This window comes from Candidatus Palauibacter sp., assembly GCF_965208055.1.
Lineage (GTDB): Bacteria > Gemmatimonadota > Gemmatimonadetes > Palauibacterales > Palauibacteraceae > Palauibacter.
On sequence record NZ_CBDBNY010000004.1, the window covers coordinates 803,503 to 917,101 of the forward strand.

Sequence of the window (113,599 nt, forward strand, 5' to 3'; positions counted from 1 at the left end):
GAAGCCGGACGCGAAGAGGATGAACGCGGACCACGAGATGAGCGCGTTCGTGTCCTCGATACCCTGCAGGTGCGCGTAGCCGCTGGAGTCGTAGATGCGCCGCATCATCCCCACCATCCCCACGCCGTGCATCGGGAAGAAGACCAGGTTGAAGAAGACGAAGGTGAGCCAGAAATGGATCTTGCCCATCGTCTCGTTCATCATCCGGCCGAACATCTTCGGGTACCAGAAGTAGATCGCCCCGAAGAGCGCGAACAGGCTTCCTCCGAAGAGCACATAGTGGATGTGCGCCACGATGAAGTACGTATCGTGGATGTAGATATCGACCGGCGTGGAGGCCATGAAGACCCCCGACAGGCCCCCGATCGCGAACATCGCCACGAACCCGATCGCGAACAGCATCGCGGTGTGCAACTGGAGGTTCCCGCGCCACATGGTGCCCATCCAGTTGAACGTCTTGATCGCCGAAGGCACGGCGATGAAGAGCGTCGACACCGTGAAGGTGAGCCCCAGCATCGGATTCATCCCGCTCTGGAACATGTGGTGGCCCCACACGATGAAGCCGAGAAAGGCGATCGAGACGAGCGCCAGCACCATGGCCTTGTACCCGAACACCGGCTTCCGCGAGCCCACGGAGAGGATCTCGGACGTGAAGCCCATGGCCGGGAGGATGAGGATGTAGACCTCCGGATGGCCGAAGAACCAGAACAGGTGCTGCCACAGGAGCGGCTGTCCGCCCCCCTCGGGGAGGAAGAAGCTCGTTCCGATCGTCTGGTCGAAGATCAGCATGATCCCCGCGGCCGAGAGCACCGGCATGGCGAGGAGTGCGAGGATGGCCGTGATGAACAGCGACCATATCGTGAGCGGCATGCGCATCCAGGTCATTCCGGGCGCGCGCATGTTGATCGTCGTCGTGATGTAGTTCACCGAGCCCAGGATCGAGGAAAGCCCGATGAAGACGAGCGCCGCCAGCCACATGATCTGGCCCAGTCCGACCCCGGTGAGGTCGGGACGGGCGCTGAGCGGCGCGTAGAGCGTCCAGCCCGCCCCCGCGGCGCCTCCCACGACGAAGAAACTGGCCAGCGTGAGGATGCCGGCGGGCACCATCGCCCAGAAGGAGAGCATGTTCAGCCGCGGGAACGCCATGTCGTGCGTCCCGAGCTGCAGCGGGATGAGGTAGTTCGCCCACACGCCCACGAGCATCGGCATGATGGCGAGGAACACCATCACCGAGCCGTGCATCGTGACAAGGGCGTTGTAGAACTCCGGCAGGATGTACCCGCTCGCCACCATCGACTCCGGGAAGATCCCGCCCAGTGGCAGCTCGCCCCGCGCCGGCCACGCGATCTGGTATCGCATGAGCATCGCGAGCAGTCCCCCGATCATCAGGAAGAAGAGCGTGTAGATCAGGAACTGGATCGCGATGACCTTGTGGTCGGTCGAGAAGATGTACTTGCGCAGGAACGACTGCTCGTGCTCCTCGTGCAGGATCGCCTGCCCGGTCGCCTCCGCTACGATCGTCGCCATATCAGCCTTTCTCGATCACTGGTCGATCACTGGGTCGATCACTGGGCGGTCGGCGACGCCTGGCTGGCCTGCCAGGCGTCGAAGTCCGCCGCGCTGTGCACGGTTACGCTCGCCATCATGTAGTAGTGGCCCAGGCCACACAGCTCGGCGCACGCGATCTCGAAGTCCCCGGTCTGGGTCGCGTCGAACCACACCGGGATGGTCATGCCCGGCACCGCGTCCTGCTTCACGCGGAGTTCGGGGATGAAGAAGGAGTGAATCACGTCCTCGGACTCGAGCAGGATCGTGATGTCCTCGTTCACGGGGAAGTGGAACTGGTTACGGACGGTGAAGTCGTCCCCCGTCCCCAGCGTCTCGTCGACTCCGGGGTAGGTGATGTTCCACTCGAACTGCTTGCCCACGACGAGGAACTCGAGCGCGTCCTCCGGCCGGTTGGAACTCCCCTTGATGTCGTCCCAGACCATGGCCGAGTAGGCGCCGAGGACCGCGATGATGATGGCCGGGATCACCGTCCAGATGATCTCGACCTTGTTGGATCCATGCGTGTAGTGCGCCCTCGCGCCCTCGCGCCCGCGGTACTTGATGCAGAACCAGAGGATGCCGCCCTCCACGAGGACGAAGGCAATCCCGGTGATGACGAGGATGATCCAGAACAGCTGGTCGATCACGATGCCGAATGTCGAGTAGTTCGGGGGCAGCGCCCAATCCACGAGCTATCTCCTTCCAGGTGACCCTTCGGATGAATGGGAACGCGAGCGGGACCGGGCGGCCGTTCCGGCCACCGGGCCCCACCCCTGGAATTACTGGGTGCGCTCCACCCGGATGCGGTTCGTTCCGTGCTCGATGACGAGGGCGTCGGCCATGGGGACGTCGGCGCCCATCATCTCGCCGTTGTAGTCGAACGAGGCCGCGGCCGTGCCGCCCGCCGTGACGGTCACGCTCGCCGTCATCGTGCCGAACTCCTCGTGCCACGCCGTCATCGTGTAGTCGCCGGCCGGGACGTTGGCGATCGAGTAGCTTCCGTCGGCGCCCGTCACCGCAAAGTACGGGTGGTCGACGACGCCGATGTACGCCTGCATCCAGCCGTGCACATCGCAGCGCACCGGCACCATCACCTCTGACACCGCGAAGCGCTGCGTGCTCGTGATCCCCGCCCGGGGCTGGCTGATGTTGAAGCCGCGGTTCTCGGTCGGGGTGGCGTTGATGTTGTGGAGCAGGTTGTCGCTGTTCGTAATCTCGATGTCCTGTCCGCTCTGTACGCCGAGCACGTGCGGCGTGTAGCGGCAGTTCACCTGGTCGAGCATCGCGGCGCCCGACGAGGCCGGGGCGCCGGAGACGCCTTCGCTCAGGTAGACGAACACGTTGGCGAGGCCGCCATCGGACACGAGGACGTTCTGAGGCATGGGCCCGTCCGCCCCGTAGCCGGCGGCGCAATCCGCCTCGGCCGACATGTCGATGGCCTCCATCGTCGGGACCATTCCGCCGAAGTTGGCCGTGCCCGAGATCGTACCCACCGTGGACGGATCCACCGCGGCGGCGGCCGGCGCCGCTTCGCCCGCGTCGTCCGCCGCACCTTCGGACGATCCGCCGCCGCCGCCACAAGCGGCCATCGCTGCGACGGCCAGCAGGGCGGCCGAGCGGTTCCAGAAATGCGATCGCATTGACTTACCTCCGTACGAGAAGCTGTTGCGCTATCGGCTGTTGAGAGCCCTTCCCCACCTCTTCGTCATCGCTTCGTCAATCCCTCCGACGGTCCTGGGCCCGGCGCACGAGAACGAGACCGAAGGCCCCCGTCAAGAGCATCGCCAGCAGGGGCGTCACGACGACCGTGCTGGATGCCGGAGGTTCGAGGAGAATGTAGTACCATGTGCTCACGGAACTGCGCTTCCCGACCTCGGCGCTGGATCCGTCCCAGGCCTGGAAGGCGATGGGCGTCGGAGTGCCCTCGGCGAAGTCGAGGCCATCGCTTTCGACCTCGATCGGACGGCGGACATAGAGCGTCCAGCGTCCCTCCTCCCACCTCGCTTCTCCCGTGACCGGGTCCTCCGTGAGCGGTTCGACGGAGTCCAGGCCCCGGCCGCGCGCCGCGCCGACACCCGCCTCCGAATTCCACGTCCAGAGATAGACCGGCTCGCGGGTGTCCCCCATGAGGAAATACGGCCGATCGGCGCCCTCCGGCATTTCGAAGGGGAACTGGAGGAGCACCGCGTCGGGGGGTCTCACGGTCGGCGCGCCGGCGCTGTCGAGGACGATGGGGTCCGCGCCGTCGAGGTCCAGCGCGGCCGTGATTTTCTCCTGCCACTCGTCCCAGTTCGGGTCCGGACTCATCGATGGGTCGTTCCACTGTACGCGCAGCGCGACATCGCTTCCGTCGTGAAGCCCCTGAACCCAGAGCCCGTCGACGGTCGGCGCGAAATTGCGCGGCGTCTGGACGATCTGGCCCGACATCGGGAAGTAGAATGCCTCGACGCCCGCCCAGGCCTCTTCGCCGCCATCGGCCGGGAGTCCGCCCTCGGCGCGCCCCACGCGGACCACGTCCCGCAGCGGCGGCATCTCGCGCGGTCCGAATGAGGCGAGGTAGTGCGCCAGCTGCCACACCTCGTCCGGAGAGACGACGCCGGAGTTCATGGCGTCGATCGCCGACGGCATCGGAGTGCCGTCCAGCCCGGTCAGCATCCTCGTGTGCATGTCCTCGACGCTGCTGCCGCCGTTCAGAACCCACGCTTCCGTGAGGTCCGCCGCGCGAATGGGCAGTCCCCGCCAGTCCTCGAGCGTCGGCGCCGAGGTCCCGTCGCCCCGACCGGACAGGCCGTGGCATTCCTCGCACAGCATCGTGAGATAGGCCGCCGCCCCCGCCTCGATCGCCGCGGCGCCCCCGCCGGGGTCGGATCCGAAGTCCAGCGGCTCGGGCGCCGGGCCCTGGCCGAAGAATCTCGAGAAGCTCTTCAGGTAGACGATGACGTCGTCGATCTCCCGGTCCGTGAGATTGGGCCAGCCCGGCATCGTCGTGCCGGGGAGCCCGTTCTCGATCGCGAACCGGATGTCCGCGTCCGTCGGGAGCTGTCCGCTCCCGGTGGTGCGGACCTGGTAGAGGGCCTGCGTGAAATCGCGCGGCCGCGGCAGCATCGAAGCGGCGGCCGAGCCATCCCCCTGCCCGGTTTCGCCGTGACATTCCGCGCACCAGCGATCGTACACGACCTTGCCCGCGGCGGCCGCCTCTTCCTGCCCCGCCAGCGCCGGCGAAGTGCCCGCGAACAGGGCGAGCAGCACGATTCCCGTCCGGCGCGTCGCCCTCATTCGTGCCCCCCTTCCCCTTCTTCTTCCCACGTGCGCGGGCTGAACCCCGTCTGGTCGTAGAGATAGAGGATCACCGCCCAGATCTCGTCCTGCTCGAGGATCGACTCCCAGGCCGGCATGGCCGAATCCCACGGCGTCCCCTCGCGCGGGAGGCCGGGACCGCCCTTGACGATGCGCCAGAACACGTAGCTCTCCGTGAGCTGCGGCAGGTTGCCCGAACTCGTGAAATCGGCGGGAACCGGGTTGAAGGCCTGCGCGTAGTGGCCCTGGCCGTCGAGCAGGTCGCCGTGGCAGGGCACGCAGTTGCGGACGTAGACCCGCCTCCCGACCGCCATGTGCTCCTCCATGGAGCCCTCTTCGCGAAGCGGGTTCTCGAGTCCGGTCAGTTCGATCGACTCGCCGCGGAAGGTGAGCTGGTTCGGCGGCGCGGGGTGTACGGCGCGCAACGTGGCCGGCGCGGCGTAGCTCGGCTTCACCCGTTCGTAGGCGAGCCAGCCGATGAGGACCGGGATCGCCACCATCAGAATCCCGCGCAGCGTCCGCCGGTCGGGCTGCACCATCGTGGCCTGGATGGGTTCGCGGAAGCGCTGCCAGCGTTCTTCGTCCGCGCTCATGTAGAGGAGGATGCCGACGAGGACGATGAGCATGTACTCCACGATGACGGAACTCGGGACCGGCGCGCTCGCCACGCCGACCACCGGGAGCACGTATCCGATCACGTACTCGAACGCGACATATGACGCGACGACCACGATCACGCCCTGCCAGAACGGATGGGACAGGTAACGCTTCATCGGCTACCTCCCGCGCTGTCGGCCGGCGATTCCGCCGGATCGTTCGGAGCCTCCGCGCCGGATCCCGCGCCTCCGACGAAGAAGTTCACGAGGACATCCAGTTCCACCGGAGACATGAGATCCCCGAAGATCGTCGGCATCGTGCCGGCGAAGGCGGAGTACTCCTCGTTGATCGTCGCCATCGGATCCACGATCCCTTCGAGGACGACGGCGGGATCCTGTCCCCGCAACTCCTCGAAGGGCGGGGCGACCATGCCGCCCTCCCCGCCGAGCTGGTGGCAGGCGAGACAGCCCTGCGCCGTGATCAGGGCGACCGCGTCGACCTGGCTCGGGTCGGTGACGGCGGCGGGTGGCGGAGCGGACTCGGCCGCATCATCGGCGGCCAGCGCCGCGGCGAAGTCATCCGCGTTCACAGTGATCTCGCCACCCTGCGACTCCAGGAAGGCGACGAGCGTCCACAACTCGGCCTGCGACGAAGTGATGCTCTGATCGATCATGATGGGCTCGAAGCCCTCCACGATGTAGGCCGTCGGGCTGGTGAGAGACTCCCACAGGTAGTCCTTGCAGCTCTGCCCGGGTACGCGCGTGGCGCACACGCTGCCCGCCACCCCGACGAGATCCGGGGCGCGAGTGCCGAGGCCATGGCACGCCGTGCAACCGCCCGCCCCCGCGTAGATCTCCTCGCCGATCGCCGCGAGCTCCTCGGGCGGCATGTCCGCGCTGAGCACGACCTCCCTGGGCACTGCCGACTGTACCTGCGGGATCACGTTCGCCACGAAGGTGAACACCGCCAGCGTCGCCACGACCGTGAACAGGATCTTCAGGTTCGTCATCTATTTCCCGCCTCCCGCCTCGGTTTCCTGATAGACGGAACGTTCGGCCAGGCCGCCGAGCCAGAAGATGAACCCGACGAGCGCGAAGAAGATGAGCACGCAGATGCTGATGATCGTCGCCGCCGGACCCAGCGCCGGGGTGAAGGCCTGCTCGCTCGTGTCGCGGATCACTTCGTAGACGTGCCAGTGCTGCCGGATCCCGCTGCGGGCGAAGCCCATCAGCCCCATGAGCCACGTAAACGTGACGGCGAGGATGAGGAGCGCGTACTGCGACCGATCCGGCATCCTGCCCCACCGGATCTCGCCCCGCGACTTGGCGCCCCGCAGCATCACCATGTCGATCCCGATGACGAACAGGATCGTCGCCAGGACCGCGAGCACCTGGTAGACGGAGAAGCCGATCCGCACGATCGCCGTCACGAAGTAGCCGTACACCCCGTAAAAGACGACGACGACGGCGGAGAGCACGAAGGCCGCCCCCTGCAGCATCGTCCCCGCCCGGACCCACGGTACCACGGGATCCTTGTTCGCCCTCCGGTACATGAGGAAGGAGAGGAACGTCGTCAGGATCATCAGGTTGACGGCGGTATTCTTCGCGCTCATCACGCCGAGCACCTGCAGGAAGGGGTGCCGGATTCCTCCCATGGCCGCGATCTCGTCGCGGTCGGCGATCATCGTGTTGGGCGTGGCCCACACGATGACTCCCAGGACCAGCACGAGCAGCATCCACTTGATGTAGGGCTGGAATCGTTCCGCGCCCGGGATCCGTCCCATCCCGATCCACAGGTAGTAGTTGCCCGCGAGGAAGAGGATGCCGATGAGGAAGGCCTGGATGATCCAGAGCCAGCTCATGAAGCCGCCCATCATCGTGATGCCCATCTGCTGGCTGAACTCGTAGATCTCGCGGCCGAGCCAGTAGCCGGCGAAGGGGAGGACGATGAGGGCGCCGATCGCGATCAGGTTGCCGGTGTAGCCCATCCAGTCGTAATGGGCGCGTTCCTCGTCGGTCTTGCTCGTGAGGAAGCGGTACGCGGCGTAGGCGCCGACAATTGCCCCGCCGAACACCACGTTCGCGAGCAGCCGGTGGATGTTGATCGGCATCCAGGTCGCGTTGTTGATCGCGCTCCACAGCTGAACGGTCTGGGGCGCCGTGTCCGCCGTGAGTCCCTCGGGCGGGCTCATCATGTAGGTGAGCCACCCGTTCGCGATGAACATGACGATCGTGCCCCAGATGTTGAGCATGATCCCCAGGCACCAGTGGGCCTTCTTCGCGGCGCCCTTCTTCCACGCGTCCCACCCGTAGTAGTAGAGGTAGAGCGTGAACGACTCAAGGAAGAAGAGGCCCGCGTACACCCACATCGACGGGGCGAAGATCGCCGTCAGGTACGCCCAGAAACGCGGGTAGAGGGTCGAGAGGAAGAAGACGAGGATCGCACCCCAGATCGCGGTCGCGCTGTACGCCACGAGCAGGAGGCGGGTAAATTCCTTCGCGAGCTTGTCGTACTTCTCGTCCCCCCCGAACATCCCGATCGCCTCGATGACGACGGCGAACATGGGCACGCCGAGTACGAAGGCCGCGAACAGCAGGTGGAGCTGGGCCGCGATCCAGACCGCGCCGCGGCGGTCGAGCCCGAGGAAGTTGAACTCACCGTAGTCGGGCCCCGGCGCCTGCGCGAGGAGCGGCAGCGCGACCGCCAGCGCGAGAGCGGCCAGCAGTACGCCGCGGGTCACGACACCACGGGTCATCCAGCGCTTCATCGCTTTTCTCCCCGCCCCGCGCTCCGCCGGTTCCGGGCGAAGAAGGGCATCCGTTTCGAAAAGTCCACCGGCATGGCCCGGCGGACCTCGGTCATCACCTCGAGCGTCACTTCGGTGTCCCCGCGCTCGCGCGCGAACTTTTCCACCCGCTGCGCCACCACGCCGCGCACGAAGCTGGGGATGGCGTTGAGCCGTGCGTCGGCTTCCCGGCGCCACGGGAGCTTCCGTTCTGCCGCCGAGCCGTACGTGACCGGCTGGCGCGGCTCGATCGCCTGCGCGATGCCGGGGGCCGGCTCGTAGGCGCAGGAAGGATCGGGACCGAGCAGGTCTCCGTCCACCGCATAGGCGCGGGCGCGACAGCCGCCGCACAGCGCCCGATACTCGCAGCGTCCGCACTTCCCGCCCGGTTCGCCGTCCCGCAGCAGGCGGAAGACGGTCGCCTCGCGCCAGATCTCGCCGAATGAGGCATCGGAGAGATCGCCGGCCACCTCCGGCATGTACGGGCACGGCGTCACCTTGCCCTCGGGCGTGATCCGGCAGTACTGGACGCCGCAGGGGCAGCGCGTCCGGTAGTTGAGGAGCGGCGACTCCGGATCCCGTTCGTACACGTGCCGCATGAGTTGCGGTTGGCACTTGGAGCGGATCATGAGCCGGCCCCGGTATTCGCGCTGGAGTTCGGCGAGCCGGGTCACGATCTCGTCGTTCTCCTCGGGCTCGAGGCCGCGCATTCCCGCTCCCCTCCCCGTCTCGACGAGAAAATAGACGTTGAGGCAGACGGCGCCCTTCGCGTCCGCCCAGGCCGCGATGGCATCGAGTTCGTCCCGGTTCCCGCGCGTCACGCTGAACTGGATGAGGAAGTCGAGCCGATGCTCCCGGAGGCGGTCGACCGCGGCGAGCGTGTCTTCGAGAGCGCCCTCTCCGTGCCGGAAGCGGTCGTGATAGCGCGGGTTGAGGGAATCCACGCTGAGCGCCACGCCCTGCACCCCGGCCGCCTTCAACGAGGTGATGCGCTCGTCCGTGAGACCGGTGCCGTTCGTGCCGACCGTCACCGTCGCGCCGCGCTCGGAGGCGTAGGCCGCGATCTCCTCGAGATCGGAGCGCACCAGCGGCTCTCCTCCGCTGAGGATGAGAAGCGGCGACGAACTCACTTCGAGGATCTGATCGATCACGCGGAAACAGGCCGCGGTATCGAGTTCGTTCGCGGCCGCGTGCCAGGACCCCGCCGAAATGTAGCAGTGGGCGCAGGCGAGGTTGCAGCGGCGCGTCAGGTTCCAGGCGACGACGTGAGGGATGGCGACATCGGGGTCGGCGCCCGGAGACGCGGCGGCGGGGGCGCCGTCCAGGAGCGACCCGGGCACGGCGGGGGTCCGGTGCGCGACAGCTCCCGCGGCCAGCGGGGCCCCGGTCACTTCGCGCGCGATCCCTGCTCCGAAGCGGGACCCGCTTTCGCCCCTGCTTCCTCCGCATCCCCCTGCTCCGCTCCCGACTCGTCTCCCAGTTCCGTGCGCGCGAACTTCTCGACGGCGGCGCGGGCGTCGTCGGGCGAGACCATCTTGAAGTCGACGGGACAGTCCTCCGCCTGTTGTTCGATGTCGCGGATCGGACAGCGCGTCACGCCGGAGGCCTTCGCTTCCTCGATGAAACGCTTCATCTCCTCGCTCATCCCGTCGACGCCGGCGGCCTCGGCCCGTGCCTGCTTCGCCTTCAACTCGTTGAACATCACGAGCATCGTGTCGAGGTCGAACTCGTCGGCCGCGATCATCGCGTCCTTGTTCTCGTCCATCACGAGCGTGGTCACGCGCCACATGCCCTGGTCGCGGGCAAAGCGCTCCACCGTATTCCGGGCGAGGGGGCGCGCGATGAGCGGCACGCGGCCCAAGCGGTCGAATGCCTCGTGCGTCCAGATGATCGGGTCGGCGGCCGTGCGGTCGCGAGGGATCTGGTTGTCCGTCACCGGGCACTTCGCCATCACGGGGAGCGGGGCCTCGAAGACGTCGGCGTCGCTCGTCTCCACGACGGTCCGCTTCATCGCCTCGTCCGCCTTCACCTCGGCGAGCGCGAGTTCCTCCGCATCGCCGATGCCCATCACGAGCTGCATGTGGGTCGGGAGAAGCTTCTTGATCGCCTCGTCGAGACGTTCGTTCGTCACGACGGGCAACTGGTCACGGTTCCAGAGTTCCGCCTTCTCGCCGTTCTCGCGCCCGTTGCCGGCCTGTCCGACCTCGGCGATCGAGGGGGCGGCGCCGGTCTCGAGCGCTTCGCGCGCCACCTGCGCCGTGCCGTTGGTGGCGGTCTCGGGCGCCCGGTACTTCTTCTCGTCCTTCGGGTTCGGCACGAAGGCGGCCGCGTAACGGCTGCCGGGCCCGTAGTGTTCGAGGACGAACTCCTCGACGGCCTTGCGCGCGATGCCGAGCGCGAACGGCGGCACGCGCAGGATCCTCACCTCCGCCTCGGGCGCCCACTCGAGCCCGGCCTCCCCGTCCTCTTCGATCCAGGGGATCTCCTCCGGCCGCACGTGCTCGGTCCCGATGAGGAGCACGTTCGCGTCGGAGAGGTGGACGAGGTTGTCGGCCTGCGACCCCAGATCGGTGCCCTCGATGCGGTGCGAGCCGTGGCGGGCCACAACGATGAGGGAGGGATCGATCTCTTCGGCCCACTTGAGGAGGGCGTCGAACGGCTTCCCGATGAGGACCTGCGTCTCGATTTCGACTTCGGGATATTCGCTCGCCATCACCTCCGCCCGCTTGATGTTCGCCTTGCAGAGGCGGAGGAGGCCCTTGTCGATGATGTTGTTATGGAGTTCTTCCTGTTCCTCGAACTTGAACACCTTCGAGGCCTGGACCGACAGCACGTCCTTGATGTTGTGGAAGACGACGTGGTGGTACTGCACGTCGAACGCGCTCGCGATGTAGACTTTGGCCCCGTATTCGCGGGCCATGTCGAGCGCGATGCGCAGCCCCTTGTAGGCGTAGGCGGAGCCGTCCACGCCCACGAGCCACTTGCCGCCTTCGAGCGTCCGGTCGTTGCGGATGATGAGCGCGTCCTTCTCGATCCCGCGCAACGCACGCGCGACCACGCCGCCGAGTCGGCTCCGCTCCTGCCGCCCGAGCCCGTGGGCGCCGATCGTCACGAGGTCGTAATCGCGCCCGGAGGTGCCCGCGAGCTTGTCCTCCTGTTCCTCATCCTCGGCCACCAGTCGGCCGCCCTCGCCCAGCTTGACGTCCGTGCGCTGCTTCTCGCTGCCGTCGTAGTTGTGGGCGATGTTGGGATCGAAGCCGATGAGGCTCGGGAGACGTCCGCCGCCGCGGTTCGCCTCGTTGATGATCTCCTCGTAGTTGATGCCCTCGAGGAGCTGCCGCGTGACGGTCACGCCGGACTCCGCGCAGCGGCGATGGAGCTGATCCAGGAAGCTGTCGGAGATGAGCTGGAGCCCCTTCTCGATCAGCTTGTCGTGGATCTTGCGCTGCCTGCGGATCTCGGCCGGTTCCTGGAACTGGGCCGGAAGCCCGATCTCGAGCTGGCGGAACCGGATGTCGTGGAGGCGGGCGGCGTAGACGTGGGAGCCGGTGATGCGACCCCCGAAGCGAGCGCAGAGTTCGATGGCGCGGTCGACGGCCCAATCCGACTCGCGCGAGTTATCGACCGGGACAAATACCTCTCGATACATGGCGCTCCGTTGGACGGCGTGCTGCGGCCGGTTTACGCTGCTCGCCCCAGCCTCGCCCGGGTGCGAAGCCCGGATGTACGCAGTCCGCGAAGATCGGCCACGGACGAGGAATTCGGCGACGCTGGTCCAAGGTTGTCGAGGCTTCCGAAAGGTCCGGGGCCCCGCTTATGCGCCAAGAAGTTGCGGCTGCCCACTGGGAAAGTCAAACGCCCTCCGGGGACACGACGCTAGGTCCGCGGCCAACGGAGGCGACGGCTCCAATCCGCGGCGAAAATCGCGGCCCCGAAGGTGAAGCCGGCCGCGACGAGAAGGCTGCGGAGCCAGACGGAAGCGTCCATGGGAATCCCGCTTGCGCCTGCCGAGAGGGCGGACTGAAGCGGGGTGTACGGATTCCACTCGGCGACGAAGGAGGTCCAGCCCGGAGCCGGGGTCCGGAAGAACCCGGCGAAGTGCAGGAGGAGGAGGGAGAGCGCCGCCGAGGCGAGGGCCGCTTCAGCGAGCGAGCGCACCGCGGCCGCCACGAGCGGGCCGAGCAGGTTCGTGAACCACAGCGTGGCGAGGACGGACAGGAGGACGACGGATCCCGCCCCGAGACCATCGGCCGACCACAGGAGGATGAGGACCGCCGGCGCGAGTTGGAGCGCGTCGATCGTCATGCCCGCGAGGGTGCGCTCGAGGAGCCAGCGGGGCGCGGAGTAACCGGCGCGGAGGATCTCATCGAGCCAGCCGTCGCGGGCGTCGCGCACGGCGGGGATGGCCGAGCCGAAGGCTCCGAAGAAGACGATGAAAACGCCGAACACGGCGACCCGGTGCGGCGCCGCGGCCGCGCTGAGGGCAACGGGCGTCAGGAGGAGGAGCGGGACCGCCACGTTCCACAGGAACAACCGCCGCCGCCGGAGGGCGGAGCGCCACGCCAGGCGCCAGATCGTCACCGGACGCCCTCTTCCAGCCGCCGGCCCGTCAACGTCGCGAAGGCGTCCGCGAGATCGGGTTCCCGGACGTCGACGGAGGCGACGGCGGCGCCGCCGCGCAGAACCCAGGCCAGCGTCCCGGGAAGGGCCCGGCTCGGGTCCTCGACTTCGACGATCGCCGCGCCCTCGTCCCAGGTCGACGTCCGCACACCCTCCGGGGCGGGGCCGAGGGCGGCCGGATCGGGATTCCGCCCCCCGGCGAACCGGATCTCCACGCGGGGACGGGCGCCGACGCGCTCCAGCAGCCGGGCCGGGGTGTCCACAATCGCGCAGCGTCCGTCGACGATGAACGCGATGCGGTCGCACTGCGCCGCGACGAAGGCGGGATCATGGGCGGAAAGCACGGCCGTCCGCCCGGCGGCGCGGTGGTCGGCGAGCGCTTCGGCAAAGGCCGCCCGGCCGCCGGGGTCGAGCCCGGCCAACGGCTCGTCGAGGAGGAGGAGCGGGGCCGCTGTTGCGAACGCCGTCGCGAGGGCGAGCCGCCGCCGCATGCCGCTCGAGTAGGCGCCGGCGGGGCGGTCCGCGTCGGTCTCGAGCCCGAAGCGCGAGAGCCAGGCGTCCGCCGTGGCGCGCGCCTCCCCGGGCCGAGCGCCGTGGAGTTCGAGCAGGACGGCCGCATTCTCGCGCCCGCTGAGCCAGGTGCGGAAAGCGGGCTGGTCGGGGGCGAGCCAGCGCCGGCCGGCATCGTCGACTCGCGGGTCCCGGCGGATTCCCGGGACATCGTCGCCGCCCAGGAGGCGCAGGAACGTGGATTTTCCCGATCCGTTCGGGCCGAGGAGCGCGAGGCGTTCCCCCTCCCGGACGTCGAGCGAGAGGTCCCTGAGGGCGGGACTACCATCGGGATAGTCGTAGGCGAGCGCCTCCGCGGCCACGAGCGCCCCGGCCGCCCCCGGGCCGGGAGGCGTTGCGCCCTCGGCGGAGTCCGCCGGCTCCGGAGGGGATCGGCCGCGCGTCACGGGACGATCTCGACTCCGTCCTCCCAGACGGTGATCGCATCGACCGGACAGGACGCGCATGCCTCCACGAAGCGGCTCCTCGATGCGTGTTCGGGCGTGGTGAACACGGCGACGCCATCCTCATCGAGGTCGAACGCCTCGGGGCCCTCTTCGATGCAGTCCCCGAATCCCACGCACAGGTCGCGGTCGATGACGGCGCGCAGGCCGTGCACCTCCCGCTCGATCAGGGGATCGGGCGCGTCCGCCGCCGCGCCGCCGCCCGCGTCGTCTCCGTTCCCGGCCACGAACTACATCCCCTCCAGACCGAGATCCGACCGCGCGCGGTCCATGATCTCCGGCGTCATCTCCTCGATTCCCCGCTCCTTCGCGTACTCGTTGTAGATCTTCTTCACCATTCCGCGGACGAACGAGGGGACGTGGCCGAGGCGCTCGACCGCGTCCACGTTCCAGCGCACCGGCCCCGCCTGCGTATCGGACGGCGTCTCGGGGGCCGGCGCGAACGCGTCCTCGCGCCCCGCCGTCACGCCGGTGCGGATGCCCTCGAAGTTCGCGTCGGGCACGGTCCGGCCGCCGACCTTGACCCCCAGCGAGCTCACGAGTTGCGTCTCCATGGGGTTCGCCAGCATGGCCGTCCGGCGGCCGCAGGAGGGACAGGTGAAGACGGCGGCGAGCGTGCCATCGCCGGGCACGGCCCGTTCCTCGAACGCCATCTGCCGGTCGCAGTCGACGCAGAGGAACTTCACCCGCCATCTCCCGCCGGGAGGGCGCGGAGCGCGTCGGCCACGCGCTCGACGGCGGCCGCCGCCGGACCGGCCTCGGCCCACCACGCATCGAGCCGGCCCGCGTCGGCCGCGGCCCCGAGCCGCCGGTCGAAGGGGACGCGGGCGAGCAGCGGCGCCTCGAAGCGGCGGGCGAGATCCTCACCGGCGTTCCCGGCGTGCAGGGGAGAGACGGCCCCGCAGTCGTCGCAGTGTACGCCGGACATGTTCTCGACGATGCCCGGGAGGCGCAGGCCGCGCGCCCGCGCCAGATCGAGCGAGCGGGCGACGGAGTCCCGCGAGGCCGGGCTCGGAATCGTCACCGCGACGGCGCCCGCGAGCTCCGGGACGAGCCCGTGCAGCTCGGCGAGGCGCTGGGCGCCCGGCGGCAGGTCGACGAGGAGCACGTCGAGCGTCCCCCAGGCCACGTCGGAGATGAATTCGCGCAGCGCCCCCCTCTCCTGGGCGCCCCGCCACACGAAACCCGCGTCCGCCGGCTCTCGCCAGTCGAGGGCGCGGCCGGGCTCGAGGAGGAGGGCCATCGACATCAGCCGCACGCCCGCCGGGGAGACGGGGGGCTGCAGGCCGTCCGACCCCTCGGCGAGGCTTCCCGGCTCGACGCCGAGCAGGCGCGCGGCGCTGGGCCCGTTCAGGTCCGCGTCGATGAGGCCCACCCGGTCGCCGCGCCGCGCGAGCGCCGTCGCGAGGAGGGCCGCGATCAGGCTCTTCCCCACCCCGCCCTTGCCGCTCATGATGCCGACCACGCTTCCGACCGCCGCGAGCCTGGCCCGAACGCGCCCGTCCTGCGCCGCGATCTGGTCCGGCAGGCCGGACGGGATCTCGTCCACGTCGTGGTATGTGCGGATTCCGGGCGTCATCGGGGTGCGGGCTCCCGCAGGGTGAAGTTTCGGCGCGTGTCCCGTCATGGTACGATGAGCGGCAGTCCGTGGCGAAGCGGCCGCGGGCCACCGGGCCGCACCGACCGCGAAACGGACGACCGCATGTCGATCATCAGCTTTCACCGCTTCCTCATCGCCACCGCCATCGCGTTCTGCGCCGTGTTCGCCGCGTGGGAGTTCCGCATCTTCACCGCCGGCGGCGGCCTCGGAGCCCTCGCCATCGGCGTGCTGTTCGCGCTCGCGGCGGCCGGCCTGGCCTACTATCTGGCGAACCTGGCCCGGTTCCTGAACTCCGAGTCGCCTCGGTAGCAAGGTGCCCGGGGAAGATCGGAAGAAGACGGACGCGGCGGCCCGCAGACCGCTCGGCCTGTACCTCGGCGGCGGCGCGTTCGTCCTCGTCCTCGCCGCCGTCGTCGCGGGCTCGCTCTCCCGGCCCGACCCGCTGAGCTTCGTCCCCACGCCCGTCGCGCCGCGGCCGGCGGCGGACCGTTTCGTCGTGGACACGGTGACGGTGGATGCGCGGGACGGGTCCGAGTGGGTCTACTTCGACTTCGACAAGCGGAGCGCGGTAGAGGGGCCGCTGGCGGGCTGGGACCTCGCGCTGAACCGCTACCACATCATCGTGAACGGCGGCCCTGGATACCCCGGCGCGGGCGGCGCGATCGCGATCCCCGAACCGTGGCCGGCCGTGACCGAGGCGCCCGCCTCGGGCTACGCGACGACCGAGGGGGCGCTGGACGAGGGCCCGGCGACGCCCGGGCTGGAGCGCTGGTACCGCTACGGGTTCTTCTCCCACCTCCTGGAGCCGAAGGATGAGACGTACGTCATCCGCACGGCGGAGGGCCGCTACGCCAAACTCAGGATCCTGAGCTACTACTGCCCCCAGGCGACCCCCGGCTGCGTGACCCTCGTCTACGGCTACCGGGGCGACGGAACCCGTGCACTCCATGCCGACGAACCCTGACATCGGGGAGATCGCTCGACAGGGCGTCGCTTGATGGCGGTTCGTCCGGACGAGGCGTTTGGCTGTGGGGCCGGCGCATGGTCCCGCCTCAAGGCGGCGTACGACCTCGACGGCGTTAGAACAGTCTGATCTTGGCGACGGAGTGGCTGAGGGGCACGGCTTGCCTGCCCCGCTCCGGGGTCGGCTCCTCTACGATCTGCTTGCCGTACAGCTTGAACCATGCCTCGCCCGCGTCGGGATCCACCTCTACGAGAGCGTAGGAGGTGCCGGTGTAGAGGGCGAGCCGGCTGAACGCGTATCCCTCCGGGGTCTCCCCGTCGTCGGCCGCTCCGAACCGCAGCGCCCAGCCCAGCGCGCGGGGCACGTGGTAGGTCACGGCGCTCGAGGTCAGTTGCCAGACGCGGTGTCCGTCATCGTCGGCGATGTCGAAGACGGCCGACACGTGCACGTCGCCGCTCAGAATGCAGGGCCGCACGCCGCGTCGCGCCGCCCGAAACAGCACCTCCATGAGCGCGGCCCGCTCCTCGTCGTGCAGGCTGTGCTCCCACGAGTCGCGCAGGTCGTCTCCGAGTCCCGCCTCGCGGAGCGGGAACCTGAGGTCCGCGTTGGCCAGGGCCGACCTCGCGTGCAGCACGGGCACGGCCGAAACCACGAACATGAACGGGGTCTCCTCCGGATCGAGCGCCTCCGCCCACGCCTCGAAGCGGCGAAACTGGGCCTCGCCCAGGATGCGGAAACCGTCGCGCTCGATGTCGCGGTGGCCGCGGCCGTCCAGCACGTAGAAGGCCGCGCCGCCCCGGGTGAACGAGTAGTCCCACACGCCGGCATCGGTCGGGGGGTTGTGGCTGTGCTGGTACTCCCGGTACACATCGCACGCCGCGCGGAACATGCGGCGAACCAGGCGCCGCCCGTCGTCGCGGGTCAGCCCCTTTTCCTCGAGGTCCGGGAGAACGCGCGCCAGGCCGTCGTCCGGGCCATCGTCGGCGAGATAGTGCGACCCCCAGCCGTCGCCGATCTCGTGGTCGTCCCAGATCATGTAGGTCGGGTAGGCGTCGAAGACCCGGCGCACGCCCTCGAAGCCCCAGTATCCCCGGTGGATGTCGCGGTACCAGCTCCGCATGGACCGCTCGTCGGGCAGCAGCTCGCCCCCCTCCCGGCGCATGCCGCGGTTCAGCATCTTCCAGATGTCCAGCGTCGCCACCCCGTCGCTGTAGCACTGGTCGCCGCCGGCGATCACCACGTCGACGCTGTCGCGGTGCCGGCCGAGCGTCGCGCCGAGGAAGTCCCACGCATCGATGTCGCCCACATCGGTCCGCTTCCGGAACAGCCCGCTCACGCGGTACGGCATGTGGCAGGAGAAGAGCGCGATCTGGAACCGGCGCCGTTCATCTTCCCGCGGCGGGGTGCGAAAGCTGCGCAGGCGGTTGTGTCCCAGGATCACCTTGCCGCCGTCGCCGGCCGAGTGCAGCGCGTAGCCGTAGCGCGTGTCCGGCCGCAGATCGCCGATGTCCAGCACGCGCGTGGTGTCGTCGGCGTACCCGGCCACCTCGAAGGGAAGGGTGTGCGCTGCGTTCAGGATGTCGCCGGTCTCCTCCGCCGACACCGGCACCCTGCCGAGCGCGGCCCGAAGCTCCGCCCGCACGGAAGAAGACTCCATCGCCTCGCCGCAATCGTAGAGCAGCAGCGTGAAGCGTCCCGGACCGCCCGTGCGCAGCCACAGCCGCACCGAATCGGGTGTCGCGTGCCCGACGATCGCTCCCACGCGCAGACGGGCGTTCGGCCACGGCCGGTCCGACTTGAAGACCAGCGAGTCCGGTCCGTGCGCCGCTCCGCCGTCGGCCTGCGGGTCGCCGCCGTTCTCCCGCGGAGGTCCGTCTGCATCCGGCATTTTCGTCGCCTTTGTCGTATGGTGATGGTGGACGGGAAACGGTCCGTTTCGTCGACATCGAGACCACCAGCCCGATCAGGGCCCCCGTTGAGAACGGCACGATAGGGAGCCGGGCACACGGCCACAATCGGGACGGTGGGGTTGATCGAATAGGGAAAGGCCGTCAGCGGACCGGCGGACAATTGCCCCCTAGGATTGGGGGAAGCGTCGGCGCATTTTTTGTAATAATTTCATCGTCAACCATCGAAAGGAAGTCCCGGAGGGTCAGACATGTCGAGTTTCGATCCAATCCCCGCTCGCCCTCAACGAACCCGCGTCCGCTGGCGAGACGCGAGCCGCGCCATTCTCGCGGCAGTAGGCCTTGTCTCCTGCGTGTCGTGCGCAACGGGGCGCGCCGGGGAGCGCCCGGACGGCATTCGAGGGCCGTGCGAGGTGTCCGCCGAGCGGACCCATCTGGAGGAGGCCTCCGCAACCCGCCGGATCCTCAACAACGAAGACGTCATGGACATGGTCGCGAAGGGGATTGAGGAAGACGCGATGATCGACCTCATCACCGAGTGCGAGGTGAATTTCGACGTGTCCGCGGAGGAGTTGCTCTCCTTGAGCCGCGGCGGCGCGAGCGAAGCGATCATTCGGGCAATGGTGGCCGCCATGCGTAAAGGCTGAACTCGTGGCGCGATCGGATCTCGGCCGGCGGGGGTCGGCAACCCGCCGCCACGGTGCGGCGAAGCTCACTGGGTTCGCCCTTGCGGCGGCCCTTGGAGCCAGTCCCGGCCAAGCCCAGGAGGCGGAAGCCGGCCGCGAGGTCGCGGAGGTGACAAGGCGGATCCTCGCGCGGGTGGAGCCCGGCTGGCAGCTTCAGGCGATGGACAATTCGTGGTCGATGGCGATTTCCCGGATCGCCGAAGGCGATGAAAAGCGGCTTTCCTTCCCCGTGGAGACCGGTGGGGACTACCGAATCGTCGGTGTCGGCGCGCCGGGCGTACTCGATCTCGATCTCTGCGCCGTCGATCCCGGGCCGTCAACGGACGGCGGTTCGGCGCGGGAAATTGCATGTCACGTGCTGCGGGATCCCGCTCCTGTCCTGGACTTCAGGGCCGACGGAACCGGCGTGCGCGAGGCGCTGCTCACGGCTGTGGCGATCGATGGACCTTCCTCCTACGCGGGACTCGCGGTTCTGACGCGCACTCCTTCCCGCGCGGCCGAAGACCAAATCGGGATGGTCGGCGACATCTCCTCGATCACGACGCTCGGCGCCCTGACATCGCTGGTGGGCGAGGGTTGGGATCTCCCCGGCGATGACGGCGGGGCCGTCCCGAGTCGCGACGACTGGGGCCTGGTCGTCGGCTCTCTGTCCGTCGAAGGTTCTCGTCCCCAGCTGTCGTTTCACGTTGAGGCGGGCGAGGACTACCGGGTGTCGGGCGCCGGAGAGGCGAGGGCAACCGATCTCGACATCTGCGTCTTTGACGACACCGACGCGGAGGTCGCCTGCGACCGGGAGGGGGACGCCGAACCCGCCATCGCGTTCACGGCCCGGTCGACCGGCTCCTATCGCGCCGTCCTGGAGCCGTACGCCATCGACGCCCCCGGCCTTGGAGGGGCCCCCGATCCGGTATCGGCCCGCTCCGGGTTGGTTGTCACCCGGCGTTTGGCCGACCGCTGCGATGCCTGGCGCAGAGAGCTTGAGTACTTCGAGCGGGCCGCCGTCCTCGACGTCGAAAACTGCATGCCGGCCTGGCTCGCCGCCGTGCCGTACGACTCGTTGGCGGGAACGCCGCTCATTCAGGCGGCGGAACACAGCAAGTTCCCCGATGTGATCCAACTGCTTCTCGATATCCCCGGATTGGACACGCTAACGGCCGGGTACAGAGCAGGAGCCACTCCGCTCGGCGTGGCGGTTGCATTCAGCCCGATTCCCGAAGAAGCGACCAATCTTCTCCTCGACCACAACCCCGGACTGCTCGAAAGCCGCAGTTTCCGGTGGGATGACGGAACCGCCACATCCCTTCTGCACGCGGCCCTGCTCCGGCCCGATGCGAATGTCGGGGCCATAGACAGACTCGTGACCGAGATGGTTGAACAACACCGGCACGAATTGGTGCTGGTCGAGGATGAGGCGGGCGACACACCCCTCCACGCCGCGGCGCGCGTGGCCACGAGGCCCGTGATCGTGCGGCACCTCGTGGAGGGCGTTCCGCGAGAGGTCAGGCGCCAACTTCTGACCGCCACGAACCACGACGGCAGGACCGCGGCCGAACTGGCCTGGGAGCGGAAGGACGGACGCCGGCTTGCCGTGCAACTGGACGAATACCACGCCGAGTACGTCAGTCCCTCGGTCGGGCGGCGCCTGGGTCGGCTTCGCGACGCGTTCGAACCGATTCTCGCCTCGCTCGCGGCCTTCGCCGCCTTTCTGTTCACGGTTATCCGAACGTTCCCGAAGTCGCCCCTCGCGCGTCTGGTTCACAACACATTCAACAAGCTGCCGGTCGGAGTCGACGACGACGACGAATAGACGCAGATTCCGGCAGGGCGCGGGCCCGGCTCGATGTAGCGAGGGGATCTGGCTGCTGAGCGAACGCCGGCCGTCCGTCGCGCTCACCGGGTCGCCCGACTCACTCGCTTTCGCCGGGTGATGCCCAGCCGTCCCGCCTGATGTACAGCTCCTGCTTGGGATAAGGCATCTCCACACCGGCATCGGTGAACGCCAGGACTGCCTGCTCCGTGATCTGGTCGCCTATGCGCCGCCGCTTGCGCGCGTCCACGATCCACACCCGCAACTGCAGATTCACCTCCGACGGCCCGCAACCTCGAACGATCGCGACCGGCGCCGGATCCGCCTTCACCCCCTCGACCCCGCGGGCCACCTCGACCAGCAGCGACTTGGCCGCATCGATGTCCGCATCAGTGCACGAGAAGGGTATCCTCAGCCGGATGTCCCCGCCCGACATCGTGTAGTTGACGATATCGCGCCGCATGATCTCGTTGTTCGGGACGACCACGACCAGATTGTCGGGATTGCGGATCTTCGTTGCGCGCAGGCCGATCTCGACCACGTCCCCCCAGGTGCCCGTCTCCCGGGGGGCGGACCACAACTCGATCCTGTCCCCGACCTGGAAGGGGCGGTCCAGAATGAGCAGCACGCCCGCGATCAGGTTGGACAGCGTGTCCTTGGCGGCGAGGGAGAGGGCCAGGCCCACGACCCCGGCGCCCGCGAGAAGCGGACCGATGTTCAGTCCCAGCTGCGCCATGGCCAGCAATACGCCTGTCGCGACCACCGCGAACCGCACGAACCGGTTGACCATCGGCAAGGCGGTTTCGTCCAGCACCCCCCCGCCGCGCGACACGGCCCTCGCCTCGAACGCTCCGAGCATGTGGACGACGAGGCGGCTGATGGGAAAAAAGATGAGTCCGGTCCAGATCCCCCACACCCAAGACGCGGGCTGTATCTCCGCTTCCCCGGGGGTCCAAAGATCGGCGATGCTCCAGACAGCCCACGCCACGACACCGAGCCGGAACACCTTCCGGGCCGTCCGCAGAAACTCGTCGTCCAGATCCGTGTCCGTCCGCGCCGCCACCCGGTTCTGCACCCGCCGCAGAATCCAGCCGCCGAGGAAGTAGGCGGCCGCAGCGAGCAGAACGACGCTCAGGCTCGGCATCCATCGACTGGCGGCGTATCCGGCCGCGGCGTTCCACCAATCCAGAAGACTGTCCCAGCTAAGAGGGATTCCCATTCTCCCATCTCCGTCCCAAATGGTGTGGCGAGCAGCCATGCCGCCCGCGCAGCAAAGGCCTACGATGCCGCCAATACCGGGTAAGGGTGCCGGTCCAGCCAAGCTCGCATCCCATCGTCCCGCCGGACCCCACAAAAACATGTCCGAATAGCGAATGCGGACGCTGCCGGTCTTCAGCGCAGCAATTCGGCACCCTCCAATCGCGCCGCCTTCCGGTCGAACGTATAGAGCGGCCGCGCTCCGGACCGCTCCGCCGCGGCAAGGACCATCAGGTCCGAAAATCCCGGACCACCTGCCCGGTAGCGAAACGCCGCTCGGGCCACGTCGTCGGCGGCCTCGATCACGAGGCTCTGCGTCGCCACGAGCTCCTGCAGGATGGCCGCGACCCGTTCGCGGGAAACCCCGTAGGCCCGTTCCAGGACCCAGACGAGTTCCACGACAGCCTCGCGGCAGGCATAACCCGGACGTTCCGTCGTGAGCGATTCCAGCAAAGCGCGGGCGGACTCCGCCTGCCGCTCGTCGTCGCACACCAGGTAGCGGACGAGAACGTTGGTGTCGAGGGCAATCACTCCTCGGACGCCCCGTCGGCTGCGGCTCGCTTCATTTCCTCCACGGTGACGGGTGGCCCGTCGTGCTTCAATACGCCGAATAGCCGACGGATCGGGCGCACGGGCAGTATGCGCACCTCGCCGTCCAGGACGATGTAGCGCACGCGGTCGCCGGCCTGCACGCCCAGCGTGTCCCGGACGGGCTTGCGGAGCGTGGTCTGTCCTTTTTTCGTTACCGGGGATTCGAGCATGGCCGCACCTCCGTTTGCCTTACATTTGTGCCGCATCTCCCTACTCATCGCAATAAGGTAAGGGTTTCGCGGCGGCGATTGCGATCCGTCCGGACAAGGCGTTGTGCGGTGGAGTCGGCGCACGGTATCGCCCGCGGGCGGCCTACGATCCGGCCCGGGCAATGAGACGGACGGAGCCTACGGCCTCCACGCCGCTTGGCCCGGGATCCCGCGGCTGAACAGCACTTCCAGCCCCGGCCCGGCGCCGAGTGCGACCGCCGCGTCCGCCCGCGCCCACGCCGGATCCGGCACGTCCCGCAGAATCGCCCGGACCTGTCCGCTGCGGGGGTCGCGCAGGATGGCCATGGGACGGTCGCTGTCGCCGTCCAGGGTAACGGAGCCGCCGGGGCCGGTCAGCGTGATGCTCGCGAGGCTCGCGGACCACGCGGGCCGGACCGGGAGCGCGAAGACGAAGCCGGAGCTCCCGTCACCGTCGGCGGTCTCCGGCATCGTGAAGCTCAGGGAGAAGAGTTGGGCGCCCGCCGCGGAGCGTCCGGCGATTTCGTACACGCCGGCGGAGTCCGGCAGCGCGGCCGGGGCGTCGACCACGAAGGCCGGTTCCATGAACGGCACGCCGTCGGCGTCGATCCCGCCCCACAGAAGGAGCGACCTGGTCCGAGCGGCCACGGCTGCCGCCAAGGGGCCCTCGTCGAACAGCCGATAACGGAGCGCGTTGCTGAAATGGTAGTCGCTCACGCCGTCCGGCGGGCCGCAATACGACATCAGGTCGGGGATGGAGGGCCGAACCAGACCGCCGCCGTCCCGAAAGTCGTAGCCCCAGACGCCGACCGTCCCGTCGGAATAGGGGAACGACGGGTCCGCGCGGCGCGGGCCACCGCAGGGCGCGTGATGGAGGTTCATGTTGTGGCCGAGTTCGTGCGCCACGGTGCTATGGCTCGGCTGAGAGAAACTCGACCGGCCGGGAACCCAGGCCACTCCGCCGGCGCCGGTGATCGGCCAGTTCATCATGCCCTTCCAGTGACCCGTCCCGCCCTCCATGGCCTGGATGGCGGCGGTCTGGTAGAGAAGCGTGAAGGCGTTGTTGCTGGTGCTCAGCACCGGTTCGTGCGCCGTCACGACAAGATCGCCGACCGGGAGCAGCGCGCGGGTGTCCGAGAACATCTCGTGGTTCTCCGGGTCCGCGGCCATGGCTTCGACCAGGCCCACGATCAACGAATCGCGCGTCTCGCTCCAGATGAACGGAATGAGCGTCAGGTCGAATAGAGGCATCGCCCGCACGTCCACCGCCATGCGGCCCGACTCGGGAATCCGCGTCGCGACCCCGAGCGCGGGATCGAGCGCGCCGTCCGGATCGACCTCGATCACCATCTCGAGCCCCGGCTGTATGACCTCGGCCGGGATCTCGGCGTTGGCGGACTTCGACAGACTGCCCTCATCGACCGCATCGGGGATCGGATCGGACTTGCCCGGGATGTTCTCCACGTGAACTTCCCGGCCACCGACGAAGAACCGCGCCCGAACCGCCGGAATGCCCGCGCCGGTCGCTCGCTGCGCGATCGGGAACACCCGCAGGAGCGCCGCCCTGCCCGCGACCAGCGGAACGGGGAACTCCCGCGACTGAACCGCCTGGGCGAGGTACGCCATCGGGGGTTGCCCCGCCTCACAGAGGCCGACGCGCCGTTTGTGCACGCCGTCGAGCCACGCTTGGAAGCGGGGGTCGGAGGGGGCGCACAGACCCGTACCGCCGACCAGAAGCACCTCGAATGGGTCGAGTTCGGCGAGACCGCTCGGCAAGACCCCTTCCAGCCCGCGGTTGTTCGTCAAACCGAGTTCCCGGAGGCCCGTCATGCTGCCGAACTCCGGGGGCAACGGACCCGACAGCGCGTTGTTCGCAACGTACAGGGCCCTCATCCGCAAGCTGCCCAGTTCGGGAGGGATCGGACCCGTGAGAGCGTTCCCCGACAGGTCGAGGTATCGCAGATTGGTGAGGCTCTCGAGCTCGGCCGGAATCGGGCCGGACAGGTTGTTGCTTCGGACGTACAGTAGCCAAAGGTTGGCGAGACCGCCCAGTTCGGGAGGGATCGGACCTGTCAGAGCGTTATCTTCCAGGCGGAGTCTTTCCAGATTGGCGAGGTGCCCCAGTTCGACCGGAATCGGACCGGACAGGTTGTTCTCTGACAGGTAGAGTCTCCGCAGGCTGGTGAGGCCCCCCAGTTCGACCGGAATCGGACCGGACAGGTCGTTCTCTGACAGGTAGGAGTCTCCGCAGACTGGTGAGGTTCCCCAACTCGGCCGGAATCGGACCCGTCAGCGCGTTATCTCGCAGGTAGAGTTCTCGCAGACCGGTGAGGCTTCCCAGTTCGACCGGAATCGGGCCGGACAGGTTGTTCCCGAACAGCCCCAGGACTTGAACCCTTCCCTCACCGTCGACGTCGACTCCGTACCATTCCCCCAGCGGCGCGTCGGTCAGCCAGTTCTCGGAGTTGGTCCACTGCGGGCCGCCGGTCGCCCCGTACAGCACCTCGAGGACTTTGCGGTCCATCGGCGGCTCGCACTCCGCGCCCGTGCCTTCGTGCGACGCAATGGTGTTCAGCCAGTCGCGAAAAGATGTCTCCGCCGGGTAACAGAGATCCGTCATGTCGTAGTGAAGCGTCCGGAGCGACAAGTTGGCGAGGGACAGCGGCAACCGGCCGGAAAGGCCCGGGTTGTCGGCGATCCTGAGTTCGGTCATGCGGGCCAGTTCGCCCAAAGTCGGCGGAAGCCGCCCGGCCAGCCCGTTGGCCGTCAGATCGAGGGCGGTGACCCGCCCGAGCGAGTCGGCGCTGACGCCGTGCCGTGCCTCGAGCGCGCCGTCGCCCGCCCAGCCGTCCGACCGGCTCCAGCCCGCGCCGCCCGCCAGTTCGTACAGTTGCCTAACCCGGATTTCTCACAGGATGAAGTAGACACCGGCCTCCAGTAGTCGCTAAATTGTTATTCCCCAATAACATGGCGGCTACACAAAAGGAGGACCGGTGCCGACACAGCGTAAGCCCATCTCGTTCGCCTTTCAAGGCTGTCAGGGCCGTAGAGTCACGGCCGCATTCAACGGCGGCACGATCACCTCCCACGCCGGGGCGCTGCTGCTCAGGGAGAGCGGGCGAGCGATCGGCCTGTTCGACCGCGTCGCCGCCTGCTTCACCGACCACCGCGATCCGCGGCTCACGGAGCACTCCGTCTCCACGCTGGTGGCCCAACGCATCGTGGCCCTCGCCCTCGGCTACGAGGATCTGAACGACCACGACCAGTTGCGACACGATCCCGTGCTGGGCCTTCTCGGCGACAAGACCGGGGCCACCCGGAAGGACTGCGCCGCCCTGGCCGGCAAGAGCACGCTCAACCGGCTCGAACACGCGCCCCGAGGTGGAGAGCCGGGCCGGTACCACAGGATCAGCCACGACCCGCAGGCGATGCAGGCCCTCCTCACCGAGTTGTTCATCGAGTCGCGGACCGGCCCGCCCCCCGCACGCCTGGTCCTCGACATCGACTGCACCGACGACGAGACGCACGGAAGGCAACAGGGCCGCTTCTTCCACGGCTACTACGGCCACTACTGCCTCCTGCCGCTGTACGTCTTCTGCGGACACCACCCGCTCGCCGCCGTCCTCCGGCCCGGCAACACCGATCCGGCCCGCGGCACCGTCGAGGAACTCGACCGCATCGTCACCCAACTCAGAGACCGCTGGCCCAACGTCGAACTGCTCATCCGGGCCGACTCCGCATACGCCCGCGAGGAGATCATGGCCTTCTGCGAGGCGCGGAACATCCACTACGTCCTCGGCCTCGCCAGGAACGACCGCCTCGCCGGAAGGGTCGGCCCCGAACTCCTCGCCGCCAAAGTCGAGTCCGAGGGCCGCCGCCGCCCGGTGCGCTTCTACTCCGAGTTCGCACACGCCACCCGAACCAGCTGGTCCCGCCGCCGCCGCGTCGTCGCCAAGTGCGAACACATCCCCGGCAAGTCCAACCCCCGCTTCGTCGTCACCTCGCTCCCGGATACGATCGCTCCCCGGACCGTCTACGAGCGCATCTACTGCCCCAGGGGCAACGCCGAGAACGCCATCAAGGAGCAGCAGCTCGACCTGTTCGCCGGGCGCACCTCCGCCACCCCCATCGCCGCCAACCAGCTCAGGCTCCTCTTCTCGGCCCTCGCCTCGGTCCTCATGATCCGCCTCCGAGCCGCCCTCGCACACACGCGCCTCGCTCGAGCCACCGCCCACTCCCTGCGACTGAAGCTCCTCAGGATCGGCGCCCGCGTCTCCGTCTCCATGCGACGCATCGCCGTCGCCATGGACGCCCACCACCCCTTCACCGCCGAGTTCGCTCGCGTCCACGCCAGCTTCCCCACGTAGCGCCCGCCGCGGCACGCAACTCCGCCCCAGAGACCGCACAGCCGCCTCCGGCCCGGGCACCGGTGTCTCCAGGCACCGAGCATCCGACTCCGGATCGCTCCCCACCGGCCCGAAACAGCTCCCTCCGACACCCTCGGAACTATCCTCGAACCCCAAATGGAGACGTTACACGGCCAACTACGCACGAACGGGCTTCCGCCGTTCACTTCCGGGGGGCGTGTGAGAAATCCGGGCTAAGCGCAGCCGCGTCGGCCGCGTTGCAGAACAGGCTCTCCCAGTCGGCACCCCTGTGTTCGATTTCCCGCATCCACGCCACGAAGGCGGACCTTCCGGGGACGCACAGGGTTTCGTTTCCCCCGATGATGAAGACGCTAAGCCGGTCAAGTCGCAGGAAGGTTGAAGGGACCGGGCCGGTGAGGGCGTTGGAGGAAAGGCGAAGGCTCGTCAACCTCGTGAGGTTGCCCAACTCGGCGGGGATCGGGCCGGTGAGGGCGTTGGAGGAAAGCCACAGCCCCCGCAAGTCGGCGAGGTTGCCGAGTTCGGCGGGCACCGGGCCTGCCAACTCGTTACCGGAAAGATCCAGCCAGTGCAAGTGGCCGAGCTTGCCGAGTGCGGCGGGCACCGGGCCGGTGAAGGCGTTGGAGGAAAGCCACAGCTCCTGCAAGTCGGCGAGGTTGCCGAGTTCGGCCGGGATTGAGCCGGTCAGGGCGTTGTCGCTGAGGACCAAGCTTCCAAGATGTCCGAGGTTGCCGAGTTCGGGGGGGACCGGGCCGGTGAGGGCGTTGGAGGAAAGCCACAGATCCCGCAAGTCGGCGAGGTTGCCGAGTTCGGCCGGGATTGAGCCGGTGAGGCCATGGTCTATCGTTTCTTGCGCATCGTCGTCCCAGCGACCCGAAAGATCGAGCCCGACCACGCGCCCGGACGCGTCGGCGTCCACCCCGTACCACTCGCCCAGCGGCGCATCCGTCAGCCAGTTGGTGTTGTCGACCCAGTTCGGGCCATCGGTGGCGTTGTAGAGCGCCACGAGCGCCGACCGGTCCGGGTTCTCGACGGTGACGTCGGCTGTGCCCCGCGCGTCGCCGGACGCCGCCGCGATCGTGGCCGTGCCTTCGGCTTGACCCCGGACGAGTCCCGATTCGTCCACCGTGGCCACGGAGACGTCGCTCGACGACCACTCGAACTCGGCAACCGCGATGGCGTGGCCGTTACTGTCGAACGCGTTGGCCACAAGGCGTAGGGTGTCGCCGGGCGCAACCGTACCCGCCGCCGGAGTCACGGCGACCGAGCCGGTCGACTGCATCACCGTCACCTGCGCTTCGCCCGAGGCCTCGCCCGCGCTCGCCGTGACCGTGGACGCGCCGCCGCCGACGGCCGTCACCACCCCCGCCGAATCGACCGCCGCGACGGTCGTGTCCGCGCTCGACCAGGAGACCGGGACGCCCTCCATGACACGCCCGCGCTGGTCCCGCACCTCCGCGCTGAGTTGCCCGGTCTGTCCCAGCGCCGTCAGCGCCAAGGTGTCCGGGGCGATTCCGATGGTCGTCGGCGCCGGAGCCACCACCGTGAGTGACGCGCGGCCCGCGACCCCGGACGAGGAGGCGGTGATCTCCACCTCGCCGGGTCCGACCCCCGTCGCCAGCCCCGTGGCGTCCACGGTCGCCACCGTGGTGTCGCTCGACGCCCACTCGAACTCGGCATCGGCCACCGTGTGCCCGTTGGCATCCAACGCCGCCGCCGCCAGCCGCAGCGTGTCTCCCCCCGCCACCAGCGTGTCGGCCGAAGGAGAGACCGATACCCTGCTTACCGCCTGCGCCACCGTCACCGCCGCGCTCCCCGAGACCGACCCCGAGGTCGCCGTGATCGTCGCCTTCCCGTTGCCCGCGGCCGTCGCGAGCCCCGACGCGTCCACCGTCGCCACCGAGGCGTCCCCGCTCGTCCAGGTCACCGACGCGCCCGCCATCGCCCGGCCGTTCTGGTCCAGCACCTGAGCGGATAAGTGCGCGGTGTCGCCCAGCGCCGTCAGTTCGGCCTCCGCCGGCGTCACCGCAACCGTCGTCGCGCGCGGAGGATCCGGGGGCGGAGGAGGGGGAGGCGGAGGTTCGGTCGTCCCGTCGCCGCACGCGACAGCCCAAGCGCCACCGGCCAGTATGAGAAGCACTGTCAAGATCGGTTGAGCACGGCGCATTTCAGTCGTCACTTACGGCCTCCACGCCGCCCGGCTCGGGATCCCTCGACTGAACAGCACTTCCAGCCCCGGCCCGGTGCCGAGCGCGGACGCCGCATCGGCCTGCGCCCGCGCCGGATCCGGCACGTCCCGCAGAATCGCCCGGACCTGTCCGTTGCGGGGATCGCGCAGGATGGCGATGGGACGGTCGCTGTCCCCGTCCAGGGTGACGGAGCCCCCGGGGCCGGAGAGCGTGACGCTGGCCAACGCCTCCCACCCCGACCGCCCCGGGAAGGCGAACGCAAAGCCGGAACTCCCGTCGCCATCGGCGACTTCGGGCATGGCGAAGCTGAACGAGAAGAGTTCGGCGCCGCTCCCGGTCCGTCCCGTGAGGCGATGGCTACCTGCGGAGTCGGGTAGCGTCGGCGGGGCGTCGACCACGAACGCGGGCTCGAGGAACGGAGCGCCGTCCGCGTCGATCCCGCCCCACAGCATGAGAGCGGTGGCCGGAGCGGCGGCGGGCGCGCCCTCCTTGATCAGCCTGTGGCGGAGCGCATTGGCGTAGTGGTAGTCGCTGATCCAGCCTCCGCAGTAGCTCATGATGTCCGTCGTGGTCGGAGGCACGACGCCCCCTAAGGGATCGTATCCCCACGCGCCGATCTGCGCTCCACTGTAGGGGTACGCCGGATCCGGGCTTCCGGCGCCGCCGCACGGGGCGTGCCTCAGGTTGAAGCTATGCCCGAGTTCGTGGGCCGTCGGGCCGGGCAGCAGCGAAAACAGATTCCATCCGCCGAGCGTGGCCACTCCACTAGGACCCGTTACCGGCCGCGCCATCGTGCCCATGAAGTAGCCGCTGCCGCCCTCCATCGCGCGAATCGCCTTCGTCTGGCGAAGCAGGTCGAAGCCGTTGTTGCTCGAGCTCAGCCCCACAGCCATTCCTCGGGGTCCGCGACCGTTGACGTGACCGCGTCGAGAATGGTCGAGTCGGGCGCCTCGGTCCATATGAAGGGAATCAGCGTCAACTCGAAGCGCGGCATCTCCCGAACCTCGACCGGCAGGCGTCCCGTTTCGGGAATCCGCTTCGCCACTCCCAGACCGGAGTCCAGTGTCCCGTCCGGGTCGATTTCGATCACCATCTCGAGGTCCGGCAGCACGACTTCTGCCGGGACAGTCACGTTGGCCGACGCCGCCAAAGATCCCTCGTCCACTTCGGTCGGAATCCGGCCGGTCCCAGCGGCGATATCGGCGACATGAGCAAGCGCGCCGCCATGGTAGAAAGAGGCCCGAACGGGAGGGAGGCGCTCGTTGTTGTCGTGGGCCGCGGTCACGAAGATCCGCAGCAGCGCCTCACGTCGCGCAACCAGCGGCACTGGCAACTCTCGAGACTGGACAGCCTGCACGAGATACGCGGCCGCCGGTCCGCCGCCATCGCAGAGCTTCACGTGCCGGGTCTCGACGCCGTCCAGCCACCGCCGGAACCCGGGATCGCGTGGCGCGCAGAGGTTCGTGCCGGAGGCTACGAGCGCTTCAAGGTCCCCCAATCGGGTCAGCGTGGAGGGGAGCGCCCCGGAGAGCCCGGCGTTGCCGGCAAGCCCCAATTCCAGAAGGCTTCCCAGGTTCCCCAACTCCAGCGGTAGCGGACCCTCCAGGTTGTTGAGGCCGACCGAGAGGCGACTCAGGCGGCCGAGGTTGCCGAGTTCGGGCGGGATCGCACCCGCCAGATCGTTGGCGTTAAGGTACAACCGCTGAAGTCTGTCGAGGTTGCCGAGTTCGGGCGGGATCGCACCCGCCAGATCGTTGGCGTTAAGGTACAACCACTGAAGTCTGTCGAGGTTGCCCAGTCCGGGAGGAATTGGACCCGCGAGTCGATTGTCAAACAAATTCAGGGTATGGAGGCGCGACAAGCGGCCGAGTTCGGGCGGGATCGTGCCCTCCAGATCGTTCTCGGCAAGGTACAGCCCCCACATATAGGCAAGGTCGCCGAGTTCGGGCGGGATGGTCCCCTCCAGATTGTTCTCGGCAAGGTCCAGCCGCCCCAGGCTGGCAAGGTCGCCGAGTTCGGGCGGGATGGTCCCCTCCAGATCGTTCTTGGCAAGGTCCAGCCGCCGCAGACTGGCAAGGTCGCCGAGTTCCGGCGGGATGAGGCCGGCTAGGTTGTTTCGAGAAAGACTCAGCTCGACGACCCTTCCCTCGTCCCCGACGACCCCGTGCCACGCGCTAAGGGGAGCGTCGGTCAGCCAGTTCTCGCTGTTCAACCAGTCGGGGCCGCCGGTCGCCTCGTACAGGATCTCGAGTATTTCCCGGTCCGACAACGGCGCGCACTCCGCGCCCGTGCCATCGTGTGAGGAAATGGTGTTCAGCCAGTCCTCGAAAGACTGGTTCGCGGGGACGCAGAGGCCGGTGCCCGCGTAGCGCAACTCGGCAAGCGACAGGTTCGCGAGCGACAGCGGCAGCCGGCCGGAAAGGCCCGGGTTGTCGGCAACCCTCAGTTCGGTCATGCGGGTCAGTTCGCCCAAAGTCGGCGGCAACTGCCCAGCCAGCCCGTTGGCCGTCAGGTCGAGGGCGGTGACGTGTCCCAGCGAATCGGCGCTGACGCCGTGCCACTCCTCGAGCGCGCCGTCGCCCGCCCAGCCGTGAGATCTGTTCCAACCCGTGCCGCCCGCCAGTTCGTACAGTTGCCCGAGCACGGCCGCGTCGGCCGCGTTGCAGAGCGAGTCCCCATCCCGGTATTCGAGTCCCCGCAGCCACGCAACGAACGCGGAGCTCCCGGGCACGCACAGAGCTTCGTTTCCCACGATGAAGAACGTGCTGAGCCGGTCAAGTTCTAGGAAGTTTCGAGGGATCGGGCCGCTCAGGGCGTTGTTCCTGAGATACAGGCTTCTCAGATCGCCGAGGTTCCCAAGTTCGGGCGGGATAGGGCCGGTGAGGCGGTTGCCGGAAAACGACAGCGCCTCCAAATGAGCCAGGTTGCCCAACTCGGTGGGAATCGTGCCGGTGAGGTGGTTGCCGGCCAGCCATAGCGTCCTCAATTGAGCTAGGTTGCCGAGTTCGGCAGGGATCGGCCCCGTGAGACGGTTTACCCCGAGATCCAGCGTCCTCAAGTTGGAGAGGTTGCCCAGTTCGGCCGGTACCGAGCCGGACAGTCCATGGCGCTTGCGGTAGTTGCCTCCTCCGGACTGACCCGAAAGACTGAGCCCGAGTACGCGACCGGACGCGTCGGCGGACACGCCGTACCACTGGTGCAGCGGCGCGTCGGTCAGCCAGTTGGTGTTGTCGACCCAGTTCGGGCCGTTGGTCGCGTTGTAGAGCGCCACCAGCGCCGCCCGGTCCGGATTCTCGACCGTGATGGCGGCCGTTCCCCGCGCGCCTCCGGAAGCCGCCGTGATGGTCGCCGCGCCTTCCGCCACACCCCGCACCAGCCCCGAGTCGTCCACCGTCGCCACCGAGACGTCGCTCGACGACCACTCGAACTCGGCGTCCGCGATGGCGTGGCCGTTGCCGTCGAAGGCCTCTGCGACGAGCCGCAAGGTGTCGCCAAGCGCGACGGTGTCCACCGTCGGCGTCACGACGACCGAACCGGCCGCCTGCATCACCGTCACCAGAGCTTCGCCCGAGGCCTCGCCCGCGCTGGCCGCGACCGTGGACGCGCCGCCGCCGACTGCCGTGACCAGCCCCGCCGAATCGACCGTCGCGACGGTCGTGTCCGAGCTCGACCAGGCGACCGGGACGCCCTCCATGACGCGGCCGACCTGATCGCGCACCTCGGCGACAAGTTGCGCGGTGCGTCCCAGCGCGGTCAGCGCCACCATGTCGGGCGTGACCGCAACGGTCGTCGGCGCCGGGTCCACGACGGTGATTGCCGCGCCGCCCGCGACCCCCGACGCGGTGGCTGTCACCTCGGCCTGTCCCGCGCCCGCGCTCGTCACCAGCCCGGACGCGTCCACCGTCGCCACCGCCGTGTCGCCGGACGCCCAGGTGAACTCGGCGCCCGCCACGGCGTGACCGTTCGCGTCGGACGCTTCGGCCGTCAGGCGCACGGTGTCGCCCAGCGCCACCAGCGTGTCGGCGGCCGGAGAGACCGCGACCGTGCTCACCGTCTGCGCCACTGTCACGGCGGCCGTTCCCGACGCCGAGCCCGAGGTCGCCGTGATCGTCGCCGTCCCGTTGCCCGCGGTCGTCGCGAGCCCGGACGCGTCCACCGTCGCCACAGAGGCGTCGCTCGATGACCACGCGACCGGCGCCCCCGCCATCGCCTGCCCGTTCTGGTTCAGCACCTGAGCGGTGAACCGCACGGTCTCGCCCAGCGACGTCAGCTCGGCCGTCGCGGGCGTCACCGTGACCGTCGTCGCGCGGAGAGGATCGGGGGGCGGAGGGTCGGTCGTGCCGTCGCCGCAGGCGTAGGTCCACAACGCTGCGCACAGCCCGACGGCGGCAACGGCGAGGATGCGGTGGCGATTCCACATACTTTCCTCCTGCTACGACCGGAAACGAGCGAACAGACGCCGGAGGATCGGATCGCAGATCACATTGTGAATCGATTAAGCTACGACTTGTAATCCGATCCTTGGGCGAGAAATCGGGCCATTTCGGCGAGCGTTCGGCGATGACCTCGAGCGGGGCTCCGCGTCGCGGTTGCGACCGCGGTGTCGCTCGACGCGTCAGGCGCTCTTCGCGATGTCCTGGCGGAGCGGGGTGAGGCGGAAGAGGTCTGGCGTATCACTGATCCGCTGCACCAGCCCTGCGCGCGCCAGAGAAATGATCGCGCGCCGCGCACGAAGAGGGGCCGAAAGGAACGGCACTTCACGGCTGGCGGCTGCCGCCTCCTCGAGGACCAGCGAGTAGTTCCGCGCCCCCGATTTGCGGTGGGAAGAGATGCTCCAATTGCAGCTCGAGGAATTAACAGTCCTCGTCGCGGTCGAAGATGCGGACGCCGCCGGTCCTCAGCGCAGCAATTCGGCACCCTCCAATCGCGCCGCCTTCCGGTCGAACGTATAGAGCGGCCGCGCTCCGGACCGCTCCGCCGCGGCAAGGACCATCAGATCCGAAAATCCCGGACCAGCTGCCCGGTAGCGAAACGCCGCTCGGGCCACGTCGTCGGCGGCCTCGATCACGAGGCTCTGCGTCGCCACGAGTTCCTGCAGGATGGCCGCGACCCGTTCGCGGGAAACCCCGTAGGCCCGTTCCAGGACCCAGACGAGTTCCACGACAACCTCGCGGCAGGCATAACCCGGACGTTCCGTCGTGAGCGATTCCAGCAAAGCGCGAGCGGACTCCGCCTGCCGCTCGTCGTCGCGCACCAGGTAGCGGACGAGAACGTTGGTGTCGAGGGCAATCACTCCTCGGACGCCCCGCCGGCTGCGGCTCGCTTCATTTCCTCCACGGTGACGGGTGGCCCGTCGTGCTTCAATACGCCGAACAGCCGGCGGATGGGGCGCACGGGCAGTATGCGCACCTCGCCGTCCAGGACGATGTAGCGCACGCGGTCGCCGGCCCGCACGCCCAGCGTGTCCCGGACGGGCTTGGGGAGCGTGGTCTGTCCCTTTTTCGTTACCGCGGATTCGAGCATGGCCGCACCTCCGTTTGCCTTATATTTGACCGCCTCTCCCTACCCATCGCAATAAGGTAAGGGTTTCGCGGCGGCGATTGCGATCCGTCCGGACAAGGCGTTGTGCGGTGGAGTCGACGCATGGTATCGCCCGCGGGCGGCCTACGATCCGGCCCGGGCAGTGAGACCGGCGGAGCCTACGGCCTCCACGCCGCCCGGCCGGGGAAGAGTTGTTCGCCCCCCGCAGAGCGTCCGGCGATCCGGTAATCGCCGGCGGAGTCGGGCAGCGTCGGCAAGGTGTTCATGACGAATGTCAGGCTACGGTTTCGCCAATACCGGGTAGGGATGCCGGTCCATCCAGGCTCGCACCAAATCCGGCACGGCATCTCGTGTCTCAGGCCAGATCGTCAGGACGTCCCGCCCGGCGGCCAATTCAAGGCGCGACAGATCGGCCTCGGGCAACGATTCCGCGGCCCAGGTGGAATCCGCAGGCACCATGTGAGCTGCCGAGAAAACCGTCCCGCCGGCTCCGACGAAGAACATGTCCGAATAGCGGATTTCGACGTCGGCGGGCCACACAATCCTGGTATCCGTGTACGTTTGCTCGTATAGGAGACCGCTCTCGTCGGACTGCCAGTCCACGGTCGCGCCGGTCTCGCCCACCCTCATCTCAAGCGGATACATGGCGAGCCGGGCATCGGTGTGGCGGCGCAAATCGCTCCCCCTTCGCAGAAGCGCTCTCGCATAGTCCGCATCGAAACGCGGTCCAACTCCCAGCGAAGGGTCCTCAATTCTCCTCAACGCGACGAGACGATTGGCATAGAGCCGGGCGATACAACCCCGGTCCACGCCGTCGTCCTTCTCGCAGTCGCCGTTCCGCTGCGTGAGAAAGGCCCGCTGCCCGATTCTGAGCGACCGCTCCTGCTCGATGGCGGCGCTCTCGACGAGCTCCCGATAGAGCTCGTTCATCTCGAGGTCCCCCAGCGCGAGCAGCTCATCGTGGCAGATCGTGATCTCGACCGGTGTAGCCGCCTGGTCGCAATCGAAGCCGGCTCGAAAAGCAGATCTCGAAAACACGAACTGTCCGTTCCCAGTCTCCGGTCCGCCAGCGGGGCTCCACTTCAATGTACCCGGGCGTCCCTCAAGCACGTCGATGACCCGGGCGTGCCGGTCGACCGGATCGACGGACAGCAAGAAGACGTGACCCGTCATGGGATCTTCCGCCCGTCGGGGGCCGACGAAACGTGCGCTTCGCTCCCCGCTCCAGTACGCGTTGGGACCGTATGGGACGTCATGGTATTCCAACTCGTACGCGAAACCGTACGCGTGCACGGCGGAAATTCCCAGCCTGTAGTAGATGTTGTCGTCGAGATGGGTCGCCGATTCGTCGTACCAATCCCCCACCCATACTTCATACTCTTCCAGGAGAAGAGTGACGGAGCCTCCGGCCACGGCCTGGACCACATAATCCCCGGCGGTCGCGTCGCTGTAACCGCGCACCCTGACGTAGTACGGGCCGGGCCCGCCGGAAGCGGAGACCTGAAAGTTCACGTCGCCGAGGTCGTCGGCCGCCGCAAAGTCGTCGTTCTCGGCGAGCACCGCGTATTCGCGGTCGTAGAGGATTCCGTATGTGTCGGTTCCACCCTCGGTCCAGATTGTGACGCCGCTCCCCGCGGCGCCGGCCGGAACCGACACCGCGAAGCAGTCCTCGTCCCCGGGCGCCAACGTTCCGCTCGCCGAACGCCCCGGGGATAGCGGCGTCTCACCGCCCCGCGCGCAACTGTGGTCGTCCGCGTCGTCGAACGAACCGCCTCCGGCGTCGCCGGCGGCCTCCTCGGGAGCGGCGGAGTCGTCCCCGCCATCGGCGACCGCGTGGCGCCCATCGGCCGCGCTATCGCGAAACAACGAACCGCCGCCGGCCACGGCTACTCCGCCTGCCGCGACCACGGCGGCGGCTCCGAGTATGATCGCAAGGCGAGCGCCGGCCGGGAACCGGCCACCGTCGCGGCCCTCGCGAGCGGCCGACAACCAGCGCGACGCGGGAGGGTCGCCGCCGAGGACTCGTGCCGGCGCCGGCGTCTCGACCACGAACGTGGACATCAGCTTGTCGTGCCAGCCCTGCTTGTCCCGGTCGAAGAGGATCCAGAGATACCCAAGCAGCAGGAACATTCCGGAGGCCGGCTTTCCGATCCACTCGCGAAACAGCATCCGAAGGAACCCCGCGGTGGCGCGGTCCTCCCCGACCACCCGCGTGCCGAGCAGCAGCTTGCCGGGCGTCCTGCCCGTCCCGAACAGAACCAGCGACCAGACCGCGTAGGCGGCAACGACCGCCAAGCCGAGCATTCCCTCCAGTTCGTCCCGCGCGACCGCCGCGCTGAAAAGCCCCGCGCCGAACGGTACGGCGCCATCCAGCAGGCTGGCCGCCAAACGCTTCGCGGGCGGCGCCAGCCTGCCAGCCATCGGATCGCTCAGGTTGCTCCGGCACACCGCGCACCACTGGGTGCCAGGCGCGGCAGCCATATCGCAAGACGGACATGACTTCGCGTTCATCGCGGTGAGCCGTATTGACGTTCCTCCTCTGGCTCTGGCGGACCACACGCATCCTCTTGATCCTCCGGCCGCCGCTCACCAAGCCAAAGCACGTAGGGTATCGACTCTACATCCTCGCGTGACACCGTTGATCGAACTGACAAATAATACGTGCCCGCCCGCAGCGTACACGCCAACCTCCACACCTCGTCATCGTGTAAGAACGTGCCCCGGCCGATGACGGCGCTCCCGGCATCATGGATTGCTAGCGCTATTGACCACAGGTCGTCTCCGCCCACAGAGGCCTCGAGGCTCAGTCCGCCTGCGGGAACTACAAGTGTAAAGAGCTCGTGTCCCATATCCCCTGTCACATCGAATCGTGCTCGATCCGCTCGCATATCTGTCGATATCCGACCCCTCACGGTGTCTCCCACTGAAACCGGCGTCGCGGTCCGGAACACTTCGTCGTAGTTCGCCTTCCGAAGCGTCAGCGCGTAGTTTCCCCCATCCCAATCCGGATCCTCGCACTCCCAGCACTGGACGACATCGGCTGTTATCGCAATGTAATAGGTTCCGGCAGACAGCGTATGGATCCAATGCACGTTGGGGATAAATTCGTCACCGTACTCCGACATCAACTCCTGCGGCAGGAACGGCGCCGTCCAACCGTGAACCGGTCGTACGGATGAGCCGTCCCCACGATACAAAACGGCACTCAAGAACGTGCCGCCAGTCGTGAAGATCTCCGCAGTGAATCCGTCGGTGGGCACGGTGAACCGCATATAGTCCCGATCGGGCACATAGATCTCGCCGGCCACCGTTTCCTCGATGGCGACAGTGGTGGCGCTCGCAATATCGTCGCCGTGGTCATCGGGCGGTCGCTCCGATAGAAACAGTCGGTAGCTGCCTTCCAGTCGGAAAATGTCTATCGAGCCATAACCCTCGCTTCGCAGTGCTTCGGAGCCACGCGTACGTACAGAAGCCCAAACGTCTGCCTCATACGGGTCTCTCGGTCCGCCGCTCACAACGAGATAGTATTGGCCCGCCCGCAGTGGGCCATTTATTTGCAAAGTGCCGGATGCAGAAAAGTCCGACGGGCCGGAGTCGCCGTAGACGTCGCCGTTCGCATCGATTAGTTGGCTTGTGACACCGACTCCCCTGGTGTCGATGAATCCACCGAGGCGAAACCCGTCGGAAGGCACCGTAAACGTGAAGTAGTCTTCTGTTTGTTCCTCTGTCCAGTTGTCTGCGTCGGTAACAGTGTATTCGGCAAAGCCCAACACCGTGTCTCCGATGGCGATGGACGTCGCCGTCTCGAACGTACGTCCAGCGGGGAGTTCGATCTGCCGCAACGTTAGGGCATAATTGTTACCGTGGCCCTCCACCTTCAGATAGTATGTTCCCTCTCGGAACGGGCGGACGAAACGGAAGTTGCCGTCGCGCCCGAAATCGGAGTAACGACCGATTTGAGAGGTTTCACTGTCGAACAGACTGCTCCAGTGGGAAGCTTTTCCATGCGATTCGATGTCGAGCGTCAACCCGCCGGTCGGGATGGTGAACACGAAGTAGTCTTCATCCTCCTCAGCGATGTAGGTTTCGCCGATGGCGATGGGCGTTGCCGTCTCGAAGGTGTTGCCGTGGTCCGGCGGACTCTCTCCTACGGCCGGCGAGTCCTCGGTCGCGAAAGCGGCCGCCCGGACCACGTAGTCTCCGGCGGTCGCGTCGCTGTAACCGCGCACCCTGACGTAGTACGGGCCGGGCCCGCCGGAAGCGGAGACCTGAAAGTTCACGTCGCCGAGGTCGTCGGCCGCCGCAAAGTCGTCGTTCTCGGCGAGCACCGCGTATTCGCGGTCGTAGAGGATTCCGTATGTGTCGGTTCCACCCTCGGTCCAGATTGTGACGCCGCTCCCCGCGGCGCCGGCCGGAACCGACACCGCGAAGCAGTCCTCGTCCCCGGGCGCCAACGTTCCGCTCGCCGAACGCCCCGCGGACAGCGGCGTCTCACCGCCCCGCGCGCAACTGTGGTCGTCCGCGTCGTCGAACGGGCCGCCTCCGGCGTCGGCGGCGGCCTCGCCGCGAGCGGCGAGGTCGTCCCCGCCATCGGCAATCGCGTGGCGTCCATCGCCCGCGCTGTCGCGAAACAACGAACCGCCGCCGGCCACGGCTACTCCGCCCGCCGCGACCAGGGCGGCGGCTCCGAGTATGATCGCAAGGCGAGCGCCGGCCGGGAACCGGCCACCGCCCCGACCTTCCCGAGCGGCCGACAACCAGCGCGACGCGGGAGGATCGCCGCCGAGGACTCGCGCCGGCGCCGGGGTCTCGACCACGAACGTGGACATCAGCTTGTCATGCCAGCCCTGCTTGTCCCGGTCGAAGAGGATCCAGAGATACCCAAGCAGCAGGAACATTCCGGAGACCGGCTTTCCGATCCACTCGCGAAACAGCATCCGAAGGAACCCCGCGGTGGCGCGGTCCTCCCCGACCACCCGCGTGCCGAGCAGCAGCTTGCCGGGCGTCCTGCCCGTCCCGAACAGAACCAGCGACCAGACCGCGTAGGCGGCAACGACCGCCAAGCCGAGCATTCCCTCCAGTTCGTCCCGCGCAACCGCCACGCTGAAAAGCCCCCCGCCGAACGGTACGGCGCCATCCAGCAGGCTCGCCGCCAAACGCTTCGCGGGCGCGGCCAGCCTGCCAGCCGCCGGATCGCTCAGGTTGCTCCGGCACACCGCGCACCACTGGGTGCCAGGCGCGGCAGCCATATCGCAAGACGGACATGACTTCGCATTCATCGGTATTGGTGCCTCCCTTCCGTTCCCCTGCCGAACCTAAAACCTAAACGACTTTCGGAGGATCGCCATGCCGGGGTCGGTCTCGCGGCCCACGGGCGCGCCTCCCGCAACCATGGACATCGCGGATCCGCTCGCGTTGCGGTCTCCGGAGCAGAAGGGCCCCGGCTCGTGATCGGAGATACCAGCCGACCAGGCACGGAACGCCGTCGTGTCGGGGGCGCACAACCCCGCGTTGGCGTCCCACAAGAACTCGTCAAGCGAAAGATCCAGAAAGCTGCGGGGAAGCTGTTCGGTCAGGCCGTTATGGGAAAGATACAGTGACGTCAGGCTGGCGAGATCGGCGAGTTCCGGCGGGACAGGACCCGAAAGCTCGTTCCCGGCGAGCCCCAGCCTCCGCAGATTGGCGAGGTTACCCAGTTCCGGCGGAATCGTACCCGAGAGCCGGTTCCCGAAGATATACCGTTCTTGGATGATATCGCGGAAACTGCCGAGCTCCAGGTTTACCAGGTTGGCGAGATTGGCAAGTTCAGGGGGAATCGGGCCCGAGAGCTGGTTCCCGTCGAGCACCAGGCTCACCAAATTGGCCAGGTTGCCCAGTTCCGGCGGGATCGGGCCCGAGAGCCGATTCCGGTCGAGCACCAGGCTCACCAAATTGGCCAGGTTGCCCAGTTCCGGCGGGATCGGGCCCGACAGCTTGTTTCCGTCGAGCCTCAGTCTCCGCAGATTGGCGAGATTGCCCAATTCCGGCGGGACCGGGCCCGAGAGATGGTTATTCCCGAACCTCCTGTGTGGGTCATTGCCAAGGTCCAGGTGTTTCAGATGGGCGAGATTGCCCAATTCCGGCGGGATCGGACCCGACAGCACGTGATCGCTTAGATTTAGCGATACCAGACTGGACAGGTTGCCAAGTTCGGGGGGAATCGGACCTGCGAGGGGCCGCTCAAAACCGTTTAGGCGACTAAGGTCAAGACTGATCACACGCCCGGCGGCGTCGGTGTCCACGCCGAACCAATCCCCCAACGGTACATCCTTCAGCCAGTTGTGGTTGCGCTCCCAGTTTGGTCCGTCCGTGGCATCGTAGAGCGCGACGAGCGCAGCCCGTTCCACATCCACCCGGTCCGGTGGCGGGCGGGGCGGCTCCGGCTCCCCCGCCTCGTTGCCGCAGGCGTGGACCACGACCACCGCAAGCGCGGCAGCGAGTGTCACAGTTATGCGGCTAATGCTAAAGCTCATGTTTCCCCGTTTCACGTCACAAGTCGTAGGTAAGCGTCCTCCGACCGCACCTTGCGATGAGGGCTGAATATGAGCCGACCGGCCATAGTTGCGCGCCCCCAATTTTGGAGCGCCCCGCTCCCCGAATGCGGGTGTCAGGCGAAGGGCGTCGAGCGGCGGGCGCGGGCGACGAGGGCGCCGGCTCCGGCATCCAGCAGGCGGGCGGCGAGTTCGCGCCCCAACCGCTCGGCGTTCGCGGCGAGTCCCCGGCCGATGGCCTCGAGTGGGCGCCCGCCGGCCACGTCGTAGACGGCCGCTTCGAGCCGAAGATCTTCCCCCGCGCGCCGGGCGCGGGCCGCGATGGGTACCCGGCAGCCGCCCTCGAGGGCGGCGAGGAGGGCGCGTTCGGCGGTCACCTCGGCGCGGGCGGCGGGGTCGTCGAGGGCGCCCACCCGGTCCAGTACCCCGTCGTCGCCCGCGCGGCACTGGAGGCCGAGGGCTCCCTGGCCCGGCGCGGGCAGCCAGCCCTCGTCGAGGACGCTCGTGCCCGGCGGCCACAGCCCGAGGCGGCGGAGCCCGGCGGCGGCCAGGACGAGCGCATCGAAGCCGCCTTCGTCCAGCTTGCGGAGTCGCGTGCCCACGTTGCCGCGGATCGGCGCGGGCGCGATGTCGCTCCGGTGGGCGCGGAGCTGGGCGGCGCGCCGGAGGGATGACGTGCCGACGCACGACTCGGCGGGCAGGCGACCCAGCACGTCCAATCCGCCGCGCCGCCCGCCGCCCCCGCGCACGTCCCGAACCACGAGCACGTCGCGCGGGTCCTCCCGCTCCGGCACCGCCGCCAGCGTCACTCCGTGCGGCGACTCCGCGGGCAGGTCCTTGAGCGAATGCACCGCGACATCGATGCGCCCGTCCCGGAGCGCCCGCTCAAGCTCCTCCGTGAACAGCCCCTTGGCTCCGATCGCCGGGAGCGGCGTGACCCGGTCGCGATCCCCCGCCGTGGAGAGGAAGCGGTACGCCACCGGCAGGCCGGGCCAGCGCTCGCGGAGGCGGTCGCCGGCCCACTCGGCCTGCGCCCGGGACAGCGGAGACCGGCGCGCCCCGATGACCAGCCGGGCGGCCTTCACCGCGTCACCCCACGATGGAGGAGTAGGTCCCCCGCCCCACCGCGCACAGGCGGCCCCGGTCGTCGTGCACGTCGACGTCCGACACCGAGATCGTGCGGCCGAAGCGACGCAGGCGGGCCGTCGCCCGCAGCCACGAACCCGTGCACGGGCGCAGGTAGTCGACCCGCAGCGAGATGGTGGGCACGCCGCCCCCGGCCCGCGCCGCGACGACCATGTCTCCCGCGATGTCGATCAGCGATGCGACGGGACCCCCATGGTAGATCGTGCCGTCGCGGGTCAGGTCGGGACGCATGGTCATCCTTAGGACCACGGTGTCCTCGTTCACCTCGTCGAGCGTGACGCCGAGTGCGACGATCGCCTCGGACCCGGCGAGGATGGACTCGATCAGCGTCCGGGAAGGCGAGGCTCTGTTTGGCTCCACGCCGGACTTCGCCTATCGCGCGTAGTAGAGGAGGAGGAAGACGCCGAGCAGGATGGCGACCCAGATCACGGAGGTGCCGGTGGGCCAGGTGCGGGCCAGAACGCCGCTGGGGCCCATGTAGCGCCGCGCCGCATCGATCGCGCTTCCCGCCGCGGACACCGAGCGCGACGCCACGGCCTCCCGCAGCCGCCCCGCGACCCCCCCGGCGGCGAGCGCGACGCCCCTGCCGAGCCGGCGGTAGAGCCAGTCCGCGTCCAGGTTCGTCGACAGCAACTCGTGCGGCTCGCGGTCCGACAGCCTCAGCCACACGAAGGCCAGGACGGCGAAGAAGAGCAGCTGCAGCTGGCTGATCACGTGCGCGGACGTTAACGGCGCGTAGGTCACCTCGTACGGCAGGTTCGGGTACAGGAACAGCGTCGGGAACGTCCCGTTGAACACGCACAGGAAGGCGGCCATCCCCATCGCGATCAGCATGCTCCTCGGCGCCTCCTTCGTGCGGATTCCGGAATCCGGCCCGAAGAAGCCGTAGAACGGGATCTTGATCCCCGCGTGGTGGAGTACGCCGGCGGACGCGAAGAGGAGGAAGAGCCAGACGATGTCGAGGTTCTGCTCCAGCGCCGCCGCCATCACCATCGACTTGCTCACGAAGCCGCTGAACAGCGGGAAGGCCGAGATCGACGCGGCGCCGATCACGCACAGCGCCGCCGTCTTCGGCATGCTCTTGTAGAGTCCGCCCAGCTCGCTGCACTTCGTCGTCCCCGCGCGGTAGAGCAGCGCCCCCGTCGACATGAACAGGAGGCCCTTGAAGAGTACGTCGTTGAAGGCGTGGGCCACCGCGCCGTTCACGGCCATCTCGGTGCCGATCCCGATGCCGCACACCATGAAGCCGATCTGGTTGATCATGCTGTAGCCGAGCACGCGGCGCAGATCGTTCTCGATCACCGCGTAGAAGATCGGGAACAGCGTCATGAGGACGCCGACGTAGATGAGGAGGTCCTCCCCCTGGTATCCCCGCGCCAGCGCGTAGACGGCGACCTTGGTCGTGAAGGCGCTCAGGAAGACGGCGCCGCTGTACGTGGCCTCCGGATAGGCGTCCGTGAGCCAGGTGTGGAGGAGGGGGAACGCCGCCTTGATGCCGATGCCGAGCAGGATGAGGTTCGTCCCCACCGTCCCGGTCTCCATGGGTCCGAAGGCGACGGAGCCGGCCGCCCGCGCGTGGGCGATGATCCCGGCGAGGAGCACGACGCCGGACCCCACCTGCACGATGAGGTAGCGCATCCCCGCCCGGTATGAACGTTCCGTGCCGCGCGCCCACACGAGGAAGACGGAACTCAGCGCCAGAAGCTCCCAGAACACGAACAGCGTGATCAGGTCGCCGGCCTGGACCGCCCCGATCGCGGCCCCCGCGTAGACCAGCGCCGAAGCATCCTCGAGCGCGCTTCCCCCCCGCCGAGCGAAGATGAGCCCGATGAGGGCGGCGATGTGGAAGAGCCACCCGAAGATCCGGCTCAGCCCGTCGATGCGGACGAGCGTGAGTTCGTAGGAGAAGAACGAGACCTGCCCGAATTCTCCTTCGCCCAGCGCAAGGAGCGCGGCGAGGCTCGCGACGGGCAGGAGGAGCACCCATCCCGTGCGCGCGCGACCGCGAAGCAGCGGGACGAAGAGCGCCCCGAGGATCATCACGGCGGCGGGAGGAAGGCTACCGATCATAGTAGTCCTCGTCCCGCATCACGCCCTTCCGGAGCAGCTTGGCGGTGTAGACGATCGCCGTATAGGCGAGGAACCCGTAGAGGGCGTAGAAGGGCGGCAGTCCCTCCCAGTCGCGCTCCGGGTGGCGCAGTTCGTGCCACCCCATCCGCTGCTGCAGGAAGTTCACGAAGTCGAGCGCGAACAGGACGCCGCACACCGCGAACAGGATCGCGATCAGCCGCCGCCAGCGCTTCGGATCGTCGAAGTAGTGCCTGCCCGAATCCCGCGGCCGTTCGCCCGTATCGTGCTTGTCAGAGGCCATGGCTTACCCTCCGCCCAGGGGGACGAGCAGGCGATACACATCGTCCGCGAGGAAGAAGAGGACGATGCAGCCGAGCGCCGTGAACGAGAGCGCCGCCACGCAGAACGCCGGCGCCTCCTTGAAGCGCGGCGGGTCCGACCCATCGGCGGGCTTCGAGAAGAACGCCCGGATGGGGATCGGGACGAGGTACGCGATGTTCAGCAGCGAACTGATCATGAGGACGGCGACGAAGAGGATCTGCCCGGCGTCCAGCGCGCCGAGCGCGAGATACCACTTGCTCCAGCTCCCGCCGAGGGGCGGGACGCCGATGACGCTGAGGGCGCCGATGAGGAAGGCCGCCATCGTGATCGGCATGGCGCGGCCCAGCCCGCGCATGTCGCTGATCTCCGTCTTGTGCGCCGCGACGTAGATCGCCCCGGCGCAGAAGAAGAGGGTGATCTTGCCGAAGGCGTGCATCGCGATGTGCATGCTGCCGCCGACCACGCCCCAGGCGTTCGCGAGCGCCGCGCCGAGGACGATGTACGAGAGCTGGCTCACCGTGGAGTAAGCGAGGCGCCGCTTGAGGTTGTCCTGCGCCATGGCGACGAGCGAACCCGCGATGATCGTGAAGCCGGCGGCGTACATGAGCCACTCGCTGGCCCCGGTCGTGGTCAGCAGGTCGAGGCCGAAGATGTAGATGACGACCTTCATGATCGTGAACACGCCGGCCTTCACGACCGCGACCGCGTGCAGGAGCGCGCTCACCGGCGTCGGCGCGACCATGGCGGCGGGCAGCCAGCGGTGCACCGGCATGAGGGCCGCCTTCCCCGTCCCGAAGACGAAAAGCGCGAGCAGGACGAGGAGCACGCCGTCGCTCGCCCGGCCGGCCAGGATCCCCCCGACGCGGAAGTCGAGCGTGCCCGCGAGGACCCACGTCCACGCCACCGCGAGGAGGAGGAAGGCGACGGATGTCGTGACGAGGATCCCCAGATACGTGCGGGCGCCCTTCATCGCCTTCCGCGTCCCGTGGTGCGAGACGAGCGGGTACGTCGAGAGCGTCAACAGCTCGTAGAAGAGGAACAGCGTGAGCAGATTGCCCGCGAGCGCCACGCCCATGGCGGCGCAGATGGAGACCGCGAAGCAGACGTAGAACCGCGTCTGGTGCGCCTCCCGGTGACCCCGCATGTAGCCGATCGAGTACAGCGAAGTGACGATCCAGAGGCCGGAGGCCACGAGGGCGAAGAGCATGCCGAGAGGCTCGAGCCGCAGCACCAGAGGGAGGCTGGGGAGCAGCCACACGAGCACGATGCCGGGGTTCGCCCCCGCGAGGACGTGGGGCAGGAGCGACGTGACGAACCCGAGGAGCGCGACGCCCGTGCCGAGCGTGACGGCTTCCCGAAGGTTGGGCCAGCGGCCGACCGTCGCGATGAGCACGGCGCCGGCGAGCGGAATCACCAGCGCCCAGTACATCGGAACCATGCCGCTCACTGGAGCCCCCCGAGCACGGCCTCGGCCGCCTGTCGCGCAACGCCCGCCGAGTACGTCGTGAAGATGCCGAAGAACACCGTCGCTCCGAGCAGCACCCACGTCGGTATGAGCATGGAGAGCGGGGCCTCCCGCGCCTCGCGCGCCCGCTCGCTCGGTTCGCGGAAGAAGGCGGTCTCGACCACGCGCCACACGTAGACGAGCGCGAGGAGCGAACTGAGGAGCAGGAGGACGGCGACGACGAGGCTGTTCCGTTCCAGCGCCGCCTCGATGAGGTACCACTTGCTGATGAAGCCGGCCGTCGCCGGGACCCCGATGAGGCCGAGGCCTCCGAGGGCCCACGCGGCCATCGTCCACGGCATCGTGCGCCCGATCCCGGCCATGTCATCGAGGTCGACCGAGTGCAGCCGCAGCATCACGCACCCCATCGCCATGAACATCCCGCCCTTGATGAGCGCGTGGTTGAACAGGTGGACGATGCCGCCCGTGAGCCCCGCCGCCGTCGCGAAGCTGATGCCGAGCACCATGTAGCCGATCTGGGCCACCGAGGAGTAGGCGAGCATCCGTTTCACGTTGCGCTGGAAGATCGCCACCGTGGAGGCCACGAAGATCCCGGCGAGGGCCAGCGGCATGAGCGCGCGGCCGAGTTCGAGATGCTCGAAGGAGAACTCGAGGCCGAACACGCTGAACATGAAGCGCAGCAGGATGTAGACCGAGACTTTCGTGGCGGTCGCCGCAATGAAGGCGCTCACCACCGATGGCGCGTACGCGTAGGCGTTCGGGAGCCAGACGTGGAGCGGGAAAAGCGCCATCTTGAGGCCGATTCCCACGGTGAGGAACGCAAACGCGACGAGCGCCGTGCGGATCCCCTCGGCAGCCGGCAACCGGGCCGCCATGTCCGCCATGTTCAGCGTCCCGGTCATCTGGTACATGAGACCGATGCCGATGAGGATGAACGTGGCTCCGATCGTGCCCATCACCAGGTACTGGAATGCCGCGGGCAGGGCCTGCCGGCGGCCTCCGAGCGCGATGAGGGCGTACGACGAGAGCGCCGAGATCTCGAGGAAGACGAAGACGTTGAACAGGTCTCCGGTGATCGCGATGCCGAGCAGCCCCGTGAGGCAGAGGAGATAGAGCGTGCAGAAGAGATAGTGCCGGCTGGCCGGAATCTCGTCGGTCAGGCTGCGCGGCGCGTAGGTCAGGACGAGCGCGGCGATGCCGGACACGAAGAGCAGGACGAAGGCGCTGAGCGCGTCGACCCTGTACTCGATCCCCCACGGCGCGGCCCATCCCCCCAGGGCGTAGCTGATGACGCCGGCCTCGAGCACGTCGCCGAGGAGGGCGGCGGAGACCAGGAAGGTGAGCCAGCACACGCCCATCGCGAACGGGAGAACCAGCGAGCGCCGCCGAAGGATGATGCAGAGGGGCGCCGCGAGAAGCGGGATGACGACCTGCAGGATCGGCAACTGCGCCTGGATCGCCTCGATCATCGAGCCTCGTCCTGCTCGTAGATCTCATCCTCCTCGATCGTCTCGTACGCCTCGCGGATGCGCACGACGAGCGAGAGCGCGACGGAGGTCGTCGCCACGCCCACGACGATCGCCGTCAGGATGAGGACGCTCGGGAGCGGGTTGCTGTAGACCTCGATTCCCTCGGCCATGATCGGCGCCGTACCCCCGCTCACCTTTCCGACCGTGATGTAGAAGAGGAAGACGGAGGTCTGGAAGATGTTGAGCCCGATGACCTTCTTGATGAGGTTGCCGCGCGAAATGACGATGTAGAAGCCCATCATCATCAGGAAGATGACGACCCAGTAGTTGTAGAGGCCGAGCGCGGTGTCGAGGAAGCTCCCGGTCATGCGCGCCCTCGTCCGGCGAAGGTCGAATAGACCGCGATCATCACCGCCGCGACGGTCATCCCGACGCCGAGTTCGACGACGAGGATTCCGTAGTGCTGCCCCGTAGATGGATGCGCGGGGTTCAGGGCGCCGTAGTCGAGGAAGTTCCCGCCCAGGAGCATCGTCGCGACGCCCACGCCCGCATACACGAGGACGCCGGTCGCGATGAGCAGTTCGATCATGCGGGCCGGGGCGACGCGGCGAACTTCGGTGAGCCCGAAGATGAGCCCGTAGAGCACGAAGCCGGCCGCGAAGATCACCCCCGCCTGGAAGCCGCCGCCCGGCCCGTAGTCGCCGTGGAACTGCACGTAGAGGGCGAAGAGGAGGACGTACGGCAGCAGGAGCTTGCTGACGACGCGCAGAATCGTGTGGTCCGTCATCCCGCGTCCTCCCCTCCCCCGGGCCCTTCCCCGCCCGTGGGCCGGCGCTTGCGGCTCCCGCGCAGGAGAACCAGCACGGCGATCCCGGCCGTGAAGATCACGACGGTCTCGCCGAGCGTGTCGTAGCCCCGGTAGCTCGCCAGCACCGCGGTGACCACGTTCGGCACGTGGATGTCGTCCTCCGCGCGCTCGACGTAGGAGGGGTGCGGGTAGTTGCTCGCCGGCGCCTCCGGATCGCCGAAGTGCGGCATGTCCAGCGTCCCGTAGACGAGCGCCGCCCCGGTGACGGCGACGATGAGCAGCGGCAGCGCGGGCCGCCGAACGGGGGCCTTCGCCTTGCGCGTCGTCAGCGCGAGCGTGGCGAGCGCGAGGATGGTCGAGATCCCGGCGCCGACCGACGCCTCCGTGAAGGCGACATCGGGGGCATCGAGCAGGAGCATCCAGGAGGCGCCGAGGAAACTGTAGATCCCCATCAGCATGACGGCGGCGAAGAGGCCGCGCATGCGCACGACGGCGACCGCCGTCGCGCACAGAAGCGTGAGCAGGAGCGCCGTGACGACCTGGACCTCGAGGGCTACGAACTCGATGCCGCCTCCTCCGCCTCATCGACGTGTGGCTGGAGTCCGGTCTCGAGCGCCGCGTTGGCGAGCGTGTGGGTGGCCGTGGGACTCGTAATCCAGAGCAGCAGGAGGATCGCGACGAGCTTCACCGTCACGACCCAGTGGGGTGAGAGGAACATGAGCCCCGTCAGAATCAGCCCCGCTCCGAGCGTATCCGTGATCCCCGCCCCGTGGATGCGACAGAAGAAATCGGGCAGACGGACGATCCCGATCCCCCCGATGACCGCGAAGATCGCGCCGGCGATCAGGAGCACGGCACTCACGGTCTCGAGGATCATGACAGTCTCTCGCGGTCCGGGTCCGCGAAGTTCCCGTACTTGGAGAACCTCAGCACCGCGATGACGCCGATGAAGTTGATGAGAGCGTACACGAGTCCGACATCGAGGAAGTCCGGCCGGTCCGTCACAAACCCGATCACGGCGATGAGGAGGACCGTCTTCGTGCCGAACATGTTCAGCGCGAGAATGCGGTCGAAGACCGTCGGCCCCTTCCCCGCCCGCACGAGCGCGAGACCCATGGTGACGATGATCGCGGCGACCACGGCGGCGAGGATCATCCGCGCCCCTCGACCCGCGTGACCCGCCGGTCCATCTCGCCCGTGAGGACGCCGTCGGCCGCCTCCTTCGTCAGGGCGTGGACCGTGATGTGGTCGCCCTCCGTATCGATCGTCACGGTGCCGGGCGTGAGCGTGATCGAGTTGGCATGGATGACCCGGCCGACATCCGTGCGCTGCCCCGCCCGCACGCGGATGACGCGGGGACGGATCGGCAGGCCCGGCCTCACGATACGCAGGGCGACATCGATGTTCGCCTTCACGATCTCGACGACGAGCCAGGGCAGGTAACGGACCAGCCCCGCCGGGAGCTGGATCGGCAGGCCCTCGTCATCGACGATCCGCATGCGCAGGGAAATCAGGGCGACGAACGCGACCGACGCGGCGCCGAGCCCCAGAAGCAGCGGCTTGTCGAAGTACCCCGACAGCAGGAGCCAGACAGCCGCCAGGATAGCGACGAGACCGGCGGCGTACGTCACAGGTTTCGCGTGGCGGGTCGAGCGGCTTGCGGCATGTTGGCGCCCGGACGTTGAGTTAACGTGATCGGCCCTCGTTATCGGCCCTCTTCGAACGATCGACCACAGAATGGCGAACCTGTCGCGCGGGCGCGAGAGGTTCCCGCGGGGGAGCTCCCCGCGGTCGACGCCGGTCAGTCTACCACTGCGATTGCGCCCCGTCGACGATCTGCTGCACGAGGTTCTCGAGCGCGACGATCAGGGCCTGGTCCTCGGTTTCGTTTCCCGGTTCGTATTCCCCGGTTCCGGTCAGGCTCTGATTGCCCCATATGATGAGGTTCTCGGCCACATCCAGGATCTCCACGGACACGCTGACGGTCACGCGACGCTGGAAGACATCCGCGCCGACGCCGCCGACGGCGTCGAAGTTGACCGCCTCATCGGCATAGCGCCGGATCTGCGCGGTGATGACCGCGTCGGCTTCCCCCTCGGAGGCGAGCCGGAGCCCCAGGCGCTGCCGGGACGCCGTGAGGAGTTCGTCCATCAGGGATTCCGCGATGCCGAACTGCGTGCTCTCGTTCTCGATCGGGGCGACGTAGACGGTGCGCATGTGGCTGGGCAGCCCTCCGCCGCCGGAGAAGCTGTAGCACCCCGCCAGCGCCGTGAGCATCACGATCGCGGCCATCGCTCCGGCGCGGAATCGGCAAGACATAGTGTTCCTCATCATATGGCTGTGATTGAGCCGTTGCGCTCTGTAACTCCCAATGTACCCCGCTCGAGTCCGTGATGTCCCGGTACCGGGCCTCCCGGGGCCAACGGGGATCGCTGCCCCACTCGAGTTCGATCCATCTCTCGCGCCGGCCGCCCCGCCGCTCGTCGAGCCGCGTGAGGCGTCCGCCGTCAAGATAATAACTTCGCGTCGCGCCTCCTTCGACCGCGAACTCGAGGACGCGGAGCCCGGCGATCTCGGAGCCCCGGGCGGGAGGCATGTCGCCGGGCCGAAACACGCCCGCCATGGCGTACAGGAAGACGGTCGGCGGCAGCTCGACGCCCTGGAGGTCACCGGACGTGGCCAGGACGCCGTCGACGAGCGTGGCCTGGAGGCTCCCCTCCCCCGTCGAGAAGAGGTCGAGGCGAAAGCGGTCCGGCGGGTTCACCCGGGCGGCGCCATCACCGCGGAAACTCCCGCTCTCGCCCGCGTATTCCCACCTGAAGATGACGTGCATCGGTTGCTCCGTGCCCGAGCTTGCGCGCGCCCGCCGGGCGACCTCCTCCGCATCGGGCATCGGGGTCCCGCGCTCGAAACCCCCGCCGCAGGCGGTGAACAGGAGGAGGAGCGGCCAGGGGGTGCGGCGCGCCGGAGCCCGATTCATGTGGCGGAGCGTGGGGCGGCGACGGTTGGGAGGGACTCCAGTTGCCGCTTGACGGCGTCCGGAAACCGGTGGGGGCGGCCCCGCGCATCGGTACACACGAGGGCGGTGCGAGCGCGTGCGAGCGTCGCGTCGTCGGACGCGCGGGCAATCCGGTAGCCGAACACGACCTCGCGGCTTCGGACGCGCTCCACGCCGGTGTGAATGCGGATGAGTTCGTCATACTCGACCGGGACGCGGTATTCGACTTCGACCCGCGAAACGGGGAGCCAGAGGCCCCCGCGCTCGAGTGCCGCGTAGGACACGCCGCGCTCGCGCATGAGCGCCGTGCGCCCGAGTTCGCACCACACGAGGTAGTGGCGGTGGTGCGCACGCCCCATCTGGTCGGTCTCGGCATACCGCACGCGCACTTCCGTCATTCCGACTCCGCTTGCGTCTTCCATGCCCCCAATATGCTCCCGCGACGCACGGGGTGTCGAACTTTTCGGCGACGGGTTCGCGGCGGACGGCCGCGGAGTTTGACGCGCCGCGCCCGACCCGCCGAGCTTCGGCCCATGCCCGAACGCACCGTCGTCGTGTCCGACATCCACCTCGGGGCCGTTGCCGAGGAGAACGCGCGCGCGTTTCTCGCCTTCCTCGAGGAGGCGGACCGCTGGGGCGACGAACTCCTCATCAACGGCGACCTGTTCGACTTCTGGTTCGAATACGGCCAGGTGATCCCGCGCGGCCAGCTCGACGTGCTCGCACGCCTGCGGAGACTCGTGGAGGGCGGCATGCCGATCCTCTTCATGGGCGGGAACCACGACGCCTGGGGGGGGAGTTTCCTCCGCGACGAGGTCGGCATCGAGATCCTCCATGAGCCGGCGCGGCGACGCATCGGAGGGCGGCGGGCATACATCGCGCACGGCGATGGACTCGGGGCGGCGGACTGGGGCTACCGGATTCTGCGCCGGGCCGCCCGCAGTCCGTTGGGGCGCGGACTGTTTCGGTGGGTGCACCCCGACCTCGGGCTCCCTCTCGCACGGCTCGCCAGCGGGACGCGGCGCGCCCAGGCGGCAGGGGCCGGGAACGAGTCGCCCCGCGCTTCGCTCCTCGCGCGGCACGCGGCCGAGGTGCTGGCCGCTCACGAGGATGTGGACCTCGTCGTGTTCGGGCACTCGCACCGGCCGGAAGTCGCCGAACTCGCCCCGGGCAGGTTCTATCTCAACTCCGGCGACTGGCTCCACCACAACAGCTTCGCCGTCGTGACGCCGGACGAGATCCGCGTGGAGTCATACCCGGGACCCGGCGCAGGCCGGTTCCGGCGGCGGGACGATGCGCCGGTCTCTTCAGGGAAAATCGACCTTGAAACCGAGGGCGATCCCGACGGACCCGTCGGCGGGGGGGCCGATCGAGGGCTCGAAGTCCCAGAACTGGGTTGACACCCATGCGTCGAGACCGCTCAGGAAGGCGATGAACCCGGCGAGGACGATCCAGTTCTCCCGCTGCCCCGTACGGTTGGAGATCCGCTCTTCGTTCGGCGGCAGTTCTTCCTTGGCCGCGGAGAGCCGCGCATCGGACTTGAAGACCATGAACAGGAAGACGGACTCCGCGGCGAAGTAGAAGGCGCCGCGCGCCGGGCGCCCGACCTCCAGTTGTCCCCAGCCCGGGAGGATCAGGGAGCGCCCGAAGGCGCCCAGCGGGGAGATGGGGGGTTGCCGGCCGGTCGTGTCGGCCACGGCGCGGTCCTCGGCGGACGCCGAATCGGGGACCGCCGCGGGAGGCGGAGGGTCTTGCGCCCGCAACGGCGATGGGTTCAGGGCGGGACCGAGCAGAAGCCAGGCCGCGAGCGCGAAGATGGCGGGAACGTGTGGGAATCGAACCCACCCGGGACGCGCGAACGCCCCGTAACGGTTTTGAAGACCGCAGGCGACACCAGTCACCATCCGCTCCCGATCATCCGGCTCGTTCCTCATCTCGATTTCCCGATCCGGGATCTCAGGGGGCCGACCGCGCTCGGCCGATCACTTCGATCTCGACGCGGGCCCCCAGCGGCAGCGCGCCCACGGCGACCGTCGAGCGCGCGGGATACGGGGGCTCGAAGTGGCGGGCGTAGACCTCGTTCACGGCGCCGAAGTCGCCCATGTCGGCAAGAAAGATCGTCGTCTTCACGACATCTCCGAAGGCAAGCCCCGCCTCGTCCAGCACGGCCGCCAGGTTCGTCATCACGCGCTCCGCCTGGGAAACAACGTCGGCGCCCACGAGTTGGCCGGTGGACGGGACCAGGCCCACCTGCCCTGCGGAATAAAACAGCTCACCGGCCCAGTACCCCTGGGAGTAGGGGCCGACGGCGGCGGGTGCATGGTCGGTGTGGACCGGTCCGGTCTGCATGGATGGAGGCTCCTTTCAGGGACGGGCGATCGGCCGCCGCCACCGGCAGGACGCGGCGCATGTGCGGGTCGCCGTTGCCTTGCATCGGATCGGTGGGAGCCGGTAACCTCGCCCGTACGCCTCATCGCTGGAGGCGAATGGTTGCGTTCGAACGCGTTCTGGCGGTCGGGCGAACATACTTCGATCCCCGGGAGAGCGCCAAAGATCGTGCCCGCCGGCTCCGCCCGCCGTTCTGCCGCAAGACTCGCTCGCGATGCCCTGTTCCGGATGGCCTTCGCGGTCGAGGCCTATTGCCGGCTCCTCGTACGCGTGTTGAAGGCCTGTCTGAGTCAGCCCTTCTACCGCGGCGATCTCGTTCAGCAAATGGACACGATCGGCGTCGCCTCGATCTTCATCGTCATGCTGACGGGCCTTTTCACGGGGATGGTGCTCGCCCTCCAGGCCGCCGTGGAAATGGAACGGTTCGGGGCCACGGTCTACATCGGCCGTCTCGTGGGAGCCAGCACGATACGCGAACTCGGCCCCGTTCTCACGGCGCTCATCGTCACCGGCCGCGCGGGCGCCGGCATGGCGGCGGCCCTGGGCGCGATGCGCGTCACGGAGCAGGTCGACGCGCTCCGCACGATGGGCGTGGACCCGATCCGGAAACTCGTCGTGCCGCGTTTTCTCGCCGCCCTCGTGATGCTCCCCGTGGTCACGATCATCGGCGATTTCCTGGCCATCCTGGGCGGGCTTCTCATCGCGGTGCTGACGCTGGACTTCACGGCTCAGCTGTATATCACCTCCGTGTGGGAAACCCTCGCCCAGAGCGGCTTCGTGCTCAAGGTCGTCCCCATCGACCTGATCCAGGGATTGGTCAAGCCCTTCGCGTTCGGCGGGATCATCGCCCTCACGAGCTGCTTCCACGGGCTTCGAGCCGAGGGTGGCACGGAAGGCGTCGGGCGGGCGACGACGCGGGCCGTGGTGACCTCGTCCATCCTCATTCTCGCGGTGGATTACTTCCTCACCCAGATCCTGCTCGCCATGTTCCAATGGTGAGCAGGGATCCGGATCCACCATGAGCGACCGCACGCCCGCCGGCGCACCGCAGCCGGGAAGCGAGGCCTTCGAGGCGGAGTTGCGGGACGAAATCCGCCGCGAACTGGAAACGCACGGGAGCGGGTCGGGGCAACCCGACATCGTCGAACTCCGGGACGTGTGGCTCTCGTTCGGGGACCACGAGGTGCTGCGCGGCGTTTCGCTGGGCGTCGCGCGGGGCGGGACGCTCTGCATCCTCGGGGGGTCGGGAGTCGGGAAGTCGACGATCCTGCGCCTGATGCTCCGGCTCATCCTCCCCGACCGCGGCGAGGTTCTCATCGAGGGACGCGACATCAGTGCGGTTTCGCGTCCGGAGGCGCTGGCCCTGCGGGAACGGATGGGGATGGTGTTCCAGGGGTCGGCGCTCTTCGATTCCCTGAACGTGTTCGACAACGTCGCCTTTCCGCTCTACGAGCATTCGAACCTGGGAGACGAGGAAATCCGGGAGCGCGTCGAGGAGGTGCTGTCCTTCGTGGACCTCGACCCGGCCGTCGTTCTCCGTCTGCTTCCCTCCGCGCTGTCCGGAGGTATGCGCAAGCGCGTGGCCATCGCGCGGGCGATCGTGCACAGGCCGCCGATCCTCCTCTTTGACGAACCGACCAGCGGGCTCGACCCGATCACGACGCGGACGATCGACGAACTGATCCTGAAGCTGCGCCGGGAACTCCACGTCTGCGTCGTCGTAGTGACCCACGATGTGCGGTCCGCATCGAGAATCGCGACCGAGACCGCGCTCCTCAAGGACGGGGAGATTATCTTCAACGGAACGCCGGAGGAGATGCACGCCACGGACGACCGCTATGTTCGGGCCTTCCGCGGCTAACCGCCAACCGGTCCGACAGGAGGGCAGAAGGATACGATGCGACGATCCGAGCCGATCACATGGGACCAGATGCGCGTGGGGTTCGTCCTCATCGTCTCGCTCGTCCTGCTCGCGCTGTGCGCGCTGTTCGTAGGCCGGATCGGAGATGTGTTCGGCGAGCGCTATCAGCTCGTCGCGCTCATGGAATCCGCTTCGGGGCTGCGCCCCGGAGCCCCCGTGCAGGTGGCCGGACGGGGCGTCGGCCAGGTGGAGCGCGTGGAGTTCATCGACCCGGAAGACCGCGGTGACTCCGAAGCGGCCGTCGCGGTCTGGCTGGGAGTCAACGTGAGCGTCCGGGAGCAGATCCGGCGCGGTTCACGAGCCCGCGTCCGGACGCAGGGGCTGCTCGGCGACCGTCTCATCGACATCGAACCGGGATCTCCCGATTCGGCCATCCTCGTTCCGGGAGACACCATCGGAACGGCGCCGGCACTGAGCTACGACGAACTCCTCGGCCAGGCGGCCGACGCCGTCCTCGGTCTCACGCAGCTCTCGAACGATCTTTCCGCCACGCTGGCCCGCGTCTCGAGTGGCGAGGGCTCGCTTGGACGCCTCCTCGTGGACGAGGCGCTCTACGATGGCCTCATCGACCTCAACCGAAACCTCTCGGCCGTGCTGGGGCCGATCGCGGACGGGGAAGGCTCGCTGGCCCGCCTGCTCGAGGATCCGGAATTGTACGACCACCTCGTCTCTCTCACCGCGCGCCTCGACACGGTGACGGGGGGACTGGCGGCCGGCGAAGGAACGCTCGGGCGTCTGCTGGCGTCGGACTCCCTGTATCGTGCGATCGCCTCATCCGCGACCCGGGCCAATTCCATCCTCGACCTCATCGAGGGCGGCGAAGGGGCGGTCGGGCAGCTCCTCAACGACGAGGCCCTGTACGAGGAGTTCCTCAAGATCGTGGTGGACCTGAGCGCGTTCCTCGCCGAGGTGCGGGCCAACCCCGGCAAGTTCATCCCGCCGATTCGGGTCTTTTAGCGTCGCGTCGGCCGCGGAATCTGCGGCGCTAGAGGTCGTGCAGCGTCGCGAAATCGACGACCTCGAACTCGCGCGCCCCGGCGGGGAGCCTCACGCTCACGAGTGCGCCCTTCCTCTTCCCGAGGAGCGCGCGGCCGATGGGCGATTCCATCGAGATGTCGTTGTTCTCGATGTCGACGTCGTCGCCGATCGTGAGGTTGAAGGACTCGATCTCGTCGTCCTCCAGGTCGCGCACCGCGACCTTCGACCCGAACCCGACCCGATCCGTCGGGATGTTCTCGATATCGAGTTCCCCGAGCTGCGACATGCGGCGAGCCAGGTAGTCGAGCCGCGCCCGCACGAACCCCTGCCGCTCCAGGGCGGCGGTATACTCGGAGTTCTCCCGCAAATCGCCCTGGGCGACGGCCTTCTCGATCTCTTTCGGAAGGATGACGTTCAGCTCGTGGAGGAGCGTCTCCGCTTCGTCCCCGATCTTGCGCTGCAGTTCTTCGATCATCCGGAATCTCCTCGACCCGTCGACGGGCCGGCCGCAAAAAAAGCCGAGGCGCTCCCGGAAAGGGAGGCGCCCCGGGCGGAGCACAGCGATCCTGCACTTTAGTGGAGGCGGCGGGAATCGAACCCGCGTCCGCGAGCCCATCCGCCACGGCATCTACGTGCGTAGTTCGCGATCGATTCTCGTCCCGCGAGGGTTCACGAACAACCCCTTACGAAACCAGCCGTGCGCGCGGCTTTCGCCGTGCTCTCGTCACCCGCGGCTCACGGCGCGCCTGGGCGACCAGCCCGATTCATCGACGTCCGTCGGGAGATCCTCGGGCCCGGATCTCTCGGGGACGGGCTACGCAGGTTTACGCAGCCAGAGCCAAACCGTCGTTGGCACCTAAAGGTTTCCCGGTGTTTAACGAGGCCCCGGGCACCTCGGCACGCTTCCGCAGCTTCCAGTTCACGCGTCGAAGCCGTGTCGCCCCCCTGATACTCGCAAAGGCTACAACATACGGTCGTTTATCCTCGCATGCGGCGCAAGTTCGGCGAGCGGCTCCGGAAGTTCTTTGACAGCCGGAAACCGGCACGGGTATACTCGGAGTTTCCCGGGCCCCGCAGAGTCGGTTCCCGTTGATTCGATATGCGCCCCGCGTTCGCGGGGAGGAGATATGGATCCAAGTGCTGCTTCGCGAATTGTTCGTCCCGTCCGCCATCAACCTCGACCTGGCGGCGGAGACGAAGGATGAGGCCCTGAAGGAACTTGTGTCGTGTCTGGGCCTCGACGGAAAGTCCGAAGGAATCCTCTACAAGATGTTGAAGCGGCGGGAGAATCTCGGCTCGACCGGGATCGGCCGCGGCATCGCGATCCCCCACTGCCGTTCGCTCGTCGTGACCCGGCTGCGGGTCGCGTTCGGCCGAAAGCTCTCCGGCCTCGACTTCAAGGCGATCGACGAGAAACCTGTGCGGTACGTCTTTCTCATCGTGGCGCCGCCGCTGGAGGTCTCGAATCAGTATCTTCCGGTTCTGGGCAAGATCGCGCAGTTCGGCAAGGAGGCCGACGTCCCGGAGTCGCTCGCGGAAATCTCAAGCTCCGAGCAGTTCATCGAGTTGCTCGAAGCGAAGGATCTCTAGTGGATCAGCAACTTGAACTGCTCCTCGAGATCCAGGATCTGAGAATGCAGCGCCGAGGTCTCTCGGACGGGACGCTCACGGACCTCGAGACGAAGGTCTTCGATATCAAGATCGAGGATGCGATCCGGTCGCTCGACGAGAAAGTCGGGGAACTGGAGCAGAGGCTGACACGGGGGATCCGGGAACGCTACCGCCGCATCGCCGACAAGGCGTCGAGAGTCGTCGCGCCGGTCATCAACGGCATCTGCTACGGCTGCTTCGTCGCGGTTTCCACTGCCCGCGCCTCCGAGGCGGATCGCAACCTTCGCGTCGAGTCGTGCGAGTACTGCGGCTGCTTCCTCTACCACGTCGGCTGAACTCCGCCTGAGCGCCGTCCGACCGGAACGAAGCTCAGCCGGGCGGGCGGGCGAGGACTCTTCCCTCCGTCGTGCGCCGGGTCACCCCTTCCCGGTCCAGGTATTCGAGGAGCGGGATCAGGTACTTCCGGGAGAGCTCGAACGTCTCCTTGAACCGCGCGGGAGGGGCCGGCGCGCCGTCGGCGAGGAGTTCCCTTACTCGCGCTTCCATGGTCTCGAGGGCCGCGGCGGCGACGTGCAGTTCGGGTGTGACCGCCTTCGTCATGCCGGAGTCCTGCAGCAGGCGCAGAAGGTCATCGAGCACGGCGCGGTCCAGACGCAGCGTCCTCCCCAGTTCCGCGACGAGCGGAGGCTGCAACCCGGCAGCCTCTATCGTCCCGGCGAGTTGCGCGCGCCCCTCTTCCTCCTGAGGAGTGAGGCGGGGCGCGTGGTCCGGAAGCGCGAGCCGCGGCCCGCTCTCGAGAAGGCGGCGATCGGCGAGGAGTTGGCGGACGGCGGTCTCCGCCAGCTCGAGGTCGCAGTGCGGCGCCATGGCGGAGCGTACGGCCTCCTTCGACACGCCGGGGGCGCGGCGGTCCGCGGCGTGGAGGCGGGCCATGCTCTCTTCCACCGCCTCCATGGCCTCCGCCACGGCATCGGCCGCGAACCAGCGGCCGCCGATGCGCACGCATCCGGCTTCCGCCGCGGCCGCTTCGAGCGTGGGGCTGCGCCGTCCAAGGAGGATCGATGATGTCGCGACGGGGAGTCCCCGCAGACCCTCCAGGGCGACCGCCGCGGCGACCGCCTCCGGCGGGGCGCCATCGAGAATCTGCCGCCAGGCTTCCGTCCGCCCCGGCCAATCGGGTGGCGGGTTCAGCTCCGCCACGCGTGTCCCGCCGATCGTCGTCACGGGCGAGTAGAAGCGGAGGATCGCGCGATCACGCGTCCGGGCGAGGAGCGGCGCCTCGAGTGCGAGCACGGCCCAGGCGGTCGCTCCGGGTGCGATGGGTCGGCGATCCGCCGTCTGCAGCCGGGCCATGACTTCGCGGGTCCCGAGGTAGACCCTCAGACGCTGTCCATGGAGCAGAGGCCGATCGCGGCCCCCGAGTGCCCGTACGCGGACGCCGAGTCGTTCGCTCGACGTCCACTCCGACGGGTCGACGAGCACGCTGCCGCGTTCAACGGAGGCGGGCGCGACGCCGACGAGCGCGACGGCGCAGCGGCGGCCGGCGGAGACGCGGGGACGAGGGTCCTCGTGCACCTGGAGCGCGCGCACGCGGGCCGAGTCGCCCCCCGGGAAGACGCTCACGGTGTCCCCGACGCTGACGGACCCGCTCCACACCGTGCCGGTCACCACGGTGCCGGTGCCCCGGATCGAGAAGGACCGGTCGACGGGGAGCCTGAAGCGGTCGTCGACGCGGCGCGCGCGGATTCCGGCCGCCGACTTGCGCAGCGCTTCCCGCAGCGGCTCAATCCCATCGCCCGTCAGGGCGGAGACCGGCACGATCTCCCACGACGTCCGGGCGGGATCCTCGTCCAGCAGTTCACGGGTCGTCTCGCTCGCGAGCTCGAGCCAGTCCTCGTCCACCCGGTCGCTCTTGGTGAGCGCGACGACCCCGCGCCGAATGTCGAGGAGGCGCGCGATCGCAAGGTGCTCGTGAGTCTGCGGCATCGGTCCCTCGTCCGCCGCCACGACGAGGAGGAGAATGTCGATGCCCGTGGCCCCGGCGAGCATGTTCTTGAGAAAGTCCTCGTGCCCCGGGACGTCGACGATGCCCGTCTCCAGGCCGGGATCGAGGTCGAGCCGCGCGAAGCCCAGATCTATCGTGAGCCCCCGCTTCCGCTCCTCCAGCCAGCGGTCCGTCTCGACCCCCGTCAATGCCCGGACGAGGGCGGTCTTGCCGTGGTCCACGTGGCCGGCGGTTCCGATCACGATCCCGCGTCGATCGCTCACGCCTTCGCTCGCAGTGTGTTCACCCAGTGTGTTCCCCAGTGTGCTCACCGGTCGTTCACGGGCCGCTCAGTCCAGCCGGCTCAGGAAGGGCAGAGACTTCAACTGTGCCCCCTCCGCCACATGGTGCCGAATGAACTCGGCCAGCCAGCGGCCCTGGCGGTCGTGGACGCGACTCCGTTCCGCCGGCCCGCCCGACACGAGGATCCGGAGGGCGTCGAGTTCTCCGGGGTCGAGTTCGGGTCCGATCGGGCCGCACGAGCCGCAGCGCAGCCCGCCTGCCTCGAAGTCGAAGCGAGCGCCCGTGGCCCCGATGAGGCTCCGGCAGCCGACGCAACGCTCCATCTCCGGGCGGAAGCCCAGGGCGTTCACCACACCCCAGACGTACTCGAGCCCGCCGGCCGGGGCCCGCTCCCGAACTCGGCCGTGAAGTCCGTCGAGACCCTCCGTCAGCGTGCGGTACAACTCCGCATCGCGGTGTTCCGGGGCGAGGCGCATCACGAGTTCGCAGAGAACGGACGCGACGGTGAAGAGCCTGATCGAACGGTCGAGTCCTCTCCGGTCATGGAGCAGTTCGAAATTGGAGAGCGTATGCAGGTCTCGCCCTTCCCGACTGTAGAAAGTCGCCTCCCCCTCCACGAAGGGTTCCAGCAGGCCGCCGAAGCGACTTCGAGGACGCAACGCCCCGCGGGCGAGCGCGGAACAGGGGCCGAGCTCCCACGTCATCAGGCGCAGGATCTTGCTGGTTTCGCTGTACCGGTACGTTTGGAGGACCACCGCCCGGGTCGTTACGAGTCCCACGCGCCCCCCCGACCCCGGGCGCGGTCAGCTGGGACGAAGCAGGATATCGGTCGTTCCCGCCCCGATCGGCGCCTCGTCGATGAACTCGCCCGTAGCCGAAAGGAGAACGAGACGTCCCTGGCCCGCGGTCACGTAGGTGGCGCAGAGCAACTGCCCGTCCAGAAATGCGGCGGCGACCCGGCAGTTGAGATTCGAGCCGTCGCGGTCGCGCGGCTGGATCGGATTCTCCGGCCCGTTTACCCATGCCCGAACCGCAAAGCTGAACGTCAGCACGTCCGTCTCCGTCGCGTCGACGCCCTTCGTGCGCACGATGTAGACGAGCCCGTCCCGCCCGGCTTCCAGGGAGATCCCGTTCCCGCCGAGGGAGTTCACGTCCTGCACGGCCCGGGCCGTCATGTCGATCTCGACGAGATTCCCGTCCCCCAGCGGAGCCGAGGTCAGCGGATCGACCCCGCCGCCGGCCAACAGGAGCATCTTGTCTTCGAGCACGATGGCCTCGGTGACCCCTACGATGCTTTCCGGGAGCCTCAACTCGTCGAAGTAACTGCCGCTGATGAACTCGTGGAGAACGATGCGAGGAGGGCCGAGCGGCTCTCGTCCGCCGTCCTCGTCGTCGAGGTTGCCGTCGACGGAGACGAGGAACTGTCCCGCCGGGATCACCCTCTCCACGAAGGTGCCCACCCCCTCGACGGCGACCTGCGCCATCGGAGTGCCGGGGAAGGTCACATACACCGCATCCAGCGCCCGGGCGGGGATGAGCGCGCCCACCGTACCGCCGGCATCGAAGATCACGGTGGGTTTACCGGGGTCCGCGATGGCGTTGTTCGGGAAGACGGCCATTGTCTGTTCGGCGGTGGAGAAGGACCCGAAGAGGATCTTGCTCCCCTCCGGAGTGTCCCACGCCGTTACCCACAGATCCTGGATGAAATCCGCCGCCTGGCCCTTGTAGTCCGCCCCCAGTTGAATGTCACGCCCGAAGGGAACGATCTCGCCGTCGATCCGGTTGAACTGCTGCAGGGTCCCGGAGATGGAGTTGAGAACGGCGAATTCCGATTGCTCGGGACCTCCGACGTCGGGGCCATCCGGCCCCGTCCCGTTCGAATCACCGCACCCGGCGAGAACGACCGCCAGTGCCCAGACCTGTATCCAGCTACGTCTCCGCATGATTCGCTCCTCTGGTGCCCAACCTGTTCGGTTCGCGGCCCATCGCCGCACGGGCGGCGGCCGCGTGCCGCCGGTTGGGTGCTGCCCGGCAAGGTCCGCTCCCGGCTCATGTACGGCAAGCGGATGCCGCACCCCTTGTCCGGGGCCGGCGGGCTTCCGCCAGAACAACGTTTAAAGAGCCCGTATCGGCGACGACGCGCCGCGCCGCGCTCCCCGCGAGCGCGCCCGCACCGGGAGCACGGAGTGCCCGAGATCCCCCAGCGCTTCGACTCGGACGTCGCAGCCATAGGTTGAGGCCAGAGCCGGCGATCCGAGCACCTCGCCCGGTGGGCCGGCTGCCACCGCCTCTCCTGCCGCGAGCAGGATCATTCGATCGGCGTAGCGGCTCGCGAGCTGCATGTCGTGCGTAATGCAGATGACGGTGAGGGCGCGGTCGCGCACGCGCTGCCGCAGCGCATCGAAGATCCACAGTGCGTGCCTGAAGTCGAGGTGGGCGGAGGGTTCATCCAGGATCAGGATTCCGGGCTCCTGTACGATGGCACGGGCGAGCTTGGCGCGCTGGCGCTCGCCCCCCGACAGCTCGGCGAGCGGTCGGTCCGCGAGGTGCTCGAGGCCGGCCCAGGCCAGGGCGTTCCCGATCACTTCCCGATCCCGGGGGGCGAGGGGCGCCCACGGACTCACGTACGGGTTTCGGCCCAGTTCGACGTACCCGTGGAGGCTTACTCGAAGGGCTTCGGGGGGAGCGTCCTGCGATACGACGGCCGTGCGCCGGGCGAGCGCCGGGCGGTCCCAGGAGACGAGCGGCCGGCCGTCGAGGCGCACCGACCCCCCGGATGGATCGAGAATGCCTCCCAGCAGGCGCACGAGGGTGCTCTTCCCCGCTCCGTTGGGCCCAATGACCGCCGTGAAGGCGGCCGCCCCGAATTCGAGGGACAGACCCTTGAGCGCCGGAGCGGAGGCCGACGGATAGCGGTACGTGACGTCCTCGAGCCGGTAGGCCGCCGCGTCCCCCCGGTCACCGGCGGACTCAGGCATGGCTCCTCCTCAGCAGTACGAGGAAGAGCGGCACGCCGAGCAGGGCCGTCACCACGCCCACCGGGAGTTCGAGAGGCCGGAGCACGACCCGCGCCACCGTATCGGCGAGCACGAGGGCGGCGGCGCCGCCAAGGGCGCCGAGCGGCAGGAGGCGCCGGTGGTCGCTGCCCCAGATCATGCGTGCGCCGTGCGGGATGACGAGACCCACGAAACCGATGACGCCCGCGGTACTCACCGCCACGGCGGCGAGGAGTGAAGCGATGAAGTACGCGCTGCGCCTGACCACTTCGACCCGCGCCCCGAGGTAGGCCGCCGCTTCCTCTCCCAGAGCGAGCGCATTCAGGTGGCGGGAAAGCGCAAAGGCCACGGCCCCGCCCGCCGCAGCCGCGAGCCCGAGGGCGAGCGTGGACTCCCACCCGGCCCGTTCGAGACTCCCCATGGTCCACAGGACCGCGGCCCGGGTGGCGTCCGGTTCGGCGAGCGAGAGAAGGAGCATCACGCCGGCCCCGAAGAAGGCCGCCACGACGACTCCCGCCAGGATCAGGACATGCGTGTCGAGACGACCCACGGCGAGCGCGACGCGAAACACGATGGCGATGGCGGCCAGACCTCCGGCGAGGGCGAAGCCGACGGTGCCGAGGGTTCCCAGCACCCCTCCGAACGCGGTGAGCGCGAGCACGGCGCCGAGCGCCGCCCCCGAGGAAACGCCGAGGAGATAGGGTTCGGCAAGCGGGTTTCGGAGCAGGGCCTGGAACAGGGTTCCGGAGATGGTGAGCGCGATGCCCGTCAGCGCGGCCGCCGTGACGCGGGGGAGGCGAAGGGAAAGGACGATGGCGCGCGCGGACGGATCCGTTTCCTGGCCCGTGAGCGCCCGCCACACCTCCGCGGGGGCGACATTCGCCGCGCCCAGCAGGAGGCCGGCGGCCGCCGAGACGACGAGAAGCAACACCAGCAGGAGCGCTCCACGGCCGGTCCGGGTCACGAGGAGCAGGGGGCCACGGCCGGTTCCGGGGCGGCGGCCGGCAGTTCTCCGTGCAGCGCCTCCGCGATCGAACGCGCCGCCTCCGGCACCCGCGGGCCGAGGCGGCTCACGACATCGCGATCCAGCGTGGAGATCCGACCGGCCGCCACTGCGGGGATCCGTTCCCACCCGTGGCGCGTCCCGAGGTCCGGAGGCCGGTGCAGCGCTGCCCGAGCCACCGAGACGAGGATCCGCTCCGGATCGCGGTCGATGATGGCCTCGATACTCACCCGCGGCGCCGCTGGCGCGAGATCGCCGAACACGTTGACCCCGCCGGCGATCGTGAGCAGCGAGTTGATGAAACTGCCACGGCCGATTGTCATCGGCGGCTCGGCCCAGGCGTCATAATAGACCCGGACGCGCGGGCGGCCCTCCGTCGCCCGGGAGACGGCGGCGAGTCCACGAACAATCCGGTCGGCGAGCGCGGTCCCTCCGTCCGGACAGCCGACAAGCTCGCCGAGGCGGAGGATATTGCGGCGCAGATCCTCCAGCGTGTCGTGTCGAAGCGCCAGTGTCGCAACGCCGAGACGCCGCAGCCTATCTCGGCTTTCCCGGTTCGTTTCCCCATCGTAGAGGACCACGAGATCGGGTTCCCGGGCGAGCACGGCCTCCAAAGACGGGCGGATGCCGTCACCGACGTCGGGAATTCGACGAGCCGGCGGCGGATGGATCCCCCAACGTGTGCGGCCCACGAGCCGGTCGCCGGCTCCGAGATCGAAGAGGATCTCCGTCACCGCCGGAATGAGAGAGACGATCCGTCGCGGCTCGGATCGCACCGCCACGTCCCGGCCCGGAGCATCGCCGCGGTCCGCGGAGCCGCTATCGGGCGCGCCGCAGGCCGTGGCGAGCGCCACGGCGAGGACGGCGAGCGATGGAGCCCTGTTGTCCGGCTTGTCCGACATCTATCCCCCGCTTCCGGTCCGAACGGGGGAGCGCGCCGTAACCCGGCGCGACGGAGGGCCCCGCTCTTCCCGCGAAGAGCATGCGTTGGCAGCGACGGGCTGCCGGGGGCATGGAGGAACACGTCTCCTGGCTCGAGGCCCTTCCCGTCCGCCCGGCCGGGCCTCTTACAGTGGCGGGGCCGCGCCGGATTCTCACCGACTTCCGTTTGCCCCTCCATGTCCGCGCGTCGCCGCCAAGATGGGCGCCGCCTTCCGCGACGCGCAAGAAACCGCTGGCCGCTCCCCGGCCCTTCAGGGCTCGAAGCGGCCGAAGTCCTCGGGATCCAGTCCCTTGAGGTAGTCGCTCAGCGGCTCGTCCGGGGCCCGGGACGGCCCGGCCTCGGGAGGCAGCGATTCTCCCTCCTCCACCCCTGTCTCCTCGATCTCGAACGCGCTCGCTTCAAGGAGGCTCTCCGCCGCATGGATCGGGACCCCGGCGCGGAGAGCCAGCGCGATGCTGTCGCTGGGACGGGCATCGATGGAGATGAATTCGTCCTCTCGCCGAAACACGAGTGACGCGTAGTAGGTGTTATCGACGACCTTCGTGATCAGTACGCGGACGAAGGCGCTGTCCAATCCGCGCACCACGGCGTTGAAGAGGTCGTGTGTGAGGGGACGCGTGAACTGGATTCCCGCGAGTTCCATCGCGATCGCCGAGGCCTCGCCGGGTCCGATCCAGATCGGGAGGAAGCGATCGCCGTCCTTCTCCCTGAGAATGACGACGGGAGCGCCCGTCGTCTTGTCGAGCCCGAGGCTGGCCACGGCAACCTCCCGCATCCCGGACTCCGTCATCCCGGCTCCTTCCGTAACCTTCCGGGGCGCCGCCTATCCGGCGAGGGCATCGACCCGATCGGTCCGCTCCCATGTGAAACCATCGCCGTCGGGCTCGCGGCCGAAGTGTCCGTAGGCGGCCGTCCGGCGGTAGATCGGTTTGCGGAGTCCGAGCCGCTCGATGATCGCCCGCGGCCGAAGATCGAAGACCTCCGTCACGCGGCGGGCGAGTGCCTCGTCCGGCCGGCGCCCGGTGCCGAAGGTGTCGACCCTCACGCTGACCGGCTCGTCGACCCCGATGGCGTAGGCGAGCTGGACCTCGGCCCGCCGCGCAAGTTCCGCCGCGACGAGGTTCTTGGCGATCCAGCGCGCCGCGTAGGCCGCGGAGCGGTCGACCTTCGACGGATCCTTCCCCGAAAACGCGCCGCCGCCGTGCCGGCCCACGCCGCCGTAGGTATCCACGATGATCTTCCGCCCCGTGAGGCCCGCATCGCCCTGCGGTCCGCCGATCTCGAAACGGCCCGTGGGGTTGATGTGGCACTGCGCCCGGTCTTCGTCGTAGAGCTCGCCCGGCAGCACGGGCCCGATGACCTCCTCCCTGATCGCCGCCTCGATTTCATCCGGCGCGACGTCCCCGTCGTGCTGGGCCGCAACGACCACCGTCGTGATCCGGGCCGGTTCCCCGTCCCGGTATTCGACCGACACCTGCGCCTTCCCATCCGGCCGCAGCCAGGCGATGCCGCCGGACCGCCGCACGTCCGCCAGACGCTTCACCAGCGCGTGCGCCAGCATGATGGGGCGGGGCATCAGCTCCGGGGTCTCATCGGTCGCGTATCCGAACATCATCCCCTGATCGCCGGCGCCGCCGACATCCACGCCCCGGGCGATGTTCGCCGACTGCTCGTCGATCGCGGTGAGGACGCTGCACGTGTCCCACCGGATGCCGTGTTCCGCGCGCGTATAGCCGATGTCGCGCAGCACTTCCCGGGCGATGGCCGCGATGTCGATCCGGGCGGAGGTGGTGATCTCGCCGGTCACGAGGACGAGGCCCGTCGTCACGAGCGTCTCGCAGGCGACCCGGCCCCGGTCGTCGTCCGCGAGGATGCGGTCGAGCACGGCGTCCGAGATCTGGTCCGCGATCTTGTCGGGGTGTCCCTCGGTCACGGATTCCGAGGAAAACGGTTGTATCCCCTTCACGAGGCTGATTCTCCCGGCTGGAGGTTCGCGGCGGAGCGCCGCAGGAGGCGTAGCGGCCAAGATAGTGGCCGCCCGACGGGGCGGAGGCAACGTCCCCGCGGCGGGATCAGGAGACGTACAGCGGCGACGGCTCCACCGGAATCGCGTCCTCCAGCCGCGCGACGAGTTCCCGCGGCATCCCGGACGGGGAGTCCGCGCGGCTCCAGAGTTCCGACAACTCCGCCACGGAGAGCAGCCCCACCAGCTCTCTCACCTCGGGGATCGACGCGGGCGCGAGACTGAAATCCCGATAGCCGAGGGCGAGCAGGAGGGCGAGCCCCACCGGTTCCGCGGCGAGATCGCCGCAAACGCCGATGTCGAGGTCGAGGGCGCTGGCCGTGTTGAAGATCCGCTCGTAGCTGCGGAGCAGCGCCGGATGCATGGGGTTCGAGAGATGCTGAAGCCTGGCGTTGCCACGGTCCACGGCCAGGGAGTATTGCGTCAGGTCGTTCGTGCCGAGGCTGATGAAATCCAGGTGCCGTCCCACGAGATCGAGCGTGTCCGCAAGCGCGGGCGTCTCCACCATCACGCCGAAGGAGACGGGTTCGGTCTGACCCAACTCGCGACCGACCTCGGCCACGATCTCCTTCGTGCGCACGATCTCGGTTTCACAGATGACGAACGGAACCAGGATCCGCATGCGGGCCTGCGGTCCCCCGGCCCGGATCGCGGCGCGCAACTGGTTGCGGAAGAGTTGCGGCCGGTCGAGGCAGACGCGGATGGCGCGCCAACCCAGATAGGGGTTTTCCTCCGGAGGAAGATCGAGAAAAAGCGGAAACTTGTCGCCGCCGATATCGAACGTTCGGAGCGTCACCGGCTGGTTCGGGAACCCGTCCACGACCTCGCGGTAGGCTTCGAACTGCTCATCCTCGCTCGGGATCACTCTCCGTCCGATGACGAGGAATTCGGACCTGAAGAGTCCGACCCCCTCGGCGCCCACGCGGCGGGCCGCCGGAACATCGTGCGGCTGGTCGATGTTGGCGCGAAGATGGACGCGGACTCCGTCGGCGGTCAGCAAGGGCGCGGGTTCGCGCCCCGGATCGGCGGCGGGACGCCCGGAAAGGCGGCGGACCATCCGCAGGTGTGCCGCCTCCTCGGCCTCCGTGGGTTCGATCAGGATGCGACCGTTGCCTCCGTCGAGCAGAACCGTCGTTCCGTCTTCGATCTTCGCGAGGTCGGCGCCGAGTCCGACGACCGCCGGAATACCCAGAGAGCGGGCGACGAGCGTGCTGTGCGAGGTCCGGGACCCGGATCCGCTCGCCACTCCGAGGACGAGTGCCGGGTCGAGGCGCACCGCGAAGCTGGGCGTGAGGTCGTCGACGGCGATCAGCCCGGGCTCTTTCGGGAGGGCGAGCGGATCCTCGTCGCGCCCGGTGAGCCGCGCGAGCACGCGAGACCGAATGTCCCGCAGGTCGGCCAGCCGGTCGACGACCATGAAGTGCCCCGCGTCGATGATCGCCGTCCGGATTTCGGTCAGCCGCCAGTCGAAAGCCCGCTCCGCGGAGAGGAAATTCTCACGGATATAGCGGATGGTGCCCGCGACGAGGTCGGGGTCCGAGAGGATGAGAATCTGCGGGTCGAAGATGTTCGCTTCCACTTCGCCCAGCGAGCGGGCGGCCCGTTCGCGCGTGTCCCGGACACGGTCCGCGGCCCAGGCCCGCGCCTCCTCGAAACGCGCGACCTCGCGCTCCACGGCGTCGGACGGAATCGTCCGGTGCTCCGGCCGCCACTCGTGACGCTCGAGTCGCCGAGCCACGCCGAGCGCGCGCCCCGGGGCGGCCCCGATCCCATGGATGACCTCGCTCACGCAAGCCCGTCCGTGTTCAGGTCCGGAGCGAGTTCCTCGCTGAACCCGGACAGGACGAGTTCGGTGAGGGAATCCACGGCGCTCTCCGCGTCGGACCCCAGGGCCCGGATACGGATGGAGGCGCCGGCCTCGGCCGCGAGCATCATCACGCCCATGATGCTCTTCCCGTTCACTTCCATCTCGTCCTTCTCCACCCACACTTCGGCCCGGAAACGGCTCGCCAGCTTAACGAACTCGGCGGCCGGCCGGGCATGCAGCCCCAGCCGGTTCCGAATACGTACCGCTGCTTCGTATTGCATCGTCACAGAAACTCTCCGCTCCGGCTGAGCGAACGATCGGGGTCGGGCCGTGCGTCGCCGCAGGCTGCACCGCCTGTCGGGACGCTCACAGGAGCCACACCGCGCATGCGGCAATCAGGCTCGCCATGGCGACCGCCGAGATGTGTCGGGGGACAAGATAACCCATCAGCGCCACAATGACTGCACCGCCGTCCGTCCAGGGAACGTGGTCGGTTCCCGGAAGCCGGCCGATGAGCAACGCGGCGAGAACCCCGATGAGCACCTGGTTTGCCGCCACGAGCGCCCTCTCGATCCGGCGCAGGGGCGCGCGCTTCAGCGCGGAAGCCACGGACCGGCCCGATCTCCAGCCACAGCGCAGTCCCCAGACGCGGAGGGTGAGATGGCCCGCGTTGTACAGGAGGAGGAAAGCGCCGGCGGCGAACAGGGGGTCGAGTCCAAGCACGAACCCGATGGCGGCGGCGCACGCGCAGAAGGGCCGCCACCCGGCCCACGCGACCCCGTCGCCCAGCGCCCCCAGAGGCGCGCGGAGCGCGGAACGGAAGCGCGACAGGGTGTCGGCGTCGACTCCATCCGATTCGAGGCGAGCGAGGGCCCCGATCGCCACGGGAGCCAGATACGGATGCGCGTTGAACGCTCGCGAGTGGCGCTGGACGGCCCGCCGGAAGGCGGCGGGATCGTCCGCGTGAATGCGGGACAGCAACGGCGCGAGCGCATGCGCCATCCCGGGTCCCGTCATCGTACGGTCGTTCCACGAGCCCTGGATGGAGAAACTGCGCAGGATGGCGCGCACGAAATCCCTCCTGCGCGGCCTCATGCGATGAACCGGGCGATAAGAGTTCCCAGGAGACATCCCGCTGCAAGCGCGGGCCAGCCGCGGCTCCGCGCGCCCAGCCCGCGCGCCGCGACGCCCGCGACTCCCGCGAGTCCGAACCCCGCGACCAGGGGCCACCACGCGGCGCCCGCCGCCCCGGAGGGCTGCGTCGACAGCAAACGAACGACCAGCACGGACGGCACGAACAGCGCGGCGACGAGGAGTCCGGCGCGCAAGCCGTCCAGGGCGATCGCCAGCCTGTGGCGTCGCGCGAGGGCGGCCGCTCCCCCGCCGAAGCCCTCGGGCCGCGAAACAAGGCCCGGTGTCACGCGCCGGAGGAGCGTCACCGAGTACGCACCCGTCCACCCGATCGCCCAGCCGACCGCGACCGCGGCGACCATGCCGGCCGGTGCGCCACCCCCGGCGACTGCGTAGGCGGCCCCCGCCGTGAACGAGGCGGGTCCGGTCTCCGGGTGCCGCGCGCCGCCGAAGGGGGGATGCCGCGACAGGACGAGTTCCAGCCAGACTCCGACGAGGCAACCCGCGGCGGGAGCCCCGAACAGCATCCCTCCCAGCGTGCCTGCGACGATGGGCCGGGACCACATGGCCTGAGGCCAGGACACTTCGTCGAGCCCGATGACCGCGCCGCACAGGCAGGCCAGCGCCCAGCCGCCGGCCGACAGCTCGACGGCGGTCATCGGAGCTTCCGCGCGTCGAGACGAACCTCGGGCGCGGTGGGGAGGTTCCGTGCGCTCACGGATGCATGCTCGCCGATCCGCCGCAGATCCTCGGTCTCCTCCGGAGAGAGGTGGACATAGTCGAGGATCTTCTTTCGCCCCTTCGCGGCATACACGCCTCCGACGTTCACGGTCCGCCCATCGAGGCACCCACGTTCCGCCAGCGCTCGCATCGTCCCCGTATCCCGCGTCAGGAGCGCCCCGCGCGCCGCGCGCCGGCTCAGTTCCCCGAAACGCCGGGCCGCCTCGTCCACCCCCAGAAACTCGGCGCTCTCCTCGTCGGCGAGCGCGCTGGCCCAGAGTTCCTGCTCCCATTCGCTGGCAGCGAGCGCTTCATCGACGACGATATAGAAGTCGAGGGCCAGAGGACGTCCCCACCCCACGAGTACCTGGCCGTGGATCAGACGCTCATCGATCCGCAGGAGCTCGAGCGGCACGAGTCCGGCTCAGTCGGTCCCGCCCGGCGGGGGCGGGTGCGCGCGCTGCCCGGCCCGTCCCTGCCGGAGAAGACGGGGGACGAGTTGCTCGACGGGCATTTCACGATGGAAGACGAAGTCGAGCAGCATCGGGAGGTTGACGCCCGTCACCCACGCACAGCCTCGGCTCTCCCGCACATGCTGAAGGCCGGCCAGGCCGCAACTGCCGCCCGCCAGATCCACGAAGAGGATGGCGCCCGTGCCGCCGGCGGCCTCTCCGATGATCTCGGCGAGTTCGTCGGGCCCCAGGCCTTCGTTGCTCACGGCACGCAGAGCGCCCCTGACGCCGCTGATGGTCTCGACGGCGGACACGAGCGCATGTGCCAGTTCCGCGTGGGCCACGACGACGCCGCGAAGCCGGTTATTCATCATCGGACTCGAGGTAGTCGCGCACCGGGCGCATGCGTTCGATGAGGTCGCGCTCGAAAGCCGCCGCCGGATCTTCGCCCGAATAGCGCAGGAGATGGTTCATGGCCACGACTTCGGCGATGACGGTGATGTTCTTTCCCGGGTTCAGGGGGATGCGAACCTTCGGCAGCGTTACGCCGAGGATCTCGCGCTCCTCCGCCTCGAGACCCGTTCGATCGTAGTCGTCGCGCTCTCCCCAGACCTCGAGTTCCACGACGACTTCGATCCGCTTCTGCTGGCGCACGGCCCGGATCCCGAACATGGCGCGCACATCGATGATGCCCACGCCTCGGATCTCCATGTGGTGGCGCTGGTTTTCGTGCGCGCGCCCGAGCAGGATGTCGCTCTGGCGGCGGTGTACGAGGATGAGATCGTCGGCGACGAGGCGGTGGCCCCGCTCCACGAGATCGAGCACGCACTCGCTCTTGCCGATCCCGGACGGACCGGTGAAGAGGAGACCGATCCCGTACACGTCCGCAAGCGATCCGTGGAGAGACGTCCGCGGCGCGAACTCTTCCTCGAGATAGGGCTGCAGCCGCCGGTAGAAATCGCCCGTCTTCAGAGGCGTTTCGAGCACCGCCACACCGGCCGCCTCCGCAGCGGACGCGAGTTCTTCCGGCGACGCCTGGTTCTTGGTGATGATCGCGCACGGCACGCCGGACTCGAACACGAACGTGAGGGCGGCGGCGCGCTCGGAGGCGCCGAGGCTCTCGAGATAGGCGATCTCCGTTTCGCCGAAGATGAGCACCCGCTGCGAGACGAAACGCTCCCTGTAGCCGGCCAGCGCGAGTCCCGGCGACGAGACTTCGGGCACTTCGATCGCGCGCTCCAGCCCGGCCTCGCCGGCGACCACCCTGAGCGAAAACGCTTCCCGCTTGCGCCGGAGCAGCGACGCGACCGTGAGGGTCACCCGGATTTTCCGTCCGCTTCGAACGGATTGCCGAACAGTTCGTCCATCGGCGGCGCGGAGTGCTCGTTGTACCGGTCGTGGTTACGGCGGAGCTGGTTGCCCAGTTTGTCCGCGAGCCGGTCGAGGGCCGTGCGGGGGTCGGGACCCGCCGCCTCCCCGTGCACGGGACGGGCGCGGTCGACGCTGATCACGGCCGCCGCGCGCACCTGCGTCTTCTCTCCGGTGAATACGACCTCGGCCTTCGACGCGCGCGGCTCGAAGCGAGCCAGGTTCGTGAAGCGCGTCTCGATGATCTCGCGAATGTCGGAGACATCGGTGTTGCGCGCGGTGACGATGGTTCTCATCGGTCCTCATCAGGGTTCGAGTGACTGGTAAAGGTGCGCTTCCGTCTCATCCGCTGCACGGGACCACGAGAATCGGGCGGCGTGGGCGACCCCGCCCCTCCCGAGGCGTTCGCGCACCGACGGCTCCCCGAGCACCTCGCGGATCGACGCGGCCCACGCCGCGGCGTCCCCGTGCGGAGCGAGAACTCCCGACTCCCCCGCCGCCACCGACTCGCGCAGCCCCGGGGAGTCGCTCGCGATCACCGGCGTGCCGCAAGCGGCCGCCTCCACGTTCGTCATTCCCCAGCCCTCCTTCGGCGAGGGATATACCACAGCCCAGGCCCGGCGCAGCCAGGCGACCTTCTCCTCCTCGGAGATGTACCCCAGAAAGCGTACGCGGTGCGAGAGTGCCGCGCGGCGCACGAGTTTTCGGAGGCGACGCTCGTCGCTGCCGCGGCCCGCGATGACAAGCCTCGCGTCCGGCAGCGGGTCGTTCAACCGCGATAGCGCCTCGAACAGGACATCGAGGCCCTTGTATCGCTTGAGACGGCCCACGTAGAGGAGGGTCGGCGCCTCTGCCCGCTCCGTCGCGGGATCCGGGCGATAGGTGTCGTGGTCGATGCCGGGCGGAATGACGGCGATGTCGCGGGCGAGCAGGCCTCTCTTCGTGAGGTCGAGCGCGGTGCTCTCCGAGATCGCCTGGAAGGGACAGTCCCGATAGACGCCCGGGATCGCCCGTTCCGCAGCCCAGACGGCCGTCGCGAGAGGGATCGACGCCTCCGCGTAGGCTGTGGCCCCGAACAGGTGGGGAACGAGTGCGACGACGGGGACGCCGGCCCACCGGGGCGAATAAAGCGGGACCTTGTTGATGTCCTCCACGAGCACGTCCGGGGCGAAGCCGCGCACGACCGCGCGCGCCGCGCTTCGGGCGCGCCATGCGTAACTGTAGCGGTCTCCGACGCGCTCGAACTCGATACCATCGAGGGTCGCGGACGGGGCCGCGCCCGGCCAGCTGCTCACGACGGCCCGCACCGCGTGTCCGCGGGCCGCGAGCCGGCCGAAGATCTCGTGGAGATGCACCTCGGCGCCGCCGGCCTCGGGGTTTTGCCGGTCCTGCCAGTTGAGGAGGAGGATCCGGAGCGGCCGCGCCACGGGTTCGTTCAGGACCCGGCCTCTCGGGCCTTCAGTACCGCGTCGAGCACGCCGTTGACGAAACGCGGACTGCCGGGACTGCCATAGCGGCGCGCCAGCTTCAGCCCTTCGTGAATCGCGACTTTCGGCGGCACCTCTTCGAACCACAGCAGTTCCGCGATCCCGATCCGCAGGATGTTGCGGTCGATGGCGTGCAGGCGCTCGATGCGCCAGTTCGCGCTGTGATGCGCGATCGTCGCGTCGATCTGGGCGAGATGACGGCCTGTGGTTTCGAGCAGGCGCCGGACATGGGGGCGGTAGCGTCCGGACATGCGACGATGAACGAGGCTCTGCGCCGCGTGTTCGAGCGGCGTGCCCTCTCCGCCGACCTCCCACGCATAGAGGAGGTGCAACGCCCAGCTCCGCGCCCGCGAGTGAACGTGTGTCCGGGCGGTCGGGGTCACGAGTCGAGCTGCTGGTGCAGGTCGGCGATGCGGAGCGCCGCGCGGGCAGCCTCCGAACCGGCGTTTCCGAGTTCGCCGCCGGCCCGGGCGAGCGCCTGGTCCAGTGTGTCGGGCGTGAGTACGCCGAGACCGACGGGCACGCCCGAGTGGAGCTGCACCTTCGCGAGGCCGTCGGTGGCCGTGCGGCTTACGTGATCGAAGTGCGCGGTCTCCCCGCGAATCACGCAGCCCAGCGCGATGATGGCCGCGTATCCGCGCGCGGCGGCTCGTTGCGCGGCGAGCGGAAGTTCCCAGGCGCCGGGAACGTACACGACATCGAGGTCGTCCTCGGCCACGCCGCACTCCAGGGTCGTCCGCGCGGCGCCTTCCAGCAGACGCTCGGTGACTCCGGAATTGAACCGGCTGACGAGAATGCAGACCCTCCGGCCGCTCCCCGCGGCCGCGCCCTCATACTTCGTCATGCGCCCGCGCGCCCCGCCCCCGGCGCCATCCGGACCATCGGGGCCACCGGGACCATCGCCTCGAGGAGTACCCGATCTGCTTCTCACGCGGATCCGGTCAGGTGTCCCAGCTTCTCGCGCTTCGTACGGAGATAGCGGACCAGCCGATCATCGATCTCGCCGAGCTCGAGAGGCACGCGGTCGCGGATCACGAGGCCGAACCCCTCCAGCCCCGCAAGTTTCTTCGGGTTGTTCGTCATGATCCGGATCGAGTGCAACCCGAGATCAGCGAGAATCTGGGCCCCGATGCCGTAGTTCCGCAGATCGGGCGGGAACCCCAGCGCCTCGTTCGCTTCGACCGTGTCGTGGCCCTCATCCTGCAGTTCGTAGGCGCGGAGCTTGTTCAGGAGCCCGATCCCCCGCCCTTCCTGATCGAGGTAGACGATGACCCCGGCGTCGGCTTCCACGACCATCCGCATCGCCGCCTCGAGCTGGCTGCCGCAATCGCAGCGGTGGGAGTGGAACACATCGCCTGTCAGGCAGCGCGAGTGAACGCGGACGAGGACATCTTCCGCCCCCGCCACGTCGCCGCGCACCAGCGCGACGTGTTCGCGCCCATCCACCTGGTTCGCGTACCCGACGATGCGGAAATCGCCCCACGGCGTGGGGAGGTCCGCTTCGGCGACGCGTCGTACGAGACTCTCCGTGCGCAACCGGTAGGAGACGAGGGCGGCCACGGTGATGAAGGGAAGGTCGTGCTCCGCCGCGAACTTCTCGAGCTCCGGGCGGCGCGCCATGGTCCCGTCCTCGTTGAGGATCTCGCAGATCACGCCCGCGGGGGTGAGCCCGGCCAGGCGGGCGAGGTCGACCGAAGCCTCCGTCTGGCCCACGCGCTGCAGCACGCCGCCGGGTCGGGAGCGGAGCGGAAAGATGTGGCCCGGGCGCATGAGATCCGTCGGCCTGGTCTGGGGGTCCACCGCGACCCGGATGGTCCGGGCGCGATCCTGAGCCGAGATCCCGGTCGACACGCCGAAGTCCTGGCGGGCATCGATCGACACGGTGAACGCGGTCTTGTTGGGGTCCGCCAGCCGGTCGTCCGTCATGAGCGGGAGATCGAGGCGATCGGCCATCTCATCGGGCATCGTGAGGCATATGAGCCCGCGTGCGCGCCTGGCCATGAAGTTGATCGTCTCGGGCGTCGCGAGCGAGGCCGCGCAGACGAGATCTCCCTCGTTCTCGCGATCCTCATCGTCCGCGATGATTACGAGTCCGCCGCTGCGGATACGTTCGATCGCCGCTTCCACCGTGTCTGCGGGCATGTTCGCCAGCCGAAGTCTCTTTCCGGTTTCCATTCGAACGGGAGCCGACTCAGGAATCCACAGGGGCCACGTGCGGTCGGAGGGCACGAGCCACGTGCTTGCCGATCAGGTCCGCCTCGAGGTTGACCTTCGCGCCGGACACGAGGCGCCCCAGGGTGGTGTGGGTCCATGTATATGGGATGATGGCGAAGCGCGCGATGGTCCCGGTCAGGCGGTTGACCGTGAGACTCACGCCATCCACCGCGAAGGAGCCCTGCGACACCGTCACCCTCTCGAGTCCGCCGGGGAGTTCGACCTCGAGCACGCCCGACTCGTCTTCCCACCTGGCCGCCGCCACGATCCCCACCCCATCGACGTGTCCCTGCACCATGTGCCCGCCAAGCGGATCCCCGGCACACAGCGCCGGCTCGAGGTTCACGGGATCCCCGACCCGCCAACCCTCGATCGTGGTCCGCTCCAGCGTGGCCTCGACGACATCGACATCAAACGTCTCCTCCCGGAGAGCGGCGACCGTCGTGCATACCCCTGCGAGCGACACCGAGTCTCCGTCCCGGAGCCGTTCGAGGAACGGGACGCGGGCGATCGTGAGCCGGAGTCCGGCCTTCCGGCGTTCGCGGCCGGCGATCTCGCCGACCGCCTGTATGATTCCGGTGAACACGAGTCCGATCGCTCAGAGGTTGTCCAGGGTCTCCTGGAGTTGATGGTGCTCGAACACGATCTGCGTATCCTGTCCGAGCGAATCTCGCTGCACGGGCAGCCAGTCTCCCGGTGTCGACGGGTCGAGGCCCGGAAACGCCGGCACGCCCTCCCGCCCGTAGAACATGGGGGCGATGAAGGCATGGATCCTCTGGATGTGCCCCCCGCGAAGCAACGACGCGGCGACCTGCCCCCCGCCCTCCACGAGTACCGAAAGCACGCCGCGGATGGCCATTTCGTTCCAGACGGCGCTCACGTCCAGCTTCTCGTCCTCGCTCCGCGGGACGCCGATCACATCCACGCCCGCGTCGCGAAGCGGACCCGCCCGCTCGTCGAAGCCGTCCGAGTCCGGATCCGCAAAGGCCCACACCGGCGCCTGGGAGGCCGTGCGCACGAGCTGACTCGAGGGGCGGAGCCTGAGCGTCGTGTCCAGGACGGCCCGTACCGGCGGGACCCGCGGCTCGACCTCTCCGCGGGCCGTGAGCAGAGGATCATCGACCGCGATCGTGTTGGAACCGATCAGGATGGCATCGTGACAGGACCGGAGACGGTGGACCTCGTCCAGCGCCCGTATGCCGGTCACCGGCGTGCGAACGCTCTCCGCGCCGAGCTTCGCGTCGAGTGAGAGCGCGAGTTTGAGCGACGCGAAGGGCACCCACTGCCGGTGAAACCAGAGGAAGGCCGCGTTCAGCCGCTTCGCCGCGTTCGCCTCGATCCCGATTTCGACATCCAGTCCGGCCTGTCGCAACTCTTCCGCCCCCTGGCGCGCCTCCGGATTGGGATCCCGGCAGGCGATCACGACGCGCCGCACGCCGGAGCGGATGATGGCGGCCGTGCACGGGGGCGTCCGACCGGTATGGCGGCACGGCTCCAGAGTGACGTACAGCGTTGCGCCCGCCGCGCGCGGCCCAGCCTCCCGCAGCGCCACGACTTCCGCATGGTCGCCGCCGTATTCCGCGTGCCATCCCGTGCCGAAGACCTGGTTCCCGCGGGCCACGACCGCGCCCACGAGCGGATTGGGCGACACGCGGCCCTGTCCGCGCGGCGCCACCGCCAGCGCCTCGCGCATGTGCCGCAGGTCCTCCGTGCGGCTCGGCGGCGCCCCCGCGATGGGGTCGAATCCGCGCGCGGTCACGAACTCTCCAGGTGCACCTTGCCGCTGCCCTCGACGAGTTCACCGCACATGAACGCCTCGCATCCGGAGCCGCGAACCTCCTCGAGCACCTGCCCGGCCTCCTCCTCCCGCACGATCGCGACCATCCCCACGCCCATGTTGAAGGTGGAGAAGAGTTCCGCCTCGTCCGCCCCGCTTTCGCGCGCGATGACGTCGAACTCGTGCGGCCGCGCCCAACTGCCGGGACGCACCACCGCATCGAGACTCCCGCCGATGACCCGGTCGACGTTGCCGGGGATTCCGCCTCCCGTGATGTGCGCGAGCGCCCGCACGCGACCCGCCTCGAGGCTGCGCTCGAGGATCGGCAGGTAACTTCGGTGCGGACGCAGGAGGATGTCCGACACGGAGCCCTCGGCCCCCGGGAAGGGATCGTGGACCTCGAGTCCGAGTCGGTCGAAGAAGAGGGCGCGCACGAAGCTGTAGCCGTTCGTGTGGATGCCGCTCGACGCGAGTCCGATGAGACGGTCCCCCGGCTCCGGATCTCGACGGGTCAACTCCGGGTAGGCGATCTCGCCCACCACGAACCCCGCGAGGTCGTATTCCCCCGTCGCGTAGAAATCGGGCATCTCCGCGGTCTCTCCCCCGAGCAGCGCACATCCGTTCGCGCGACAGGCGGCGGCGAGGCCCGAGACCACGCTCGTCACGGTGTCCGGGTCCAGCACGCCGCAGGCGACGTAGTCCATGAAGATGAGAGGCCGGGCGCCTTCAACGAGGATGTCGTTGACGCAGTGGTTCACGAGATCGGCGCCCACCGTGTCGTGCCGGTCCGCCATGAAGGCGATCTTCAGCTTCGTCCCCACGCCATCGGCGCTCGCCACGAGTTCCCGGCCCGGCGTCGACCGGAACCGTCCTCCGAACGAGCCGAAGTCCGAACTCACGGCATCCGTGCGGGTCCCCCGGACGAGCCGGGCGAGCCGGGCTTTCGTCGCACGAGCCGCCTCGAGGTTCACGCCCGCGTCCCTGTACGTCAGTCCGTCGTTCATATTCCCTTCATGCTTCCACCCGCGGGGCTGGAACGTCGAATCTCGTCAGCGTCCCGAAGCTTCGCACGCGGTCCTCCACTTCGGCCATGGTGAGCGTCACCATACGGCGCGCGCCGAACGCTTCGCACGCGAAGGAGCCGAGAGCGCAACCATACACGACCGCGCGCCTCAACGCCGCTCCCGTGATCGAACCGCAGCGCGCCAGGTATCCGAGCAGGCCGCCCGCGAACGCATCGCCGGCTCCGGTGGGGTCGACCACATCGTCGAGCGGAAAGCCGGGGGTGAGAAAGAACCCTTCGCTCGTGAGCAGCACGGCTCCGTGTTCCCCCTTCTTGATCACGACGTGCCGCGGGCCGCGGCTCTGAATCCAGCGCGCGGCCCGGGTCAGGTTGTGCTCCCCGGAGAGCTGTTTCGCCTCTTCGTCGTTCAGCGTGATCAGGTCGATCTTCGCGATGACCTCGGCGAGGCGCTCCGGCGTGCCCTCGATCCAGTAGTTCATGGTGTCGCACGCCGCGAGCACGGGCGACTCGATCTGGCCCAGAACCTCGAGCTGCAGGGCCGGGTCGATGGCGCCCAGAAAGGCCAATGGCGCGCTTCGGAACCTGTCGGGAATCGTCGGATGGAAGTCCGCGAAAACCCCCAGTTCGGTGAACGTCGTGTCCCTCGTATTCATGTCCCGGTGATAGAAGCCGCCCCACCGGAAGCTGCGGCCGGGCCGCTGCTCCAGTCCGGATAGATCCGCGCCTCTGCGGAGGAGGAAGTCGAGTTCTTCCGTCGGATAGTCGTCGCCGATGACCCCGACGAGCTGGACCGGCGCGAACAGGGACGCCGCGGCGCTGAAGTTGACGGCCGTCCCGCCGACGACGCCCTCCCGGTGGCCGAGCGGGGTCGAAATCTCATCGAGGGCGACGCTGCCCACGACAAGGATCGGCGCGGCTCCGGCCCGGCCGGCCTCGTGTCCGGAGGCGCGGACGGTCACTGCGCGTTCCGTGTCATGGTTTCGGGGGCGGAGAGACCGAGCGCCCGCAGTCCGTTGCGCAGCGTGATCTGCACCGCGCGCGCGAGCCGGATTCTCGCGCCCCGTTCCGGGACGTCCGCCAGGATCCTTTGCGCCGGGTCCAGATTCCCCTGGTGATACCAGGCGTTCACGAGCCCCGCCGTCTCCTCCAGGTAGGCGCAGACCACGTGCGGAGCCCGGCTCGACGCGGCCGTCGCGATGACCTCGGGAAGCCTCAGGACGGACAGGGCGACTTCGCGCTCCGCCGGGGTGCCGAAGGTGTCCGGGACCTCGAGAGAGGCCCGAACCTCGTCGGCGACGATGCCCGCCTTGCGGAACACGCTGCACATGCGTGCATGCGCGTATTGGACCTTGTAGACCGGATTCGCGTCCGACGTATCCAGCGCGAGGTCGAGATCGAAGTTGAGGTGGACCTCCGCCCGGCGCATGAGAAAGAAATACCGCGCCACGTCCGGGCCCGTCTCATCGACGAGTTCGCCCAGCGTCACGAAGCGCCCGGCGCGCTTGCTCATCCGGACTTCCCTGCCGTCGCGCAGGACCGTGACCAGCTGGATGATCAGGACCTCGAGCAGGTCGGGGTACGAGAGGCCGCGCAGCGCCGCGAGCATGCGCTTCTCGTGGCCCTGATGATCCGCACCCCAGACATCGATCGCGGTATCGAAGCCGCGCCGCGCCTTGTCGAGGTGATAGGCGAGATCCGGCAGGAAGTAGGTGAAGGAGCCGTCGCTCTTGATGAGGACCCGGTCCTTCTCGTCGCCGTGACTGGAAGTCCGGAGCCAGGTCGCGCCCTCCGAGCGATAGATCAGGCCGCCGTCCTCCAGCGCCTCCAGCAGGCCGTCTATGGCGCCGGACTCGTAGAGGGAGCGCTCGGAGTAGAACAGATCCATGTGGACGCCGAACCGCGACAGGTCGTCCGCCTGTTCCTCACGAAGCAGCCGCACCGCCTCGCGCCGCAGATGCTCCCGCCGCGCATCCGGCGTGAGCGAGCCGAGAACCCCCGGGCCGGCGGCGTCCCGAATCGTCGCCGCAACGTCGCGGACATACTCGCCGTGATATCCGCCTTCGGGAATGGCCGCGGGCCGGCCGGCCGCTTCCTCGTACCGCGCTTCGACGGATAGGCCGAGGAGTTCGATCTGCCGCCCGGCGTCGTTCACGTAGAACTCGCGCGTCACCTCGTGTCCGGTCCAATCCAGCAGCGACGCGACCGCGTCGCCGAGCGCCGCGCCACGGCCGTGGGCCACATGCAGCGGCCCCGTCGGATTGGCGGAGACGAACTCCACGTTGACGCGGAGCGGCGGCGAGGCCTGCGTCCGTCCCCAGTCGCGGCCCGCCTCGATGACCTCCGTCAGTCGAGGCCAGATGGATCGATCGGAGAGGCGGAAGTTCAGGAAGCCCGGGCCCGCGACTTCGACCGCCGCGATGCCCGCGGCCGCGGGGTCGATCAGTTCGCAGACCCGCGCCGCGAGCGCCCGCGGAGGCTGACCCAGTCTCTTCGCGAGCACGAGCGCCGCGTTGGACGCCCAGTCTCCGTGCGTCGGATCCCGCGGCCGTTCCAGTCCGGGAGAGAAGTCTTCCGGGGCCCCGGCGGCGGAAAGGGCGGACCTGAGCGCTTCGGAGAGCCGGGCCGGCCCGGCGTCACCCGTCACGAACCGGAATCGCCTTCCGATTCCGACGACCCGGATGAGGCGGCCCCGGACCGGGACGAGGCGCCTTCCCGCGACCGGGACGAGGCATCGTCCGACCCACCGTCCGATCCACCGTCCGATCCTTTCGCGGCGGTGGATTCTCCGCCACCATCCGCCCCCCGCCGATAGTCGGTGGCATAGAAGCCCGGCCCCTTGAAGACGATCCCGCCTCCGGTCGAGATGAGGCGCTCCACCTGCTTTTCCCCGCACTCCGGACAGAGGCGGACGGCCGCGTCCGACATGCGCTGGAACTGCTCGAAGTCGTGTCGACAACTGCGACATCTGTATTCGTACGTTGGCACTCGTGCCCCTGGATCAATCTGTGGAACGCCTGACCTGTCCGTTCAGCCAATGCTCCGCGGCGCCCTCGAGGCCCGGCAGCCGTGACGGCTAGCCGGGACGGTACTCCCCCCACACCTCGCGCAGCGCGTGGCTGATCTCGCCCAGGGTCACGCGGCGCCTGACGGCGTCGATCAGAACGGGCAGGAGGTTAGCATCTCCGGCCGCCGCTCGCCGGATCCCCTCCAGCGACGCTTCCACGTCCGCGCCGTCCCTCTCCGTCCTGAGCCGCGCGAGCCGCCGGCGCTGTTCGTCCGCCAGGCGAGCGAAATCCGGTGCTTTCGGCATCTCGACCGGTTCGGCATCCGTGTGCAGGTTCACGCCGACGACTTCGAGTGCGCCGCTCTCGACCGCCTCCTGATGCCGGCGGGCGGAGAGGTGGATCTCCTCTCTCATGTAGTCGATCGCCTGCACGGGGCCGCCCAGTTCATCAATGCGGGCGAGGTACGCCCGGGCCCGCGACTCGAGGTCGTCCGTGAGCGACTCCACGAAATGGGAGCCCCCGAGGGGGTCGACGGTGTCTCCCACACCTGTCTCGGCGGCGAGGATCTGCTGGGTGCGGAGCGCGAGGCGGGCCGCGTCGGCGCCGGGGAGCGAGAGCGCTTCGTCGTAGCTGTTCGTGTGCAGCGACTGCGTCCCCCCCAGCACGGCGGAGAGCGCCTGAATCGCGACGCGCACCACGTTGTTCAGCGGCTGTTGCGCCGTCAGCGCGGCCCCGGACGTCTGAGTGTGGAATTTCAGTCGACAGCTCTCTTCCGCGGCTCCGAAACGGTCTCGCATGAGCCGGGCCCACATGCGACGGGCCGCCCGGAACTTGGCCACCTCCTCGAAGAACAGCCGGTCGGCCGAGAAGAAGAAGCTGAGCCCGGGAGCGAAGTCGTCGATCTCCAGCCCCCGCTCGATGGCGCGGCGCACGTACTCGAGACCGTTGGCGATCGTGAAGGCCAGCTCCTGGGCCGCCGTCGCCCCGGCCTCGCGAATGTGATACCCGCTGATGGAAATCGAGCGCCAGCGCGGCATCTCCCGAGCACAGAAGTCGAACACGTCCGTCACGAAGCGAACGCTGGGCTCGACCGGGTAGATGTACGTCCCCCGCGCGATGAATTCCTTCAGCACGTCGTTCTGGAGCGTGCCCCTGAGGACCGCCGGATCGATCCCCCGTTCCCGAGCCACGCCTGCGTACATCGCGAGGAGCACCGGCGCCGTGGCGTTGATCGTCATGGCCGTCGAAACGCGCTCGAGCGGGATCTCCTCGAACAGACGGTGCATGTCCTCGATCGAATCGATCGCGACGCCGACTCGTCCGACTTCTCCCCGCACCCTTGCATCGTCGGAGTCGTACCCCATCTGGGTCGGGAGGTCGAAGGCGACGGACAGACCGGTCTGTCCGGATTCCAGCAGGTAGCGGAAACGCGCGTTCGTCTCCGCGGCGGTTCCGAAGCCCGCGTACTGGCGCATCGTCCACAGGCGCCCCCGATACATCGTCGGGTACACGCCGCGCGTGTAGGGGAACTCGCCGGGCAGGGCCCGATCCCGGCTCACGTCGCCCGCCGCGTAAACCGGGTCGATTTCGGTCCCGCTCGTCGTGGAAAAGACCGGGCGCCGCTCGCTCACGAGGTCTCCGCTTCGAGCGTCACGAGCACCTGATCGCGGTCCACGACGTCACCGGAGCGGACCGCGATTCCGGCCACCGTTCCCGGTTCCCGGGCGCGCAATTCGTTCTCCATCTTCATGGCTTCGATCACGACCAACCCATCGCCGGCGTCCACGCGCTGCCCGGCTTCCGCGAGGACGCGCGTGATCAGCCCCGGCATCGGCGCGCGCAGCTCTCGCGGGCCGCCGCCCACCGCGCTCCGATCCGCCAGCGCACGGAGGGCCCGGGTGCGTTCGTCCTCCACCGTGACGTCGAACGTCCGGCCGCGCACCGTCAGCCGCCACCCCCCGGGCGTGCGGCGCGCGAACACGCGATGGTTCGCCCCGTCCAGCATGAGCTGGACTTCGCCCTCCGCCAGCCACACGAACTCGGCTTCCCGCTCCGAGCCGTTCAGGCGCACCCCGGAGACGAGCCGTTCGACCTCGAAGCTCCCGCCGTCCACCTCGACGTGGTACTTCATGACGGCTTCACCACTCCCGACCCGCCCGCATCCACGCCGACAGTCCGTTCCCTCCGTCCCGGGCGCGGCGCCCACCGCCGGAAACCACGACGCGTGGCCGGTCCTGATCCGCGAGGAGCACGGCGGCCGCCAGGGCCACGTCGCGCAGTCCGGGATCGGCCACCTCTCCGAGTCCGGGGTGTTCCTCCACGTACCTGATGGAGAGGGCGTTCGCCCGGTAGTCGGGTTCGTCCATCACCGCGAGATGCCAGGGGACCGTCGTTTCGACGCCGCCGATGACGAGCCCTTCGAGCGCCGACCGCATGCGTCGGATCGCAGCCTCCCGGTCCGGAGCGTGGACGACCAGCTTGCCGAGCAGCGAATCGTAGTGCAGACCGACCTCCGACCCGTTCCGGATCCCGCCGTCCCAGCGCACGCCGGGCCCCGTCGGGACTTCGAGTCGGTCGATTCGACCGATGGATGGGAGGAATCCGGCGGCGGGATCCTCCGCATTGATGCGGCATTCGATCGCGTGCCCGCGCGCCGTGGGCGGATCTCCGCCGCCGAGCAATGGAAGCCCCCGGGCGACACGCAGTTGCTGCCGCACGAGATCCACCCCTGTGACGAGTTCCGTCACGGGGTGCTCGACCTGAATACGGGTGTTCATCTCGAGGAAGAAGAACTCGCCTCCTTCGACCAGAAACTCGACCGTGCCCGCGCCGCGGTAGCCGACCGCCCGGGCCGCCCGCACCGCGACCTCCGCCATCCGGCGCCGGAGTACATCATCGATGGCCGTGGACGGTGCTTCCTCGATGAGTTTCTGGTGTCGCCGCTGGATCGAACACTCCCGTTCGCCGAAATCCACGGTCCGTTCGTCGTCGGCGAGCACCTGAATCTCGATGTGGCGGGGGGAACGCAGGAAGCGCTCCGCGAACACGCGACCGTCACCGAAGGCGCTCTGCGCTTCGCGCGTCGCCTGCCCGAACGCTCCGGCCATCTCCTCCGCGTCGGAGACGACGTGCATGCCCTTTCCGCCCCCTCCCGCCGCCGCCTTAAGGAGGATGGGGAATCCGATCTCTCGAGCCGCGAGGACGGCCTCGCGCGCGGAAGCGAGCGGGTCGCTGCCCGGTATGACGGGGACTCCGGCTCCCACCATACGCGCCCGGGCCCGCGTCTTGTCGCCCATGATTTCGATCGCCTCGGCGGGAGGTCCGACATGGACGAGTCCCGCGGCCCCGACGGCGCGAGCGAAACCGGCGTTCTCGGCCAGAAAACCGTACCCCGGATGGACCGCGCCCGCCCCCGTCGCCTCCGCGGCCGCGAGGAGCTTGTCGATCGACAGGTAGCTTTCCGCGGCGGCCGCCCCTCCGATCCGGATCGCCTCGTCCGCGAGCAGCACATGCGGGGCCCGACGGTCCACATCGGAGTAGACCGCGACCGTGTCGAGGCCTTCCTCGTGGCAGGCGCGGATGACCCGAACCGCGATCTCGCCGCGGTTCGCGATCAGAACCTTGTCGAACATCCGGCCTCGGAGGAAATCACAACGGGATGTTGCCGTGCTTCCTGGGCGGGTTGCGGTCGCGCTTCTCGGCCATGGCTTCGAGCCCCGACACGAGGCGCGCGCGCGTCGCGCGAGGGTCGATCACGTCGTCGATGAACCCGCGTTCCGCGGCCAGGTAGGGGTTGGCGAACTTCGCTCGGTACTCCGCCTCCAGTTCGGCGGTGCGCGCCACGGGGTCCTCGGCCGCGGCGATCTCGCGACGGAACAGGACCTCCACCGCGCCCTTTGCGCCCATTACCGCAATCTCGGCGCTGGGCCAGGCGAGGTTGAGGTCGCCCCGGATGTGCTTGGACGACATCACGTCGTACGCGCCGCCGTATGCCTTCCGCGTGATGACGGTGAGCTTCGGCACGGTCGCCTCGCAGTAGGCGAAGAGGAGTTTGGCGCCGTTTCGGATGATGCCCTCGTGCTCTTCCCTCAGTCCCGGGAGAAAACCGGGCACATCCTCGAAGGTCACCAGCGGGACGTTGAACGCATCGCAGAAGCGGACGAAACGTGCGGCCTTGATGCTCGCATCGCTGTCCAGGACGCCGGCGAGGACCGCCGGCTGGTTGCCGACGATGCCCACGGCATGCCCTCCGAGACGAGCGAAGCCGGTGATGATGTTACCGGCGTAATCGGCGTGGACTTCCATCAGGCTTTCGGTGTCGACGATCCGACGGATGATGTCGAGCATGTCGTACGGAAGCTTCGGATCGTCCGGCACGATCTCGAGAAGCGCCTCGTCGGACCGGTTCGCCGGATCCGTCGTCTCCCGCCACGGAGGCGTCTCCTGGTTGTTCGAGGGCAGGTAGGAAAGGAGGCGGCGAACGGAGCCAAGCGCCTCGACCTCGGTCGCCGAACGGAAGTGCGCCACGCCGGACCGACTCGCGTGCACCGCCGCGCCGCCGAGTTCGTCGAACGTCACGTCCTCGTGCGTCACCGTCTTCACGACGCCGGGGCCCGTGATGAACATGTGGCTCACCCCGTCCACCATGAACACGAAATCGGTGATGGCGGGGCTGTAGACGGCCCCTCCGGAACACGGCCCGAGGATCGCGCTCAACTGCGGGATCACGCCCGAGGCCAGCGTGTTTCGGAGGAAGATGTCGGCGTAGCCGCCGAGCGAGGCGACGCCTTCCTGGATCCGTGCGCCACCGGAATCGTTGATCCCGATGAAGGGGGCGCCGTTCCGCGTCGCGAGGTCCAGCACCTTCACGATCTTGCCGGCGTGCGCTTCCGAGAGCGAGCCGCCGAAAACCGTGAAGTCCTGGCTGAATACATAGACGATGCGGCCGTCGATGCGGCCGTAGCCCGTGATGACGCCGTCGCCGGGGATGCGCCGGTCCCCAAGCCCGAAGTCCGTGCAGCGGTGCTCGACGAAGCGGTCGAACTCCACGAAGCTCCCCTCGTCGAGGAGGATCTCGAGGCGTTCCCGCGCGCCCAGCTTGCCGCGCGCGTGCTGGCGGGCGAGCCGATCCGGGTCGCCGCGGGCGGCGCGCTCGGAACGGGCCTCGAGTTCGGCCAGCTTCTCGCGCATGCTCACGGGATGCTCACAGGGTGCTCACCGGATGCCCATCGTTCGCACACGGGGCCGCGTGTCCGCGCGCAAGGTGTCCACGCGCACCGAGTCGCGCGGCGCGAAAGGAGACGGCGCGGCGCGCACCTCCGCCAGCCAGGTAAGCAGTTCCTCCCTGTCCGCCTCCACGAGCGAACCGTCCACCAGCATGCGGATCTCCGTGGAGCGCCGCACGACGGATCGCCCGGCTTCGGGACGCAGGCGGCCCGTCACGCCCTCGACTTCCGGCCCCGACTCCAGGTACGCCGCGAGCGCGGCCGGGATCGGCAGTTGCGCGCCGTCGAGGGCGGAGAGCACGAGGAGCGTCGCATCGTGTGCCAGCGCCGGCATAATGTTGTCCCGCAATGTCTTTCGGTATCGCCTCTCATAATCCGCGACAAATCGCCGCCACGGCGTGCCCGGGCTGATGCGGTCCGTCGCAAGACCGATCACGCGATGATCCGTCGCGAAGCGCTCGAGACGACGCAGCGCCGCCGGGTCGGCCCAGGCCTCGCTCCCCAGCACGATCACGTTGTACAGTCCGTAATAGAAGAGCTGAGGTGCGACGCCGAGGACACCGGACGCGGACGCCGCCGGCGCGAAGACGATGTCCGGCTCCGAGGCCGCGACGGCTTCGATGGGTCCCTGGAAGGTCGTGAGCCCGGGGTCGTAGCGCTCGTGCCCCACGAGCAGGCCGCCGTTCTCCTGAATGGTGCGCGTGAACGCGTTCACGGCGCCTCCAAGTCCGACCCCGTTCGGCTCCAGAACGGCGACCCTCCGGAGCCGCAGTTCCTCCAGCGTCCAGCGCGCCAGTTCCTCCGCAACGTCCGAGACGCGCGTATCCGCGTCGTAGAGGGTGTAAGTCGCCGACGCGGGCCTCAGCACATCCGTCGCCGTCGGGCTGATGATCGGCAGTCTCGGATTCCGTCGGGCCCGGGAAGCCGCCGCGAAGGACTCGGAGCGAAGAGGACCTACGATCGCGATCACGTCCCGTCCCTCGAGCGCCCGCACGAGGCCCGCCGTGTTCTCCGGGTCCGATGCGTCATCGACGAAGATGAGTTCGACCTCGAAGTCGGCCGGGCCCTCGCCGCGGTATCGCTCGACCGCGAGTTCGATCCCCTCGCGCAGCACCTGTCCCACCTCCGCGAGATCGCCGGTGAGCGGCAGGATCGCGCCGATGCGCGCGCTGCCGCTGCCGAGATCCGTTTCCGCCCCCGCGATCAGCTCCGCCGTGACCCGTTCGGGTTCGGCGGGTTGTCCGTCCAGGATGCGAGCGGCCAGGCGCCTCGCCTCATCTCCCTCCTGCTCGACGATGAGAAGGCGGACGAGTTGCGCGTGAACGATCGCGGCCGCAGCGGTCTCGGGCGGGAAGTTCTCCGCCAACGGGCGCAATTCGCGTACGGTGAGGGCGGCGGCCAATCGGCGCAGATTCTCCGCGCCGACGGTCTCCATCCCCCCGGGCGCGGCGAGGATCGCGGCGACCGCCTCGGGCTCGCGGCCCGTGTCCGAGAGGACCCGGACGAGTCGCTCCAGAGTGGCCGTCCGCACGGGGTCGGCAGGCGCGCGGGCGAGGAGCCTGCCATAACGGTCCGCCGCGGCGCCCGGGAGCCCCTGCGCCTCCAGTGCCCGGCCGGCCACGGAAAGGGCGCGATCCGCGAGGGCCCGGAGGGGTTCCGTGTCGCGCCAGGCGGCGTTCAGCGAATCCCCGCGCGCCGCCGCCGCGGCGAAGCGCCCCTGCTCGAAGTCGGACTCGGCGACCCGGAGCGCGGCCGACGCTCCTTCCGTATCGACGGTGCTGGGCGTGGCCGCCTCGATGGGTGGGTTGCCGGCCATGAGCGCACAACCCGCGACCGCGACCAGCACGGCGCTGCAGCCGAGGGCCAGACGCCTCCGCGCTGCGCTTCGCCGCTCCTGGAAGGGGCTACTCCCCTGCCTCACCACCGGAATCGGACTGCTCCCCCTCGTCCGTGTCGTCCGCCGCGGCGCCGGACTTCGACGCCGCCATGTTCTCGTACTCTACTTCCTCGGCGTCGTACGGGACATCCGGCGCGTCGACGACGGCGAGAACGATGCGGCGGTTGATGGGATCGGTCTCAAGTACGCGCAGTTCGAGCCGATGCCCCTCGTCGAAGTGGTCGGAAGGCTCGTCGATCGTCGCCTCCACGCCGAGTTGCGAAATCGGCACGAACCCTTCGAGGTCGCTCCCGAGGTCCACGACGACGCCCTTCTCGAGCAGCCGCGTGATCGAGCCCGCCACTTCCCGACCCGGCTGGTAGGCCTGCGCGAGCTGATACCACGGATCTTCCTGCACCTGCTTCAAACCGAGGGAGATCCGCTTCTGGTCGGGATCGATCGAGAGCACGACGACATCGACCTCCTCCCCCTTGCGGAGCACCTCGGCCGGATGCTGCACCCGCCGTGTCCAGCTCATGTCGGAGATATGGACGAGACCGTCGATTCCCGCCTCGACCTCCACGAAGGCGCCGAAGGACGTGAGGTTGCGGACCAGCCCGCGGATCTTCGTCCCCGGCGGGTACTGCGCCGGGAGGGCCAGCCACGGGTCCTCCTCCACCTGCTTCATGCCGAGCGAGATCTTCTGCGCCTCCTCATCGACGCGCAGGACGACGCATTCGACCTTGTCGTTGATGCCGACCAGCTGGGAGGGATGGCGGACGTTGCGGGTCCATGACATCTCGGAGATGTGGACGAGACCCTCGATGCCGCGCTCGAGTTCGACGAAGGCGCCGTAGTTCGTGATCGAGACGACCCGGCCCAGCACGCGTGTCCCGACCGGGTATTTCTCGGCCACGTTCTTCCAGGGGTACTCCTGAAGCTGCTTGAGGCCGAGCGAGATTCTCTCGCGGTCCCAGTCGATGTCGAGGATCTTGATCTCGAGCGTCTGGCCGATCTCGCAGACTTCCGAGGGATGGCCGATGCGCCCCCAGGACATGTCGGTGATGTGGAGGAGGCCGTCCATCCCGCCGAGGTCGATGAAGGCGCCGAAGTCGGTGATGTTCTTGACGATTCCCGCGCGCACGTCGCCGACCGACAGCTCCTTCTTGAGTTCTTCGCGCTTCCCCGCCCGTTCCTCCTCGAGCAGAACGCGGCGGCTCACCACGATGTTCCGGCGGCGCTTGTTGAGCTTGAGGATCTTGAAGTCGTACTCGTCGCCGAGAAGATCGTCGACGTTGGGCACGCGGCGGAGTGCGATCTGGGATCCCGGAAGGAACGCGTCGACCCCCATGAGGTCGACGGTGACGCCACCCTTGATCTTCCGCTTGATGCGCCCCTGCACCGGGCGGTTGTTGTCGAAGGCGTCCTTGATCTTCTCCCAGACGCGGAGGAAATCCGCCTTCTTCTTCGACAGGACGACGACGCCTTCCTCATCCTCGAGGCTCTCGAGGAGGACGTCGACGGAATCGCCCATCTGCACTTCGTCCGGATCCGCGAACTCGTCGAGCGGGACGGCCCCTTCGGACTTGAAGCCGACATCGAGGATGATGTCCGTCTCCGTCTTTCCGATGACCTGCGCGGAGACGATCTCGCCTTCCGTGATGCGGCTTAGGGTGTCCTCGTAGAGCGCGTAGAGTTCGGCGTACTCCGCCTGGTCGTGCTGGGAGTCATCCCGAGGGTCCGCGTCGAGATCCAGGTCGATGGCGCTGGGCTCGAAGGCGGCCGGGATCGCGACCGCGACCTCCGCGTCTTCCTGAACGGCGTCGTCGACTTCCGGCGGCGCGTCGGTGGTCTCGGGGGCGTCGGTCTGAGGGTTGGTATCGTCGGGCATAGGGAATCAAGCTCCCGCGCGGGGCCAACGGTGCGTCCCGCCGGGCCTCGTGGCAAAAAAGAATCGACCTCAACCGAGCTTCACCGCCTCCGCCCAGCCGCCGGCCGATCCCTGGTGTCGGGTCTCCACAGGATTCGCGGCGAAGCGCCACTTTTTCCGCCACGATCCTCGAACAGTACGCTAACTTAGATTCAAGCTGCGGAAGCGTCAACGGAACGCGGCGGCCGCAAGATCAAGGATCGCATCCACGACATCGTCCGGGGGCATGGCGGTCGTGTCGATCTCGATCGCGTCGGGGGCTCGCCGCAGCGGGGACAGCGGGCGCGAGCGATCCAGCCGGTCGCGCGCCTCGAGACGCCGGGTCTCGCGCTCGACGTCGCCCTCCGTGAAGGAAACGGCGCGCTGGCGCAGTCGACGACGGGCTCTCTCGCCCGCTTCCGCGACGAGGAAGATCTTCAGATCCGCGTCGGGGAAGACGGCGGTGCCGATGTCGCGTCCGTCGCAGACGACCTCGTGGTGGCGGCCCGCCCGGCGCAGCCGCTCCAGCACGACCTCCCGAACCGCGGGAAGCGTGGAAACGGCGGACACCCGCGCCGTCACCTCGGACGATTCGAGGGCCGTGCCGGGCCGGGCCCCCGCGACGGATACATCGAATCCGTCGCGTCCGGGGACGAGAGCGAGGTCCAGCCCGGGCACTGCGGCCTCGATGGACGGCTCGTCGGCCGCGATGCCCCTGTCGAGGGCCCACCAGGTGATCGCCCGGTAGAGCAGCCCGGAGTTCACGTGCACGAAGCCGAGTCGCCGGGCCACGCTCCGGGCCGTGCTGCTCTTGCCGGAAGCGGCCGGGCCGTCCACCGCGATCACTCGTCCCGCCGACGAAGAACGCCCTCGTCGGGAGCCGCGGCGGAAGGGCTCCAGCGCCTCCCAGAAATCCGGATACGAGACGTCGGCGCACGCGCGGTCGTCGATCCGCAGGTCGGCGTCTCCCGCCGCGTCCAGAACCCCGAACGCCATGGCGATCCGGTGGTCGCCGCGCGTCTCGACGTCGCCGCTCAACCGTCCGGCACGACCCTGGATCGCGAGGCCGTCGGGCGTCTCCTCCACGACGACACCGAGCTTCTCGAGCGTGCGCGCCAGCACGGCAAGGCGATCGCTCTCCTTCACGCGCAGTTCGGCGGCATCGCGAATCTCGGAACGACCCCGCGCCCGGACGGCGAGGATGGCGAGAAGCGGAATCTCGTCGATCACCCGCGGGATCAGATCGCCGCCGATCGAGAACGCCCGCAGGCCATCCGGCGGATGGACCGTCCACGTCTCCCGCGGTTCCCCGCCCGGGGCCGGCGCCGGGTCGCGGTCCACGCCGGCCCCCATCTCCTCGAGCACGGAGAGAAAGCCGGTGCGCCCGGGATTGGCCGCCACGGCCTCCACCCTCACCGTTCGGCCGCCGAGGAGCGACGCCCCGATCAGGAAGGCGGCCGAGGAGGGGTCGCCGGGCACGGTCATGCGGAGCCCATCGAGTGCGCCTTCCCAATCGGCCGGGTCGAAACTCACGTCCCCCGCCCCGGTCCGCCCGGGATCGAAGGTGAGCGGCACCCCCATCTCGGCCAGCATGCGCTCGGTATGGTCCCGTGAGAGGGCGGGCTCGCTGACTTCGACCCGCACGCGGGCCAACACGCCCGCGAGGAGCACCGCCGACTTGACCTGGGCGCTGGCGACCCTGCCGCGGTGGCGCAGGCTCCTCAGTGTCCCCGTGGCTCGCCCGCGGAGCCGCACGGGAAGCCGGTCCGGCTCCCCGTCGTACTCGATGCGCGCCCCCATGGCCTGCAGCGGATAGATGACGCGGCGCATGGGTCGGCTGCGAAGCGACGGGTCTCCATCCAGGACCGCGGGGATGCCGGAACCCGCCAGGATCCCGGCAAGGAGGCGCGCGGTCGTCCCGCTGTTCCCGCAGTCGAGCCGCGGAGCCGAGGCGACGTTCAGCCCCCCGCCCGCGCAGCGGATCGTGAGACCGGACTCGTCCTCCTCACACTCGACCGCGGCGCCGAGTCGCTGCATCGCTTGCACGCTCGCCCGCACATCGACGCCGTCCGACAGGCCGCGCACGACGGACGCCGATGAGGCGAGCGGCGCGAGGAGCGCGGCGCGGTGGGAGATCGACTTGTCCCCCGGTACGCGCACGCGGATCAAGGGTCCGGATCTCCGGCGTCCGCGTCATCAAAGGTGACCTCGGTGGACCAGCCGTCACGCGCGAGTTCCGCGCGGGGGAAGACCGCGCGCGCCTCCTCCAGCAGTTGTGCCGGCCGCTCGGCGTATCGGGCGCTGATGTGCGTCAAAACGAGCCGCCGCACCCCCGCCTCGCGCGCGACCCCGGCCGCGCCGGCGGCGGTGGAGTGGCCGGTCTCCCGCGCCCGACCCCGTTCCTCCTCCGTGAACGTCGCCTCGTGCACGAGAATGTCCGCGTCGCGCGAGATTCGGACCGTCTCCGGACAGGGGCGCGTGTCCCCCGTGTACACGACCTTCCTGCCCGGCCGCGGGGGACCCACGAGATCCGCGGGGTCGACGCGCCGGCCGCCTTCCAGTTCCACGCTCTCCCTGCGATGGAGGCGGCCGAAGAGCGGACCTTCCGGGACGCCCAGTTCGCGTGCGGCCGCCACATCGAACCTCCCGGGACGCGCATCCTCGATGAGGGCGTATCCGAGTGAACGCCGCGTATGCTCGGTCGCGAACGCCTCCACCCGAAAACCGTCCCCTTCGACCGCCTCGCCCGCCCGGAGTTCATGCACCGTCGCGTCGAACGCCAGTCGGTCCCCTCCCAGATCCCGGAGCGCGCGGAGCGTCTCGCCCGTGCCGTGGGGCGCCCAGATCCGGAGCGACCCGTCGCGGCCCTGGAGGCTCATGGTGCGGAGCAGACCCGCCAGCCCGAGGTAGTGGTCGGAGTGGAGGTGCGTGATGAGGATATCGTCGAGGGAAAATCCCACCCCGTACCGCATCATCTGCCGCTGTGTCCCCTCGCCGCAGTCAAGGAGAAACAACCGCCCCTCGCGCTTCAGGGCGAGCGACGAAACGTTCCGCGACACCGTCGGCCGCGAGGAAGCCGTTCCGAGAAACGTCAGTCGGAGGATGGCGCGACTCCTTCGGGTCCCTGGGGGGCGCCGATTCGCGCGATGAGTTCCGCGTCCGACATCTCGGAGAGCGTGGCGCCGTTCAGTTCCACCACGGGGCGTTCGTCGGTGATGCAGCGCAGGCGGAGGCCGACGGTATCCGCCGCGCTCCCCCCCTCCGCCCACACCGGTCCCATGCTCTGGGCGAGCCAGATCGCTCCCGTGCCGTCGCTGACCCGGCGCTCGGTCCCCGTGAGCTCTCGTCCCGCCTCCCACAACGCGCGGAAGGCCTCGTCATCGAGATCCGGGAGAGCCGATCCCGCCGGAAGCGCCGTCCGCCGGTCCGCGCACTCCGGGTCGTCGCACACGAAGTAGCCGAGACCGAGGCCGGACGGCGCCCGGGCGGCGTCGTACAACGTCCAGGACGCGCCATCGATCGAGCCCGACCGCCGCGGGCGGGCGCCGGCGCCCGTCATGCCGACACCTCGCCGTACACGCCGAGCGTCACCGTGTCGCCGCGGGGGGCCGCCTTCTCACGGCTCGCCAGGGCCTCGCCCGCAGCCTGCTCGATCTCCGCCTCCACTTCGCGCTCCACCGCTGCGAGCTTCCGGAGGTTCCGCTCTCGCAGGTCGCCGGCGCCGGCGACTCCGAGCTCGATCCCCGCCAGGTACTCCTCATATAGCCCGATCGGGTCGCGCCGCCCCCAGTACCGGAACAATTCGCGCGAAAAAGTGGCCCGGGCCTCGCGCACATCGTGCGTCGCGTGGCCTCCCATGCGGAAGGTGCGCGCCTCGATGAGTTGCGGGCCCTTCCCCTTCCGGCAGCGTTCGGCGGCCACCCGCGTGGCCGCATAGACCTCGAGCACGTGGTTCCCGTCCACCGATACGGAGGGAATCCCGTACGCCGCGCCCCAGTCCGAGAAGTCGGGCGGCACGTGGTGCTGGTCCAGCCGCGTCCCCAGCGCCACCTGGTTGTTCTGGATGATGAAGACGATCGGCAGCCCGAGCGACGCCGCGAAGGCGAACGCCTCGTGCGCCTCGCCGTGTTTCGTCGCCCCGTCCCCGACCCAGGTCAGCGCCACCCGGGGCTCGCCGCGGATCCGGAAGGCGAGCGCAAACCCGTTCATGACGGTCGACAGCGTGGCGACCATGCTGACCGGCGGACACACGCCGTAGCGCAGATCTCCCAAGTGCAGGTCCCGCCCCCCGGCCGGGGCGTCCGCCGTCCCGAGGTAGGTGCGAAACACCTCCGCCATCGGCATGCCCATCTCGTGGTTCGCGCCCTGGTTGCGGATCATGGGACCCACGATATCCCCATCGGAGCCGCGGCGGTCGAGCGCGTTCACCGCCCCCACGGTCACCGCTTCCTCGCCGGTCCCGAGCCACGCCTTCGAGATCACGCCCTGTTTCACCCACCTCGTGAGGGCGATGTCGCTGAGGCGGAAACGGAGGAGGCCCCGATACAGCGCGAGGTGCGCCTCGGGAGGCAGCGCGGCGATCTCCCGCTCGCGGGCGGCGTCCGCCCGGATGCGCGACCTGTACTCCTCCAGGAGTTCGGGGTCCGGCTGCCAGGAAACGTACTCAGGGGGGTCGTAGGCCGAGTATCGACGCATCGTCCAGGTCCTCGTGGTCCGGCAGGCCGGGAAGTGGCCCGTCGCGCGGCACATCCTAAGCCTTCGCCCCGAGGCGCGCGAACCGATAATCTACGGGGAGACACCGCGCGGCCGAGGCGCCGCGCCCTGCGACCGAGGCGCCACGATGAACCCAGGCAAAGGGCAGTGAAGCCGTGCCCACGCTGCCGGTGCAGCGTACCGGACGCGACGCGGACCTGTCCGCACTGCCGCGCCAAGCAGAGGCGCGGCGACCGCACGCCGCAGATGGTCCTCGGCTTCGTCACGGTGGCCGCCGCCGCGCTGGCCGCGCTCGGATCCTGTCCGAGCCTCGCCGGCCAGCCGCCGGGCGGGTCGCAGCGGGCGGAGCCGCCGACGATCGCACGCCTGCGGTACGACGGCGGGGGCGACTGGTACGCGAACCCCTCGAGCCTCGACAACCTCCTGGAGCAGATCCGGTCCCGGACCGGAATCCCGGTGGCCGACCGGCCCGCGGAGGTGGGCGCGGCGGATCCGGACCTCGCCGACCATCCGTACCTGTACGCGACGGGACACGGGAACATGTCCTTCAGTACACTGGAGATCGAACGCCTGCGCGCCTACCTGTACGGGGGCGGCTTCCTGCACGTGGACGACAACTACGGCCTGGACGAATCCTTCCGCCGGGAGATCGCCCGTCTCTTTCCGGAACTTCCCCTCGCCGAAGTGCCGCTCGCACACAGCGTCTACCGGATCTTCTACGAGATGCCGGACGGCCTGCCCAAGATTCACGAACACGACGGGAACCCCGCACAGGGGTTCGGTATCTTCCTCGATGGCCGCCTCGCGGTCTACTACAGCTTCGAGTCCGACCTCGGGGACGGATGGGAGGACGAAGGCGTGCACGGGGACGCGCCCCAGGTACGGGAGTCCGCGATCAGGATGGGCGTGAACCTCTTCCTCTACGCGCTCTCCGCGACCCCGGCCCGCTGAGGGCCCGACACTAAGCAGTCCGTGGCGAAACCCCGCGTCAGCGCCGAGAGCGGTGAAGCGCTCGCCTGACAAGGAGCGACGAGGGAGAATAGCAGCGCTATTTGACCGAGGAGCGACGCAGAGCGCAGCGTTTCAGGCGAGATGCAGCGTCGCTCGAACGCAGCGGGGTTTTTACCACGGGCTGCTAGGCCCCGAACTTGCCGAAGATCGCCATCAGCCCGACGACGATGGCGGTGGCGATGAAGGTCCCCCAGGCGAAGATGGCGGTGAGGACCGGGCCGTCGGACTTCAGGTGCATGAAGAACATCGCGACGAGCGCGAACTTCGCCGCCATCATCACGAGCAGAATCGGGATGAGCACCGGCGCGAGCGCCTCGATGTAGAACACCATCACCTCGAGCGCCGTCAACGCGGCGAGGATGACCGCGATGGAGACGTAGAGGCGCGTACTCGGGTGCGACTCGGCGGAGTGGCGGCTCACGTGTGCCTCACACCAGCAGGTAGATGAGGGTGAAGAGGATAATCCACACGACGTCCACGAAGTGCCAGTAGAGACCGGCGATCTCCACCGTCTCCGCATGGCGGGCGTCGAGCTTCCCGTTCATCGTCCTCACGAAGAGCGTGCTCAGCCAGATCACGCCTCCGGCGACGTGGGCGCCGTGCGTTCCCGTCAGGACGAAGAAGGTCGACGAGAACAGGTTCCTCGACAGCGGCAGCCCCTCGTGCACGAAGTGGTTGAACTCGTAGTACTGGCCGCCGAGGAAGATCAGGCCGAACAGCGCCGTCAGGGCGAGCCACAGCTTCGTCGCCCGCAGATCGTTCCTCTGCACCGCCGCGAGCGCGAGTACCATCATGAGGCTGCTCATCAGGAGCACGAAGGTCGTGACGGTGATGAACGGGATGTTCAGGAGGTCGTGCGGATAGGGCGGCACGAGGTTCCGGCCGCGATAGATCATGTACGTGGCGATCAGGGTGCCGAAGAGCATGCACTCCGATCCGATGAAGGTCCACATCGCGAGCTTGCGGTTCGGGATTCCGGTCGAGGTCGGCCCCTCCATCAGTGCGCCTCCTCCCCGAACGGGGGCTCGAAGGCCCACGCGAAGAGACCCACCGCCGTCACGAGCAGGCCGAAGAGCGTCAGCCCGAGCGACCCGAGCGCGCCGATCGTCATGAGGAGCATCCCCACGGCGAGCACGAGCGGCCAGTACGACGGGTTCGGCATGACCACCGGCGCCGGCGGCTCGTCAGGCTGCCGGCGCGGCACCGCGCCCCCGGGTTCATCCCCCTCCCCGCGCGCTTCCGGTGCGACGTACGGATGCCAGAGCGGATCCCGGCGGTCGACGGTCGGGATCTCCGCGAAGTTGTAGTGCGGCGGCGGCGAGGCCGTCGTCCATTCGAGCGTCGACGCGTCCCACGGGTTGTGTCCGGCCGCCTCTCCGCGCCGCCACGTGCGCCACAGGTTCCAGACGAGCGGCACGAAGGAGAGCGTGAAGATGAAGGCCCCGATGGTCGAGATCAGGTTGAACACATCCAGACCCAGTCCCTCCGCGTACGTGTAGGTCCGCCTCGGCATCCCCAGGAGTCCCGCGAAGTGCATCGGGAAGAAGGTCACGTTGAGGGCGAGGAAGGCGAGCCAGAAATGGGCCTTCCCGAGACCCTCGTGCAGCATCCGTCCGGTCGCCTTCGGGAACCAGTGGTAGAAGCCGCAGAAGAGGCCGAAGACCGTCCCGCCGATGAGCACGTAGTGGAAGTGCGCGACCACGAAGTACGTGTCCGTCTGCTGCAGGTCCGCCGGCGGCGAACTGTGCATGACGCCGCTCAGGCCGCCGATCGTGAACGTCGCCACGAGGCCGACCGCAAAGAGCATCGCCGTTCGGAAGCGTAACCGTCCCCCCCACATCGTCGCGATCCAGTTGAAGATCTTGATCCCGGTCGGAATCGCGATGAGCATCGTCGCCCCGCCGAAGACCGCGTTCACCACGGGCCCGAGTCCGACCGAGAACATGTGGTGGACCCACACGCCGAAGCCGAGGAAGGCGATGAGGACGCCCGAGAAGACGACGACCGGATACCCGAACAGGATCTTCCGCGAGAACGTCGGGATCACGTCGGAGACGATGCCGAAGGCCGGCAGGATGAGGATGTAGACCTCCGGATGGCCGAAGACCCAGAACAGGTGCTGCCAGAGGACGGGGTCCGCGCCCGCCGCCGCGTCGAAGAAGTGCGTGCCGAAACGGCGGTCGAAGAGCATGAAGATCAGCCCGACCGTGAAGGGCGGGAAGGCAAGCAGGATGAGCGCGGAGACGATGAGCGCCATCCAGGTGAAGAGCGGCATCCTCATGAACGTCATCCCCGGTGCCCGCATGTTGAGGATCGTGACGAGGAAGTTCAGTCCGCCCGCGATCGACCCCACGCCGGAAATCAGAAGCGCGAGCACGTAGAAATCGATGCCGAGGCCCGGGGAGTACTCGGGGTTCGTCAGCGGCATGTACGCGAACCAGCCCCCGTCGGGCATCATCCGGAGGGGGACGCTCGCGTACAGGAAGAGGCCGCCGAAGAGGAAGACCCAGAAGGAGAACGCGTTCAGGCGGGGGAAGGCGACGTCGCGCGCCCCGATCTGCAGGGGCACGACGAAGTTGAAGAAGGCGACGACGAGCGGCATGCCGGCGAAGAACACCATCGTCGTGCCGTGCATCGTGAACAACTGGTTGTAGAGGTCCGGATCGAGGAAGCTGCGCTCGGGGGCGGCGAGCTGGAGCCGGATGAGCTGTCCCTCGACGCCCGCGATGAGCAGAAAGGCGAACCCGACCACGAAGTAGAGGATCGCGATCCGCTTGTGGTCGACCGTCGTCAGCCAGCTCCAGATCCCCGTGGGATGTGCGTCCGTCATCGCCATGCCTCTACCGGAGCGAGCCGAGGTAGGCGACGAGCTGCCGGATCTGCGCGTCGCTCAGTTGGACCTCGGGCATCAGGTTGCCGGGCTTCACGTGCTGGGTGGAATCCAGCCAGCGCGTCAGGTTCGCGGGGGTGTTCTCCAGCACGCCCGAGGCGATCGTGAGCCGGCTCGCGAAGTGCGTGAGGTCCGGGCCGAACTGTCCCGCGGCAGGCGTCCCTCTCACCGCGTGGCAGCTCACGCACGCGTTCGCCATGAACACGCCCTGCCCGGCCCGCGCCTCCGCGGCGGCGGGCGCCGCGGCGGGCTCCGCGTTCGCTCGGGCCCAGCGCTCGAAGTCCGCCGGCTCGTCCACGATCAGGCGCATCCCCATGAGCGCGTGCGCCGTGCCGCAGAACTCCGCGCATTGCCCGTGGTACACGCCGACGGAATCCGCCCGGAACCAGAGCTGGTTCTCGGTCCCCGGCACGAGGTCCCGCTTTCCGGCCAGGCGCGGCACCCAGAAGGAGTGCATGACGTCCGCGGAACGGAGCCTCAGGTCGACGGTGCGGCCCAGCGGGACGTGAGCCTCGTTCGCCGTCACGATACCGAGTTCCGGATAGCGGAATTCCCACCACCACTGCTTGCCGATGACCTCGACGACGAGCGCCTCCGGGTCCGGCGTCGACCGGTCGATGATGAAGATGGCGCGGATGCTCGGAATCGCGATCGCCACGAGGATGAGCGCCGGGGCCAGCGTCCAGCCCACTTCGAGGAGAAGGTGCCCGTGGACCTGCTTCGGCCGCGCGTCGCCCGGCCGCTCCCGAAAACGCACGAACACGTAGACGAGGATGCCCTCCACCACGACGAACACGCCGACCGCCCACCAGAAGATCTGATCGAAGAGCTGGTCGAGGAGCGTGGCGGAGTCTGAACTGGGGTGCAGTGCGGATTGCGGGTATTCGCCGCCGCAACCCTGGCTGAACAAGACCCCAAGGAAAAGCACGAGCGCTGCGATCGCGCGTCGTCTCAAGGGCGTATCTATATGTGTTTCGGGAAATATTTCGATTCAGAGCGGACTCTGCCTCCGCAGAGCCCGCGGGACTCTAGCCGGGGACGGCGGGCGGGTCAAGGAGCCCCGCCCACCGGACCCTCAGCGGACCCTCAGCGGGCGTGCGGCACGTCTCCTGCCGGCGTCACGCGACCGCCGTAGAGTTCCCCCACCCACTCGCCGTATCCGTTGAACGGGAGCGTTGGAACCCGCTGCCCCGTACCGACGATTTCTTCCTGCGCCTGGGACCAGCGGGGGTGCGGTACGCCGGGGTCGACGTTGGAATAGAAGCCGTACTCGGCGGGCGTCGAGGTATTCCAGAACGTAGCCGGCTGCTGGTCGGTGACCTCGATGCGGACGATGCTCTTGGGGCTCTTGTAACCGTACTTCCACGGAAGGTGGATCCGGACCGGCGCGCCGTTCTGCTTCTGGAGCGGATGGCCGTACATGCCCGTCACGACGAAGGCCAGTTCATTCATCGCCTCGTCCATGCGGAGCCCCTCGTGGTACGGCCACGGCCACCAGGTCATCGACTTCATGCCGTACGCCTGTTCGGGACGGTTGAACGTGACGAAGGCAACATAGCGCGCGTCGTTCCGCGGCTGCACCCGCTCCAGGAGCCTTGCCAGCGGGAACCCGATCCACGGGACGACCACGGACCACCGTTCCACGCAGCGGTGCCGGTAGATGCGCTCCTCGAGCGGGAACGCGCGTTCGAGTTCCACGAGGTCGTAGACGCCGGGGTTCTCTACGAGACCCGTCACTTCCAGTTCCCACGGGCGGGCCTCGAACGGGCCGACGTTGCGCCACACGCCATCCTTGTCCGTGCCGAACTCGTAGAAGTTGTTGTACGTGGCCACGATCTCCTCCGGCGAAATCTCCTTGTGGCGATCGCCGGGCGTGAAGCGCGGATCGTTCACGGCCACGGGATAGAGGTCCGCGGTGGGAGTGTCCGGGATGTTGTCGAGCGGGCCGCGCTGCTGGGTCGCCGCGCCGCCGGGCCGGCAGGCGAGCGAGGCGGCGGCGAGGACCGCTCCCCCGCCCATGCGGGCCACGAACTGCCGCCGATCGAGGTACACCGACTCCGGCGTGGCTTCGCTCTCCCTGAGCCTCCAGCCGGGCGGAATATGAATGTTCGCCATGGGGATTCTCCCTTGCCGTTCGGCCCCCGGCCCTCGCCGGGCGCCGGCCGCTTCACCTGCGGCGTTCCCTGCTCAAGTATAACCGCTCCCGCGCCGCGTGTTTCGCAACCCCTCGCCTTGCAGGACGTGGCAAGGGCGGCGCGGACGCGGGGTTCAGTGCCGGAAGAGCCGCCGTCCGGTGAAAACCATCGCCATGCCGTGCTCGTCGGCGGCCTCGATGACCTCCGCATCGCGCTTCGAACCGCCCGGCTGCGCGATCGCCGTCACGCCGGCGGCCGCCGCCGCATCGATGCCGTCGCGGAAGGGGAAGAAGGCGTCGGAGCCGAGGACGGCGCCCGCCACGTCGAACCCCTGCGCCCGGGCCTTGCGGATCGAGATCTCGACCGAATCGACGCGGCTCATCTGTCCAGCGCCGATTCCGATCGACGCCCCATCCCGCGCGAGCAGGATCGCATTCGACTTCACGCTCTGCACCGCGGACCACGCGAACGCGAGATCGTCCCACTCCGCGTCGCTCGGGGCCCGCGCCGTCGGCACGTGCGCCTCCCGATTCACCTCACGCGCCGGCCGGGGGGCCGCCTGCAGCAGAACCCCGCCGCGCACGCCGCGCACTTCCACCCCTTCCTCCAGGTGGCCGTTCGCGTCCGGCGCCGCACCCGCCTCGGGCTGCAGGATCCGGATGTTCTTCTTCTCCCGCAGGAGGCGGAGCGCACCCTCCGAATATCCCGGCGCGACGACGCACTCCACGAAGTTGCGCGAGAGGGCTTCCGCGACGGCCTCCGTGAGCGGGTCCGTGAAGGCGATGACCGAGCCGAACGCCGAGACGGGATCGCACGCGAGCGCCTTCTCGTAGGCCTCCAGCGGCGATGCGCCGACGGCGAGGCCGCAGGGCGTCGAGTGCTTGAGGATCGCACAGGCGGCCTGCGCCCCGGACACGAAGGGCGCGATCGCCGTGAGAGCCCCGTCGACGTCGAGAATATTGTTGAACGAGAGTTCCCGGCCGTGCAATTGCGCGAGCGCGGGAATCCCCCGCGGCGGACTGGACCCGTCGCGGAAGAAGGCGGCCTTCTGGTCCGGGTTCTCCCCGTAGCGGAGCGACTGCACGCGCAGGAGCGAGGCGACGGTTTCCCCCGCGGGGAGGTCGGGAGAATCCCCCGCTCCGTCCGGCCGGGTCAGGTAGCGAGTAATCGCCGCGTCGTAGGCCGCGGTGTGTCCGAACACCTTGGCTGCGAGCTCCCGCCGCAGCTTCGGCCTCTCCGGCACGTCCCCCGCGTCGAGGGCATCGAGCACCCGCCCGTAATCGGCCGGATCGCATACCGACCAGACCGAGGGATGGTTCTTCGCCGACGCCCGGAGCATCGTCGGTCCGCCGATGTCGATCTGCTCCAGCGCTTCTCCGAGCGTGACGTCCCCGCCGGCGACCGTCTCGCGGAAGGGGTACAGGTTCACGGCCACGAGATCGATGGGAGCCATCCCGTGCGCGGCGAGTTGATCCAGGTCGTCGGCCACCTCGCGCCGAGCCAGGATCCCCCCGTGCACCCTCGGATGCAGTGTCTTCACGCGGCCGCCCAGCATTTCGGGGTGGCCGGTCAGGTCGGACACGCCGCGGACCTCCAGCCCCGCCGCGCGCAGCACCCGCATCGTCCCTCCCGTGGACGCGATCTCCCAGCCCCGGGCGATCAATCCCGCGCAGAACTCCTCGATTCCCGTCTTGTCCGAAACGCTCACAAGCGCAATCGGCATCCCCACTCATCCTTCCCGGTTGGTGAACGTTTCGGTCTCGAACCACTCGCGAACCCAATGGACCCGACGGTCCGCTTCCAGGCGGACCACCCCGGAAGCCAGCGCTTCGACCGCCGCCGGCAGGAGTCGGTGCTCCACCGTCAGCACACGGGCCGCGACGGACTCGGGAGTATCGCCCGCGAGCACGGGTACGGGCCACTGGCACAGGATCGGACCCCGGTCGTACGCCTCGTCGACGAAATGGACGGTCGCTCCGGTGATCCGGACGCCGGCCTCGATGACCGCCCGGTGCACGCGGGCTCCGTACATTCCCCGGCCTCCGAACGAGGGCAGCAGCGCGGGATGGATGTTCAGGATCCGTCCCCACCAGGCCCGCACGAGGGTTTCGGGCACCAGCTTCATGTAGCCGGCCAGGACCACGATGTCGCTTCGCCACTCGTCCAGCGTGCGACGGAGGAACACCGCCATCTCGTCACCCGTCGCCGCCGCGGGCGAGACCGCCGATGCCACCCCGGCCCGGTGGGCCCGCTCGAGGACGCCCGCCCCCTCGCGGCTGGCGATCACGCCGACGATCTCGCGCTGCGGGTTTTCCGCGCCCTGGAAGCGGTCGACGAGCGCCTGGAAGTTGGAACCGCCCCCCGACGCGAGGACCGCGATCCGCACGGCGTCAGACATCACGGCGACCGGCATCGGCGAGTCGATCGAGCGCCGAGGCGAGGGCGTCCGCCGCCCGGGCGGTTTCCTCGCCGGGGAGCGTCCGCACATCGACGATGAACGCCGCACGCTCGATACGGCCGATGAGCGGGACGGGGCCGCCGCGGCACTCCGCCGCGAGTCGCTCGACATCGATCCCCGTCACGGCCCAGCCGGCCGAGGGAATCGCGAACCCCGGAAAAGCGCCCCCTCCGACCATTGCCTCGGTTCGGATCACGTCCACGCGCGCCCCGCTTCGCGGCGGAGGTTCGGGACGCGCGGCGGCCGCGCGGGCTTCGACGGCCTCCGCCGGCTCGCGCAGCATCCGCAATGCCGGCACGCGCCGGACGGCGAGATCCGAATCGCGGTACAGCATCAGCGTGGCTTCGAGGGCGGCGAGCGTCGTCTTGTCCACCCGAAACGCCCGCAGCAGGGGATTCCGGCGCAAACGCGCGATCAACGCCGCATCGCCGGCGATGATCCCGGCCTGCGGCCCCCCGAGGAGCTTGTCGCCGCTCCACGTCGCAAGGTCGACGCCCGCGGCCAGCGATCCCCGCGCGGTGGGTCCCTCCGGGAATCCGGGCAGGAGATCGGCATCGAGCAACCCGGAGCCGAGATCGTGAGCGACCGGGATCCCGCGCTCTCGCGCGAGCGATGCCAATGCGGCGAGAGGGGGGCGCGCCGAGAAGCCCTCGACCCGGTAGTTGGAGGGGTGGACCCGCAGAATGAGCCCGGTCGACTCGTCGATGGCCGCCGCGTAATCGGAGACTCTCGTCCGGTTCGTCGTGCCGACCTCTCTCAGGCGGCCGCCGCTCCGCCCCACCACATCGGGGATCCTGAACGTGCCGCCGATCTCGACCAGTTCCCCGCGGGACACGAGCACTTCGCGGCCCCGCGCCAGTTCGTTCACGACCAGCGCCACGGCCGCGGCGTTGTTGTTCGCGATGATCGCCGCCCCCGCACCCGTCAGTTCACAGACGACCTCGCTGCAGTGGTCGTACCGCGAGCCGCGCCGGCCCGTCGCGAGAGAGAGTTCCACGTTCCCGTAGCCGGCGGCCTCGGCCTGCGCGCGACCAGCCACGTCGGCAAGCGGCGCCCGGCCGAGGTTGGTGTGGAGCACGACGCCCGTTCCGTTGAGCACGCGGCGTAGCGAGGGCCGGGATCGCGCCTCCAGATCGCGTTCCGCGGCCCGCAGGAGATCGTCCGGACCCCGCCGCTCGGAGTCGGGGTCCGCGTCCGCGCGGGCGCGGTCCAGCGCCCGGCGGAGCGAGTCCTTCACCGTCTCGCGGCCGTAGCGGTCGATCCAGGGGGCGACCTCGGGGGCCCCGAGGAGCGCATCCATGGAAGGGAGCCGGCGGCGCGGGTCCGTCATTCGCGCCGCCTCTTCGCCCTGAGACCGGGCGAACGGGCCCTTCCCGCGCCACGGGGGGCGCGTCTTCGAACCGTGTCCGGCGGTACTCCGAGAGTGTCCGGCGGCGCCCCGACGGTGTCCGGGGGCGCCCCGACGGTGTCCGGGGGCGCTCCGGCCGTGTCCGGGGGCGCCCCTGCCGTGTCCGGCGGGATTCCGGGTACGTCGAGACTGTCGGGCGCCGGAGGCACCGTATCCTGCTCCACCGCCACGGAATCGCCCTCGACGGCGGCCGAGTCCTCCACCGCGACCGAGTCGGCGACCGTCGCCGAGTCATCGGACGGCGGCTCCGGCTCAGCCACGAAGGACGTATCACCGCCTCCCGTGAGACGACGCACGTTCACCGCGCCCGTGACCGAAACCCGGTAGGTCCCGGAATCGATCACCGTCGCGAGCCGCACGGTGATGAACCTCGACGGAAGAATGGGATCCTCCTCCGTGACGGAGTCGGACGCCGCGCTGCCGGCGGAATCCGGGCTCGGCGCTTCCACCGCCGCGGAGTCGGCGACCGCCGTCGAGTCACCTGCGGCCGCCGAATCCGCCGCCGCGATGGAGTCCGCGAGCGTCGCCGAGTCGAGGGGAAACGTCACCTCGTCGGCCGAACCGATGAGGCTGGCCACGATCTCCAGCGTTTGGTTCGTCGCGGAGTCGCGAATCGTGATGGCGGGTTCCTCCGGTTGAGGGTTGAGGAGATAGTCATCGAACTCGAGCTGCACGGTCTCGCTTCCCACGACGAGCCCGCGAGCGAGCACGGGAGGCGTCGTGTCCGGCGCCACGAGGACGAGCCTCAACTCCGTCGGCGTGTCGGGCGAAGCCGCCACGGATGCGCTGTCATACGATTCGAGTTCGCGATCGGGAATCATGTTGCGATTGCGGTCGACGAACCCGAAGGCTTCGTACTCGCCCGGCGGCAGGCCGCGCGCCACGAACCTTCCGATGCTGTCGGAGATCGCGCCGTACGGGACGGAGTCCGGGCCCGCCCAGAAGATGACCCGCGCCTCTTCGAGCGGCTGCCCCGTCAGTATGTCGATCACTTCCCCTTCGACCGACGCGTCCAGGATCTCCGCTCCCGTGGAAAAGCAGAATTCGACCGGGACTTCCATCCCGTTGCGCAAGAGGTCGTTGATCCCATCGGTCGGAATCGTGAAACAGTACACGACGCTGTCCCGCCACCCGTCCTCCGGCCGGAGACGCAGGTCCGCGAACCCCACCTCGGACTCGTACGTCTCCATCGGGCTGACGAACATCTCCCTCGCAATCCCGTTCGGTATCCGCACGGGTTCGCTGAAGCGGATTTCGAGCGCGCCGTCGAAGTCGACGACCATCGAATCCGGCGCGGGACGGATGCGGACGATGGATGGAGGGATCTCGTCGGGTCGCGCCCCGGGCGGAGGCATCTCCCTCGCGCAGCCCAGCATGATGAGGAGAGCCATGGACCCCGCGAGGAGCTTCCCGTCGGCGAAGAGGGCGGCAAATCGTTCGCGGGCTCCCGGCCCCTGCCCGGAGGTTCCGGGCCCCGTGCGTGTCAGACCCCCGCCCGCAGCGATCGGAGTTTCTCCTCAAGCCGAGTGCGCTGTTCTCCCAGCGACGTCACTTTCGTCCGCTCCCGTGCGATGACCTCCTCGGGCGCGTTACCGAGGAACCCCGCGTTCTCGAGCTTTCCCCGGCTCCGCGCGAGCAGGTCGGCCGTACGCTCCAACTCGGCGCGGATGCGGCCGCATTCGGTCTCCAGGTCGATGACCCCTTCCAACGGGAGGAAGAGTTCTCCGCCCGAGCGGAGCACGGCGTGCGCCCCGGCTCCGTCCGCGGACGCCGCGCTCGCGCCCTCCGCGACGCGCTCGATCCCGGACAGTCCCGCCAGGCGCGCGATGCTGTCCTCCTCCTCGGCCAGAGCCGAGCGCAGCGCCGACGAAGCGTCCGTCACCCGGACCCGAACCCGCGTTCCCGGCGCCACGCCGTATTCCGCGCGCAGCGTCCGCACCGCCCCCACAAACTCCTGAAGCGCCTCGATCCCCGCATCTGCAGCGGGATCGATCCAGTCGTCGGGGCAGTCCGGCCACGGTCCCGTAACGAGCGAACCCGCGCCGTCCGCGTCCGGCAACTTCGCGGCGATCGCCTCCGTGACGAAGGGCATGATCGGATGGAGGAGCGAGAGCCAGCCCCGCATCACGAGCGTCAGTGTGTGCCCCACCTCCCGCGCCGACTCGCCGCCGCCGCTCAACCGGTGCTTCGCCAACTCCAGGTACCAGTCGCAGAAATCTCCCCATACGAACGAGTGGCCGGCCTCCGCCGCCTCGTGGAGGCGATAGCCCTCGTAGGCCGCATCCATCTCGTGCGTTACCCGCGCGAGGCGGCTCCGGATCCACCGGTCCGCAAGCGCCGTCGGCTCCGGCGCCTCCCCGGCGCCGTCCCGGCGCGCGTGCGGCAGCGCGAAACGCGCCGCGTTCCACATCTTGTTCGCGAAGTTGCGCCCCGGGCGGAACGCAGCTTCCAGATTCTCGTAGTCCAACTGGATATCGGTTCCGAGCGGCGACCCTCGAACGAGCGTGAAGCGCATGGCGTCAGCACCATACAGTTCAACAACTTCGAGAGGATCGATCCCGTTCCCGAGAGATTTGGACATGCGCCGGCCGAGGTGATCCCGGACCGTCCCGTTCAGCAGCACATCGGTGAACGGCAACGCTCCCATGAACTCGAAACCCGCCATAATCATGCGGGCCACCCAGAAGAAGAGGATCTCGGGCGCCGTCACGAGCGTCGCCGTGGGATAGAATGACCGGAGGTCCCCGGTCTTTTGCGGCCAGCCCAGCGTGGAGAAGGGCCACAGCCACGAACTGAACCAGGTATCCAGCACGTCCTCGTCCTGGCGCAGTCCGCCTCCGCAGGCGGGGCAGTCGTCCGGGTCCTCGGTGGAGACGACGACCTCGCCGCAATCGGAGGCGTCGCAGTACCAGACGGGGATCCGGTGTCCCCACCACAACTGCCGGCTGATGCACCAGTCGCGGATGTTCTCCATCCAGTTGCGGTACACGCGGCCGAACCGTTCCGGATGGAAGCGCAGTTCCCCGCTCTCGCAGGCCGCCAGCCCCGGTTCCGCGAGAGGTTTCATGCGGACGAACCACTGGAGGCTCAGGCGCGGCTCGACGACCGTGTCGCAGCGATAGCACCGCCCGACGGCGTGGGCATGGTCCTCCACGCCCACGAGCCAGCCGCCCGCCTCGAGGTCCGCCACGACGCGACGGCGCGCCTCGAAGCGGTCAAGGCCGCGGTAGGCCTCCGGGACGGCGTCGTTCATCGCCCCCCCGTCCGTCATCACATCGAGCGCTTCGAGCCCGTGGCGCTGCCCGATCTCGAAATCGTTCGGATCGTGCGCCGGCGTGACCTTCACCACGCCCGACCCGAATTCCGGGTCCACGTGTTCGTCCGCCACGATCGGGAGACGCCGTCCCACCAGCGGCAACTCGGCTTCCCGGCCGACAAGGTCCCTGTACCGCTCGTCGTCCGGCGAGACCGCGAGCCCCGTGTCGCCCAGCATCGTCTCCGGCCGCGTCGTCGCGACCTCCACGTGGCCGCCGGCCGCCAGAGGGTACTTCAACCGGTAGAGCTTGCCGTCGAGATCGCGGTGCTCCGCTTCCTCATTCGAGAGCGCGGTGCGGCAGCGGGGACACCAGTTGATGATGTAGCGGCCGCGGTAGATGAGGTCCTTCTCGTAGAGACGGACGAAGACCTCGCGTACCGCGTTGGAGAGGCCCTCGTCCAGCGTGAACCGCGTCCGCTGCCAGTCGCAGGAACACCCGATGGTGCGCAACTGGTCGATGATCCGCCCTCCGTACTCGTCGACCCACTCCCACACCCGCTCGACGAAAGCCTGGCGACCGAGGTCGAAACGAGTGAGCCCATCCGCGCGCAACTGCCGCTCGACGACGTTCTGCGTCGCGATCCCGGCGTGATCCGTGCCCGGCACCCACAGGGCGTCGTATCCCTGCATCCGCCGCCGACGGATGAGGACGTCCTGCAGGGTGTTGTTGAGCCCGTGACCCATGTGCAGCGCGGCGGTGACGTTGGGCGGGGGGATCACGATCACGTAGGGCCGCTCGACCTCCGCGGCGGGAACGTGAAACAGGCCCGCGTCGACCCAGCGCTCGTACAGCGGCTGTTCGAGCCCCGCGGGATCGTAGCGGGAGGAAAGCTCGGTGGATGGCTGAGAGTCACCCAAGGGGCGGCTCCTGACTGACGGTTTGCGGTGTCGAGAGAACCAACGGTGCGACGGGGAGACCCCCCGGCGTCCAGGCTGCGGCTCAGTCTAACGGAGGCGCCGCGGCTTCGGAACCACGGAGCCCTCGGACCCTACGGGGGTCCGCGAACGCGCAGCGTGTCGCCACGCCGGCGGCGGACCTCCTCCTCGGAGCGCTCCCGCATGCGGGCCCGCGCTTCCGCCGCCGCGGCTTCCACGTCGTCCCGGAGGTTCTGGATCTGGATGGCCGTCAGGTCGCGGATCGCCTGTTCGTAGGCACGCCTCTGCGGCCCCGTGGGAGCGAACCCGATGGGGATCGGGATCGTGACGTCGCCGAGGTGAATCCCCTGCTCCGAGAATCCCCACCGCTTGCCATCGCGCTCGAAGGTCCAGTCGCGCGCGCGGCGCCGCACGTCGTCTTCAAGTTGGAGGCTGTCGAGCCAGTCGCGGAGAATCGCCCGAACCGCGCTGTCCGCCCGGGCGAACTGGACCAGCCGTTCGCCGATGAGCCGGGGGGACTGCGGGTCGAACCACAGGCGCGCGTCGCTGAAGCGGAGTCGGAGCCGCGAGGCGTTGGTCCGGCCCCGCGGCCCTTCCGGCGCCGTCGGCTGACCGGCGACGATCAGGCCCGGCGCTCCGGGGAGGGGGGCTCGCTCTTCCTCCGCCCCTTCTTCCTCTTCCTCCGCCTCTTCTTCCTCCTCTTCGAGTGGCTCGGGTTCGACTTCCGGGATCTCCTCCTCGGGCGGCTCCGGCCGGGGTTCCTCGGGAAGATCCTCGGGCAGGATCGGCGCGATCTCGACCACGACGAGGGCGTCGGGCGCGGGCACGGTCTCGATGGGCGGGAGCGTGAACGGAAGCGAATCCACACGGACGCCGCCCGCGACGATCAGAAGCAGGACGTGCAGGACGACGGAGGCGAGCAACCCAACCGCCAGGGTCCGGCGCTGGGAACGATCGCGTTCGCGCTTCCGGTCGGCGAACCCTTCGGTTCGGGCGCGGGACACCGGTCTACCCGCCAGCCGAGGTCCCCGACCTGGGGCGGCCGTTCGACCGGCCAGCGGACCGGCCAACCGCCCGGGGCGAAGCCCTCATGTGATCAGCTTCTTCTTCTTCGCGGCCGGGAAAAGGACGTTGTTGAGGATGAGCCGATAGCCCGCGGAATGACGATGGAGATCCAGGTCCGTCGGGGCGTCGCCGATCAGGTGGCGGGGGTCTTCCGGGTCGTGTCCCCCGAGGTACGTGAAGGTGCCCTCGCCGAGGCTCCCGTGGAGGTACTTCACGCGTCCGCGCGCCTCCTCCTCCGCAAGCACGGTGACGCCGGGCTGCAGGCGTTCCTTCCGAAAGGTCGTCGTGAGACCGTAGAAGTCGGGCAGCACGCGTCGATGGTTCTGGGTCAGCATGGCCGGAACCGGATCGAACTTGGCGCTGAAATCGAACAGCGAGAAGCTGCCGAGATCGACCCTCCAGGGGGTGTTTACCTGGTGACCGTCGATATCGCTGAAGGCGCTGAGCGTGGGGTCCATCACGAGCACGGCGTCGCGGAAGGCGAGCGCGTCCGCCCAGCGGAGCCTGTCGCTCGCCGCGGCATCCGGCGGCGACCCATCCGCGAAGGAGGCCGCGATGTCGGTGCCCGCCGCGGCGAGGGCCAGCTCCAGCGTTTCCGTCGCCGTGCACATCGCGAACAGGAAACCGCCGCCCTCGACGTAGCTCCGGAGCCGGGCCGCGACGGCCTTCTTCAGGGCGGGCACGTTCGGATACCCGAGTTCGCGCGCGATCGCCTCGTTGCGGGCGACTTCCTCCTGCAGCCAGGCCGAGGAAGCGTACGTCAGGTAGAACTTCGAATACTGCCCCGTGAAATCCTCGTGATGGAGGTGCAGCCAGTCGAAGTTCTCGAGTTCCTCGGACAGCACCTCCCGATCCCAGATCCGCTCGTAGGGGATCTCGGCGTACTCGAGCGCCATCGTCACGGCATCGTCCCACGGGGAACTGTTGGGCGGCGTGTAGACCGCAATTGTGGGCGCCTTCTCCAGGGGCACGGCCTCCATGTTCCGCGTCTCGACCTCACGGCGGATCCTCGCCACATCGGAACCGTCGAGCGCCTCCACGGTCACGCCCATGAGCGCGGCTCGCCGGCGGTTGGACGGTGCATCCGAGACGAGAAAGGACCCGGAGCGGTAGTTCAGGAGCCATTCGGCCGACTGGCCCTCCGAGAGGCTGCCGAACACATACCCGTAGGCCTTGAGGTGGTTCTCCTGTTCGCGGTCCATGGGGACGAGAAGCTGCGCTCCGAGCCCCGAGGCGCCCGCGAGCGAGGCCAGGCCCGCCAGCAGGAGGCGGCGCGGGAGGCGGCATCGAACGCGGCATCGAATCCGGCATCGAACGCGGCATCGAATGCCGCTTCGTTTCGTCTCGGCCTTCATCGGCCTCCTCCATCGAGTTCGGCGAGCATGCGGCGCGCGACCGGCGCAAGGGCGCTGCGGGGATACCCCACGATCAACTGTTCCAGCCAGGACCCGGCGTCGTCGGGGGCGGACGCGCGTGCGAGATCCAGGAGAGCGGCGGGGGCTTCGGGGCTTCCCGGGTGCTGGCGGACGATCCGGCGCCGCAGGGCGCCGGCGATGCGGGTCTGGCCTGCGGCTTCCGCGGCCTCGGCGATGAAGCCCAGCACGACGGCACGGCCGCTCGACGCCGGGCGGCCGGCCAGATCGCGGAGGGCCGGCCCGGGGTCGAACGCCTCCGGAGCGGTGAGGAGGCCGAGCGCGGCGGCGCCCGCGATGCGGACCTCCGCCGTATCCGCCGCCTGTACGAGCGTCAGCAGCCGCAGGCGGCGCGTCCGTTCCGCCGCTCCGATTTCCGCCTCACGGG

At 68.7% G+C, this 113,599-nt stretch carries 106 protein-coding genes, 1 tRNA gene, 1 other RNA gene, 1 pseudogene and 1 riboswitch (2 of these 110 running past the window's edge); of the genes and pseudogenes, 12 read left to right on the plus strand and 97 right to left on the minus strand.

From position 1 onward, the window contains the following. The 14 genes from ACOGXI_RS03795 to ACOGXI_RS03860 form a co-directional block, all read right to left on the minus strand. Window positions 1-1,527: the 5' portion of a cytochrome c oxidase subunit I gene (locus ACOGXI_RS03795; RefSeq protein ID WP_419937555.1), read on the minus strand. Its footprint begins 240 nt before the window's first position; 1,527 of the gene's 1,767 nt are visible here — the first part of the coding sequence; the start codon lies at window positions 1,525-1,527; its stop codon lies off the left edge, out of view. A 38-nt stretch (window positions 1,528-1,565) separates the two neighbouring features. Next, entirely contained in the window at window positions 1,566-2,237 is a 672-nt protein-coding gene (gene coxB / locus ACOGXI_RS03800; protein WP_419937556.1) for a cytochrome c oxidase subunit II, read from the minus strand. 90 nt (window positions 2,238-2,327) lie between these two features. Continuing rightward, window positions 2,328-3,188, minus strand: a complete 861-nt coding sequence (locus ACOGXI_RS03805; RefSeq protein ID WP_419937557.1) for a carboxypeptidase regulatory-like domain-containing protein — start codon at window positions 3,186-3,188, stop codon at window positions 2,328-2,330. 76 nt (window positions 3,189-3,264) lie between these two features. Further along, window positions 3,265-4,824: a c-type cytochrome gene (locus ACOGXI_RS03810; RefSeq protein WP_419937558.1), complete on the minus strand. Its 1,560-nt coding sequence runs from the start codon at window positions 4,822-4,824 to the stop codon at window positions 3,265-3,267. After that, on the minus strand, window positions 4,821-5,618 hold the full coding sequence (locus ACOGXI_RS03815) for a c-type cytochrome (RefSeq protein WP_419937559.1): 798 nt from the start codon (window positions 5,616-5,618) through the stop codon (window positions 4,821-4,823). The genes ACOGXI_RS03810 and ACOGXI_RS03815 overlap by 4 nt, the downstream gene beginning before the upstream one ends. Further along, window positions 5,615-6,451 carry a hypothetical protein gene (locus ACOGXI_RS03820; RefSeq protein WP_419937560.1) on the minus strand — a complete coding sequence of 279 codons (837 nt, stop codon included), beginning with the start codon at window positions 6,449-6,451 and terminating at the stop codon, window positions 5,615-5,617. The genes ACOGXI_RS03815 and ACOGXI_RS03820 overlap by 4 nt, the downstream gene beginning before the upstream one ends. Beyond that, entirely contained in the window at window positions 6,452-8,209 is a 1,758-nt protein-coding gene (locus ACOGXI_RS03825) for a cytochrome ubiquinol oxidase subunit I (RefSeq protein WP_419937561.1), read from the minus strand. It lies immediately after the preceding gene. Beyond that, entirely contained in the window at window positions 8,206-9,618 is a 1,413-nt protein-coding gene (locus ACOGXI_RS03830; RefSeq protein ID WP_419937562.1) for a radical SAM protein, read from the minus strand. Before ACOGXI_RS03830 ends, ACOGXI_RS03825 begins: the two co-directional genes overlap by 4 nt. Further along, window positions 9,615-11,876: a universal stress protein gene (locus ACOGXI_RS03835; RefSeq protein WP_419937563.1), complete on the minus strand. Its 2,262-nt coding sequence runs from the start codon at window positions 11,874-11,876 to the stop codon at window positions 9,615-9,617. Before ACOGXI_RS03835 ends, ACOGXI_RS03830 begins: the two co-directional genes overlap by 4 nt. Before the next feature lie 227 nt (window positions 11,877-12,103). Further along, a complete protein-coding gene (locus tag ACOGXI_RS03840) occupies window positions 12,104-12,808 on the minus strand; it encodes an ABC transporter permease (protein WP_419937564.1) in 705 nt (234 codons plus the stop codon). Next, window positions 12,805-13,803 carry an ATP-binding cassette domain-containing protein gene (locus ACOGXI_RS03845; protein ID WP_419937565.1) on the minus strand — a complete coding sequence of 333 codons (999 nt, stop codon included), beginning with the start codon at window positions 13,801-13,803 and terminating at the stop codon, window positions 12,805-12,807. Before ACOGXI_RS03845 ends, ACOGXI_RS03840 begins: the two co-directional genes overlap by 4 nt. Next, window positions 13,800-14,087: a ferredoxin gene (locus ACOGXI_RS03850; RefSeq protein WP_419937566.1), complete on the minus strand. Its 288-nt coding sequence runs from the start codon at window positions 14,085-14,087 to the stop codon at window positions 13,800-13,802. The genes ACOGXI_RS03845 and ACOGXI_RS03850 overlap by 4 nt, the downstream gene beginning before the upstream one ends. A gap of 3 nt (window positions 14,088-14,090) precedes the next feature. After that, window positions 14,091-14,546: a PCP reductase family protein gene (locus ACOGXI_RS03855; RefSeq protein WP_419937567.1), complete on the minus strand. Its 456-nt coding sequence runs from the start codon at window positions 14,544-14,546 to the stop codon at window positions 14,091-14,093. Beyond that, entirely contained in the window at window positions 14,543-15,439 is an 897-nt protein-coding gene (locus ACOGXI_RS03860; protein WP_419937568.1) for a P-loop NTPase, read from the minus strand. Before ACOGXI_RS03860 ends, ACOGXI_RS03855 begins: the two co-directional genes overlap by 4 nt. 123 nt (window positions 15,440-15,562) lie before the next feature. On the opposite strand from ACOGXI_RS03860, the gene ACOGXI_RS03865 reads away from it, so the two are divergent. Next, window positions 15,563-15,769: a hypothetical protein gene (locus ACOGXI_RS03865; RefSeq protein ID WP_419937569.1), complete on the plus strand. Its 207-nt coding sequence runs from the start codon at window positions 15,563-15,565 to the stop codon at window positions 15,767-15,769. A 4-nt stretch (window positions 15,770-15,773) separates the two neighbouring features. Further along, window positions 15,774-16,424 carry an HmuY family protein gene (locus tag ACOGXI_RS03870; protein WP_419937570.1) on the plus strand — a complete coding sequence of 217 codons (651 nt, stop codon included), beginning with the start codon at window positions 15,774-15,776 and terminating at the stop codon, window positions 16,422-16,424. Window positions 16,425-16,539: 115 nt separating this feature from the next. On the opposite strand, the gene ACOGXI_RS03875 is transcribed toward ACOGXI_RS03870, so the two are convergent. After that, on the minus strand, window positions 16,540-18,312 hold the full coding sequence (locus tag ACOGXI_RS03875; RefSeq protein WP_419937571.1) for an alkaline phosphatase D family protein: 1,773 nt from the start codon (window positions 18,310-18,312) through the stop codon (window positions 16,540-16,542). Between the two features lie 432 nt (window positions 18,313-18,744). Here ACOGXI_RS03875 and ACOGXI_RS03880 point away from each other — a divergent pair, with 432 nt between their 5' ends. Beyond that, a complete protein-coding gene (locus tag ACOGXI_RS03880) occupies window positions 18,745-18,978 on the plus strand; it encodes a hypothetical protein (protein WP_419937572.1) in 234 nt (77 codons plus the stop codon). A gap of 148 nt (window positions 18,979-19,126) precedes the next feature. Further along, entirely contained in the window at window positions 19,127-20,824 is a 1,698-nt protein-coding gene (locus ACOGXI_RS03885; protein ID WP_419937573.1) for a hypothetical protein, read from the plus strand. Between the two features lie 100 nt (window positions 20,825-20,924). Here the strand turns inward: ACOGXI_RS03885 and ACOGXI_RS03890 are convergent, their stop codons facing one another. The 6 genes and pseudogenes from ACOGXI_RS03890 to ACOGXI_RS03915 form a co-directional block, all read right to left on the minus strand. Further along, window positions 20,925-22,043, minus strand: coding sequence for a mechanosensitive ion channel family protein (locus tag ACOGXI_RS03890; protein WP_419937574.1), 1,119 nt, complete (start codon window positions 22,041-22,043; stop codon window positions 20,925-20,927). A gap of 173 nt (window positions 22,044-22,216) precedes the next feature. Continuing rightward, complete coding sequence (locus ACOGXI_RS03895; RefSeq protein WP_419937575.1) at window positions 22,217-22,612, minus strand: PIN domain-containing protein; 396 nt, start codon at window positions 22,610-22,612, stop codon at window positions 22,217-22,219. After that, the gene (locus ACOGXI_RS03900) at window positions 22,609-22,842 is read right to left on the minus strand and encodes an AbrB/MazE/SpoVT family DNA-binding domain-containing protein (protein WP_419937576.1); all 234 of its coding nucleotides are present in this window, start codon (window positions 22,840-22,842) and stop codon (window positions 22,609-22,611) included. Before ACOGXI_RS03900 ends, ACOGXI_RS03895 begins: the two co-directional genes overlap by 4 nt. Window positions 22,843-23,019: 177 nt before the next feature. After that, on the minus strand, window positions 23,020-24,753 hold the full coding sequence (locus ACOGXI_RS03905; RefSeq protein ID WP_419937577.1) for a M66 family metalloprotease: 1,734 nt from the start codon (window positions 24,751-24,753) through the stop codon (window positions 23,020-23,022). 9 nt (window positions 24,754-24,762) lie between these two features. Then, window positions 24,763-25,056: pseudogene (locus ACOGXI_RS03910) on the minus strand (hypothetical protein); the annotation flags it as partial. Then, a complete protein-coding gene (locus tag ACOGXI_RS03915; RefSeq protein WP_419937578.1) occupies window positions 24,941-25,573 on the minus strand; it encodes a hypothetical protein in 633 nt (210 codons plus the stop codon). The pseudogene ACOGXI_RS03910 and the gene ACOGXI_RS03915, both read right to left, overlap by 116 nt. A gap of 280 nt (window positions 25,574-25,853) precedes the next feature. Between ACOGXI_RS03915 and ACOGXI_RS03920 the strand changes: the two genes are divergently transcribed. Then, window positions 25,854-27,227: an IS1380 family transposase gene (locus tag ACOGXI_RS03920; RefSeq protein WP_419937579.1), complete on the plus strand. Its 1,374-nt coding sequence runs from the start codon at window positions 25,854-25,856 to the stop codon at window positions 27,225-27,227. Window positions 27,228-27,429: 202 nt separating this feature from the next. On the opposite strand, the gene ACOGXI_RS03925 is transcribed toward ACOGXI_RS03920, so the two are convergent. The 22 genes from ACOGXI_RS03925 to ACOGXI_RS04030 all read right to left on the minus strand — a co-directional run bounded on the left by ACOGXI_RS03925 (window position 27,430) and on the right by ACOGXI_RS04030 (window position 52,180). Further along, window positions 27,430-29,271, minus strand: a complete 1,842-nt coding sequence (locus ACOGXI_RS03925; protein ID WP_419937580.1) for an Ig-like domain-containing protein — start codon at window positions 29,269-29,271, stop codon at window positions 27,430-27,432. 153 nt (window positions 29,272-29,424) lie between these two features. After that, window positions 29,425-30,327, minus strand: coding sequence for a M66 family metalloprotease (locus ACOGXI_RS03930; RefSeq protein ID WP_419937581.1), 903 nt, complete (start codon window positions 30,325-30,327; stop codon window positions 29,425-29,427). Further along, entirely contained in the window at window positions 30,312-33,854 is a 3,543-nt protein-coding gene (locus tag ACOGXI_RS03935; RefSeq protein WP_419937582.1) for an Ig-like domain-containing protein, read from the minus strand. Before ACOGXI_RS03935 ends, ACOGXI_RS03930 begins: the two co-directional genes overlap by 16 nt. 477 nt (window positions 33,855-34,331) lie before the next feature. Then, window positions 34,332-34,727 (minus strand): PIN domain-containing protein, encoded by a 396-nt coding sequence (locus ACOGXI_RS03940; protein ID WP_419937583.1) that lies wholly within the window; start codon window positions 34,725-34,727, stop codon window positions 34,332-34,334. Continuing rightward, complete coding sequence (locus ACOGXI_RS03945) at window positions 34,724-34,957, minus strand: AbrB/MazE/SpoVT family DNA-binding domain-containing protein (RefSeq protein ID WP_419937584.1); 234 nt, start codon at window positions 34,955-34,957, stop codon at window positions 34,724-34,726. Before ACOGXI_RS03945 ends, ACOGXI_RS03940 begins: the two co-directional genes overlap by 4 nt. Window positions 34,958-35,254: 297 nt before the next feature. Further along, a complete protein-coding gene (locus ACOGXI_RS03950; protein ID WP_419937585.1) occupies window positions 35,255-37,396 on the minus strand; it encodes an RDD family protein in 2,142 nt (713 codons plus the stop codon). 86 nt (window positions 37,397-37,482) lie between these two features. After that, the gene (locus ACOGXI_RS03955) at window positions 37,483-40,254 is read right to left on the minus strand and encodes an RDD family protein (protein WP_419937586.1); all 2,772 of its coding nucleotides are present in this window, start codon (window positions 40,252-40,254) and stop codon (window positions 37,483-37,485) included. 36 nt (window positions 40,255-40,290) lie between these two features. Beyond that, window positions 40,291-41,487, minus strand: a complete 1,197-nt coding sequence (locus ACOGXI_RS03960; protein ID WP_419937587.1) for a hypothetical protein — start codon at window positions 41,485-41,487, stop codon at window positions 40,291-40,293. Between the two features lie 134 nt (window positions 41,488-41,621). After that, complete coding sequence (hemC, locus tag ACOGXI_RS03965; protein WP_419937588.1) at window positions 41,622-42,590, minus strand: hydroxymethylbilane synthase; 969 nt, start codon at window positions 42,588-42,590, stop codon at window positions 41,622-41,624. 4 nt (window positions 42,591-42,594) lie between these two features. Continuing rightward, the gene (locus ACOGXI_RS03970) at window positions 42,595-43,011 is read right to left on the minus strand and encodes a PaaI family thioesterase (protein WP_419937589.1); all 417 of its coding nucleotides are present in this window, start codon (window positions 43,009-43,011) and stop codon (window positions 42,595-42,597) included. A gap of 12 nt (window positions 43,012-43,023) precedes the next feature. Next, window positions 43,024-44,721, minus strand: coding sequence for a Na(+)/H(+) antiporter subunit D (locus ACOGXI_RS03975; protein ID WP_419937590.1), 1,698 nt, complete (start codon window positions 44,719-44,721; stop codon window positions 43,024-43,026). Then, window positions 44,711-45,022 (minus strand): hypothetical protein, encoded by a 312-nt coding sequence (locus tag ACOGXI_RS03980; protein WP_419937591.1) that lies wholly within the window; start codon window positions 45,020-45,022, stop codon window positions 44,711-44,713. Before ACOGXI_RS03980 ends, ACOGXI_RS03975 begins: the two co-directional genes overlap by 11 nt. Window positions 45,023-45,025: 3 nt before the next feature. Beyond that, on the minus strand, window positions 45,026-46,480 hold the full coding sequence (locus tag ACOGXI_RS03985; RefSeq protein WP_419940152.1) for a monovalent cation/H+ antiporter subunit D family protein: 1,455 nt from the start codon (window positions 46,478-46,480) through the stop codon (window positions 45,026-45,028). Window positions 46,481-46,485: 5 nt separating this feature from the next. Continuing rightward, entirely contained in the window at window positions 46,486-47,976 is a 1,491-nt protein-coding gene (locus tag ACOGXI_RS03990; protein ID WP_419937592.1) for a monovalent cation/H+ antiporter subunit D family protein, read from the minus strand. Then, a complete protein-coding gene (locus ACOGXI_RS03995; protein WP_419937593.1) occupies window positions 47,973-48,344 on the minus strand; it encodes a cation:proton antiporter subunit C in 372 nt (123 codons plus the stop codon). The genes ACOGXI_RS03990 and ACOGXI_RS03995 overlap by 4 nt, the downstream gene beginning before the upstream one ends. Beyond that, window positions 48,341-48,763, minus strand: coding sequence for a Na(+)/H(+) antiporter subunit B (locus ACOGXI_RS04000; protein WP_419937594.1), 423 nt, complete (start codon window positions 48,761-48,763; stop codon window positions 48,341-48,343). The genes ACOGXI_RS03995 and ACOGXI_RS04000 overlap by 4 nt, the downstream gene beginning before the upstream one ends. After that, window positions 48,760-49,266 (minus strand): DUF4040 domain-containing protein, encoded by a 507-nt coding sequence (locus ACOGXI_RS04005; RefSeq protein WP_419940153.1) that lies wholly within the window; start codon window positions 49,264-49,266, stop codon window positions 48,760-48,762. Before ACOGXI_RS04005 ends, ACOGXI_RS04000 begins: the two co-directional genes overlap by 4 nt. A gap of 71 nt (window positions 49,267-49,337) precedes the next feature. Further along, complete coding sequence (gene mnhG / locus ACOGXI_RS04010) at window positions 49,338-49,661, minus strand: monovalent cation/H(+) antiporter subunit G (protein ID WP_419937595.1); 324 nt, start codon at window positions 49,659-49,661, stop codon at window positions 49,338-49,340. Beyond that, window positions 49,658-49,939 carry a monovalent cation/H+ antiporter complex subunit F gene (locus ACOGXI_RS04015; protein WP_419937596.1) on the minus strand — a complete coding sequence of 94 codons (282 nt, stop codon included), beginning with the start codon at window positions 49,937-49,939 and terminating at the stop codon, window positions 49,658-49,660. The genes mnhG and ACOGXI_RS04015 overlap by 4 nt, the downstream gene beginning before the upstream one ends. Then, the gene (locus ACOGXI_RS04020; RefSeq protein ID WP_419937597.1) at window positions 49,936-50,415 is read right to left on the minus strand and encodes a Na+/H+ antiporter subunit E; all 480 of its coding nucleotides are present in this window, start codon (window positions 50,413-50,415) and stop codon (window positions 49,936-49,938) included. Before ACOGXI_RS04020 ends, ACOGXI_RS04015 begins: the two co-directional genes overlap by 4 nt. A 175-nt stretch (window positions 50,416-50,590) precedes the next feature. Next, on the minus strand, window positions 50,591-51,103 hold the full coding sequence (gene lptE, locus ACOGXI_RS04025) for an LPS assembly lipoprotein LptE (RefSeq protein ID WP_419937598.1): 513 nt from the start codon (window positions 51,101-51,103) through the stop codon (window positions 50,591-50,593). A 657-nt stretch (window positions 51,104-51,760) separates the two neighbouring features. Further along, window positions 51,761-52,180, minus strand: coding sequence for an acyl-CoA thioesterase (locus ACOGXI_RS04030; protein ID WP_419937599.1), 420 nt, complete (start codon window positions 52,178-52,180; stop codon window positions 51,761-51,763). 135 nt (window positions 52,181-52,315) lie between these two features. On the opposite strand from ACOGXI_RS04030, the gene ACOGXI_RS04035 reads away from it, so the two are divergent. Next, the gene (locus ACOGXI_RS04035) at window positions 52,316-53,182 is read left to right on the plus strand and encodes a UDP-2,3-diacylglucosamine diphosphatase (protein WP_419937600.1); all 867 of its coding nucleotides are present in this window, start codon (window positions 52,316-52,318) and stop codon (window positions 53,180-53,182) included. Here the strand turns inward: ACOGXI_RS04035 and ACOGXI_RS04040 are convergent. From ACOGXI_RS04040 to ACOGXI_RS04050, 3 genes are all read right to left on the minus strand, one after another. Continuing rightward, entirely contained in the window at window positions 53,090-53,479 is a 390-nt protein-coding gene (locus tag ACOGXI_RS04040) for a hypothetical protein (RefSeq protein ID WP_419937601.1), read from the minus strand. The two genes, ACOGXI_RS04035 and ACOGXI_RS04040, sit on opposite strands and share 93 nt — an antisense overlap. 119 nt (window positions 53,480-53,598) lie before the next feature. Further along, window positions 53,599-53,694 (minus strand) — tRNA-Sec (locus tag ACOGXI_RS04045). 44 nt (window positions 53,695-53,738) lie between these two features. After that, window positions 53,739-54,131 (minus strand): RidA family protein, encoded by a 393-nt coding sequence (locus ACOGXI_RS04050; RefSeq protein WP_419937602.1) that lies wholly within the window; start codon window positions 54,129-54,131, stop codon window positions 53,739-53,741. A gap of 267 nt (window positions 54,132-54,398) precedes the next feature. On the opposite strand from ACOGXI_RS04050, the gene ACOGXI_RS04055 reads away from it, so the two are divergent. From ACOGXI_RS04055 to ACOGXI_RS04065, 3 genes are read left to right on the plus strand one after another with little or no spacing between them, the layout of a single operon-like run. Further along, the gene (locus ACOGXI_RS04055; protein ID WP_419937603.1) at window positions 54,399-55,169 is read left to right on the plus strand and encodes an MlaE family ABC transporter permease; all 771 of its coding nucleotides are present in this window, start codon (window positions 54,399-54,401) and stop codon (window positions 55,167-55,169) included. Window positions 55,170-55,188: 19 nt separating this feature from the next. Continuing rightward, a complete protein-coding gene (locus ACOGXI_RS04060; RefSeq protein WP_419937604.1) occupies window positions 55,189-56,031 on the plus strand; it encodes an ABC transporter ATP-binding protein in 843 nt (280 codons plus the stop codon). Between the two features lie 36 nt (window positions 56,032-56,067). Continuing rightward, window positions 56,068-57,048 carry an MlaD family protein gene (locus ACOGXI_RS04065; protein WP_419937605.1) on the plus strand — a complete coding sequence of 327 codons (981 nt, stop codon included), beginning with the start codon at window positions 56,068-56,070 and terminating at the stop codon, window positions 57,046-57,048. Between the two features lie 28 nt (window positions 57,049-57,076). On the opposite strand, the gene ACOGXI_RS04070 is transcribed toward ACOGXI_RS04065, so the two are convergent. After that, complete coding sequence (locus ACOGXI_RS04070; protein WP_419937606.1) at window positions 57,077-57,544, minus strand: GreA/GreB family elongation factor; 468 nt, start codon at window positions 57,542-57,544, stop codon at window positions 57,077-57,079. A gap of 99 nt (window positions 57,545-57,643) precedes the next feature. Continuing rightward, window positions 57,644-58,014: a transfer-messenger RNA gene (gene ssrA / locus ACOGXI_RS04075) on the minus strand. A gap of 192 nt (window positions 58,015-58,206) precedes the next feature. Between ssrA and ACOGXI_RS04080 the strand changes: the two genes are divergently transcribed. Together ACOGXI_RS04080 and ACOGXI_RS04085 are read left to right on the plus strand one after the other, a co-directional pair. Beyond that, complete coding sequence (locus ACOGXI_RS04080) at window positions 58,207-58,659, plus strand: PTS sugar transporter subunit IIA (protein ID WP_419937607.1); 453 nt, start codon at window positions 58,207-58,209, stop codon at window positions 58,657-58,659. Beyond that, window positions 58,659-59,015: a hypothetical protein gene (locus ACOGXI_RS04085; RefSeq protein WP_419937608.1), complete on the plus strand. Its 357-nt coding sequence runs from the start codon at window positions 58,659-58,661 to the stop codon at window positions 59,013-59,015. Before ACOGXI_RS04080 ends, ACOGXI_RS04085 begins: the two co-directional genes overlap by 1 nt. A gap of 34 nt (window positions 59,016-59,049) precedes the next feature. Here ACOGXI_RS04085 and selB read toward each other — a convergent pair whose 3' ends face one another. From selB to ACOGXI_RS04265, 36 genes are all read right to left on the minus strand, one after another. Beyond that, on the minus strand, window positions 59,050-60,948 hold the full coding sequence (gene selB / locus ACOGXI_RS04090; protein ID WP_419937609.1) for a selenocysteine-specific translation elongation factor: 1,899 nt from the start codon (window positions 60,946-60,948) through the stop codon (window positions 59,050-59,052). Window positions 60,949-61,014: 66 nt separating this feature from the next. Further along, window positions 61,015-61,746, minus strand: coding sequence for a DNA repair protein RecO (recO, locus tag ACOGXI_RS04095; RefSeq protein ID WP_419937610.1), 732 nt, complete (start codon window positions 61,744-61,746; stop codon window positions 61,015-61,017). A 24-nt stretch (window positions 61,747-61,770) separates the two neighbouring features. Continuing rightward, window positions 61,771-62,910 carry a hypothetical protein gene (locus ACOGXI_RS04100; RefSeq protein ID WP_419937611.1) on the minus strand — a complete coding sequence of 380 codons (1,140 nt, stop codon included), beginning with the start codon at window positions 62,908-62,910 and terminating at the stop codon, window positions 61,771-61,773. 171 nt (window positions 62,911-63,081) lie between these two features. Next, window positions 63,082-63,945, minus strand: a complete 864-nt coding sequence (locus ACOGXI_RS04105) for an ABC transporter ATP-binding protein (RefSeq protein ID WP_419937612.1) — start codon at window positions 63,943-63,945, stop codon at window positions 63,082-63,084. Continuing rightward, a complete protein-coding gene (locus tag ACOGXI_RS04110) occupies window positions 63,938-64,927 on the minus strand; it encodes a FecCD family ABC transporter permease (RefSeq protein WP_419937613.1) in 990 nt (329 codons plus the stop codon). The genes ACOGXI_RS04105 and ACOGXI_RS04110 overlap by 8 nt, the downstream gene beginning before the upstream one ends. Beyond that, window positions 64,924-65,868 carry an ABC transporter substrate-binding protein gene (locus ACOGXI_RS04115; protein WP_419937614.1) on the minus strand — a complete coding sequence of 315 codons (945 nt, stop codon included), beginning with the start codon at window positions 65,866-65,868 and terminating at the stop codon, window positions 64,924-64,926. The genes ACOGXI_RS04110 and ACOGXI_RS04115 overlap by 4 nt, the downstream gene beginning before the upstream one ends. Window positions 65,869-65,988: 120 nt before the next feature. Continuing rightward, window positions 65,989-66,076: riboswitch (cobalamin riboswitch) on the minus strand. An 83-nt stretch (window positions 66,077-66,159) separates the two neighbouring features. Beyond that, complete coding sequence (locus ACOGXI_RS04120) at window positions 66,160-66,699, minus strand: bifunctional nuclease family protein (protein WP_419937615.1); 540 nt, start codon at window positions 66,697-66,699, stop codon at window positions 66,160-66,162. A gap of 33 nt (window positions 66,700-66,732) precedes the next feature. Next, window positions 66,733-67,884: a methionine adenosyltransferase gene (gene metK / locus ACOGXI_RS04125; RefSeq protein ID WP_419940154.1), complete on the minus strand. Its 1,152-nt coding sequence runs from the start codon at window positions 67,882-67,884 to the stop codon at window positions 66,733-66,735. 97 nt (window positions 67,885-67,981) lie between these two features. Continuing rightward, entirely contained in the window at window positions 67,982-69,721 is a 1,740-nt protein-coding gene (ptsP, locus tag ACOGXI_RS04130; protein WP_419937616.1) for a phosphoenolpyruvate--protein phosphotransferase, read from the minus strand. Beyond that, entirely contained in the window at window positions 69,718-70,020 is a 303-nt protein-coding gene (locus ACOGXI_RS04135; RefSeq protein ID WP_419937617.1) for an HPr family phosphocarrier protein, read from the minus strand. Before ACOGXI_RS04135 ends, ptsP begins: the two co-directional genes overlap by 4 nt. A gap of 85 nt (window positions 70,021-70,105) precedes the next feature. Beyond that, entirely contained in the window at window positions 70,106-70,834 is a 729-nt protein-coding gene (locus ACOGXI_RS04140; protein WP_419937618.1) for a PTS system mannose/fructose/sorbose family transporter subunit IID, read from the minus strand. Then, window positions 70,831-71,529, minus strand: coding sequence for a PTS sugar transporter subunit IIC (locus ACOGXI_RS04145; RefSeq protein ID WP_419937619.1), 699 nt, complete (start codon window positions 71,527-71,529; stop codon window positions 70,831-70,833). The genes ACOGXI_RS04140 and ACOGXI_RS04145 overlap by 4 nt, the downstream gene beginning before the upstream one ends. After that, complete coding sequence (locus ACOGXI_RS04150) at window positions 71,526-72,005, minus strand: PTS sugar transporter subunit IIB (protein WP_419937620.1); 480 nt, start codon at window positions 72,003-72,005, stop codon at window positions 71,526-71,528. Before ACOGXI_RS04150 ends, ACOGXI_RS04145 begins: the two co-directional genes overlap by 4 nt. A 9-nt stretch (window positions 72,006-72,014) precedes the next feature. Further along, window positions 72,015-72,413, minus strand: coding sequence for a PTS sugar transporter subunit IIA (locus tag ACOGXI_RS04155; RefSeq protein ID WP_419937621.1), 399 nt, complete (start codon window positions 72,411-72,413; stop codon window positions 72,015-72,017). Next, window positions 72,406-73,362 (minus strand): HPr(Ser) kinase/phosphatase, encoded by a 957-nt coding sequence (gene hprK / locus ACOGXI_RS04160; RefSeq protein WP_419937622.1) that lies wholly within the window; start codon window positions 73,360-73,362, stop codon window positions 72,406-72,408. Before hprK ends, ACOGXI_RS04155 begins: the two co-directional genes overlap by 8 nt. Next, window positions 73,359-73,706 (minus strand): HPF/RaiA family ribosome-associated protein, encoded by a 348-nt coding sequence (locus tag ACOGXI_RS04165; RefSeq protein WP_419937623.1) that lies wholly within the window; start codon window positions 73,704-73,706, stop codon window positions 73,359-73,361. Before ACOGXI_RS04165 ends, hprK begins: the two co-directional genes overlap by 4 nt. Before the next feature lie 9 nt (window positions 73,707-73,715). Continuing rightward, on the minus strand, window positions 73,716-74,837 hold the full coding sequence (locus ACOGXI_RS04170; protein WP_419937624.1) for a glycosyltransferase family 4 protein: 1,122 nt from the start codon (window positions 74,835-74,837) through the stop codon (window positions 73,716-73,718). Window positions 74,838-74,845: 8 nt separating this feature from the next. Beyond that, the gene (nusB, locus tag ACOGXI_RS04175) at window positions 74,846-75,280 is read right to left on the minus strand and encodes a transcription antitermination factor NusB (RefSeq protein ID WP_419937625.1); all 435 of its coding nucleotides are present in this window, start codon (window positions 75,278-75,280) and stop codon (window positions 74,846-74,848) included. Beyond that, on the minus strand, window positions 75,277-75,741 hold the full coding sequence (ribH, locus tag ACOGXI_RS04180) for a 6,7-dimethyl-8-ribityllumazine synthase (RefSeq protein WP_419937626.1): 465 nt from the start codon (window positions 75,739-75,741) through the stop codon (window positions 75,277-75,279). Before ribH ends, nusB begins: the two co-directional genes overlap by 4 nt. An 83-nt stretch (window positions 75,742-75,824) precedes the next feature. After that, the gene (locus tag ACOGXI_RS04185; RefSeq protein WP_419937627.1) at window positions 75,825-77,039 is read right to left on the minus strand and encodes a bifunctional 3,4-dihydroxy-2-butanone-4-phosphate synthase/GTP cyclohydrolase II; all 1,215 of its coding nucleotides are present in this window, start codon (window positions 77,037-77,039) and stop codon (window positions 75,825-75,827) included. A gap of 49 nt (window positions 77,040-77,088) precedes the next feature. Beyond that, window positions 77,089-77,697 carry a riboflavin synthase gene (locus tag ACOGXI_RS04190; protein ID WP_419937628.1) on the minus strand — a complete coding sequence of 203 codons (609 nt, stop codon included), beginning with the start codon at window positions 77,695-77,697 and terminating at the stop codon, window positions 77,089-77,091. A gap of 12 nt (window positions 77,698-77,709) precedes the next feature. Beyond that, window positions 77,710-78,870 carry a bifunctional diaminohydroxyphosphoribosylaminopyrimidine deaminase/5-amino-6-(5-phosphoribosylamino)uracil reductase RibD gene (ribD, locus tag ACOGXI_RS04195; RefSeq protein ID WP_419937629.1) on the minus strand — a complete coding sequence of 387 codons (1,161 nt, stop codon included), beginning with the start codon at window positions 78,868-78,870 and terminating at the stop codon, window positions 77,710-77,712. Then, window positions 78,867-79,892 carry a phosphoribosylformylglycinamidine cyclo-ligase gene (purM, locus tag ACOGXI_RS04200; protein ID WP_419937630.1) on the minus strand — a complete coding sequence of 342 codons (1,026 nt, stop codon included), beginning with the start codon at window positions 79,890-79,892 and terminating at the stop codon, window positions 78,867-78,869. The genes ribD and purM overlap by 4 nt, the downstream gene beginning before the upstream one ends. 7 nt (window positions 79,893-79,899) lie before the next feature. After that, window positions 79,900-80,871, minus strand: a complete 972-nt coding sequence (locus ACOGXI_RS04205; RefSeq protein WP_419937631.1) for a PfkB family carbohydrate kinase — start codon at window positions 80,869-80,871, stop codon at window positions 79,900-79,902. Further along, window positions 80,868-82,556 carry an arginine--tRNA ligase gene (gene argS, locus ACOGXI_RS04210; RefSeq protein ID WP_419937632.1) on the minus strand — a complete coding sequence of 563 codons (1,689 nt, stop codon included), beginning with the start codon at window positions 82,554-82,556 and terminating at the stop codon, window positions 80,868-80,870. The genes ACOGXI_RS04205 and argS overlap by 4 nt, the downstream gene beginning before the upstream one ends. Further along, on the minus strand, window positions 82,553-82,897 hold the full coding sequence (locus ACOGXI_RS04215; protein ID WP_419937633.1) for an FmdB family zinc ribbon protein: 345 nt from the start codon (window positions 82,895-82,897) through the stop codon (window positions 82,553-82,555). The genes argS and ACOGXI_RS04215 overlap by 4 nt, the downstream gene beginning before the upstream one ends. An 88-nt stretch (window positions 82,898-82,985) precedes the next feature. Then, complete coding sequence (locus ACOGXI_RS04220; protein ID WP_419937634.1) at window positions 82,986-84,548, minus strand: acyl-CoA mutase large subunit family protein; 1,563 nt, start codon at window positions 84,546-84,548, stop codon at window positions 82,986-82,988. After that, entirely contained in the window at window positions 84,545-85,048 is a 504-nt protein-coding gene (locus ACOGXI_RS04225) for a biotin/lipoyl-containing protein (protein WP_419937635.1), read from the minus strand. Before ACOGXI_RS04225 ends, ACOGXI_RS04220 begins: the two co-directional genes overlap by 4 nt. Before the next feature lie 7 nt (window positions 85,049-85,055). After that, window positions 85,056-86,549 carry an acetyl-CoA carboxylase biotin carboxylase subunit gene (locus ACOGXI_RS04230; RefSeq protein WP_419937636.1) on the minus strand — a complete coding sequence of 498 codons (1,494 nt, stop codon included), beginning with the start codon at window positions 86,547-86,549 and terminating at the stop codon, window positions 85,056-85,058. A 16-nt stretch (window positions 86,550-86,565) separates the two neighbouring features. Beyond that, a complete protein-coding gene (locus tag ACOGXI_RS04235) occupies window positions 86,566-88,107 on the minus strand; it encodes an acyl-CoA carboxylase subunit beta (protein ID WP_419940155.1) in 1,542 nt (513 codons plus the stop codon). A gap of 24 nt (window positions 88,108-88,131) precedes the next feature. Then, a complete protein-coding gene (locus ACOGXI_RS04240; protein ID WP_419937637.1) occupies window positions 88,132-90,063 on the minus strand; it encodes an ABC transporter substrate-binding protein in 1,932 nt (643 codons plus the stop codon). After that, complete coding sequence (locus ACOGXI_RS04245) at window positions 90,047-91,909, minus strand: 30S ribosomal protein S1 (RefSeq protein WP_419937638.1); 1,863 nt, start codon at window positions 91,907-91,909, stop codon at window positions 90,047-90,049. Before ACOGXI_RS04245 ends, ACOGXI_RS04240 begins: the two co-directional genes overlap by 17 nt. A 207-nt stretch (window positions 91,910-92,116) precedes the next feature. Then, on the minus strand, window positions 92,117-94,087 hold the full coding sequence (gene aroA, locus ACOGXI_RS04250) for a 3-phosphoshikimate 1-carboxyvinyltransferase (RefSeq protein WP_419940156.1): 1,971 nt from the start codon (window positions 94,085-94,087) through the stop codon (window positions 92,117-92,119). A 5-nt stretch (window positions 94,088-94,092) separates the two neighbouring features. Next, complete coding sequence (rnz, locus tag ACOGXI_RS04255; RefSeq protein WP_419940157.1) at window positions 94,093-95,031, minus strand: ribonuclease Z; 939 nt, start codon at window positions 95,029-95,031, stop codon at window positions 94,093-94,095. Continuing rightward, window positions 95,019-95,486 carry a hypothetical protein gene (locus ACOGXI_RS04260; protein WP_419937639.1) on the minus strand — a complete coding sequence of 156 codons (468 nt, stop codon included), beginning with the start codon at window positions 95,484-95,486 and terminating at the stop codon, window positions 95,019-95,021. The genes rnz and ACOGXI_RS04260 overlap by 13 nt, the downstream gene beginning before the upstream one ends. Next, window positions 95,483-96,622 (minus strand): thiamine pyrophosphate-dependent dehydrogenase E1 component subunit alpha, encoded by a 1,140-nt coding sequence (locus tag ACOGXI_RS04265; protein WP_419937640.1) that lies wholly within the window; start codon window positions 96,620-96,622, stop codon window positions 95,483-95,485. Before ACOGXI_RS04265 ends, ACOGXI_RS04260 begins: the two co-directional genes overlap by 4 nt. Before the next feature lie 165 nt (window positions 96,623-96,787). Here ACOGXI_RS04265 and ACOGXI_RS04270 point away from each other — a divergent pair, with 165 nt between their 5' ends. After that, window positions 96,788-97,591, plus strand: a complete 804-nt coding sequence (locus ACOGXI_RS04270) for a DUF4159 domain-containing protein (RefSeq protein ID WP_419937641.1) — start codon at window positions 96,788-96,790, stop codon at window positions 97,589-97,591. Window positions 97,592-97,775: 184 nt separating this feature from the next. Here ACOGXI_RS04270 and ACOGXI_RS04275 read toward each other — a convergent pair whose 3' ends face one another. The 13 genes from ACOGXI_RS04275 to ACOGXI_RS04335 form a co-directional block, all read right to left on the minus strand. Continuing rightward, the gene (locus tag ACOGXI_RS04275; RefSeq protein ID WP_419937642.1) at window positions 97,776-98,072 is read right to left on the minus strand and encodes a cytochrome C oxidase subunit IV family protein; all 297 of its coding nucleotides are present in this window, start codon (window positions 98,070-98,072) and stop codon (window positions 97,776-97,778) included. Between the two features lie 7 nt (window positions 98,073-98,079). Then, a complete protein-coding gene (locus ACOGXI_RS04280; RefSeq protein WP_419937643.1) occupies window positions 98,080-98,649 on the minus strand; it encodes a cytochrome c oxidase subunit 3 in 570 nt (189 codons plus the stop codon). Continuing rightward, window positions 98,649-100,481 carry a cytochrome c oxidase subunit I gene (ctaD, locus tag ACOGXI_RS04285; protein ID WP_419937644.1) on the minus strand — a complete coding sequence of 611 codons (1,833 nt, stop codon included), beginning with the start codon at window positions 100,479-100,481 and terminating at the stop codon, window positions 98,649-98,651. Before ctaD ends, ACOGXI_RS04280 begins: the two co-directional genes overlap by 1 nt. 10 nt (window positions 100,482-100,491) lie before the next feature. Further along, on the minus strand, window positions 100,492-101,496 hold the full coding sequence (gene coxB, locus ACOGXI_RS04290) for a cytochrome c oxidase subunit II (RefSeq protein ID WP_419937645.1): 1,005 nt from the start codon (window positions 101,494-101,496) through the stop codon (window positions 100,492-100,494). Between the two features lie 131 nt (window positions 101,497-101,627). Continuing rightward, window positions 101,628-102,656, minus strand: a complete 1,029-nt coding sequence (gene msrP, locus ACOGXI_RS04295; protein WP_419937646.1) for a protein-methionine-sulfoxide reductase catalytic subunit MsrP — start codon at window positions 102,654-102,656, stop codon at window positions 101,628-101,630. 153 nt (window positions 102,657-102,809) lie between these two features. Beyond that, on the minus strand, window positions 102,810-104,399 hold the full coding sequence (gene purH / locus ACOGXI_RS04300; RefSeq protein ID WP_419937647.1) for a bifunctional phosphoribosylaminoimidazolecarboxamide formyltransferase/IMP cyclohydrolase: 1,590 nt from the start codon (window positions 104,397-104,399) through the stop codon (window positions 102,810-102,812). A gap of 6 nt (window positions 104,400-104,405) precedes the next feature. Next, on the minus strand, window positions 104,406-105,074 hold the full coding sequence (gene purN, locus ACOGXI_RS04305; protein ID WP_419937648.1) for a phosphoribosylglycinamide formyltransferase: 669 nt from the start codon (window positions 105,072-105,074) through the stop codon (window positions 104,406-104,408). Then, on the minus strand, window positions 105,067-106,464 hold the full coding sequence (selA, locus tag ACOGXI_RS04310) for an L-seryl-tRNA(Sec) selenium transferase (RefSeq protein WP_419937649.1): 1,398 nt from the start codon (window positions 106,462-106,464) through the stop codon (window positions 105,067-105,069). The genes purN and selA overlap by 8 nt, the downstream gene beginning before the upstream one ends. Continuing rightward, window positions 106,461-107,933 (minus strand): Ig-like domain-containing protein, encoded by a 1,473-nt coding sequence (locus ACOGXI_RS04315; protein ID WP_419937650.1) that lies wholly within the window; start codon window positions 107,931-107,933, stop codon window positions 106,461-106,463. The genes selA and ACOGXI_RS04315 overlap by 4 nt, the downstream gene beginning before the upstream one ends. A gap of 92 nt (window positions 107,934-108,025) precedes the next feature. After that, complete coding sequence (locus ACOGXI_RS04320; protein WP_419937651.1) at window positions 108,026-110,716, minus strand: valine--tRNA ligase; 2,691 nt, start codon at window positions 110,714-110,716, stop codon at window positions 108,026-108,028. 131 nt (window positions 110,717-110,847) lie between these two features. Further along, window positions 110,848-111,738, minus strand: coding sequence for a hypothetical protein (locus ACOGXI_RS04325; protein WP_419937652.1), 891 nt, complete (start codon window positions 111,736-111,738; stop codon window positions 110,848-110,850). A gap of 84 nt (window positions 111,739-111,822) precedes the next feature. Then, window positions 111,823-113,154: an asparagine synthetase B gene (locus ACOGXI_RS04330; RefSeq protein ID WP_419937653.1), complete on the minus strand. Its 1,332-nt coding sequence runs from the start codon at window positions 113,152-113,154 to the stop codon at window positions 111,823-111,825. Continuing rightward, window positions 113,151-113,599, minus strand: partial view of a hypothetical protein gene (locus ACOGXI_RS04335; RefSeq protein ID WP_419937654.1) — the 3' portion only. It continues 1,375 nt past the right edge of the window; the window shows 449 of its 1,824 coding nt (coding positions 1,376-1,824); the start codon falls outside the window, past its right edge — the gene reads right to left on this strand; its stop codon occupies window positions 113,151-113,153. The genes ACOGXI_RS04330 and ACOGXI_RS04335 overlap by 4 nt, the downstream gene beginning before the upstream one ends.

Excerpts from the sequence above, each read along its gene's own strand:
- ACOGXI_RS03980 (WP_419937591.1), bottom strand. The coding sequence starts at position 45,022 with ATGGCCTCTGACAAGCACGATACGGGCGAACGGCCGCGGGATTCGGGC.
- ACOGXI_RS03945 (WP_419937584.1), bottom strand. The coding sequence starts at position 34,957 with ATGCTCGAATCCGCGGTAACGAAAAAGGGACAGACCACGCTCCCCAAG.
- ACOGXI_RS04315 (WP_419937650.1), bottom strand. The coding sequence starts at position 107,933 with ATGGCTCTCCTCATCATGCTGGGCTGCGCGAGGGAGATGCCTCCGCCC.
- ACOGXI_RS04070 (WP_419937606.1), bottom strand. The coding sequence starts at position 57,544 with ATGATCGAAGAACTGCAGCGCAAGATCGGGGACGAAGCGGAGACGCTC.
- ACOGXI_RS03990 (WP_419937592.1), bottom strand. The coding sequence starts at position 47,976 with ATGATCGAGGCGATCCAGGCGCAGTTGCCGATCCTGCAGGTCGTCATC.
- ACOGXI_RS04050 (WP_419937602.1), bottom strand. The coding sequence starts at position 54,131 with ATGCAGACCGGACCGGTCCACACCGACCATGCACCCGCCGCCGTCGGC.
- ACOGXI_RS03860 (WP_419937568.1), bottom strand. The coding sequence starts at position 15,439 with ATGACGCCCGGAATCCGCACATACCACGACGTGGACGAGATCCCGTCC.
- ACOGXI_RS03995 (WP_419937593.1), bottom strand. The coding sequence starts at position 48,344 with ATGACCGGGAGCTTCCTCGACACCGCGCTCGGCCTCTACAACTACTGG.
- lptE (WP_419937598.1), bottom strand. The coding sequence starts at position 51,103 with ATGTCTTGCCGATTCCGCGCCGGAGCGATGGCCGCGATCGTGATGCTC.
- ACOGXI_RS04060 (WP_419937604.1), top strand. The coding sequence starts at position 55,189 with ATGAGCGACCGCACGCCCGCCGGCGCACCGCAGCCGGGAAGCGAGGCC.
- ACOGXI_RS03915 (WP_419937578.1), bottom strand. The coding sequence starts at position 25,573 with ATGACCGAACTCAGGATCGCCGACAACCCGGGCCTTTCCGGCCGGTTG.
- purM (WP_419937630.1), bottom strand. The coding sequence starts at position 79,892 with ATGAACGACGGACTGACGTACAGGGACGCGGGCGTGAACCTCGAGGCG.
- purN (WP_419937648.1), bottom strand. The coding sequence starts at position 105,074 with ATGTCTGACGCCGTGCGGATCGCGGTCCTCGCGTCGGGGGGCGGTTCC.
- purH (WP_419937647.1), bottom strand. The coding sequence starts at position 104,399 with ATGCCGATTGCGCTTGTGAGCGTTTCGGACAAGACGGGAATCGAGGAG.
- ACOGXI_RS04055 (WP_419937603.1), top strand. The coding sequence starts at position 54,399 with ATGGCCTTCGCGGTCGAGGCCTATTGCCGGCTCCTCGTACGCGTGTTG.
- ACOGXI_RS04105 (WP_419937612.1), bottom strand. The coding sequence starts at position 63,945 with ATGCCTGAGTCCGCCGGTGACCGGGGGGACGCGGCGGCCTACCGGCTC.
- ACOGXI_RS04330 (WP_419937653.1), bottom strand. The coding sequence starts at position 113,154 with ATGAAGGCCGAGACGAAACGAAGCGGCATTCGATGCCGCGTTCGATGC.
- ACOGXI_RS04230 (WP_419937636.1), bottom strand. The coding sequence starts at position 86,549 with ATGTTCGACAAGGTTCTGATCGCGAACCGCGGCGAGATCGCGGTTCGG.
- selA (WP_419937649.1), bottom strand. The coding sequence starts at position 106,464 with ATGACGGACCCGCGCCGCCGGCTCCCTTCCATGGATGCGCTCCTCGGG.
- ACOGXI_RS04140 (WP_419937618.1), bottom strand. The coding sequence starts at position 70,834 with ATGAGGCCGCGCAGGAGGGATTTCGTGCGCGCCATCCTGCGCAGTTTC.
- ACOGXI_RS04100 (WP_419937611.1), bottom strand. The coding sequence starts at position 62,910 with ATGCGGAGACGTAGCTGGATACAGGTCTGGGCACTGGCGGTCGTTCTC.
- ACOGXI_RS03905 (WP_419937577.1), bottom strand. The coding sequence starts at position 24,753 with ATGAGGGCCCTGTACGTTGCGAACAACGCGCTGTCGGGTCCGTTGCCC.
- ACOGXI_RS04065 (WP_419937605.1), top strand. The coding sequence starts at position 56,068 with ATGCGACGATCCGAGCCGATCACATGGGACCAGATGCGCGTGGGGTTC.
- ACOGXI_RS03930 (WP_419937581.1), bottom strand. The coding sequence starts at position 30,327 with ATGGCTGTGGGGCTGAGCTCGAGCAACAACGGCTTCGACCTGCTTCGC.
- ACOGXI_RS03975 (WP_419937590.1), bottom strand. The coding sequence starts at position 44,721 with ATGATCGGTAGCCTTCCTCCCGCCGCCGTGATGATCCTCGGGGCGCTC.
- ACOGXI_RS04005 (WP_419940153.1), bottom strand. The coding sequence starts at position 49,266 with ATGCGCGGCCTCTTCGCCGCCGTCATGCTGATGGGGATCTACAGTTTC.
- ACOGXI_RS03985 (WP_419940152.1), bottom strand. The coding sequence starts at position 46,480 with ATGGTTCCGATGTACTGGGCGCTGGTGATTCCGCTCGCCGGCGCCGTG.
- ACOGXI_RS04135 (WP_419937617.1), bottom strand. The coding sequence starts at position 70,020 with ATGCAATACGAAGCAGCGGTACGTATTCGGAACCGGCTGGGGCTGCAT.
- ACOGXI_RS03815 (WP_419937559.1), bottom strand. The coding sequence starts at position 5,618 with ATGAAGCGTTACCTGTCCCATCCGTTCTGGCAGGGCGTGATCGTGGTC.
- ACOGXI_RS03810 (WP_419937558.1), bottom strand. The coding sequence starts at position 4,824 with ATGAGGGCGACGCGCCGGACGGGAATCGTGCTGCTCGCCCTGTTCGCG.
- msrP (WP_419937646.1), bottom strand. The coding sequence starts at position 102,656 with ATGGCGAACATTCATATTCCGCCCGGCTGGAGGCTCAGGGAGAGCGAA.
- ACOGXI_RS04035 (WP_419937600.1), top strand. The coding sequence starts at position 52,316 with ATGCCCGAACGCACCGTCGTCGTGTCCGACATCCACCTCGGGGCCGTT.
- ACOGXI_RS04280 (WP_419937643.1), bottom strand. The coding sequence starts at position 98,649 with ATGGAGGGGCCGACCTCGACCGGAATCCCGAACCGCAAGCTCGCGATG.
- ACOGXI_RS04155 (WP_419937621.1), bottom strand. The coding sequence starts at position 72,413 with ATGAATAACCGGCTTCGCGGCGTCGTCGTGGCCCACGCGGAACTGGCA.
- ACOGXI_RS03950 (WP_419937585.1), bottom strand. The coding sequence starts at position 37,396 with ATGGCTGGCAGGCTGGCGCCGCCCGCGAAGCGTTTGGCGGCCAGCCTG.
- ACOGXI_RS04115 (WP_419937614.1), bottom strand. The coding sequence starts at position 65,868 with ATGTCGGACAAGCCGGACAACAGGGCTCCATCGCTCGCCGTCCTCGCC.
- ACOGXI_RS04015 (WP_419937596.1), bottom strand. The coding sequence starts at position 49,939 with ATGATCCTCGCCGCCGTGGTCGCCGCGATCATCGTCACCATGGGTCTC.
- ACOGXI_RS03890 (WP_419937574.1), bottom strand. The coding sequence starts at position 22,043 with ATGGGAATCCCTCTTAGCTGGGACAGTCTTCTGGATTGGTGGAACGCC.
- ACOGXI_RS04165 (WP_419937623.1), bottom strand. The coding sequence starts at position 73,706 with ATGAGAACCATCGTCACCGCGCGCAACACCGATGTCTCCGACATTCGC.
- ACOGXI_RS03865 (WP_419937569.1), top strand. The coding sequence starts at position 15,563 with ATGTCGATCATCAGCTTTCACCGCTTCCTCATCGCCACCGCCATCGCG.
- ACOGXI_RS04145 (WP_419937619.1), bottom strand. The coding sequence starts at position 71,529 with ATGACCGCCGTCGAGCTGTCGGCCGGCGGCTGGGCGCTGGCCTGCCTG.
- mnhG (WP_419937595.1), bottom strand. The coding sequence starts at position 49,661 with ATGATCCTCGAGACCGTGAGTGCCGTGCTCCTGATCGCCGGCGCGATC.
- ACOGXI_RS04235 (WP_419940155.1), bottom strand. The coding sequence starts at position 88,107 with ATGCGCGAGAAGCTGGCCGAACTCGAGGCCCGTTCCGAGCGCGCCGCC.
- ACOGXI_RS03900 (WP_419937576.1), bottom strand. The coding sequence starts at position 22,842 with ATGCTCGAATCCCCGGTAACGAAAAAAGGACAGACCACGCTCCGCAAG.
- ACOGXI_RS04245 (WP_419937638.1), bottom strand. The coding sequence starts at position 91,909 with ATGCCCGACGATACCAACCCTCAGACCGACGCCCCCGAGACCACCGAC.
- ACOGXI_RS03875 (WP_419937571.1), bottom strand. The coding sequence starts at position 18,312 with ATGCCGGATGCAGACGGACCTCCGCGGGAGAACGGCGGCGACCCGCAG.
- ACOGXI_RS03805 (WP_419937557.1), bottom strand. The coding sequence starts at position 3,188 with ATGCGATCGCATTTCTGGAACCGCTCGGCCGCCCTGCTGGCCGTCGCA.
- ACOGXI_RS03825 (WP_419937561.1), bottom strand. The coding sequence starts at position 8,209 with ATGAAGCGCTGGATGACCCGTGGTGTCGTGACCCGCGGCGTACTGCTG.
- ACOGXI_RS03955 (WP_419937586.1), bottom strand. The coding sequence starts at position 40,254 with ATGAATGCGAAGTCATGTCCGTCTTGCGATATGGCTGCCGCGCCTGGC.
- ACOGXI_RS03820 (WP_419937560.1), bottom strand. The coding sequence starts at position 6,451 with ATGACGAACCTGAAGATCCTGTTCACGGTCGTGGCGACGCTGGCGGTG.
- ACOGXI_RS04225 (WP_419937635.1), bottom strand. The coding sequence starts at position 85,048 with ATGAAGTACCACGTCGAGGTGGACGGCGGGAGCTTCGAGGTCGAACGG.
- ACOGXI_RS03835 (WP_419937563.1), bottom strand. The coding sequence starts at position 11,876 with ATGTATCGAGAGGTATTTGTCCCGGTCGATAACTCGCGCGAGTCGGAT.
- ribH (WP_419937626.1), bottom strand. The coding sequence starts at position 75,741 with ATGACGAAGTATGAGGGCGCGGCCGCGGGGAGCGGCCGGAGGGTCTGC.
- ACOGXI_RS04260 (WP_419937639.1), bottom strand. The coding sequence starts at position 95,486 with ATGACGGGCGCCGGCGCCCGCCCGCGGCGGTCGGGCTCGATCGATGGC.
- ACOGXI_RS03960 (WP_419937587.1), bottom strand. The coding sequence starts at position 41,487 with ATGAGCTTTAGCATTAGCCGCATAACTGTGACACTCGCTGCCGCGCTT.
- ACOGXI_RS04000 (WP_419937594.1), bottom strand. The coding sequence starts at position 48,763 with ATGACGGACCACACGATTCTGCGCGTCGTCAGCAAGCTCCTGCTGCCG.
- ACOGXI_RS04120 (WP_419937615.1), bottom strand. The coding sequence starts at position 66,699 with ATGACGGAGTCCGGGATGCGGGAGGTTGCCGTGGCCAGCCTCGGGCTC.
- ACOGXI_RS04030 (WP_419937599.1), bottom strand. The coding sequence starts at position 52,180 with ATGACGGAAGTGCGCGTGCGGTATGCCGAGACCGACCAGATGGGGCGT.
- ctaD (WP_419937644.1), bottom strand. The coding sequence starts at position 100,481 with ATGACGGACGCACATCCCACGGGGATCTGGAGCTGGCTGACGACGGTC.
- ACOGXI_RS04265 (WP_419937640.1), bottom strand. The coding sequence starts at position 96,622 with ATGCGTCGATACTCGGCCTACGACCCCCCTGAGTACGTTTCCTGGCAG.
- ACOGXI_RS04185 (WP_419937627.1), bottom strand. The coding sequence starts at position 77,039 with ATGCCCGCAGACACGGTGGAAGCGGCGATCGAACGTATCCGCAGCGGC.
- ACOGXI_RS03935 (WP_419937582.1), bottom strand. The coding sequence starts at position 33,854 with ATGTGGAATCGCCACCGCATCCTCGCCGTTGCCGCCGTCGGGCTGTGC.